The sequence below is a fragment of the Thermomonospora catenispora genome (assembly GCF_006363815.1).
Classification (GTDB): domain Bacteria; phylum Actinomycetota; class Actinomycetes; order Streptosporangiales; family Streptosporangiaceae; genus Thermomonospora; species Thermomonospora catenispora.
This window is the reverse complement of the sequence record NZ_RRYT01000017.1, coordinates 1-108,449: the sequence shown is the minus strand read 5'-3', so window position 1 is coordinate 108,449 and position 108,449 is coordinate 1. Positions and strand designations below refer to the sequence as shown.

Genomic DNA, 108,449 nt, shown 5'->3' with positions numbered 1-108,449 from the left:
GCGGTCACCGCCTTCTCCGGCGTGGTCGGGGCGGCGCCGTCCCGGGACACCCACCGGGTCAGGCACGTCGGCGTCGCCTTCTGCCGCCCCTTCGGGTTCCTCGCCGTGCACCGGACCAGCGGCCTGATCCTGACCGCCGGCTGGGTCGCCGAGCCCGAACCCCCGACGCGCCCGGAGCGGCGGACCCCGGTCACCGATCCGCCCCGCCCGCGCGGCGCCGGTGGTGGCGGAGGAACCCGTGACCGACTGGGCCGCGTGGTCGCGGCGGCCGTGCAGCGGGCCGAGAAAGGGCGGGAGCCGGCCGAACGGCTCGTCGACGCGGCGGGGGACCGGAGGGCCGCGCGACCGGCGCTCGAGGAGACGCTCGCCGACCCCGCCGCCCGCTACCGCGACGCCGTGCGGGCGGCGGCGGACGCGGCGGAGGCGGGGACCGCAGGGGTGGACGGGCCCTCCCCGGGCACCGTGACCGGGCTGGGCGAATGCGGCACCGCCGACGACCTCGCCCTGCCGGCGCCGCTGCTGGAGCATTCCCGTCCCGCCGTCCGCGCCGAGGCGGTCCGGGCGATCCGCCGCCTCGGCGGGCCGCCGGCCCCGCTCGCGGCGCTGCTCACCGACCCCGCCCCGGCGGTGGTCCGGGCCGTGACCCGGGCGCTGCGCGACGAGCCCGGCGTCCCGCCCACCGGGCGGCTGTGGGAGCTGCTGAGCGCCGCGCGCCCCCGCCATGTCCGGCGGGGAGCGCATCACCTGCTGCGCTCCCGGGGCGCCTGGGCCCGGGTGGAGGCCGACCTGCTCCTGATGACCGACGGGGATCCCGAGCCGGCCGCCCGCGGTCGCGCCGACCTGACCGCCTGGCCGGACGGGGGCCACGCCGCCGTCTACGCGCCCTTGCCGGCGGCCGCCCGGGACCGCGTCCACGCCCTGCTCGCCGCCGCCGCTCCCGCGCTCGGCCCCGACCGGACCCGCCTGCTGCACCGGCTGGTGACGACGGCCGGGAGCGGAGAGGAGCAGGGCGTGCGGCAAAGCGTCCGGTGCAGGGGCGGGGCGCCGCCGCGGGTCTTCGGGGTCGCCGGCGGCGTCCGCCGAGGGGTGAGGAGATCCCCCGAGGAGTGAGGTGACCGCCTTTGCACATCGCCGCTTTCCGGACACGATTCCGCAGGCTGTGGAAGGAGTACCTGGGCGGCCTGATCATGCTCGGGCTTCTGTTCGTCCCGTTGCTCTACTTGCAGTTCCATGAGGTGATCCTCGGCAGCGGCGCATTCGACCGCGCGCCGTCGTGCTCGATGCTGCGGCCGAGCCTCGTGCCCGCCCACGTCGACCCTCGGGAAGAGGGAGACGACTCCCGGCGGCGCTGCCGTTGGAAGGTCACTCCGACGGAGGAGCTGAAACTGCTCCTGGAACGCGAGAAGGCGACGCTGGACAAAGGCGCGATAGAACTCGCCCGACACTCCTTGGCATCCGGCCGTGAAATCGCCGAGCAGTTCCCCGGGAACCGGGTCGGTGACGAGCCCGGATTCGGTCCGGGCGCGTATCACGTCGACGGAACCTCCTCGCATGAGATCAGATTCCGCGTCAGCAACCTCGTCGTCGAGCTCCGCTGCTCGGGGCCGGGCGAGGGGGAGGACCGGCGCGAGCGCAGGGAGCGGGCCGTCCGGGCCGCCGCCGAGGTGCGGGACGCGCTGGAGCGGATGTCCTGAGGAGGCTCGATGCGGCGGCGGGCGTCCGGCCCGTCGTGACGGACGGCGGCCTCCCCGCCGTCCGCCCTTGCCGCCGCCCATGGTGGTCACCGGCCGCCAGGAGCGGTCGCCCGGTACGCGGTGACGATGCGCGGTGATGATGCCCGGTGATGATGCGCGGTGATCGGATCGGAGCGGGAGCTTTGTCGAATATGCCGTGATCTGCTTGGAAAGGTTTTTTCGGTGATGCAGGAATTATGGCGCAAAGGGGGCGTCTTGGGTTCTTCTATGGTGGGGCGGACGGCAAGACACGCCCAAGGACATATTTTTTAACGTGCGCGGACTACATCGGTGACCGAGATGCATGTTACGTCTGAGTCGCTGCATCAATGCAGTCGAAAGCACTTCTAGCGATGAAGCAGAGGGCTCAGATGAACAAGCAACTGGCTATGGCCGGCCTGGCGTCCTTCGTGCTCGGCGGCGCCCTGCTCGCGGCGCCGTCCGCGATGGCGGCGGACCGGGCCGTGAGCAGCACCACCGCTTCGGTCGCCGCGGACGCGACCCAGGCGGGCCTGCGCCTGGGCGGCGGCTGCCACAAGCGTAAGTGCAAGTGCAAGTGCAAGCATTCCAAGCATCACAAGCACTACCACAAGCACTACCACGAGCACTACCACAAGCACCATCACAAGCACGACCACGGCCACCACCACGGCCATCACCACCACCACAAGGGGCACCACCACAAGGGCCACCACCACAAGTACGACGACGACTACTACGACGACCACTACGACCACTACGACCACGACCGCACCACGTCCGGCGATGTGATCGCTCCGGTCGTGGGCGCCACCCACAACTGATCCCGAACGCCCGGCGAGTCGGGAGCGCGGTCGGGCTGCCGGTGCGCGGCCTGACCGCCATCGCCATCGATCACCAGTGCCTTTCGCGACGAGCCGGCCCGTCGCAGCCGCTCACCGCGGTATGACAGGCAGCCGCGCGGCCGGCGGAGCCCCTGGAATCGCCTTCCAGGGGCTCTGCGGTGTGCTCGTCCTGCGGCCTTCGCCCGCCCGGCGCCGAGTCCGCGGCGCCGTCACGGGTGCGACGCGCCCGCGGTGCGCCCGCGACGGCGTGCGGCGCCGCTTGTGGGGCGGGCGGTGACGCCGCCTGCAGGACGTCGTCCGTGAGCCGTCCGGCGGCGGGCGGTCGCGTCCTCAGACCGGGCGGGTCAGGGTGGCCAGGGCGCGGTCCGGCTCCCAGTGCGCGCGCAGCGAGGTGATCCGGCCGTGCTCGTCGACGGTGTAGACGATGACGCAGTCGACGGTCATGGTCGCCTCGCGGTCCACCGCGATGGTGATGGTGGCGACGTTCGCGCAGCACGGGCCGTTGGCGAAGGAGTCCTTCACATGGAACCGGTAGCCCTGGGCCGAGGCGATGGCCCGGTCCCAGAACCGGCCGATCTCCGCCAGGCCCCGATGCCCCCGCCCCCGGGGGTCGAGCATGGACGGGCCGACCGGGTCCTCGACCACGGCGTCGGGGGAGAAGAGGGCGAGCCACTCCTCGCGGCGGCGGGCGACGACCGCCGCCATGGAGGAGCGGGCGGCCCGGCGGGCGGGGTGATCGCCGTCGGGGGCCTCCCAGCGGATCTCGGACACGAATGAAACTGTAACGTGTTCTTGTTTCGGGTCAAGGGCCGACCTTGGCGATCACTTTCTCGGCGAACCGCTCCAGCCGCTCGATCTTCTCCGCCAGCGGCTGGAGGTCCGGTCCCCGGCGGTAGGGGTCGCGGAACCCGACGATCACGTCGGTGACGCCCTTGTCGGCCAGCCGCCGCACCCCGTCCGCCGAGTAGGCGTCGGGGGAGATCACGTGGATCTCGAACGGTCGGTCCGCCGTGCCCTCCTCGACGCGCAGCCGGTGCAGCCTGGCCAGCAGCCGGTCCAGCTCGTCCGGGTCGCCGCCGCCGTGCATCCACCCGTCGCCCAGCCGCGCCGCCCGGCGCAGCGCCGCCTCGCTGTGCCCGCCGATCAGGATCGGGATCGGCCGGTCCGGGGCGGGGGTCATCTTCACCGCCGGCAGGTCGAAGAACTCGCCGTGGTACTCGAAGTAGCCGCCGCGGGTCAGTCCGCGCACCACCTCGATCGCCTCCTCCAGCCGCCGGCCGCGCCGCCGCCAGGGCACCCCCATGACCGCGTAGTCCTCCGGCCACGGGCTCAGCCCCACCCCCAGCGCCAGCCGCCCCCCGGTCAGGGCCGCCACCGAGCCGGCCTGCTTGGCCACCAGCACCGGCGGCCGGACCGCCAGCTTGAGCACGAACGGGATGAACCGGATCGCAGAGGTCACCGCCCCCATCGCCGCGATCAGCGAGAACGGCTCCAGGAAGGGCTTGTCCTCCAGGAACTCCCGGCTCCCGTCGGGGGTGTAGGGGTAGACCGCGTCCGATTCGCGGGGGTACACCAGCGAGTCCGCCACGGTCATCCCCGCGTACCCGGCCGCCTCCGCGGCCCGGGCCAGCGGCAGGTAGTGCGCGGGGTCGGTCATCGCCTCGGCGTAGCTGAACCGCATGCCGGAAGCATAAGAGAACTTGTTCTCATTCGGTATCCCTCGGGCGGTGTGCGCCGGGTGCGCGCCGGGTGCGCGTCAGGCGCGGGCCCGGGCGCGGGCCTCGGTGGGGGTGCAGCCGAACCGGGCCCGGAAGAGGCGGGCGAAGTGGGCCTGGCTGGAGAACCCCCAGCGGTAGGCGACGTCGGCGATCGTCGCGCCGGCGGCGGCGCCGCTGACGAGCTGCTCGCGGGCGCGCTGCAGGCGGCGTTCGGTGATGTAGCGGGACGGCGTGGTGCCGGTCGGCTCGAAGATCCGGCCCAGATGCCGGACCGAGACGCCCAGCACCCCGGCGACCTGGGCGGGGTCCAGCCGGGGGTCGTGCAGATGCCGCTCGATGTGGTCCTTGGCGACGAGGAGCTGCGCCTGGTGGGCGGCGGGGCGGGGGCCGCCGCCGCTGCGCTCCCAGCCCAGCATCCGGATCAGGGCGAGCACGTCGCGCCGGGCGCCGCCGCCCTCCTCGCCCCGCTCGCCCGCGGCCGGATGCACCATCGCGTGCAGGACCGAGCGCAGGGTCGTCACCAGCTCCCCCTCGCGCGCGGTGTCCCGTCCGAACAGCATCGGCGCGGGGACCCCGCCGGCCAGGCACTCCTGCTCGAACAGCTCTCGGGGGATGTCCACCAGGAACTGGCGCATCGTGCCCGAGAAGCCGAACAGATAGGGCCGCCGCGTGTCGTACAGGACCAGGTCGCCGGCGGCGGCCGACAGGCAGCCGTGCTCGTGCATGAAGACCGCATCGCCCTCGAGCAGCAGGCTGGCGAAGACCGAGTCCTTGGGGGTGGAGCGGGCGACCTGCGGGCTGCGTTCGATGGCGTGGGCGTTCCCGCTGATGTCGGCGAGGCGGAGACCGTCGAACTCGTAGTTGGTCTGCCGGGCCAGCAGCCCCCGGTCGGAGTAGGAGGTGCACGACAGCCCGACCAGGGCGGTGCGGTTGTACTCCTCCCAGTAGGCGATGCGGTCGCGGGGGTCTACCTCCTCGGTCGTCGCCTGAGAGATCACGGGGAGAGCGGTCGCCGGCACGGTCGGCCTCCTCCCAGTTCAGCACGTTTTGCGAAGTCTAGCCTGTTGTGGTGATCATCACACCGCCAGATAGCCGCCGTCCACCGGCAGCACGGCGCCGGTGACGTAGGAGGCGGCGGGGGAGCACAGGAAGGCCACCGCGGCGGCGACCTCGCGGGGGTCGCCGAAACGCCCGCAGGGGATGCGCGCCAGCACGGCCGCCCCCGCCTCCGGGTCGTTCAGCAGCCCCCGCGACAGCGGGGTGACGATGAAGCCCGGCGCCACCGCGTTCACCCGGATCCCGTCGGCGGCGTACTCGGCCGCCAGCGAGCGGGTCAGCTGCGACACCCCGCCCTTGCTCGCGCTGTAGGCGGGCCGGTCCCGGCTGCCGCCGAAGGCGAACATGGACGAGACGTTGACGATCGCGCCGCCGCGACGGGCCAGCGCCGGATGCGCCGCCCGGCAGGCGACCATGGTCGCGGTCAGGTTGACCTCCAGCACCAGCCGCCACCGCTCCGGCTCGTACTCCTCCCGGTCGAGGCTGATCCCGGCGCAGTTGACCAGGACGTCCAGCGGATCGGCGGCGGCGATCAGCGCGGTGAGGGCGGCCTCGTCCCGCACGTCCTGCTCGACGACCCGCACCGCCGGATGGGCCGGCGGGCCGTCGCCGGCGGCCGGACGCAGGCCGAGCGCGGTCACCCGGGCGCCGAGCTCGGCGAACAGCAGGGCCGTCGCCGCGCCGATGCCGGACGTGCCGCCGGTCACCAGCACCGTCTTCCCCGCGAACAGTTCCGGGGCGAATCCCGTGGTCGTGGTCATGGCCGCACCAGCACCTTGATCTGCTCCTTGTTCGTCAGCAGGGCCTCGAAGCCGTCGCGGACCACGTCGCGGAGGGGGATGACGTCGGTGACGATGGCGGTGAAGTCCACGCCCTCCTCGGCGACGAGCCTGATCAGCTCGGGGTGGACGCCCCGGTAGCCGACGCTGGCGATGATCGACTGCTCGTTGTTGACCAGCGCGAACGCGTCGATGGCGACGGTGCCGCCGAGACCGACCAGGGTGACCCGGCCGCCCCGGCGGGTCGTCTCCAGGCAGTGGCGCACGGTCGTCTCCGCGCCGACCGCCTCGAACGCCACGTCGGCGCCCTCGCCGCCCGCCGCCGCGCGCAGCGCGCCGTCGCCGGCGTCCGCCACCGCCTCGGCGGCGCCCAGGCGCAGGGCCAGCTCGCGCCGCCGCGGGGACGGGTCCGCGGCCACGACGCGGCCCGCGCCGCGCAGGGCGGCCAGCTGGACGATGAGCAGGCCGATCGGCCCCAGCCCGACGACCGCGACGGTCTCCCCCTCCTGCAGCCCCGACCGGTGCAGCGCGTGCAGGGCGACCGCGGCGGGCTCGAACACGGCGGCCTGCTCCAGCGACACCTCCTCGGGCAGCCGGTGCGCCATGTAGGCGGGCACCACGGCCGTCTCCGCCAGGCCGCCGTCGCCCATCAACCCGGCGAACCCGAAGTGGCGGCACAGGTTGTACTCGCCCGCCAGGCAGCGCGGGCACCGGCCGCACCGGTAGTGGGGCTCGACGGCGACCCGGTCGCCCGGACGCAGGCCCTCCACGTCCGGGCCGACCCGCGTCACCGTCCCGCAGAACTCGTGGCCGAGCACCAGCGGCGCCGTCCGGCCCGACTCCGGGTGCGGCTCGGTCACCGGGACGGCGTGCGGCCCGTCGGCGTACTCGTGCAGGTCGCTGCCGCAGATCCCGCAGTACGCCACGCTGATCGCCACCTCGCCCCGCCCGGGGGCGGGCGCCGGGACGTCCACGACGCGGACGTCCCGGGCTCCGTACCAGACCGCGGCCTTCACGCCACGGCCTCCGCGGCGGCGCGCCGCACGGCGGCGGGGGCGGTCTCGCGCAGCCCCGTGGCCAGCAGCATCACGAGCACCGCTCCGCCGGCCGCGATGAACATCGCGGCCCGCAGGCCCCACTGGTCGGAGGCCCAGCCCGCGACCATCGGGCCGAGGAAGCCGCCGGCCAGCTCGCCCACGCCCATGATCACGCCGAGCGCGGTGGCGAGCGCGGCGCGCGGCACGGTCTCGGCCGGGATGGTGGCCATGAACAGGGTGAAGCAGCCCAGCCCGGTGTAGGTGAGGACCATCAGCGCGCCCAGCGACACCGGGTCGCCGACGTACACCACCGCGAGCGGGCAGCACGCCGCCAGGGCGGTGAAGCCGATCAGCGCGGGCTTGCGGCCGATCCGGTCGGAGATCGCGGGGGTGGCGAACCCCCACAGCACCCACGCCACGCCGAGGCAGGTCATGACGCCGCTCATGGTGCCCGGCGCGAAGCCCTTCTCCTCGGTGAGGTAGGTGGGGGTGAACGTGATGATGGTGACGAACCACGTCAGGTAGCAGCAGGCGATCAGCATGCAGATCACCACGTTGCGGTTCGCGAGCACCTGCCGGACGGGGATCCCGCCGGCGGGGGAGGTCTCCTCGGCGGCCGGGGCCTTCTCCAGGGGCGCGGCGCGCCCGGGCGGACGCTCCCGCACGTACAGGGCGATCAGGGCGGCCACCACGACGCCGGGGACGATGGTGACGAAGAACGTCGTCCGCCAGCCGACGGACTCGGCGAGCCAGACCACCGCGATCGGCGCCACGATGCCGCCGAGCAGGCCCGCCGAGGAGCCCTGCAGCAGGCCCATGTTCAGGCCGCGGCGCGAGGGGCGGGACGCCTCGGCCATCAGCGACTGCGCCATCGGCAGCACCGCGCCCTCGGCGGCGCCCATCAGCGCCCGCGCGGCCAGCAGCCCGAGGAACCCCGTCGCCAGGGCCGACGAGGAGGAGAACAGCGAGAACAGCAGCACCGCGGCGATGAGGATGGGCTTGCGCCGGCCCAGGCGGTCCGACAGGCGCCCGGCGAACATCCCGGCCAGCGCCCAGGTGAGGGCGAGGATCCCCGACAGCATGCCGAGCTGCGCGTTGGTCAGGCCGAAGTCGTCGTCGATGTAGGGGGCGAGGTAGGCCAGGGCCTGGCGGTCGAAGAAGACGAAGCCGAACGCCAGGAACAGCAGTGCCAGCAACCGGTTCTCGTACCGGTCGGCGGAGGGGGTGGAAGGAGCCACGGACGACCTCGTCAGCGGATGAGCGAGTCGATCAGGTCGGCGCCCAGGCCCACCTTCTCGTAGTGCTCACGGCACATCGCGAGGTAGTCGTGGACGTCGAAGTAGCCCTCGGGCTCGCCGTTCTCGTCCAGCCAGATCAGCGGACCCTTGACGATGAACATCGTCTTCATCGGCTCGCCGGTGTCATAGGCCACCAGCGTGTGCCCCTCGCCGGGGGCCTCGTAGACGAAGTCGCCCGCGGTGGCCGTCCACGGCCGCTCCAGGTACCCCCACTTGCCGGAGATCGTGTAGGCGAACACCTCGTGCGGGTGGTAGTGCCGGTTGACCAGCCCGGCCTCCTTGGCCCGCAGGATGTCGGACCAGGTGTTGTCCTTGATGTTGATCCACAGCGGGCGGGAGCCGACCGTCTCGGTGAACGGCACGTAGTAGCGGTCGTCGTCGGTGGCCACCTTGGACAGGTAGACCTCGGGCAGCGCGTCGGGCTTGACGGAGTTCTCGATCGGCTTGATGTCCTTCCAGAACTCCGAACGAGGCGCTTCGGGCATGGGATTCCTCTCCTCTCGGTCGTGCTGCCGAGAGTGAACCCCGTCACAGCCGCGTCCGTCTTTCCCCTGCGCGACCGCACCTTTTGCATATTTCGGACATCAGGCTTCCGGGTGTCAGGCGCCGTGGTGCGCCCCGCCCGGCCGGTCCCCCGCGCGGAGGGACCGGCCGGCGCACCGGCCGCGGGCGGCGGGCGGTGCGGCCCCGCCTCGGCTCGCCTCAGCCGCCCGGGGCCGACCGCCGAAGGGCCGGCCGGTGGGAGATCAGCCGCCGAAGGTCACGATCAGCCGGCCGTCGGCGTCGAACGACCACCGCAGGGCGCCGCTGTAGGAGGAGCAGCGGGAGCCGTTGGAGCCGAACCAGAACTGGTTGGAGCCGTCGGCGTCGCCGACGATCTTGTCGTTGCCGCCGCCGCCGCTGCGGCAGGAGGTGTTGTCGCGGAACACCGAGGTGCCGGCCTCGAAGGAGAAGTTGCGCTGGGCGTTGTCGACGGCGACGTTGCCCGAGACCGTCATCGTTCCGGGGTTCCGGTTGTAGGTGAACCCGTGCTTGCCGTTGCGGTAGGCGATGCTGCGCCGGATGACGTGGTCGACCCCGATGTCCTCGCCGCCGAGCTTGTAGCCGTTGCGGTCGCCGGAGGGGTTCTGGGTGCCGTCGCTGAGGGCGCCGTTGCCGTAGGAGAGGGAGTCCTCGATGGTCACCGGCCCGATGGCGCCGGTGTCGGACTTGGTGTACAGATCCCAGCCGTCGTCGATGTTGTTGTGCGCCACCGAGTACCGGAAGACGTTGCCGGGACCGGAGGTGAGCTTGGCGGCGAAGCCGTCGGCGTCCTCCCCGTCGGAGTCGGCGTTGTCGTGCGACACCGCGCTCACGATGAGGTTGTAGGACGGCCACTGGTCGCGGGGGGTGCTGGAGGAGATGCGCGACAGCTGCAGCCCGGTGTCCCGGTTGAAGCGCGTCACCGTGCGCTCGAGGATGTTGTGGCTGCCGCCGACGAAGATCCCGTTGTCCCCGGCGCGCTCCACGACGATGCCCTTGACGTGCCAGTACGACCCGTTCAGGGCGAGCCCGCGGTTGGCGGGGTCCTCGCTCATGGCCGAGAAGTCCAGCACCGGGGTCTCGCCGGGGTGGGCGAACAGGTTCTTGCGGGCGGCGGCGGTGCCGCTGTTGCCCTGCGCGATGGTGACCGTCCGCGAGAGGCGGTAGGTCCCGCCGCGCAGATAGATCGTCCCGCCGGCGGGGACGCGGTCGATGGCCGCGGTGATCGTCGTCGGATCCGACTCGGTCCCCGACGCGTCGTCCCGGCCGTCCGGCGCCGCGTACAGGACCGGTCCCGTCGGCGGGGCGGTGTCGTCGCCGTCGGTCTCGACCTCGATGTAGTCGATGTTGGGCAGACCGCCGGAGGTGATCGGGGTGAGGCGGACGGTGTTGCTCCCCGCCTTCAGCGACACCGTCAGCGCCCTGGTGGCCCAGGTCGACCAGGCGCCCGTGCCCTCGAAGGACACCGTCTGCGCCGCGGAGCCGTTGACGGTCAGGACGGCCGGGCGGGCGACGGCGGTCCCGTTGGCGAACCGGACCCGCAGCGTCGCCGCGCCCGCGGCGGGGGCGCTCACGGTGAACTGCGCGTAGGCGCCGATCGCGTTGGCGCCGTTGCAGAATCCGCTGCCGGAGTGGCCGGGCCAGTCCGAGTCGATGGTGCCGGTGCAGACCGCCGGCGCGGACTCGGCCTCATAGCGGGTGGACGCGGCCTGCGCCGCGGCGCCGGTCAGCGCGGTGAGCGCACCGGCCAGCAGACCGGTGCACACGACGACGGGCATGGGTCGTGACTGCATCTCGCTCTCCAGATCGGTCGTCGGGCCAGGGGACGGGGGGAGGGGCGGCGCGGCGGCCGGCCGCCCTCACCCGGGAGGCGCATCCGGTGCGCGCCGGGATCGGCGCCTGCGGGAAAAGCGGCGGGGAGCGGGCCTGAGGCGGCGACGGAGAAGGCATGGGGCGGCCCTTTCCGGGCGGGGTCCGGGCGTGCCGAAGCGGATTTCTTCAATGGCGGGTCATGGGCTGGGAAGGGTATCCGTATTCGGCGGCGAAAATCGCTTGTATCGGCAACGTAGGTCTTCTTCTCCCGCCCGTCAACAGCCCGGCTCAAGACTGTCGCCCACGTGAATGAACCCCGGTGTCCGGTGGTCGAATCCACTGCCTGACCGTGCAGAGTGCGCAGGTGGAGACATGTCTCTCCGTCCGGACCCGAGGTGGGCGCGAGGAATCACCGAAAGCCGAAGGGACGCGCTGAAAAAGACCGAGAAAAGAGCGGAGGCGGCGCGGAAGCGCTCCCGCAGGGCCGCCGTGACCGGCGCCGAACATACGGCGCCGCGATATGGCGACGCCCGCGGATCGGTGTTTTCTCCGTGCCGCCCGAAAAACGTCAGGAGGAGGCCGTGGCGGAATCGGGGCGCCGGGCGACGAGCCGGGCGAAGGCGGTCTCCTGCATGGGGACGTCGAAACAGCGCGGGGCCGAGAAGAACAGACCCGCATACGCCTCGGGCGCGTCCCGGTAGGCCTCGCTGATCTGGGCGTGGGCGCGGCGCATGCCCTCGGCGGGGAAGAGCGGGTCGTCGAGGGCCTGCAACACCGGCAGCGGGGCGGGCGCGCGGCAGGCCACCACCCGGGGCCAGCCGGCCGGCCGGGTCAGACCCGGCGGGAACAGCATCCAGAATGCGCGGCGACGTGCTCCTCGCGCAGGTCGCGGAAGGAGGAGACCATCGCGGCGGCGACGCCCGCCCGGTGACCCGCCCGCCGCGCCAGGGGGTCGTCGCCGGGGCCGCGGAACACGTCGTTCAGCAGCAGGACGTCGCCGCCGTGGTCGCCCGCGCCCGCCTCGACGGGGATCTCCTCCGGCTCCTTCCAGTGCCGGTGCAGCGTGAGCCGTTCCCGGGCGCCGGCGGCGTTCCTCTTGTCCGCGGCGGTCGGGTCGATCGCGGCGTGCGGCGGGGTCCAGGCGCGTTCGACGGCCTCCGGCTCCAGCCGGCCCCCGGTGCCGTTGAACGCCGCCCGGTAGAGGAACCACGGGGCCAGGAACAGGTGGGCGGCCCGGGTCTGCGATCGTCTGCGGGGAGGACGCCGCGTAGGGCCCCGCGAGGGCCTTACGGGCCCGGGCTCACCCGTCCGCGGGGCGGGACGGGACGGTGAAGCGATAGGTCGTGCTCGATCGGTACTCCTCGCCCGGGCGCAGCACCGTGGAGGGGAAGTCGGGCCGGTTGGGGGAGTCGGGGAAGTGCTGGGTCTCCAGGCACAGCCCCGCGAACGGGCCGTAGGGCGTGGCGCGGTCGTCGAGCATGTGCCCGGTGTAGAACTGCACGCCCGGCTCGGTGGTGGTCACCTCCATCGACCGGCCGCTGCCGGGATCGGTGACCGTCGCCCCGCCCCGCAGCACGAAGCAGTGGTCGTAGCGGCCCTCCAGCCGCGCGCCCACCTCGGTCGGCGCGGTGAAGTCGAACGGGGTGCCCGCCACGGGGGCCGGGTCGCCGACGGGGATCTTGCCCTCGTCGACGGGCAGGTAGCGGTCGGCGTCGATCCGCACCACGTGCCCGCGCACATCGCCCGACCCGGCCAGGTTGAAGTAGGAGTGGTTGGTCAGGTTGACCACGGTGGGGGCGTCGGTGACCGCCCGGTAGTCGATCCGCAGCGCGTCCCCCTCCAGCCGGTAGCGGACCCGCACCCGCAGCGTGCCCGGGTAGCCCTCCTCGCCGTCGGGGCTGAGCAGGCTCAAGGTGATCTGCTCCGGCTCGGCGGACTCCACCCGCCACACCCGCTTGTCGAAGCCGCGGACCCCGCCGTGCAGGCTGTGCTCCCCGTCGTTGACCGCCAGCCGGTACTCGGTCCCGTCGAGGGTGAAGCGGCCGCGGGCGATGCGGTTGCCGTAGCGGCCCACCACCGAGCCGAAGTAGCGGTTGCGGTGCAGGTAGTCCTCGAGCGTGTCCAGGCCCAGGACGACGTTGGTGCCGTCGGCCACCTCCAGCCGCTGGATGGTCGCGCCGTAGCTGAGGACCGCCACGCGCAGCCGGCCGTTGTCGAGCACGTGCCGTTCGACCGTCTCGCCGTCGGGGGCGGTGCCGAAGAAGACGTCCTCACGTCCCGCGGATTCGATGCTCATGAACTTCCTTTCGGGGGAGCGGTGGATTCGCGGACCACCAGGTGGGTCTCCAGCACGGTCGAGGCGCTCATCGACTGGACGAGCAGGTCGACCGCCATCCGGCCGGCGTCGCCGGCGGGCATCGCGACGGTGGTGAGCCTGGGCCGGTACAGCCGTCCGGTGACGCTGTCGTCGAACCCGATCACGCTGATGTCGCCGGGGACGCTCACGCCGAGGCCGGCCAGGCCTTCGATGAGGCCGATGGCGACGAGGTCGTTGTAGGCGAGCACGCCGGTCACCCCCGACTCGGCGACCCGGGCGGCGACGGCCGACCCGCCCTCCTCGGTGGGCCGGTGGGGGCCGATGACGACCGTGTCCGCGTCGGGGGTCTCGGTGACGGCTTTGCGGATCTCGCCGCCGGTCCACGAGCCGGACGGCCCGGTCACCACCGCGATGCGCCGGTGGCCGAGCCCCATCAGGTGCGCCATGGCGGCGCGGGCGCCCTGGGCGACGTCCATCACCACCGTGGTCAGCCCGCGGATGCGCCGGTTGACCAGGACGAACGGAACGCGCTTGGCGAGCTTCTCCAGCGCCTTGTTCGGCAGCCGGGGGCTGCACAGCACGATGCCGTCGACCTGTTTGGAGAAGGCCAGGATCAGCTCCTCCTCCTCGGCGGGGTTCTCGTCGGTGTCGGCCACGAACAGGTGGTAGTCCTGGCGGCGGGCGGCGGCCTGCGCGGCCTTGATCAGCGGCGGGAAGAACGGGTCGGCCAGGTCCGCGACGATCAGCCCGATGTTGCCGGTGCGGCCGGTGGTGAGGGAACGCGCCGCCCGGTTGGGCCGGTATCCGAGCCGCTCGGCGACCGCCAGCACCCGGCTGCGGGTCTCGGCGTTCACCAGATGGGGCGCGGAGAAGGTCCGGGAGACCGTCGACACATGGACCCCCGAGGCCTTGGCGACGTCCCGAATGGTCACTGGCATGCCGACACCCTAACGCAACCGTTTGCAGACTCTTTGGATCTTCTGAGACCGATTGCGGGTGATTGACCACGGTCGCTTGACGTATCGCATGCCGCGCTGTGATGGTTTGCCGCAACTGATTGCAGTGCGGAGGGAGTCCGCGGGGTGAGCAGAGCGCTCGTCACCGGAAGCGCGGGCCGGCCGGGCCGCAGCGTGGCGGCCGCGCCGGCGGCGGCCGGACACGAGGTGATCGGCGTGGACCCCGCGCCCGGCACCCCGCGCGAGGCCGCCGAGGACCGCGCCGTGACCGCCCGGCCCCTGCCCGAGGCGGACGCCTGGGCGCTGGAGCTCGCCTTCACCCTGCACAACCGCACCGACGGGCCGCCGACGATCCGAAGCCCCGCCCGCAAGGGACGGGTCGGCGCCGGCTACGGCGGGTCCTTCTGGCGCGCCCCCGAGGACTCCGCCGAGCCGGAGGTCTGCACCGCCGAGGCCCGCGGCGAACCCGCCGTGCACGGCGGCCGCACCCCCTGGCCGGTGCTGACCGGCCGGGGGTGGAGCCTGGTGTTCGTGCAGGTGCGCGGGCTGGACCCGTGGTTCGTCCGCGTCGCCGAACACCCCGGCGTCGGGCCGGCCCCGGCCCGGGACACGCCGCTGCGCGTCCCGGATCGGCTGGACCGCGCGATCACCGTGGTGGTCGCCGACGGCCGCCTCACCGCCGAGAGGGCCGGCGCCCTCGCCGAGCTCGTCGTGAACCGACCTGGAGGAGACCCGTGACCGTCTGGAGCATCGACGCCCGCTCCGGGGAACGCCGCACCGAACACGCCGAGACCACGCCCCGCGAGGTCGCCGCGCTGTGCCGCCGCGCCCACGAGCTGCTGCCCGCCCTCGACGAGGCCGGGCCGCGCGGCCGCGCCGCCCTGCTGGAGGCCATGGCCGACGCCCTGGACGAGCGGGCCGGCGAGCTGGTCGCCGTCGCCGACGCCGAGACCGCCCTCGGCGAGACGCGGCTGACCGGCGAGGTCGCCCGCACCAGCGGCCAGCTCCGCCTGTTCGCCGAGGTGCTGCGCGAAGGCTCCTTCCTCGACGTCCGCCTCGACTCCGCCGACCCCCATGCCACCCCGCCCAAACCCGACCTGCGCCGGATGAACGTCCCCCTCGGGGTCGTCGGGGTGTTCGCCGCGAGCAACTTCCCGTTCGCCTTCAGCGTCGGCGGCGGCGACACCGCTTCCGCCCTCGCCGCCGGCTGCCCGGTCGTGGTCAAGGCGCACCCGCTCCACCCCGACACCTCCGAGCGGACCCTCGCCGCGCTGCGGGCCGGCGCCCGCGCCGCCGGGCTCCCCGAGGAGATCGTCCAGCTCGCGCACGGGCAGGAGGCCGGCGTCGCCCTCGTCCAGGACCCCCACGTGAAGGCGATCGGCTTCACCGGCTCCCTCGCCGGCGGCCGATACCTGCACGACCTGGCCGCCTCCCGACCCGAACCGATCCCCTTCTACGGCGAGCTCGGCAGCATCAACCCCCTCATCGTCACCCCCGGCGCGGCCCGCACCCGCCTGACGGAGATCGCTGCGGGACTCGCGGCCTCCGCGACGCTCGGCGCCGGACAGTTCTGCGTCAAACCCGGCCTGGTCCTGGCCCCCGCCGGCGGCGGACTGGCCGAGGCCATGGCCGAGCACTTCACCGCCCTGGAACCCCAGGTGCTGCTCGGCGACCCGATCCGCGCGGGGTTCGCCGCGGGAGCGGCCGAACGCCAGGCGATCCCCGGCCTGCGCACCGTCGCCACCGGCCGATCCGGCGGCGAACGCCGCGTCGCCGCCCGCCTGCTCGCCGGCCCCGCCTCCCTCCTGGAGTCCCACGGGCTGCTGCTGGAGGAGTGCTTCGGCCCGCTGACGATCGTCCTCGACTACACCGACGAAGGCGAGCTCCTCCGCGCCCTGGAACGGGTCCCCGGATCCCTGACGGTGACCCTGCACAGCACCCCGGAGGAGAGCGGGCTCGCCGCCCGCCTGACCGCGCTGGCCCGCGACCGCGCCGGCCGCCTCGTCTTCGACGGCTACCCCACCGGCGTCACCGTCGGCTGGGCCCAGCAGCACGGCGGCCCCTACCCGGCCACCACCGCCCCCACCACCACCTCGGTCGGCACCGCCGCCATCGCCCGCTTCCTGCGCCCGGTCGTCTACCAGAACTGCCCGCCCGCCCTCCTCCCGCCCGCCCTCCGCGACGACAACCCCTGGTCGCTGCCCCGCCGCCGCGACGGCGTCCTGGAGCTGCCGTGACCGACACCTCCCCGACGGAGTCGACCGGCAGACCGCCCAGCGCCCCGGCTGGAACCACCGCGCCGAGGACGGCGGCATCACCGTCGACATGTTCCGCCACTGGAACTACGTGCTGGAACGGCTCTTCGGCCGGGTCCGGACGGTGACCGCCGAGGCCGTCACCCACATCCCCGCCCGCCTCCCGCACCCCCTACGCCGCCGCGCACGCGGTGGCCGACCCCGCGGCGACGACACCCCCGGCGCCCCCGCCGTCATCGACTGGGACGCCACGCTGGCGTTCCGCCGCCACCGGTGGCGGCACGGCCTCGGCGTCGCGATGGACACCGCCCAGCGCGGCATGGGGCTGGACTGGGCGGCGACCGCGGAACTGATCCGCCGCAGCGCCGCCGAGGCCCTCGCCACGGTGCGCCGCCGCTGGGGCGAGCACGTGATGCGACCTCCGTGCGCCCCGGGCCGCCGGCGCGCGGTCCTCACGCGGCCCGGCGCCGGGCGTCGGCGTCGGTGACGGCGCGGACGAAGGACCCGATCTCCGCGATGGCGGCCAGACCCTCCCGGGCCAGGTCGGCGAAGACCTGGAAGACGTGCGCCTGCCCCTCCCAGATCTGCAGGGTGCAGGGCACGTCCGCCGCGCCCAGCCGTTCGGCCATCAGCTCGGCGTCGCCGCGCAGCACCTCGATCGAGCCGACCTGGATGAACACCGGCGGCAGACCGGCGAGATCGGCGTGCACCGGGCACAGCAGAGGGTCGTCCGGAGCGACGCCCGGGAAGCAGACCCGGACCATGTCCCGCATCCGCGGCGCCGGGATGTACGGGTCGATCGGGGCGTTCGGATGCGCGATCTTCGCGGCGATGTCCAGGTCGGTGAAGGGGGACAGGGCGGCGATCCCGGCGGGCGCGGGCAGCCCGGCGCGGAGCGCCCGCAGCGGCGTCATGAAGGCCAGATAGCCGCCGGCGGAGTCCCCGGCGACCACGATGTCGGAGGGACGGTGCCCCCGCTCCAGCAGCCACCGGTAGGCGTCGAGGCAGTCCTCGAGGGTGGTGTCGATGGCGACCCGGGGCGGCATGCGGTAGGCCACCGACAGCGCCGGCACGCCGGCCGCGCGGGAGATCCGGGCGATCATCCGGCGGTGGGTGCGCAGACCGCAGGCCACGAAGCCGCCGCCGTGGAAGTACAAGATCGCCTTCCGGGAGTCGCCGCTCACGCCGGGGCCGCGGACCCACTCGGCGGCGCAGCCGAGCCCGGTCACCGGGACGGTCGTGGTGCCGCGCGGCGGGCGCAGCGGCGCGGCGGCCCGGTCGAGCAGCCCGGCGCAGCGCAGCGCGAACGGGGTCCACGGCAGCCGCGCGATGAGCGGGCGCACGGTCCATCGCATCAGCCGCGCCATGATCCGTGCTCCCCGCCCGCATCCCGTGTGTTCCTCGATCACCGGCGCGACCGCCATCCGCGCACCCCTCTCCGCCGTCCGTTGGGGGAGAGTATGACCAAGTAAGCGCTTGGGTACAAGAGCGGATGCGGCGGTCCCGCCCGCGGAACGCTCCGGGGAGGGCGGGCCGCGGATCAGGGGCGGGCCGTGGACCGGGGACGGATCGCGGACGGGGTGCGATCTCAGGGCTTGACGGCGATCCGGCCGCTGTCGATCCGGATGAGCAGGAGACGCTCGCCGGTGCGCTCGAGGAACTCGTCGACGGCTCTGCGCGCACCCTGCCAATAGCCGTAGTCGTCGAGGATGAGCACGCCCCCCGAGACCAGCCGGGGATACAGATGCTCCAGCTCGTGCCTGGTGGAGGCGTACCAGTCGGTGTCCAGCCGCAGCAGCGCGATCCGTTCGGGGGCCCGCTCGGGCACGGTCTCCTCCACCGGACCCTGCACATAGTGGATCCGCTCGGCCGGATAGGGCACCTGCGCGAACCCCTGCCGGACGTCCTCCAGCGAGGCGCAGGCCCACACCGCAGAGGAGCGATCCGAGATCGCCAGCAACTGCTCGGCGGTGCGCCCGTCATGCCGCCGATCGTGCTCCGACGGCGGCGTCATCCCCTCGAAGGTGTCGAACAGATACAGATCCCGGGAATGGTCCCCCGCCAGGTCCAGCGTCCGCGCCACCGCGTGCATGCTGCCGCCCCGCCACACCCCGCACTCCACGACCGCGCCGGGCACCCGGTGGTCGTGGATGTAGCGGGTCGCGGTGATCAGCGCGTGCAGCTTGGCGATGCCCGTCATCGTGTACGGCCGCACCGCCCGGATGATGGCGCGGCACTCCTCGTCGATGTCGGCCGGGAACCGCTCCCGCTCCTTGTCCCCTTCCCCGCCCCGCTTCTCGGCCGGCTCCTTGCCTCGTCCCCCGGCCGGGCGGCGCGGCCCCGCCGACGCCCTGGTCAGCCGATAGCCGGTGACCGAGGCCAATAACCGGTTCGCCCGTCTCCTCCATCCGCTCATGCCCTCATGACATCACGCCCTCGGCGCGGGGGCGGGGGACACACGCCCGAGGCGCTTCGTCGACCACCACGGTGGTCGACGAAGCGCCGGGGCTCGCTCGTCATCGAGCACGCCGTTCGAAGCGCTTTCCGGATTCCCGGAGACATCGGGTGCTCTCCCCGGCATCCGTCGCCTCCTCGGCATCCTCCGGCGGCAGCGGGAGCACGTACTGCCGGGCGAGCGCGGCCATGGCGCCGCGAACCGGAGCGTCTTCGGCCGGCTGCTGGAGGTCACCGGGCACTGACCACAGATCACGGGCGCGTCAGCCGCCGGGCCACCCAGCGGCAGCGGGCCCGCCCGCATGCCGAATCCAGCGCGGTCTGCGTCGACCCGGAGCGCCGGTCCGTGCGACGCCGGCCATCAGCCGCTCCGGCGAGGCCGGAGTGGTGATGGGATGAGTTGCCCAGCGGCCTCCTAAAGATCGATGAGGGAGCGGCAGACCGGCCGGCCCAGGGCTGCCGGGGGAGCTGCTTGAGCATGGGGCCCGCGCGTGTGGGCGGAGGGACCGGACCTGACGGCCCACCGTGCCACTGCGCCCGTTGTGCAGGCCGTATCGGGCCGGTGCCCATATGGGCGCCTCTGGAGAAAGAGGGGCCCGCCGGTACGGACGGGAGTGAGCGGACGCCGCCGAAGACCGGGACGGTGAACTGAGGCGTGGACGGGGCGTGTCGTGCGCAGGAGTACAGCCGGAGCGGAAAGGGTGATGTGGCGGGGGCATGCTGCGACTTCTTGACGATGCTTTCAGGGCGGCGGGCACGCTGTCCCTGATCGCCTTCCGGCCCAGGCTGAGAGGGGCCGTCAGCCTGGAGCGTACGAGTGCGCCACCGCCTGAGCCCTGCCGAAGCAGGTCACAGCCATGCCTCTACGCACAGACATCACGTGCATCGTTGGCGGCATCACCGGCGATATGGAGGGCCTCCGGCTTCGTCCTGACCGGGGTTGAGCGGGACGCGTCCTGATGCCGTGAGACCTCATGACGGCCCGCCTCTCCACGAAGGAAGGGCGGCCCTGCTCATCGGTAGCGCTACTGGTGTTAGCGACACTATCAGTTCTTCGCCGGCGTAGCGGAAGTCGCACTTGAGATGCTCGACGGCTTCGGGTTTGAGATTGGTGCCACGCTCAGCCTGGCGAGTTGCAGGAGAATGAGGTTGAAGGGTCTCGTGCGCTGTGAGTGGACTGCTGCATTTCTGCAGCTCATTGGCCTCCCTGCTGCGCCGTCCGCCTTGTCTCCGGCACCGCTTGACCGTCGAGGTCTTGGGACGCAAGTCGAGCCGGGAGCAGGCGGGCATCCGGTTGAGCGGACTGTCCGCGCTTCCCGGACCGGCCTTGCAAAGGACTCCGCGGATCCGTCTGCTCCCGAGTCCGCCGTCCAAAGGCACCTGTCACCGCCGTCCATTGATGGGGCTTGGGGCGACGGAACCAAGGCGGCTGGTATTTGGGGAATCGCATGACCCGATTCAGTCGGCCTATGTGCAATGCCGTCCGTTGTCCCCGGTGTCCGGGATCCTATGTCGATCGTGTCTGTGGGGCACTGGAGGTCAGGATCGAGGAGGGCGTGTGGGCAAGGAGATCCAGTGGAACCCGGATGCCGTTGAAGGGCTGGGGAGGGACCTGCTCCGGTATGGGCGAGAAGGTCGAACAGGCCCATGTGGCCGCTCAGTGGGCAGAAACCGCAAAAAAGCTCAACGAGGCCGCCGATGGCATCGAAAATCGGGTGAAGGGATTCGATCACTCCAAGTTGAGCATGACGGCCGGAAGGCTTTTGAACAGAAGGCCGGCGCGTTGGTTCGGCGCTTGAGGTCGGCCGCGCTCGCGGCAGCCATGATCGCGGTGATCTCCTGATCTATGCGCTCATTCTCTTCATCTTCGGCGTATTCCTTGCCCTGATGGCGGCCTTTCTTCTGGTCATCGCTGTTGTCTATGTCGTCCAGTCTTGGATCCCCGGGTACGGCCAGAGGGTTATGGCCTGGGCCGACACCACCGCCACCACCATCGGAATGGAACTTCGGGCGACCACGGCGCAGTTGCGCTCGGTTGCACAGATCGCAGCGGCGGCTATCGGCGGGCCGGCGGGCGGTGACTTCGCTTTCCAGGCGGCGACCGGCTCCGACACGGCCGTTGGCGACCTCGTCCGGAGTACTCTTTACTCAATTGACGAGATCACGATCTCCTTTCTGGAGAACAAGGTGGCTGGCGGTCCTGGGTCCGCAGGTTTCAACGGCGTCGCCAAAGGGCTGCTCGGAAAATCCTTCTGGAGCGGGGTCGGCTATCAGGCTTTGGACACGTTCGGTATCTCTCCGAGCGGCAACTTCCGCCAGCAAGGATCGGATACGTGGGGCGTCCCGTCCGGAGGCGCCTACGCCGATCCGATCGATCCCGAGCCGGGCATCTCCACGTCCTGATGGAGGCCTGTCCGGGCTCACCTGGTCAGACGCAACGCGTCGAATGCGAACGCCGTCGCCGCATGACGCAGAGGTGCGGACGGGTCCCCGCGGAACACCACGGTCCAGCGCAGAAGGCCCGCCACGATGATGGCCACCGTCTCTCCCGCCTCCATGGTCAATGCGAAGGCGATGCCGGATCGGTTCTCGTCGCCTGGATAGGGGACGATTCGGCCGAGTGGCGTTCGGTCGGGTGCCAGGACCTCCAGCAGGAGCGGGGAACGGGCGGCCCTTTTCACCACCAGCACCGGTCGGCCGTTGGCGTCGAACACCGCCGATCCACCGGCCAACCGCACGATGAAGAGCGCGTCGCCGCCCGTGGGCGGGCGGGCGGCGACGAAGGGGCGGCGGGTCGCAAGCCGCCCCTCCCCGTGTCGTGCGGCCTCGGCCCTGGCCAGGACGGTCGGCGGGCGGGAAGAAGTGCGGAACTTCAGCAGCGTCCGTCCGCGTCCGTCCCGGAGCCGGCGCCGTCCCACCGTGAAAGCGTCGCCTCCGCCTGCCCGGACGAGCACTCGCCGAGCCTGGGCCCGTGCTCGGAGCAGGAAACGAAGGTATATCCCCGCCACGGGCAGGGCCACCGTCCACAGCAGCGCTCCGGGAAGCAGCGCGTGCCGCGAGCGACCCAAACCGCCGGCGTACGGGCCGAGCGGCCCCACGCGCACGGGGACCTCCTGCCCGATGTCGCTCCTGTCGACCCCGGAGACATGGCCGAAGCCGCGGGTGCCGTCGGGAAAACGCCAGCCGCCGCGGCAGTCCAGGTAGGTGGTGTCAGAGCGCACCTGGCGTTGCTCGCATGTCTCAATGGTGGCCACGGCCCGTTCTCCCCACACGACCGTGTACACGACCGCTCCGGGGAGAACGAGCATGAAGAACGCCAGTATCAGTAGGGCGAGGACGAGACAGGCCGGAGCGGCGGCAGCCTCGAAAGACCTCTTGATCAGCGCCCACCGGCCTGTCTTCGCCGCAGTGGTCATTCTTCCTCTCTTGCTTTCACCGAGGACGTGACGTGCCGAACGGGAATCGTTACCGTCCCATTGTTCGGCGGAGATCGTCCAATAGGGCTAGTGAGTCGTCGAGAGCTCGCTGGAACCCGTTCTGCATATGCTGGAGTTGACGTTTTATGGCCTTCGGATCCTGTACGATGTCCATGACGCCCTCGGGCGCGATGGGCGGATCCTCAACCAATTCCCGTGATTGGCGCTGCAGATCATGGAGCGCCTCCTCTGAAAGTCGCATGATCGTCTCAGCGAGTTCGGAGGACGCCATGCGCATGGCTCGAGGGTCGATCTCCAACTCGACGATCTTCCCCTCCGCGGAGGGCCCGAGGCGGACCCTGCCGTCACGAGACTCGGCTCGGTCGGCCGGCTCTTTCAGGAACTCCTGAAGCCCAAGCCGCCTTCTGTATCTCTCTCGTGGCCTTCTCCTTCAGGACATCGAGGTCCGTTTCGGAGGAGTCATGAGACTCGGTCACGATGAACCACCCTTCAGCAAAGCCGATGAGAGATCGCTGAGATCATAACGGAAGCTCCGTTCGTCTGTCTCCGGATCGTTCTGACGGAAGCTCCGATTATTGAACCTCCTGCGTTCCTTGGCTGTTCAGCCGGTTCGGTGGATGGAGATGGGGCGTGCCGGGGTCATGGTAGAGCTTGCGAGGCACACCGAGTGGCTCTTCCATGTCAACGCACGTGACAGGTGTCTTCCTGTGCCTGTCCATCGGTTGGTGCTACTACTGAAGATCAGGAATGGTGGCTCTGTGTCGTCGCTTCGATTCATTGTTCAGCCGCTTGAGGCGCACGGTGCGAGGGGTCGGTCCTTAGGATGGGACGCCGGATGAGACGAGCAGGCCGGATTCGGCTGAAGTGATATTGAGAGCCGACTGCTCGCTCGAGCTTCTGAATAGGGGACGAGTGTCCGTGAACGGCTCTGTCCTTTGGGAATGAGCGATGGGCGGTGAGCCTTTCTCAGTGGGCTTGATGCGGCGCTGATCACAGGTTGAGCAGCCGGCTAGGAACACAGTGGACCTCCGGTAGATGCACGACGAACCTGCGCTTGTTGTCCACGAAGACCCGCATGATCCGCCGGTAGAGCGGAGCGAGGGAGGTCTCCAGGTGCGCGAACGGCCGCGGCTCCTGCCCCTTCATCTCCCCCCGGTCTGCCACCCCCTGACAGTCAGTATGACTGGATTTATGCCGAGACATGACCTGGATGGCGTCTCCACATGGCCACTTTCGGTCTCCTGCCGTCCGGGTCGTGCTTCGAAGCTTGTGGAAACGCCAGCGGAAGGGGCTGGACAGAACAGCGGGCTTTCAGCGTGTGTTCTGAGGTGTCGAGACAGGGGTCTCGGCGGCACCGGATGTTGTATCACCCCAGGTCACCGCGTCGTCTCTGACTGAAACGCACCGGATCTGGCCTGCGGAACGATCCACCGAGAAGGCGGTGCCGGACAGGTTGGGCCGGAGCGCTCAGACCATGTGATACGCGATCTTCGACCATTTTTGGAATGCCCATTCCATGAGTTAGGGGAGGGTTGAATCGTGGGGTGTGATCTGGCTGAGGTTGGGGATGCCTATATGATCCTGCTTTGGCGGGCGGGGTTGAAAGGATTGTGTTATGGCAAAAGAAAAGGACATTAATAGCATTCTGAATCCTGGTTCTCCTTCTCGTCCGGGCCGGCCCACAGCGGAGGTGGTCGAGAGGTTCAGGTTGACGCCGATCACCTCAAGTCGCTGGCTGGGGATGCTGAAGAGACGGAGCGAGATATTCGATTCGCGGTGCATAAGATGACGCCCGATTCCGAGCAGGGCGCTCGTGCATTGGGGCGGGACTGGTCGACGTCAGCGAAGCTCTCCGAGCTGACGGCAGGCTGGGAATCTGCTTTGATCAAATTGGGAGGACAAGTAGGTGATGTGGGTCCGAAATTGACGAAGACGGCGGGTAATTACATGCTGGCAGAAGCTCTCAACCGGCAGGTCGTTCAGGCCATCACACATATTCTAGGAGACTGATCATGGTGACCTTTGCGGGACTGCGCGATGCTCGCCTCGGTCCCTTCGCTGAAGCCGCTGAAGCATGGAAGCAGCTCGCTGCTCGATTGGAGCGGGCGCACCGAACGGTGGTCGATCTGCAAGCGAAAGTAAGCAAAGAATGGAAGGGGAGAGACGCTGAGGCCGCGCATCTTCAGATGCAGATGCTGCGAGAGAAGAGCTACGCCGCATACCAAGCCGCCCTTGGGATCGGTCGAGTTCTGACTGCCGGACACCAGCGTTTCAAGACGGCTCAGACCAGTCTCCTGGAGGCTATTGAGGAGGCGCGGTCAGCTCGGTTCAAGGTTGGCGATGACGGTTCCCTGCATTATCCACCGACCAGAGAGCCTCTTCCCATCTCTGAACAAGTGCTGCTCCAACAGAGAGCCGAGCAGATTCAGAAGAAGATGGCATCCGCGCTACGCGCCGCAAATGAAGCCGATCAAAGGGTCACCCAGGCGCTGAGCATGCTCAAGTCGAGCATCCTCGACATCACACGGGCCGGTGAAGATCCCAGGCAGACCATGTGGCGAGCGGTATGGGAGGTCAATCCGCACGAGGTGGACGGGCGCCGCTCCTTGGCCGACATCATGAAGAAGTATCAGGTCACTAAGGAACCCGACGGGATGACGCACTTTCCAGACGGGTTCTTGGAATGGGTGGCCAAGCAGTTGGGGAAGGAGCCGCGGGAAGTCACTGAAAGCGAGAAGAGAGCACTGGAAGAGTTGCTGCGCTCAAGAGGAATCAAAGGTCTCATAATGTTCGAGAATAATTTCAACGCCGCGGCTGAGCCTCCGCGGAGCTGGGCTCCGGGAGGAGGGTGGCAGGACGGTCATGGCGATGCCTGGCGGCATGCCTACTGGAATGCGCTCATGACCCGTGACTTTGGAGCAGAATGGACAGAGAAATTTACCATTGCTCACGAACGGATCGCTGACAAGAATCCCGGTCCACGTGAGGCAATGGACCTCTATAACAACGAAGTCGGACGGCAGATCGCACTTCAGCATCCGAATGCGACCAACGAAGAGCTGGCCAGATATGTCCGACAGGCCGTTGCAGAAGGCAGGATGGTGGTGATCGATAAAGACGGGCAGCTGGCCTGGAGCGACCAGATAGCTGAGGGACAGACCATGCAGCAGAAGCAGGTCAGTGAGCTGCCAGAGTATGGCCCCGGGCGGGATCCCGCCAAAGTGGGGAGATGACGTGCGGGCTGTGCGAAAGCGATTGGCCATGCCCGTTGTCGTCCTGCTGCTCTGCCACGGGACGGCGACGGGCTGCGCCGGGACCCCTTGGGAGGACCGCTACGTGGACGAGCAGGCGAGCGCCATGATGGCGGAGTCGCTCACCAGGCTCTCGAAGTCGCCGCCTCAGTATCCCGGGATTCCGCTTCGGAGTCTGACCTCCTTCACATGGGATAAGCTCTTTGTTTTCACGGAGCTGACAAGAAATGAGGAAATTCGCAACAAAACTGGATTCTCCTTTATTTCAAAGAATGGACATGTGGGCGAATATCGCTCGCTATTGATCTTCGTCGACGGGTCGGACTTCGCAAAGGCGATGCTCCTTCGAGACGGCAAGACCTTCCTGCTCGGCTATGAGAGCGGAAAGAAGTACTCGTCTCATGCGCGCCTGCTCGGGAAACGGGACAGCAAGATGCTGAGCCTGGCGGATCAGACCGACTTCGAGTTCTTCTATGATCCGTCCCTGGAGGATGAGATCGAAGATAAAGCAGATGAGCTCTGGAGGGGGCGAAAGAAATCCGTTCCCCTCGGCGACCTCGGGTTCGCGTGGGACGAGCTGCACGTGATAGAGCCAGGGAGCCTGGAGAAGGAGACCGGGCTTTCCTGCACAGGATTCGAATACCAGTCGGCCCTGGCCGCCTTCATGGTCTTCAAACATCGGGGGCGCATCGTCCGGATCACCGAGGTGAGCAACGCGCTGTTCCCGCCTGAGCATCGGCGTGAGGTGAGCGGACGGAAGTGGAGCAGCAAGGTGCGGATGACGGTGAGGGACGAGGAGAACCGTGCGATCACGCTTCAGGAGCCGTGACCGCCGCCGAGGCCGCCCCTGACGCCGTGGCGTCGAGGCCTTCGTCCGGGAACGCCGGTGAGAGCGTCGCGGATTCGACGTCGGTGCTCTTGAGCGCCCAATGCTTCTCCGGGATGCTTCGGGCCATGGGCAGGGCGGCGGCCGAGCGGGGCGCGGATGAGCCGCTGGGTGATCCGCTGGAGTCCGTGCGGGTCGGTGACGTGGTCTCCGGGACGGTCACGGAGACGGGAGGACCCCACGGGCTCCTGGTGAGGCTGGACGGTCCTCTGGCCGAGGTGTCGGCGAGCGTCGGGCCGCTGGATGTGTCCTGGCGGGGGCGTTCGGTGAAGGACGTGCCCGTCGGGCGGCGCGTCACCGCCGAGGTGATCGCCGTCGACACGGAGCGGAGGGAGGTCCACCTCTCCATGGCCGCGACCGAGAACCCGCGGCTATGGGCGTTCCTGAAGGGGCTTCGCCGCGGCGACGTGCTCACCGGAGTGGTGGCGGCCACGCCGCCCTTCGGCGTGTTCGTGGCGCTGGACGATGGACCGCCGCACCCGATCTACCCGGGGGTGGGGTTCATCACGACCCCCGAGCTGTCCTGGCGGCGTTTCGAGAAGGTGACCGACGTGGTGCGGGTCGGGCAGCGGATCCGGGCCGCCGTGTTGTGCCCCGACACCAGGAACGGGGAGGCCCGGCTCTCCCTGCGCGCCCTGCGGCCCGATCCCTTCCAGGCGTTCGCCGACACCGCCCGCATCGGGCGGAGCGTCCCGGGAACGGTGACCAAGATCGCCCCGTTCGGGATCCTCGTGCGCATCACCGACGACGTGGAAGGACTGCTCCCTGCCGGCGACCTCCCCTCCGACCGGGCCGTTCAAGTGGGCGACCCGATCACGGTCGCCATCGCCGAAGTGGATCGAGAACGACGCCGAGTGCGGCTCTCCCGCCCGCCGACCGGGGCCGCCTGACCCGGCCCCGCCCCATCGTCCGGTCGAGCCGCCCACCGATCCCCTCGGCGGAGCTTGCTCTCCTCCGACGAGGAAGCGGGCCCAGGGAGAGCCCCGGCAGGCTGAACGCCGTCCGCACCGAGCGGCGGCACCGGCCGACCGCCGGCCGGCTTCCGTCGCCGCCGATGCCGCCGGGGACGTCACCGACCCGGCGGAGCCGGTGGACATCTCGGTGCGGGACGCCCGGACCGGGGGTTCATGTCCGGCTTTTTGCGGTGCACCCCGAGGAGGAAGGGACTTCTCGACGAGGGCCGCTCGCGCGACGAACGGGCGCATGACGGGTGCGCACGCGCCGCAGACCCTGGAACGGACAAGGAGGCCCTGGAACGGACAAGGCCCGGGCCGGGGATCGCGCCTCCGGCCTGGGCCTTCTCGTGAGAGCGGGCGACGGGAATCGAACCCGCGTAACCAGTTTGGAAGACTGGGGCTCTGCCACTGAGCTACGCCCGCGACGGGTCAAGAAACCCGAGAGGACGGGTCTTGGCCTCGCAGGTAGGGTACTAGCTTCCGGGTGTGCTTCGCGCGTGGTATTCCCCACCGGGGGGACGGCGCTGTTAATCGGATGGCGTGCGGGCTGATCCGCACTAGACTTTCAGGCTGCCGCCGTGTCGGCGGCCGATGACCGGGGTGTGGCGCAGCTTGGCTAGCGCGCGTGCTTTGGGTGCACGAGGTCGTGGGTTCGAATCCCGCCACCCCGACGCATGATCCCAGGTCACGGGTCTGGTCGTCGCTGCGGCGGCCGGGCCCGTGATCGTTTGACGGGCCGGCTCGCGAAGCCTCGGTCGAGGCCGGGCGCCCAGGGCGGTTCCGATGACGGTCGCACAGGGGGCTCTCAGGTGCCGATGCGGCCGGTCGGAGAGAACCTGGCGGCGACCGTGGGCGGGAGAGGGCTCGACCTGGGCCATGTCTGTGTGCGGTCACGTCGTGGGCAGGGAGCCGGTCAGGTCAGATGCATCGTTGCGGGGGTTCTGCATCGACGTCGGCACGCCCTGGGCGGCGTGCGGCGGGGCGCTTGCCCACGGCCTCCCAGGGCGTGCCGCTTCGACCGTCGCCTCTGGTCCGATCGCCCGCACCTCGCCCGCACCAGGTCATGGCCGGACTCTGCATCGTGAAGTCCGGGGCGCCGCCGTGCCCGGATGCTCGGCCCGCCCGTGCCTCATGACCTGCTCGTGCCTTATGGGATGAGGTCGGTCGTCCGGCCCGGCCGGACTCGGGCGCGGGCCGGGCGGGGAGCGTCGCCCGCCGCACTCGGCCGGCTCCTGTCCCTCCGCTCTGGCGGAAGGGCCGTTCCGATCCTCGGCACGAGCCGGAACGGCCGGGCGATGCCCGCATGGCGGACCGCGCATCGTTCATCCGTCGCGCGGTTTCCGCGGCGCCGAAGGGGCGCCGGCCGGGACGGTCAGGCGGCCTTGCGGACGATCTCCACGGGGTCGGAGTTCAGCAGGGCGGGGATGGCGGATTCGCCGCCGGCGAGATCCATTCCCATGTCGTGGAGGCGGTCGATGATGTTCTGGATGACGTCTTCGGTGCGCTTCCGTTGGGTGCCTTCCCAGACGAGGTCGGGGAAAAAGGTCAGATAGACCTTGTCGTTCCCCTGGCTGAAAATGTTGACCTCCATGATGTCCCGAAGGGCCATTCGGGCGCTGTAGATCAGGTTGTTCATGGGATCACCGCCTTCTCGGCGCTCGTTTACGGGATCATCGCGCACGCGTCCGGGCCCATGATGGGCGGGTGCCGGAGGCGGTGGCATCTCCGACGTTGCCGTGGCGGACGAGGGCGGGCGTCCGCCCTGTTCAACCGTGCGAAGTCCGCAGACGAACAGGGATTCATTGACAGAAAAAGGGTGTGCCGCGGACCATCGGTGGCGTTCATGATTTTGGTCGGCCGCGTCCCACGGAAAGCATCCGGAGTGCCATGAGAATCCTGTTCATCACCACGGGCAGCCAGGCGACGTTCTATGCCGCCGCACCGTTGGCGACGGCCGCGCGGAACGCCGGGCATCAGGTCATTCTGGCCGCCCACGAGCCGTGGGTGGAGACCGCGGAGGCGATCGGACTTCCCACATTCTGTTTCACCGTCGACCCGATCCGGCACTTCATGCGGGTCGCCAATCCCGGCAAGGGTCTGCGTTTCCCCCGGGAGATGGGGGACGAGGAGATGCTCGGCCAGGGCCGGGGGTTCGCCCGGATGGGTCTGGCCGGGCTGGAGTCGCTGCTGGAGCTGGCGAAGGACTGGCCGCCCGACGTGGTCGTCGGCAGCTCGCAGAGTTACTCGGCGATGCTGCTCGCCGCCCACCTCCAGGTCCCGTACGTACGTCACATCGAGTACCTGGGCATCCCGTTCACCGGCATCGACCCGGGCGCCGCGGAGGAGCTCGAGCCGGAGCTGAAGCGGCTGGGGCTGGACGGGCTGCCGGAGCCCGATCTGCTCCTGGACGCCACCCCGCCGTCGCTGCGGCCCTCCCACGACCCTCCCGCCCAGCCGATGCGATGGATCCCGAGCAACCCGCAGCGCCGTCTCGAACGCTGGATGTACACCCGGCCCGAGGGGCGTCGCCGCGTCGTGATCACCTCGGGGTTCCGCAGCCTGATGTTCCGCGACCCGGGCTGGACGATGCCGCTGCTGGTGCGCGAGCTGGACCGGCTGGGGGCGGAGGTGCTGATCGCCGCCTCGCCCGGAGCCGCCGAGCGGTTCGGCTCCGAGCTCGGGGATGCGCGCATCGGCTGGATCCCGCTGGACGTGGTCGCCGGGACCTGCGACCTGGCGATCCACCACGGCGGCGCGACCACCGCCACGACCTTCATGGCCAACGGCGTGCCGCAGCTGATCATCCCCGAGAACCCCCCGGAGTTCCCGCCGAACTACCACCGGGAGGCCATCGCCAAGGCCATCAGCGGCTTCGGCGCCGCCAAGATGCTGTGGCCGCAGGCCCAGGAGCCCGACAAGGCCCCGGGCGAGGTGATCGCCGCGGCCTGCCGGGAGATCCTGGCCGACCCCGGCTACGCCGAGCGGGCGCAGTTCCTCGCCAAGGAGATCGCGTCGCTGCCGACGCCTTCGGAGATCGTGCCCCTGCTGGAAGGGCTGCGCTCCCGGTAGTCCTCGCCGGGTGCGGGCCGCGAAGCGCCCTGGAACCGGATCGCCCTGGAACCGTGCGGAGAGTCCTCGCCTCCTCGGCGAAGGAGGCTCTCCTCCCGGTTGCGGGGCGATCGTGCTTTTCGGGGGCCTCCTGACGCGGCGGGGTTCTCTTCGTGCCGCCGGGAAGGGGGCGTCCGGGCCGCGTCCGGGCTCCGCGTCCCTCTTCCTCAGCGGGCCACGGGCTCCTCGACAGGCCGCGGGCGGGCGACGCTCGGCGCGTTCCTCATCGGGTCACGGGCGAACGACGTGGGGAGCGCACGCTCTGTGCGCTCCCCACGTCCTCGGGGCGGGGTCAGCGGGCGACGAGGGCCTCCAGGTCGCCCAGCACCTCAGCGGGGGTCGGCAGTGACGCGACCTCTTTGGCGAGGATCTGCGTCCGCTCGGCGTAGCCGGGGTCGGCCAGGACCTTCCGGCAGGCCGCGGCGATCTCCTGGGCGGACTCCTCGGCGGAGTCCCGGTCCGCCGTCGGCCGGTGCCGTTCCACCAGCACGGCGGCGCCGAAGCCGGCCAGCGACTCCGCGACGGCCCTGCCGTAGCCGTTGTCGGGGACGATCACCTGGGGCACGCCCGCGTTGATCAGGGTGGCCGCGGTGGTCGCGCCGCCGTGGTGGACCGCCAGGTCGCAGGTCCCGGCGACCACGTCCAGCGGGATCCAGCCGATGCGCGCATCCCCGAGCTCGGAGCCGAACCGCTCGGCGGCCTCGGGGAGCGCGGCGATCAGCACCTCCGCCCCCGTGCCGGTCAGCCCGTCCACCAGCTCCCGCAGGAAGCCGCCGGGGGAGTCGAGCATGAGGTTGCGGGTCCCCGAGGTGATCAGCACCCGGCGGCGTCCCTCGGGCCGGGTGTACATCCACGGCTCCAGGCGGCGTTGCCGCACCCGGGGGACCCAGCGCATCGACCGCGCCTCGGGGGAGCCCGGCGGTCGCAGGGACGGCGGGCAGAGGTCGATGAACAGGGCCGGTTCCGGCAGCCCGGTCAGCCCCAGGCGGTCCAGCTCCGGCTGGAGTTCGGCCTCGGCCTTGCGGTCGCGGCGCGCCATGGGGGCGATGTGCCAGACCTGGCGGACGTAGGGGACCTTCAGGCGGGCGGCGAGCACGCGTGGGACATGGGACAGGCCGCCGACGACCAGGTCGGGGGGCCATGCTTCGGCCAGCCGGAGGAGGGCGTCGAGCCGTTCGGCGGCCGTCATGGCGTCCTGGCCGTAGCGCAGGCGTTCGGTGGTGATGCGGACCGCGGGGAGGCCGACGGCCTCCGCGGCCTCCAGGAGCGGCTCGTCGGCGGCCAGCAGGATCTCATGTCCGGCGTTCCGCGCGGCCGAGGCGAGGGGGGCGACGCCGAAGACGGTCGCCTGGCTTCCTCCGACGGTGAACAGGATTCTCATGGCGTTCTGCTGCTTTCGAAGAGCGTGGAGAGTTCGAGGGGCCGGAGTTCTCCGGGATTTCGGGGATTTCGAGGAGTGCGGTGGGCGGCGTCGCCGGTGCCGCGGGATCGGTCGGTTGTCAGCCCGCTTCGGCCACTTCCATGATGTACCGGCCGTAGGCCGAGTTCGCCAGCCGGCTGCCGAGGCGGTAGCAGGTCTCCCGGTCTATGTATCCCATGCGCCAGGCGATCTCCTCAAGACAGGCGATGCGAACGCCCTGGCGATGTTCCAGGATCTGCACATAGTTCCCCGCCTCCATGAGGGCGTCGTGGGTTCCGGCGTCCAGCCAGACGAAACCGCGGCCCAGCGGTACCAGGGTGGCCTCGCCGCGTTCCACGTAGATGCGGTTGAGGTCGGTGATCTCCAGTTCTCCGCGTTCGGACGGCTGCAGCCGGCGGGCGAATTCCACGACCTTGTTGTCGTAGAGGTAGAGGCCGGTGATCGCCAGGTTGCTCCGTGGGCGCTCGGGTTTCTCCTCGATCGCGACGAGCTCTCCGTTCCGGTCGAGGACGCCGATCCCGTAGCGTTCCGGGTCGCGCACCGGGTAGCCGAACAGCACGCAGCCCTGGACGTTCTGCGACAGGCGCTGGAGCATGGGGCCGAATTCGTATCCGTGGAAGATGTTGTCGCCCAGCACCAGGGCCACCGAGTCGTCGCCGATGTGGTCGGCGGAGACCAGGAACGCGTCGGCCAGCCCGCGGGGTTTCTCCTGTTCCGCGTAGGTCAGGGAGATGCCGAGCCAGGATCCGTCGCCCAGCAGCCGGCGGAACGCCTCCTGCTCCTGCGGGGTCGTGATGATCTCGATCTCGGTGATCCCCGCCAGCATCAGGACCGACAGCGGATAGTAGATCATCGGCTTGTCGTAGACCGGGAGCAGTTGTTTGGATATTCCGAGCGTGATCGGGTGCAGTCGTGTTCCGTTTCCGCCGGCCAGGATGACGCCTTTCATCGTGTCGCCTCCGCGTTGCGCCTGCCTGCTGGAATGGTGCATTTTCATGGTGGTCGGCGGATGGCCTGCGGGCACCTTCGGTGTTGCGGGGTCGGGTCGTTGACCGGTCGCGGCACGGCTGTTTAGGCTGACGATCGCCCGGTTCAGGTGTGCAATTTTCTGCTTCCCTGCAGGTGGTCTCGTGAAAAGTGAAGACATGTCAGCCGGCCGTGAATTCGGCCGCGAGCTCGGCATCGGTGTCATCGGATGCGCCGACATCGCCGTGCGGCGGGCTCTGCCGGCGATCCGGAAATCGCCGTTCCAGCTGGTGGCGGTCGCCAGCCGGTCCGCGGAGAAGGCGGCGGGCGTCGCGACCCGGTTCGACTGCAAGGCCGTCGAGGGGTATGACCGGCTCTTGGAGTCGCCCGACGTCGACGCGGTCTACATCCCGTTGCCCAACAGCGAGCACGCCGCGTGGGCGCGACGGGCGCTGAGCGCGGGAAAGCATGTCCTTTTGGAGAAGCCGGCGGTGCCCGACGGCCCGACCGCCCGCGCCCTCGTCGAGCTCGCCGAGGAGCGCGGGCTGGTCATCATGGAGAACTTCGCGTTCCTCCGGCACCCCCAGCACGACCAGGCGCGCGCCCTGCTGGAGGAGGGCGCCATCGGCGAGCTCCGCGCCTATGACGGAGCGTTCGGCATCCCGCCGACCGACCCGAGCGGGATCCGCTACCAGGCGGAGCTCGGCGGCGGGGCGCTGTGGGAGGTCGGGTGCTATCCGGTGCGCGCGGCCCAGGAGTACCTCGCCTCGCCGCTGGAGGTCGTGGGCGCCACCGTGCGGGTCGATCCGGAGCCGGGCGTGGACGTCTCGGGGGTGGCGCTGCTGCGCGACGCCGACGGGGTCACCGCGAGCTGCTCCTTCGGCATGTCCCACGGCTACCGGTCGACCTACAGCCTGTGGGGGAGCCGGGGCCGTCTGGTGCTGGAGTGGGCGTTCACCCCCTCCCGGGAGGCCCGTCCGGTGCTGCGGCTCCACCAGCAGGACCGGGAGACCCGCATCGTCGCTCCGGCCGCGGACCAGTTCCTCGGCGTGTTCACCGCGTTCCATCGGGCGGTGTGCGATCCGGCGGAGCGGCCGGCGCACCATGGCGAGCTGGTGCGGCAGGCCGAGCTGATGGCCCGGATCCGCGAGCGCGCCTTCGGCTAGGGGCCGTACCGGAACGGGGCGTCCGTCCGGACCGGCACCGGACGGACGCCCCGCGGCCTCGGCCCCGGAGGGTCACCGGGGGGTGAGCCGCACGATGGGGTACACCCGGTCGGACTTGCTCTGGTACTTGGCGATGCGCGGCTGGGCGGTCGAGATGATCTTCCAGGCGTCCTCGCGCTCGGAGCCCTCGAGCGTGTGGGGGGTGACCGGGACGGTGCCGCGGCCGGGCAGCTCGATGGTCGCCTTCTCCGGATGCGCCATCAGGTTGGCGTACCAGTCGGGGTTCTGGCTGCCGCCGCCCGAGGCGATGCACAGCCAGGAGTCCTCCCCGTCGCCGAACCAGGCCACGGGGGTCTGCCGGGGCTCTCCGCTCCGGCGGCCGACCGTGTTCAGGATCAGCACGTTCATGCCCATGAACGTGGCCTTGCCCTTGCGGACCTTGCGGATCATCCGGGCGTTCATTTTCTTCTGCATCCACCGGGAGAACGGTCCGGGCGTGCCGGGCTTGCGCTTTTTCTCGGCCATGGGCGACCTCCAGTGAATTCCGATATCCGGCGACACGGAGCAGAAGAAATCTTTGCTCCGTTCGTTCCGTTGCGGACGCGACGGGACGACCCTCTTGTCTACCAAGGCCGAACTGGTGTTGCAAAGGTTGCAGTCAGAACAGTCGTCCTCTTCGCCGATCGGCCGATTCGCAGTTGAACGGAGAGGTTGGGGAATGCCCTGCGGCCGCCGTCGACGAATCAGCCGATTACCGAATTAAGGTCATCCGTTATCGCGTCGGCCGAGGCCGTTCACCAGGGTCGGGAACCGGCGGCACTGCTCGTAGGTGGGCAGGATGCCGGCGGCCGCCGCCTCGGCGAGCGTGGGCGCCGCCGCGTCCTTGGCCGAGCGGATCGGCGGCTCCGTCAGGTTCCACGGCAGCGCCAGATCCGGATCGAGCGCGTCAATGTCGATCATCGTGCCCGGCACGTACTCCTCCGAGCACAGATAACACATGCACGTGTCGTCGGTGAGGGCCAGGAACGCATGGCCGATCCCGTCGGGCAGGAACACCGCCGTCCCGTTCTCCGGGCTCTGATAGGTGACGTCGTAGTGGCCGAACGTCGGCGAGCCCACGCGGATGTCGACGGCGATGTCCAGCGCGCGCCCCCGCACGCAGGTGACGAACTTCGCCTGACCCGGCGGCACCCGGGTGCCGTGGATCCCCCGGAGGGTGTTGCGCCTGGACACCGAGAAGTTGACCTGGCGGACCCTCAGCTCCCAGCCGCTCTCGGCCGACAGGGCGCTGGCCCTGATCGCCTCGAAGAAGACCCCCCGCGCATCGCTCAAGGGCTCGGGCTCGATCCGGTACGCGCCCGGCACCGCCATTTCCGAGATCAACACTGGATGCTCCCTGGACGCTCCTGAGGTCGGTTCCTCCGGCGGGCGCTCAGCCGGCGGAGACCGCCTCGCCCGCGGCCACCCGCGCGATCCGCCGCCGCATGGACGCGGCGTCGTTGGCGTGCGGGAAGTCCTCCTCGGGCGCCTCGACGCCGAGGAAGTCGCACAACGGCCCCCACCCCTGCCGCACGTCGTAGACCAGCAGGTCGTCGCCGAAGGCGCGGACGACCTCCTCGTTGTGCCGCAGGTAGACCTCGATGGCGTGGTCCTTGTTGGAGAACCGGCCCCCGAAGAGGCCGTTCCAGACCATCGTGCTGGTGATGCGGAACAGCCGGGCCTGCCGGGAGCCGGGCCGTGGCGGGTTCGCCTCGCTCCGCAGGGCGAACTGGTACAGCGTGTCGTAGGTGCTGCGGTACCACTCCTCGGGGTCGCGTACCGTAAGGACCATCTTGGCCTCGGGGAACGCCTCCTTGAGCTGCCGGTGGTAGATCGCGCAGGGGCCGTCCACGGCGGCGGCGTAGCCGTCGAACACCGCCTCCCAGTCCGGGGTCTCGCCGTCGCAGACGATCCCCTCCCACCGGCGGAGGCGGCTCTCGTCGTCGACGACGTCGAACATGTGGAAGCAGGGGCCGAAGCCGAGCCGCTCCAAGGCCACCTTCAGCGACGTCGTGCCGGTCCTGCCCAGGCCGGCGTTGATGAGCTGCAACACGATGCCGTCCCCTTTCTCGGTGCCGGTCCGCCTCAGCGCCAGGCCGCGGGCTCCTGCCGGGTGGCGACGTTGACGCGGTTCCACAGGTTGACCAGGCCGACGTGGATGACCAGGGCGCCGAGCTCCTGCTCGGTGTAGTGCCGGGCGGCCTCCTCCCAGACCTCGTCCGGCGCCATGTCCTGCGGATCGGCCAGCAGGGTGAGGGCCTCGGCCAGCGCCAGCGCGGCGCGCTCGGCCTCGGTGAAGCAGGACTCGGTCCGCCAGTCGGACACCAGCAGGAGGCGTTCATCCGGCGGTCGCGCCGACCCCTCCTCCTCGTCGAACGTGTAGACGCGGCCGTTGAGCTGGCTGACGCGCAGCCGGACCAGGTCGAGCGTCGTCTGCGGCACGCCGGTCCTGCCGATGACCTCGGTCAGGTCGAGCAAGGGCTGCAACGCTCCGGGCACGACCAGCGAAGGGTTGGTCATCCGTGGGGCCATCGGTCTCTCCTGAGCCAAGGTTTCCGGTGAATCGCCTCGCGGACATGCTGCTCACCGCCCGTCGAATTGAGCAAGAAATCCCGTTCAACTGAGGAGCGCGCACCGCTGACGAGCGCCTTACCCTGCCCTTGTCGAGAGGGCCGAGGGGGAGGAGATGACAAAGGTCGGCATCCTGGTGCACAGCCGCAATCTCGCCACTCATGCGTGGGAAGATCTGGTATTCGGGCGGCCGGAACGAAATCAGCTCGGCGACCATGCGACGTTGGCGCGCGTGGTGCTGACCCTCGAACCGAGCGAGGAATTGACCTGCATCGTCTTCGGGCGGGGGACGTCCTGGCGGGACGGGCTCAACGAAGGCGACTATTCCAAGAAGTTCCTGCTGGACAATCTCGACCGGCTGCGCGAGTTCCCGGCGCTGGCGCCGCTGCTGGCGCGCTGCGACGCCGTCGGGCTCGAGGCCTTCCGCCGGCACATGGAGTCGGTGATCGTCACCGCCGAGGTGCGCAACACCGTCGAGGAGATCGAGGCCGCGGCGGCGATCTTCGCCGAGCGCGGCGTGGCGAAGGTCGTCCAGATCGCCGCGGCCAGCCACGCCGCGCGATGCGTCAAAGAGCAGGCCGTGGCGCGTGCCTGCGGCCGGATCGGCGCGGACCAGATGTGGTTCACGGTCGCCACCGACATGGCCTATCACGGCACCGGGCCCCAGGACGTCGTCGTGCTCGAGCCGCTGCACCGCCGCGACCAGCCGATGACCCGCGTGCGCCCGGGACTGGCCGAGGCCATCGCCCCGTATTTCCAGTTGCCCGACGAGGACAAGAAAGCGTTCATCGCCCTTGTGGCGGACTTCATGGACCGCGCCGCCCGGCGCCCGGATCCAGCGGTTCTCAACCGGGGCTGAAGAGGCCTTTGACAGGCTGCGGAGAAGCGTGCGTCCGGCGAATCCTGGAAGGGCGAACATGGCGGAAACCGAGATTCCGGTCCTGATCGTGGGCGGCGGCGGATGCGGCCTGTCGGCCTCCGTCTTCCTGTCCGATCAGGGCGTGGACCATCTGCTGGTGGAACGGCATCCCGACACCTCGAGCCTCCCGAAGGCGCACTATCTCAACCAGCGCACGATGGAGATCTTCCGGCAGCACGGGCTCGTCGAGGACGTGCTCGCGGAGGCGGCGCCGCTGGAGAAATTCGGCAAGGTGCGCTGGCAGACCACGCTCGCGGGGGACGGGCCGCTGGATCGGCGCCTGATCCACGAGATGGACGCCTTCGGCGGCGGCGGGCTGCGCGAGCGCTACGCGGCGGCGGGGCCCGTCCTGCCCGCCAAGCTGCCGCAGATCTGGCTGGAGCCGATCCTGCGCCGCCACGCCGAACGGCGCAATCCCGGGCGGATCCTGTTCGGCCGCGAGCTGATCGGCTTCTCCGACGAGGGCGACCACGTCGTCGCGCAGGTGCGCGAGATGGAGACCGGCCGGGTCGACACGATCCGGGCGCGCTACCTCCTGGGCGCCGACGGCGGCCGCATGGTCGGCCCCGCCGCTGGCATCGAGCTGCAGGGCCCGCCCGGAGAGGTCAACACCACCACCGTGTACTTCTCCGCGGACCTGTCGCAGTGGTGGGAGGAGGGCACGCTCATCACCCACTTCCTCAGCCCGGAGGACCCCGACCTGTCCTGCAACCTCATCGAGATGGGCCCGAGCTGGGGGAAGGACTGCGAGCAGTGGGCGCTGCACTTCGCCCCCGGCCCGCCCGGTCGGTGGAACGCCGAGACGGTCGTCCCCAGGATCCGGGAGCTGCTGGGGCTGCCGGACCTGGAGGTGACCGTGCACAAGGTGACGGACTGGGTCGTCCACTCGCTCCTGGCCGACCGCTACCGGGCCGGCCGGGTGCTGATCGCCGGCGACGCCGCGCACCGCCAGCCGCCCGCCGTGGGACTCGGCCTCAACACCGGGATCCAGGACGCGCACAACCTGGCCTGGAAGCTGGCCGCGGTGCTCGACGGCCGCGCCGGGGACGGCCTGCTGGACACCTACGAGGCCGAGCGTCGGCCCGTGGGGCGGGAGAACGTCGACTGGGCGGTGTCGGCGGCCGTCCATCACCAGGCGCTGCTGGACGCCGTCGGCGTCGGCCACCGCGTTCCGGCGGGGATCCGCAGGCGGCGGCTGGAGGCGTACTTCGACCCCTCCCCGCTCGGCGAGACCGTGCGGGCGCGCGCCCGGGAGATGTTCCACACCCACCGCGGCGGATGCCAGGCGCTCGACATGGAGATCGGCTTCCACTACGAGGAGGGCGCGCTCGTGCCCGACGGAAGCCGCCCGCCGGCCCGCGCCCCCATGCGCGACGTGCACCGTCCCACGACCCGCCCCGGGCACCGGCTGCCGCACGCCTGGATCGAACGCGACGGCCGGCGCCTGTCCACCCTCGACCTCGCCGGGCCGACCCGGTTCGCCCTGATCACCGGGCCGGAGGGGACGCCGTGGTGCCGGGCGGCCGAACGGATGGCGGAGAAGTTCTCGGTCCCGGTCGCCACGGCCCGCATCGGCGACGGCGCCGACTACGCCGACGCGGACGGCGGATGGGCGGCCGTCCGGGAGATCGCCGACGCCGGCGCGATCCTGGTGCGCCCCGACCAGCACGTTGCCTGGCGCAGCCCGGGCGGCGACGCCGAGCCCGAGCAGACCCTGGCGGAGGTGTTCACCGCGCTGCTGGACCGCTGACCGCGCCCGGGGTCCCGAGAGCGCGACCCGCTCTCGGGACCTTCGCCGTTCCACCGCCGTCTGCCGCCGTCCGCCGGCGTTCCCCGCTGCCGGCCGTCACCCCGTCGGGGTTCGCCGTTCGCCGGCGCCCGCCGGCGGGATCCGCCGCGGCGCCCTTCGGGAGTGTCCCGCGGGGGGCGGACTCCGGGAGGCCCCCGAAGGCCCCGGGAGAGCCCGCGAGCGGACCCGAGGGGAGGCCGGGGAAGACCCGAGAGACGCCGAAGCGGCCGTGCCCTCGCGCAGGGCACGGCCGCTTCGGCGTCCGGCCGGCGGTCCTGCGGGTCGGTGCGCTCAGGCCCGGACCGCGGCCGGGCGGGCGGGGGCCTCCTTCCGCAGCCAGGCGAGGACCTGGTCGGCCGCCTTCCGGCCGGTGGCCATGCAGACGCCGGCGCCCACCCCGTCGTACAGGGCGCCGCAGACCTCCAGCCCCGGCAGGTCCGCCACGGTCTCGCGGATGCGCCGCACCCGGTCCAGATGGCCCACGGTGTACTGCGGCAGCGCGTCCTCCCAGCGGCTCACCCGGGACGCCACCGGGGCGCCGGCGACGCCGGTGGCCTCGGCGACCTCCGCGGCCGCCAGCGCGACGAGGTCGGCGTCGTCGCGCTGCAGCAGCTCCTCCTCGCCGATCCGCCCCATCGAACAGCGGACGATCTCCAGCTCGCCCGCCATGTGCGGCCACTTCACCGTCGTGAACGTGACCTCCTTGACCGCCTTCCCCTCCACCGCGGGCACCCGGTAGCCGCAGTACCCGCGCCCGGACAGCCCGCCGGGGAACGCCCCGCGCGGGTAGGCGAGGGTGACCGTCGCCAGGCTCGCGTACGGGACCTCGGCGAGCGCCGAGACGGCGCGGGAGGCGCCGGGGACGCCGCTGAGCAGGGCGCCCGCCGGACCGGCCGGCACGGCGATGATGACCGCGTCCGCGTCGAGGAGCTCCGGGTCGGAGGCCGGGCCGACGGTCAGCCGCCACCCGTTCGGCGTCTGCGCGAGCCCGGTGACGCGGGCCCCGGTGCGCACCGTCGCGTCCGGCGAGGCCGCCAGCAGCCCGTCGGCGAGCGCGGCGGGCAGCGAGCCGAGCCCGCCCCGCAGGGTGGCCACCTTCACCGGCTGCGGCTCCTCGCCCTCGGCGGGCCGCGGCGCCAGCGAGCTCGCCGCCTCCGCGAGCGAGGCATGCTTGCGCGCCGCCACCGCCAGCGGGGTCAGCGTGGCCTCGAACGACAGGATCTCCGAGCGCCCGGAGAACACGCTGGCGAGGAAGGGGTCGACCAGCCGGTCCACCACCTCCCTGCCGAACCGTCCCCCCACGTGCTCCGCGACCGAGACGTCGCCGTCCCGCTCGGAGGGCGGCAGCACCAGGTCCTGCCGCGCCCGTTCCAGCCCTTCGGGGGACAGCACCCCGGACGCGGCGAGACCCTCCATGTCGCAGGGCACGCCCATGAACTGGCGGGCGGGCTGCCGGCGGATCTCGCCCCTGGTCCAGATCGCCATCGCCGTGACCCCCGCCGACATGATCCGGTCGCCGAGCCCGGCGTCCTTGATCATCCCGACGGTCCTGGACCGGTTGGCGTAGGTCGACTCGGCGCCCTCATCGACGGCGACGCCCGCCACCTCCGACACCGACAGCTTCCCGCCGATCCGGGAGGACGCCTCCACGACCGTCACCCGGACCGGCTTGTCCCGCAACGAGAACGCCGCCGCCAGCCCTGCGATGCCGCCCCCGACGACGACCACATGGGGGCGTCCGTTCGTTCGGTCCCATCCGTTCTCGGCCATCCGATCTCCTTCGTGCTCACGGTTTCGGGCGGTCTGGTCAGGGCCCCCCGATGAGTCCCCCTCGCCGAGGGCGGCCCGCCGGCGCTACCGGGCGGTGCCGAACCAGGTCTGCAGGGCTTCGGTGAGGTCGTGGTCGCTGCCGGGGCCGGTCCAGGCGATGTAGCCGTCGGGGCGGACGAGGACGGCGTCCAGGGCGGGGTCGGGGACGGTCTCCCAGGCGGCGGTGATGAGGTCGACGCGGTCGGCCCAGCCGGCGGCGCGGTGGGCGATGTGCTCGGCGGCCGGGGTGGTGATGAGGAGGCCGCGTGCGGTGTGCAGCAGGTCGGCGGTGCGGGCGGGGGTGCCGTCGGAGAGGGTGAGGCGGAGGTCGGGGGGGATGCGTTTGCCCAGCAGGGGGTGGTCGCCTTTGCCGAGGTCGTAGCGGATGCCCAGGCCGCTGAGGAGTCCGGCGATGTGTTCGGCGGCGTCCTTGCGGGCCAGGAGCTCGCCCATCACCTCCCGCACCGGGTCCATGGCCTCGTCGCCCAGGTAGAGCCGGGACGCGGCGCGGGCGTTGCGGATCAGCAGTTCGCCGATGGGGCGGCGTTCGGCCTGGTAGGTGTCGAGCAGCCCGTCGGGGGCCCAGCCGTTGACCGCGGCGGCCAGCTTCCACCCCAGGTTCACCGCGTCCTGCAGCCCGGCGCTGAGCCCCCACGCGGCCAGCGGCGGGATCTCGTGCGCGGCGTCGCCCGCCAGGAACACCCGGCCGCGCCGGTACTCGGCGGCCAGCGCGTCGGAGTTGCCGCAGGCCCACACCCACCGGGGCTCGGCGTGGCGGATGGACTCCCCGGTGAGCCGCTCCCAGGCGTCGGCGACCTCCTCGAACGTCAACGCGGCGGGATCCGGGCGGGCCGGCAGGTCGGGGTCGTGCACGACGATGCGGAACCGGCCGTCCCCCAGGGGGGTGCACACCACCATGCGCCCGCCGGGCAGGCGTTCCCCGATGGGCCGGGGCCGGGGCGCCGCCCCGGTGATCTCCGCGGTGTACATGCCCCGCGTGGACTCCCGGCCGGAGACCGGGATGCCGGCCAGCCCGCGGACGGTGCTCCCGGCGCCGTCGCAGCCGACCAGGTACGCGACGTCGGCCCGGCCGGGGCCGTCGGGGCCGGTGTAGGAGACCTCGACCCCCGAGGGGGTCTGCCGGAACCCGGTCACCTCATGCCCGCGGCGCACCGGAACCCCCAGGTCGGCCAGCCAGCCGAGCAGGGCCGCCTCGGTCCTGGCCTGGGACAGGCCCAGCACGCCGCTGTGATCCTCCTCCAGGGCGCCGAGGTCGAAACGGACCCCTCCGAAGTGTCCCATCGGGCCCCATCGGAATTCGCCCAGCCGGGACAGCAGACCGCGCTGCTCCAGCGACTCGGCGGCCCGCCTTGTGAAACCCAGGGCGCGGGATTCCTCGGCCGGGGCGGTCAATTTGTCGAAGACCACCACGTCCACCCCGCCCAAACGGAGTTCACCGGCCAGCATCAGACCGACGGGCCCGGCACCGACCACCATGACGTCAGCGATTCGCATGTTCCGGTCCTCCGTGCCGTGGCACTGATCGACCACCGTGAAGCTACCCACCGCCGTGTTCACCCACAATGAGTGAAATTCCGGCGCGCGCCGCAGGTCCGTTCGACTGTGCATTTCACGCGGTTGAACGTCCGGTTCCACGGCAACGTCGGAGATGCCCGCGGGATTTTCGTTCCCGCAGGGTGAATGCGTGTGCAATTCATCCCCCGGGATCGGGCCGTCCGGCGGCCGGATCGGTGCCTTTGCGCATTCGGCCTTGCGACCGGCGGCGCGGTGGGCGCCGTGCGGAGCGGGCGCCGGAGGCGGGGCGCGGGAGTCGCGCACGGAGGCCGACTGTCTGCCCGGAAGGAGGAGACGTGCCGGTCGGCAGGATCGCGCTCATCACCGGAGCCACCAAGGGCATCGGGTTCGCCGCCGCGCGGCGGCTGGGCGAACGCGGGGTCGTCGTCCTCGTCGGCGCACGGGACGAGGTGCGCGGCAAGCGGGCCGCGGACGCGCTGGCGGCCGACGGCGTCACGGCGGTGCCGCTGCTGTTGGACGTGACCGACCCCGACTGCGCGGCCGAGGCCGCCCGCGAGATCGACCGGCGGTACGGCCGCCTGGACATCCTGGTCAACAACGCCGGCATCGCCGGCGGCTTCACCGGGAGGCCCAGCGAGGCGACCGCCGCCGACCTGCGGGAGGTCTATGAGACCAACGTCTTCGGCGTGGTCACGGTGACCAACGCGATGCTGCCGCTGCTGCGCCGCTCCCCGGCCGGCCGCATCGTCAACCTCTCCAGCCACCTGGGGTCGCTGACCCTGAGCACGGACCCGGGGGCGCCGTTCGCGGGCGTCAACATGATCGCCTACCAGTCCTCCAAGACCGCGGTGAACGCCCTCACGGTCGCGTACGCCAAGGAGCTGCGCGGGACCCCGATCAAGGTCAACGCCGCCCTTCCCGGAGAGGTCGCCACCGACATCAACGGACACCGCGGCCGCAGGACGCCCGACGAGGGGGCGGCGATCGTGGTCCGGCTCGCGCTGTTGGACGAGTCCGGGCCGTCGGGGGAGTGCCTGTCGGACGAGGGACCCGTTCCGTGGTAGCGCGGAACGCCGCTGAACACAGAAAGGGGACCGGCTGTGAGCCAGTTCACCATCGGAGAACTGCAGACCATCATGCGCCAGTGCGCGGGGGAGGCCGAGGACGCGCTGCCCCTGGAACAGGCGCCCGACCAGCCCTTCGACGAGCTGGGCTATGACTCCCTGGCGCTGTTGGAGACCTACAGCAGGATCGAGCGGGACTACGGCATCGCGATCTCCGAGGAGGAGGTCGAGGGGATCAACACCGCCCGACAGCTGGTGGACTTCGTCAACTCGCTGCTGAAGGCGGCGGCCTGACCGACGGGAGGACGGCGGCCGCCCCGCCCCCTCGCGGAGCGGCCGCCGCCGCATCGGCCCGCCGGGCCGATGCGGCGGGCGACGGACACGGAGGAGAGCGGTGGCGGTTGAAGGCGCGATCCTGGTGCTGGGCGGCACCGGCCGGCAGGGCGGAGCCGTGGCCCGCGAGCTGCTGCGGCGCGGGCACGACGTGCGCGCCCTGGTGCGCGACCCGCACAAGGAGCGGGCGCGGGAGCTGGAGCGGGCGGGCGCGGTGCTCGTCCGCGGCGACCTGGACGATGAGGAGTCGCTGCTGGCGGCGATGCAGGGCGTCCACGGGGTGTTCAGCGTGCAGACCTTCCTCGGCCCCGGCGGGGTCGCGGCCGAGGAGCGGCAGGGCAAGGCGGTGGCCGACGCCGCGGTCCGCGCCGGGGTGAGGCACCTGGTCTACAGTTCGGTCGGCGGCGCCGACCGCGACACCGGCGTCCCGCACTTCGACAGCAAGCACCGGATCGAACGGCACCTGGAGACGCTCGACCTGCCGGTGACGGTGCTGCGGCCGGTCATGTTCCACGACGTCCTCCTCGACATCCCGCCGCGTCCGGAGGGGGACGGGCTCGTACTGAGCCTGTGGCTGAACCCGCGGACGCCGGTGCAGCTCATCGCGACCGGCGACATCGGGGCGTTCGCCGCGGACGCCTTCGAGGACCCCGACGCCTGGGTCGGCCGCCGGGTGGAGATCGCCGGGGATGAGCTGACCGGGCCGCAGATGGCCGCGGCGTTCCAGGCCGTGTCCGGCGTCCCGGTCCGCTACCGGCCGCTGCCCATCGAACGGTTGCGCGCGACCCGCCCCGACCTGGCCGCCATGTTCGACTGGTTCGAGCGCGACGGCTACCACGCCGACCTGCCCGCGCTCCGCCGGATCAGGCCGGACCTGCTCTCCTTCGAGGAGTGGCTGCGCGCCCACTGGACGGCTCCGTCGGTCGCGGCGCGGAGCTGACGGAGCACGGTCGGCCGCGGGCGCCGGGCCGGACGCCCGCGGCCGACACGCCGGCGCGGCCGTCCCCCGGCCGATCGGAATCGGCCGGGGGACGGCGCCGCGACGAGGCTCAGTAGTTCCCCAGACCGCCGCAGACGTTGATCGCCTGCGCCGTCACCGGGGCCGCGGCGTCGGAGATCAGATAGGCGACGAGGCCGGCCACCTCCTCGGGGGTGGAGTAGCGGCCGAGCGGGATCTTCGCCTCGAACCGCCGGAGGATCTCCTCCTCGGTGGTCTCGTAGTGCGCCGCATACCCCTGACGCACCCGCTGCGCCATCGGGGTCTCCACATACCCCGGGCAGACGGCGTTGACCGTGACGCCGGTCTTGGCCAGCTCCAGGCCCAGGGCCTTGGTGAATCCGACGACGCCGTGCTTGGACGCCGAGTAGGGGGCGCCGAGCACGACCCCCTGCTTGCCGCCGGTCGAGGCGATGTTGATGATCCGGCCCCAGCCGCGCTCGACCGGCCGCGCCTCCCTGAGCACCTCGCGCGTCACCAGGAAGACGCTGTTGAGGTTGGTGTCGATGACGTCGTACCACAGCTCGTCGGGGATCTCCGCGGTGACGCCGCCGCCGTTGCGCCCGGCGTTGTTGACCAGGACGTCGATCCGGCCGTACCGCTTCAGCGCGGCGCCGACCAGGCGGCGCACGTCGCCCGGTTTGCGGACGTCGGCGGCCGTCCCGTCGACGTCGTGACCGTCGGCCCGCAGCTTGTCCACCGTCTCGCGTACCGCCTCGGCGTTCCGCGCGCAGATGAACACGCCCAGTCCCCGGCCGGCCAGATCCTCGACGATGGCCCGGCCTATTCCGCTCGTCCCGCCGGTGACCAGCGCGATCCGCCGTTCGTTGTCCGCCATTCAGCCTGCTCCTTCATGCGATGGACACCAGGTTGGAACAGCGTCGCCCGCATCACCGGATTCTCGGTCGAGAGCCGATGGAAAAACCGCTGTTTCGACCGCGCGGAATCTTCAGTTGAACGTCCCGACGTTCAAGGCGGCACTTTCCGATAATGCGGAAGTTGTCGGGGGAGAAGCGCCGATCTAGGGTCTGGAAACCACGAAAAAGAGCTCAGGAGGAAAAGTCATGCCTGCAGCGCCCGCAGTTCGCGATCAATCCGCCGCGTATTCGCTGCTGGAGTTGATCCAGGGGGCCGTGATCACTCAGGCGATCTTCGCCGCGGCCAGGCTCGGCGTCGCCGACGTGCTCGCCGACGGCCCGCTGCCGGCCGAGGAGATCGCCAAGCGGGTCGGCTCCGACCCCGACGCGACCTACCGGATCCTGCGCACGCTCTCCGGCTACGGGGTGTTCGCCCGGCGGCCCGACGGCCGGTTCGAGAACACGCCGATGTCCGACAAGCTCCGCGACGACGCGCAGGACTCCATGCGCGGCATGGCCCTGCTGATGGGGCACCCCCTGCTCTGGGAGGAGTGGGGCCATCTGATCAGCACCGTGGAGACCGGCGAGCCGAACCTGCCGAAGCTGCGCGGCATGGAGGCGCTGGACTTCTTCCACGCCACCCCCGACTACGCGGCCGTGTTCTTCCATGCGTTCGGCAAGCTCTCGGAGACGGAGACCGACCCGGTGCTGGCCGCCTACGACTTCTCCCGGTTCCGCACGGTCGTGGACGTGATCGGCGGGCGCGGCACCCTGCTGGCCGGCATCCTCCGGCAGTCCCCCGAGACCCGGGGCGTGCTGTACGACTCCGAGACCGCGACCGCGGACTCGCCCGCCCTGTTCAAGGAGGCCGGGGTGGCGGACCGGGTCACCATCGAGCACGGCGGCTACTTCGACAAGCTGCCGGCGGGCGGCGACGCCTACGTGCTCAAGCACATCCTGCACGACTTCACCGAGGACAAGGCGCTGACGGCACTGCGGAACGTGCGCGAGGCGATCGCCCCCGACGGCAGGCTGCTGGTGATGGAGTACCTGCTCCCCGAGAACAACCGGCGCCACCTCGGCAACATCATCGACCTGTGGCTGATGCTGATGCTGGGCGCCCGTGACCGCACGCTCGAGGAGTACACCGAGCTGCTCGCCCGCGCGGACCTGAAGGTCACCCGGGCCGTTCCCACCAGCGCCCCGATCTCGATCATCGAGGCGATCCCCGTCTGAGACGGCCGACGCCGCCCCCAACGAGCCCTCCACCCCGCGCGCCCCGCGGCTCGCCGAGCGGGACGGACGCCGCGGAGGGCTCGGGCGGCACTCATGGGTGAGGACGCGACATGGACACGGATGTCATCGTCATCGGAGCCGGCCCCACGGGGTTGACGCTCGCGGCCGAGCTCCGCCTCGGCGGCGCCGACGTCATCGTCTTCGAACGACGGACCGAGCGGAGCTGGGAGTCGCGCGGCATCGGGGTCACCGCGCGCGCCACCGAGATGTTCCACCAGCGCGGGCTGCTCGACCGCCTGGAGAACATCGAGATCACCAGACAGGGGCACTTCGGCGGCATCCCGATCGACTTCGGGGTGCTGGAGGGGTCGCACTTCGGCATGCGCGGCGCCCCCCAATACAAGATCGAGGAGATGCTCGAGGGGTGGGCGCTGGAGCTGGGGGCGACCCTGCGCCGCGGCCACGAGCTCGTCGACCTGAGGGACGGCCCGGACGGCGTCACCGCGGTCGTGCACGGCCCCGACGGGCTCCGCGAATGCACCGCCCGCTACCTGGTGGGCTGCGACGGCGGACGGAGCACCGTCCGGCGCCTCGCCGGCTTCGCGTTCGTCGGCACCGACGCCACCCGCGAGATGTACCTGGCGGACGTGCGGGGCTGCGACATCGAGCCGCGGCCGATCGGTGAGCTGCTGCCCGACGGCATGGTCATGGCGGCGCCGCTGGAGCAGGGCTACACCCGCATCATCGTGTGCGAGAACGGGACCCGCCCGGACCGGGACCGCACGACCACCTTCGCCGAGGTCGCCGACGCCTGGCAGCGGCTGACCGGCGACTCCATCCACCACGGCGAGGCGCGCTGGGTGAGCAGCTTCACCGACGCCACCCGCCAGGTCACCGAATACCGGCGCGGCCGGGTGCTGCTGGCCGGGGACGCCGCGCACATCCACCTCCCCGCCGGCGGCCAGGGGATGAGCCTGGGCGTGCAGGACGCCTTCAACCTGGGGTGGAAGCTGGCGGCCACCGTCCGGGGCCGGGCCCCCGAGGACCTGCTCGACACCTACCACTCCGAGCGCCACCCGGTGGGGGCGCGGGTCCTGCGCAACACCCTCGCCCAGGGGACGCTCAACCTCGCCGGCAAGCCGGCCGAGCCGCTGCGGGCCGTCATGGCCGAGATCATCGCGCTCCCCGTGGCGGCGCGGCACCTGTCCGGCATGGTGAGCGGACTCGACATCCGCTACCCGATGGCCGGGCCGGACCCGGCCCGGCCGGCGCACCCCCTGCTGGGCGCCCGGATGCCCGACCGCGAGCTGGAGCTCGTCGACGGCGGCCGTGAACGGACCGCACGGCTGCTGCACCCCGCGCGGGGCGTCCTGATCACCGCCGACGCCACCGGCGCGACGGCCCGGGCCGCCGCCGGCTGGTCCGACCGCGTCGACCTGGTCCGGGTGCGCGCCTTCCCCCCGGGACCGGAGGACGGCGGCGCGGCCGCCGAGTCGGCGCTCATCCGCCCCGACGGCTACATCGCCTGGGTCGCCCCGGACGGGGGCGACCTGACAGACGCCCTGCGGCGCTGGTTCGGAGAGGCCGCCCCGGCCCCCGCGCATCGAGAGGAGCACGCCCATGCCTGAGAACGCCGTCCGCGAGACCGAGCACCGCATCGACGTCGACGCCCCCGCCGAGCGGGTGTACGCGCTGATCGCCGACGTCGGCGGATGGCCGGAGATCTTCCCCCCGACCGTGCACGCCGAGGTCGTCGAACGGGACGGCGATGAGGAGCTGATCCGGCTCTGGGCGACCGCCAACGGCTCGGCCAAGACCTGGACGTCCCGGCGGCGGCACGACCCCGAGCGCAAGACCGTCTCCTTCCGCCAGGAACGCTCCCAGCACCCGGTCGGCGGCATGGGAGGCGCCTGGGTGGTGGAGCCGGTCTCCGCGGACTCGTGTCGGGTGCGCCTGCTGCACGACTTCCACGCGGCGACCGACGACCCCGCCGACCTGGAGTGGATCAGCCGGGCGGTCGACCGCAACAGCACGGCCGAGCTGCAGGCGCTGAAGGCCGCCGCCGAGGCGACCGGCCCCGATGAGCTCCTCACCTTCGACGACACCGTGACCGTCGACGGCGACGTCAAGGACGTCTACGACTTCCTCAACGAGGCGCAGCTGTGGAGCGAGCGGCTCCCGCACGTCGCGCGGGTGTCGCTGCAAGAGGACATGCCCGGGCTGCAGATCCTGGAGATGGACACCAGGACCAAGGACGGCGGCGTCCACACCACGCGCTCGGTGCGCGTGTGCCGGCCGGCGACGAGCATCGTCTACAAGCAGATCGTCCTGCCCGCGCTGCTGTCGCTGCACACCGGCCGCTGGCTGATCGAGGAGCGCGACGGCGGCGGGGTGTCGGTGACCTCGCGGCACACGGTGCGGATCAACGCCGACCGCATCGCCGAGGTGCTCGGCCCCGACGCGACCGTGCAGACCGCGCAGGAGTTCGTCCGCACCGCCCTGAGCGGCAACAGCACGGCCACCCTGCGCCTGGCCAAGGCCTACGCCGAGGACATCGGCGGCGGGCGCGCACGGTCGTGAACCGGTCCCCGACGGCCGCGCAGGTCCTCGTCGTGGGCGCGGGCCCCGTGGGGCTGCTGCTGGCCTGCGAACTGGCCCGGGCCCGGGTGCGGGTGGTCGTCGTGGAGCGGCTGGCCGCCGCGATGAACGAGTCGCGGGCGAGCCAGCTCACCGCGCGGACCGCCGAGCTGCTGCACGAACGCGGGTTCGATGCGCTGCTCGCCGAGGCCGGGCACGAGCCGCGGGCGCACTTCGGCGGCCTGGGGTTCGACCTGTCGGAGGCGGACAGCGGGCACTGGGGCAACTGGAAGGTGCCCCAGTACCGCACCGAGGCCGCCCTGGCCGAGCGCGCGGCGGAGCTGGGGGTGCCCCTGCTGCGCGCGCACGAGCTGGTCGAGCTGACCCGGCGGCCGGACTGCGTCGTCTGCGGGATCCGCGGCCCCCGGGGACCCCTGCGCATCCGGGCCGAGTACGTGGTGGGCTGCGACGGGGCCCGCAGCACGGTGCGCCGACTGGCGGGCGTCCCCGTGACGGCCGTGCCGGCGACGAGGGAGCTGCTGCGGGCCGACGTGACCGGGGTGCGCGTCCGCGACCGCCGGTTCCAGCGGCTGGAGCGCGGGTTCGCGGTCGCGGCGACCCGCGGCGGCGTCACCCGGGTGATGGTGCACGTGTTCGGCCGCGCGCCGGCCGAGCGCACCGGCCCGCCCGACTTCGCGGAGGTCGTCGCGGCCTGGAAGAAGGTGACCGGGGAGGACATCTCCGGCGGCGACCCCCTGTGGGTGGACGCCTTCGACAACGCCAGGGGACAGGCCGACCGCTACCGGAGCGGCCGGGTGCTGCTGGCCGGGGACGCCGCCCACTGGCATCTGCCGGTCGGCGGCCAGTCGATCAACCTCGGGCTGCAGGACGCGGTCAACCTCGGCTGGAAGCTCGCCGGGACCGTGCACGGCTGGGCCGCGCCGGGACTGCTGGACACCTACCACGCCGAACGGCATCCCGTCGCGGCCCGGATGCTCGACTACGTGGCGGCCCAGGAGCTGCTGATGCTCGGCGGCCCCGAGGTCGAGCCGCTGCGCGCGGTGTTCGCGGAGGTGCTCGGCGTGGAGCGGGCCCGGGCCCATCTGGCGGCGGTCATGAGCAACCTCGACGACCGGTACGGCCCGCCCGGGCCCGCGCCGATGGGACGGCGCGTCCCCAACCCGCGGCCGCGCACCGAACCGGTCGTCGTGCGCCCCGGCTCCCCCGACACGGCCCCTCTCCTGCTGCGCCCCGACGGCCATGTCGCCTGGGTCGGCGAGGAAGGGCTGGAGGAGGCGATCAGAGGACTGATCCGCACTCGAGCGATCCCTAGAGAAGACGAGGAAGGGCGATGCGGGACTGTGACACGGACGTGATCATCGTGGGGGCGGGCCCCACCGGGCTCATGCTCGCGGGCGAGCTCCGCCTCCAGGGCATCGAGGTCGTCGTGCTGGAACGGCTGACCGAGCCGATGCGGCAGTCGCGCGCGCTCGGCTTCTCCGCCAGGACCATGGAGGAGCTCGGGCAGCGCGGGCTGCTGGAGCGGTTCGGCGACATCGGCGTGATACCGGTCGGCCACTTCGGCGGCATGCCCTTGGACTACACCATCGTGCCGGGCGGCAACTTCGGCGTGCGGGGGGTGCCGCAGGCGTTCACCGAGGCCGTCTTGAACGAGTGGGCGACCGGGCTCGGCGCCGAGATCCGCCGAGGCTGGGAGCTCACCGCCCTGACCGCCGACGAGGAGGGGGTCGAGGTGCGGGCCGACACCCCCGACGGCCCGCGCACCCTGCGCGCCGGCCACGTGGTCGGCTGCGACGGCGCGCGCAGCGCCGTCCGGACCCTGTCCGGCATCGACTTCCCCGGCTATGAGCCCACCATCGAGATGCTGATGGCCGACGTCTCCGGCGTCCAGGTGCGGATCCGCCCCAGCGGCGAACGCAGCGACGCGGGCATGGCCGTCGTGCTGCCCGCCGGCCCGGGCGTCACGCGCGTGGTGGTCTTCGAGCGGGACGCGGGCGTGCGGCCGACCGACGAGCCCCCCTCCTTCGCGGAGGTGGCGGCCGCCTTCCGGCGGGTGACCGGCGAGGACATCAGCGGCGGCACGCCGCTGTGGCTCAGCAGCTTCACCGACGCCAGCCGCCAGGCCGCCCGGTACCGCAAGGGCCGGGTGTTCCTGGCGGGGGACGCGGCGCACATCCACATGCCGATCGGCGCGCAGGGCATCAGCGCGGGACTGGGCGACGCGGTGAACCTCGGCTGGAAGCTCGCCGCCGAGATCCGCGGCCACGCCCCGGCCGGGCTGCTGGACACCTACCACACCGAACGGCACCCCGTCGGGGCCCGCATCCTGGCCAACACCCTCGCCCAGCGCGCCCTCTACCTCGGCGGCCCCGAGATGGACCCGCTGCGGTCGGTCTTCGCCGAGCTGATGGCCTACGAGGACGTCCAAAGGCTCCTGGTCGGCATGGTCACCGGGCTGGACATCGCCTACGACGCCGGCCCCGGCGACCATCCGCTGCTCGGCCGCCGGCTGCCGGACTTCGAGCTCGCCTGCGACGCCGGCGCCCGGACCGCCTTCGAGCTGCTGCACGGCGGGCGCGCCTTCGTCCTGGACCTGCGCGGCGACGCGGACCTGCGCGCCGCCGCCGAGCCGTGGCGGGACCGCGTCGACCTCGTCACCGCGACGACCCATCCCGGCGGCCCGCTCGCGGACGCCGACGCCGTGCTGGTCCGGCCGGACGGCTACATCGCCTGGATCGGGTCGGGCGGGAGCGAGGCGGCCGGCCTGACCGACGCCCTGGCCCGCTGGTTCGGCGAGCCCGGCGACACCCGCAGCCGACCGGCGCCCGCCGTCGCCGCGAGCGCCTGAACGCGACCGAGGAGGAACCATGCCCTTCATCGACCCCGAGGACGGCTACCTGACCGTCATCAACCTGTTCAAGACCACCGCCTGGGGCCGGGTGGACCGGCTCGTCGCCGAGATGAGGTCGATCGTCGACACTGCGGCGTTCCCCGGCTGGATCTCCAGCACGGTGCACCGCGGCGTGGACATGCCGGGGACGGCGAACTTCATCCAATGGCGCGGCATGGCCGACCTGGAGGCGCGCTACGACGACGACACGTTCAAGCACCACACGATCCCGGTCTTCCGGGAGATCACCTCCTTCGTGCGGCTGATGCAGACCGAGGCGGTGCTGAGCCGGCGTCACCCCTCGCTGGGCGAGGTCACCGAGATCTCCCCCGACCGTGACGACTACACCGTCATCGAGATCCTCGACGTGGAGCCCTCCGCGCAGGGCGAGCTGATCTCCCTGCTGGAGACGACCCACTCCTGGCTGCAGGACGTCCCCGGCTACCGCTCGCAGAGCGTGCTGCGCGGCATCCGCTCCCGCAACCTGGACGGCGGCGGAGGCGCCCTGGCGGCCGTGGGCACCGACAACGACTTCGTCGTGGTCTACTCCCAGTGGGCCGACCGGGAGTCCCATGCGGCGTACCGCACCCGGGAGGAGGCCCCCTGGGCGTCCGCCCGGCGCGCGTTCATCGCCAAGCGGGACTCCCTGACGAAGGCCGTGGACTGGAACGGCTACCGCGTCGTGCACACCCGCTCCGCCGGGCGGCCCGCGGCGGCCTGACCCCTCCGTCCCGGACACGCGTCGCGGGGCCCCGACCTTCCGGGTCGGGGCCCCGCGTTCGCGTCGTCAACCGGCGATCTTCTCCCAGTGCCAGCGGGGGTCGAACGAGGTGACCTCGATCGTCGCGCCCCGGGCGACCAGCTCGGCGGCCAGGGTGGTGGCCCGCGCCACGAACGCCGAGGCCCGGTGCGTCGCCAGCAGGTCCTGCTCATCGAACGGCGGGCCCTCGCAGCGCAGCAGCCGCAGGTCCACGAACCCCTGGAAGGCGCGGTCCAGGATCCGCACCGGCTGCGGGCTGCGGATGGTGAAGCGCACCTTGGCGGCCACATGCCCGTTGTGGTGCTGGTCGGAGTGGTGGGCGAGGTCGGGGACGGCGGGAGGCACGAAGTGGTCGCGGGCCGCGACCTCGGGCGTCTTCGGGAGGTTCCCCGCCACGAAGTGCCAGGAGTTGTACTGCATCCGCGAGGAGATGGCCCAGGAGACGTCGGCCAGGTGCGCCGCCGAGTCCCCGAAGAACCGCCGGGCCTGCGGCGCGGGCACCACGCAGCAGAAGAAGTGCGGGATCTCCCAGCCGACGATCGTGGCGAACGCCTCCTCGCGCAACGCCGCGATCAGGGCTGGCAGCGACCGCATCCCGCGGCTCATCGCGAAGTCGGCCTCGAACGCCGCCTGCGCCGCGCGCACGACCTCGTACACCACCGACTCCAGGCCCGTCCCGAACTCGCCGTGCGGCTCGGCCAGCCACTCGGGGGAGGCCTCCAGGGCCGCGGTCAGCTCCGCGAGGGTGTCGCCGGCGATCGGGAGCCGGCCGCGCAGCCGCGCGCACAGCTCCGCCTCCCGCCGGCGCGCCTCCCGCCCGACGGGACCGGCGACCCGTTCGACCTTGTGCAGCAGCGGACCGTGGATCTCCCGGTAGAGCTGCGCCCGGCGGAGGACCTCCCGGCGCCGCTCGGCGACCGCCTCGGCGAGCCGGAGCAGATCCTCCACCCGCGTCGAGGCCGCGGGCGGCACCGGGTCCTCGGCGACGACCGCGTTGTAGCGCAGGCGCGTCCGTTCGAGCAGGTGGGCCACGTGGTCGAGGGAGAGCTGCGTCCCGTTGGCCTCCTCGATCCGGGCGTAGCCGCCCGACCGCACCAGCAGCATGAGGCAGACGACCATGAGCGCGTCGTCGTCCGCCCACAGCTCCGGCGGCACCTCCGTCAGGCTGCTCAACGCGCAGTCGGGATGCCCCGGCCACAGCGTCTTGCCGGTCAGCGTGTTGGGGTCGCGGAAGTTGGTGTACTGCCGGTCCCCGGCGTACAGGATGAACGGGGCGGTCCGCAGCGCCGCCTCCGTCAGGTCCTCCAGCAGGGCGCGGCGGCCGTCGGCGCCGGCCGCCGCCAGCCATCGGCGGCAGTCGGCGACCGAGTCGCGCCGGCGGGCGTCGGCCCGGGCCAGCTCGGCCCGGTAGGCGGCCAGGTCGGCCGCCGACCACGGCACCCGCAGCACGCCGCCGACCAGCCTCTCGGTGCGGCTCAGCGGGCCCTTGGCGGGGACCCGCACCACGAGCCGTCCGCTGGTGTTCAACCCGATCTCGCCGAGGAACGCGACGTCGGCCCGCTCGCCGGCCCGCTCGTCGGCCCGCCCGGCGTCCCGCCAGGAGCGGCCGACCAGGACCTTCAGTGCGCACTCGTCCTCGACCGGCAGCGCCCGCAGCTGGACGTCGGCGGGCACGTGCCCGGCGAGCGTGAGCAGGGCGTCCACGGCCGTGGCCAGGTCCGGCGCGGCGGTCGCCTGCCGCCAGGCCCGCTTCAGCAGCGTCGGGAACCCGGCGTCCTCGGGCAGCGGATAGTCGGGTTTGCCCGCCGTTCCGGCCCGCTGGCCGAGCCTGCTGGGCCGGCGGCTCTGCCGCGCCTTCGCCAGCGCGGCCCGGCGGGAGAGGGCGGGGTCGCGTTCGATGGGGACGGTCATGCCGCACCTCCGGCGGTCAGGGCGACGTGGTCCCACAGCCGGGGCTCGGTGGGGGTCCACTCCTCGTCCACGTAGATGCAGTCGACGGGGCACACCATCACGCACACCGGACAGCCGGAGCAGAGCTCGGGGATGATCACGACGTTGAGCCCGTCGTCGACGATCGCCCCGAATTCGGGCGGACAGTTGCGCCGGCAGGTGTCGCAGGTGATGCATTCGGATGTCTCGATGCGGCGCGGCGGCTTGCGCCAGTTCTCGTCGCGGGACCGCCGCGCGATGCGCTCGGCGCGCCCCGCGGCGGCTGCGGGGGAAGTGTCTTTCGTCCACGGCATGCCGTGCTCACCTCACACAGGTTCGATCCCGTCGGGGCGGTGACCGCATCGGCGGGGGCGGGATTCGGCGACTCGGCGGGGCGGGATTCGGCGACGCGGGGCCTTCAGAAGACGCCGAAGTACTCGCGGTGCTCCCATTCGGTGACCTCGTCCGCGGCCCGTGCGGGGCGTTCGGCCGCGCACCAGGCCTCGAACCTGGCCGCCTCGCTCTCCTTGAGCTTGATCAGGCACGCCTTGAGCGGCGCGCCGAGCAGCCGTTCGGCGTCGTCGCTCTCGCGGAACGCCTCCAGCGCCTCGCGCAGCGTCCGGGGCAGCGGCGGCCGGGCGACGTCGTCCGCCGGGACTCCGGACAGCAGCCCCTCCAGGCCCGCGTGCAGCTGGGCCGCGATGGCCAGGTAGGGGTTGGCGCACGGCTCCCCGACACGGTTCTCCACATGCACGGAGGGGCCGTCGCCGAGCACCCGGACCATCGCGCGGCGATCCTCGACCCGCCAGTCCGTCGCCGTCGGCGCGAGCTCGAACTCCGGCGACAGCCGCCGGTAGCCGTTCACGGTCGGCACCGACAGCAGGCACAGCTCCCGCGCGCGGGACAGCAGGCCGCCGATGTAGGCCTCGGCGTCGGCGGAGACGCCGTCCCGGGCGTCGTCGGGGGCGAACAGGTTGCGGGAGGTCTTGGTGCTCGCGACCGACTGGTGAAGGTGCCAGCCGCTGGGGTCGAAGCCCGCGATGCGCGGCAGGCTCATGAAGGACGCGTGGTGGCCGCGCCGCCTGCACTCCTGCTTGACCCGGGTGCGGAACAGCAGCATCGCGTCCGCGGCGTCCAGGGCCAGCATCGGGTCGAAGGTCGTCTCCAGCTGCCCGGGGCCGGACTCGTGCTCGAACGAGCGCAGGGGCAGGCCCAGCTCCATCAGCAGCACGGCCAGCGCGTCGGCGACGTGGGCCACCGAGTCGTAGTGGCCGTCGAGGTTGAACTGGTATCCGCTGTTCACGGCCTCCACCTCGGGGGCGGCCCCCTGGAGGCCGAAGCCGTTGCCCTCGTTGCCCGCCGGGCCCCCGGTCAGCCGGGTGAGGTACCACTCGACCTCCAGGCCGATGACCGGGGCCAGGTCGTGCCGGGCGTACTCGGCGCAGATCCGGCGCAGGGCGCCGCGGGCGGAGAGCGGGTGGGGCGTGCCGTCGCGCAGGTACTCGTCCCCGAGCACCCACGCGGTCCGCGGCCCCTCCGCCCGGGGGAGCACCTGGAAGGTGCACGGGTCGGGGACGAGCACGAAGTCGCCGGCGCCCCGCAGCGCCGCGACTCCCACCCCGGCGTCGGCGCGGAAGTCGACGGCGACGGCGTGGCCGGTGTCGAACAGGAACGGCCCGGAGCTGAAGTCCATGCCGTTCCGCAGCACCGAGCGGAACACGTTCGCGGGGACCGTCTTGGAGCGGGCGAGCCCGTGCGGGTCGCAGAACGCCACCCGGACCAGGTCGACCCGGTCCAGCTGCGACTCGACCCACTCGGCCGCGGCGGCCCGCCGGTCGTCCCACAGGCCGAACTCGGCCACGAACGCGGGACTTCCGACGCCGCCCCGCCCGGTGGGCGCGGACCATGGTCTGGAGCTCATGGGTCTTCTCTTTCCGTTGCTCTCTCTGGTGCGGCGACTGGGGGGATGAGGGTGAGGCCGAGCTCCCTCTCCAGGAGCCCGGCGGTGGAGAGGACGAGGTCGTCGGCGCCGACCCCGCCCACCAGCTGGAGCCCGACCGGGAGCCCGTCCGGCGTGCGGCCCACGGGCAGCGACAGGGCGGGCTGGCCGGTGAGGTTGAACGGGTAGGTCGCCGGGGACCACGCCAGCCAGAGCAGGTCCGCCGGGTCGGCGGCCCAGGGCGGGGCGATCGCGTCGGCGGCGAACGGCTCGATCGGGACGGTCGCCATCGCCAGCAGGTCGTAGGCCTCCATCACCGCGGCGAGCCGGGCCCGCAGCGCCAGCCGCGCCCGCTGGGCGCGGGCGACCGCGGCGCCGCTCAGCGAGCGCCCGTACCGCACGACCGCGAGCCGGTCCGGATCGCACCAGGGCTCGTCCTGCGGCGCGGTCTCGGCGGCGTCGGCGGCGGCCAGCAGATCCACCAGGACGGCGTACGGGTCGGAGAAGGGGACCTCGATGCGCTCGACGCGGTGCCCCAGCGCGGCCAGCGCCGGCGGGACGTCCTCGAGGACCTTGCGGACCGGCTCGGCGGTCCGGGGGAACTCGAGCCAGCCGATGCGCAGCGGGCCGCGTCCCGCCGCGGGCTCGGGCGGGGCCGTCAGCGAGTCGGGGTCGCGCCGGTCGGGGCCCGCCAGGACCGCCATCAGCTCGACGACGTCGGCGACGCTCCGCGCGAGCGGCCCGAGGTGGGACAGCCGCTCGGCGCAGGGCGGCACATAGGGGATGCGGCCCAGGGAGGGCTTGAACCCGACCACTCCGCAGAACGCGGCGGGGATGCGGACCGATCCGGCGCCGTCGGTGCCCAGCGAGGCGGTGCACAGGCCCGCCGCCACGGCGGCCGCCGCCCCGCCGCTGGAGCCGCCGGCGGTCCGCTCCGGCGCCCAGGGGTTGCGGGTGGGGGAGGACACCCGGCTGACGGTGCTCGCGCTCCACCCGTGCTCCGACGTCGTCGTCTTCCCGATGACGATCGCGCCGGCGGCGCGGAGCCGGGCCACGGCGGGCGCGTCCGCGGCGGGGCGGGGGTTCGGCAGCAGCGACCCCCGCCGGGTGGGCAGGTCCCGCGTCTGGATCAGGTCCTTCACCGACACCGTGACGCCGAGCAGCGGTCGGCCGCGGAAGGCGGCCTCGCCGAGGCCGGCGATGAGGCGGTCGGCGGCCTCCGCCTCCAGGAGCGGGCGGTCGCGGGCGACCTCGACGTAGGCGCCGACCCGCGGGTCCGTCCCGTCGATGGCCTCCAGCACGGCCCGCACCTGCTCGGTGACCGTCGAACGACCTTCGAGGAACGCGCGCCGGGTTTCATGGACGCCGCGGCGGAGCAGTTCCTCATTCGTCGTCTCTGGGAAGGCTGGCATGAAACCACTAAAGGCCTTCAGAGGAATGTCGGACAACTCGAAGATTGCGGTTCAACCGACCCCGGAGGCAAGCTCGGATAAATGTGTTCGCGCTGGTCGGCGGGGGTCCAGTTCAACTGCGGCGCGGATGTTCCCCGCTGAGGGCAATCGGCGAGAAAAACCGGGGAGCGTGCGGTCGCGCGGGTGTGCGGCACGTCGCGCAATTCATTATCCTGCGGAATGCAGGCTGTTTTCTGGATGATGGACGGCGGTCATGATATCTCGTTATTCGCTTCCGGAAATGGCGGAGCTGTGGTCCGATCAGACCCGGTACGCCACCTGGGCCAGGGTGGAGGTCCTGGCCTGCGAGGCGCAGGCCCTGCTCGGCCGGGTCCCCGAGAGCGCCCTGGCGGACATCCGGAACGCCCCGGTGCCCTCGGCGGAGCGCGTCGCCGAGCTCGAGCGCGAGCGCGACCATGAGGTCCTGTCCTTCCTCGCCGCCTTCTGCGAGGGCATGCCGGCCGACTCCGCCCGCTGGGTGCACCTGGGCATGACGAGCTACGACCTGGTGGACACCGCCCTCGGGCACACCCTCGCCCGGGCCTGCGACCTGCTGATCGGGGCCGCGAGGCGGCTGCGCGCGGTGCTGGTGGACAGGGCGGTGGAGCACTGGGAGACGGTGTGCATCGGGCGCACCCACGGCATGCACGCCGAACCCACCACCTTCGGCCACAAGCTCGCCGGGTTCGCCTTCGCGATCGACCGGTCGATCCGGCGGCTCGAGGCCGCGCGCGAGCAGGTCGCCGTGGGCACGATCTCCGGCTCCGTCGGGACCTACGCGTTGATCGACCCCTTCGTCGAGCAGCACGTGTGCGGGGCGCTCGGCCTCGGCGTGGAGCCCGTTCCGAGCCAGATCGTGGCCCGCGACCGGCACGCCCAGCTCCTCCAGGCGGTCGCGACGCTGGGGGCCTGCATCGAGCAGATCGCCACCGAGGTGCGGCTGCTGTCGCGCAGCGAGGTCCGCGAGGTGGAGGAGCCCCGGACGGTCGCCTACCAGGGGTCCAGCGCCATGCCGCACAAGCGCAACCCCACCACCAGCGAGCGGCTGTCCGGGCTGGCCCGGCTGCTGCGCGGATACGCCGACACGGCGCTGGAGGACGTGGCGCTGTGGCACGAGCGGGACCTGTCCCACTCCTCCGTCGAGCGGGTCGTCCTGCCGGACGCGCTCACGATCGCGCACTACCAGGCGACGGCGGCGGCGGACCTGGTGGCGGGGCTGCAGGTGTTCCCCGGCCGGATGCGCGCCGCGATCTCCCAGAGCGAGGGTCGGGTCTACAGCTCGGCCGTGCTCGCCGACCTGCTGGAGAGCGGCGGCGACCGCGAACGGGCCTACCGGATGATCCAGGACGCCGCCAACGGCGAGGACTTCCTCACCCTGCTCAAGACCGAGGGGATCGAGACCGACCACCTGCGGCCCGAGCGTTTCCTCGCCCGCCACGACGTCGTCTACAAGCGGCTGGAGGCCCTTCGTGACCTGGACGATTGAGCGCGAGCACGGCACCGACCTGGACCTGGAGGAGGTCCTGAGGGTCTACCGGGACTCGGGACTGGGCGAACGCCGCCCGATCGAGGAGACCGAGCGCATGGCGGCGATGGTGCGCAACGCCAACCTGATCGTCACCTGCCGCGTCGACGGCGAGCTGGTGGGCATCGCGCGCAGCGTCTCGGACTTCTCCTATGTGACCTACCTGTCCGACATCGCCGTCGTCCGCTCCCACCAGCGCTCGGGCATCGGCCGGCGGCTCATCGAGGCGACGCGCAGGGAGGCGCCGCAGGCCAAGATCGTGCTGCTGGCGGCGCCCGCGGCACGGGAGTACTACCCCCGCATCGGCTTCGCCCCGCATGACTCCGCCTGGGTGCTGAACCCCTGACCCCCGGACCGTCGGCCCGGAGCGGGCCCCGGCCGGTCGGCGGGGCGCTCCGGGCGCGCCCGTTCCCACGGCGCCGGCCCCGCCTCTGCCTTCGCCGCCCCCTCCCCGCGCGTCCGCGGGGTCCGCTCCGGGCGTGTCCGCGGCGCGAGCCGGCCCGATGGATCCGCATCGGCCCGCATGATCCGGACCTGCGCGCACCGGCCCGCGCCGGTCCCGCGTCCGCTCCCTGCCGTCGTTCCCCCGAGGGTCGTTCAGGCCACCGGGGCGGAGTCCCGGGCGACCAGCGCCGCGTAGCGGCCGCCGAGCGCCAGCAGCTCCTCGTGGGTGCCGCGTTCGACGATCTCGCCCCGGTCCAGCACGATGATCTCGTCCGCGTCGCGGATGGTCGACAGCCGGTGGGCGACCGTGATGGTGGTGCGGCCCGCGCTCGCCGCCTCGATGGCCGCCTGCACGGCCTGCTCGGTCTGCGTGTCCAGGGCGCTGGTGGCCTCGTCCAGGACCAGGATCGGCGGATCGCGCAGGATCGCGCGGGCGATCGCCAGCCGCTGCTTCTCTCCGCCGGAGAACCGGTATCCGCGCTCGCCGACCACGGTGTCGTAGCCGTCGGGCAGGGACATCAGATAGTCGTGGATCTGCGCGATCTTCGCCGCGGCGACCAGCTCCTCGTCGGTCGCGTCGGGCTTGGCGAACCGCAGGTTCTCGGAGACCGAGGCGTGGAACAGATAGGTCTCCTGGGAGACGACGCCGACCGCGGAGGCGAGCGTGTCGAAGGACATCTCGCGCACGTCGACGCCGTCGATGGTGACGGAGCCGGACGTCACGTCGTACAGACGCGGCACGAGATAGCTGAGGGTGGTCTTGCCCGAGCCGGTCTCCCCGACGATCGCGAGGCTGTGCCCGGCGGGGACGGTGAGGTCGATGTCGCGCAGCGTCGGCCGGTCCGCCCCGGCGTAGGTGAAGCACACCCCGCGCATGCGCACCTCGCCGCGCAGCTTCGCCGGCTTGACGGGCCGCTCCGGCTCGACGATGTCCACGGGCGTGTCCAGGTACTCGAAGATGCGGGCGAACAGCTCCAGCGAGCTCTGGATGTCCAGGTTGACGCTCAGCAACCGCTGCGCCGGGCGGAACAGGGCCTGCTGGAGCGTGGTGAAGGCGACCAGCGTGCCCAGGGAGACGGCCATGCCGCCGCCCGCGGTCATGCCCGCCACCCAGTAGATCACCGCGGGCATGGAGGCCATCACGATCCAGATCGTGGACTGGTGCCACAGGCCCGCCGTGCCGGCCCGCACCTCCAGGTCGGCGAGCCTGCGGGACTGGGCGGAGAAGGTGTCGGTCAACGAGCGGGAGCGGCCCATGGTGTGCCCGAGCATGATCCCGCTGACCGACAGCGACTCCTGCACGATCGAGGAGAGCTCGGCGAACTGGCGCTGCCGCTCGCGGCTGATGGCGCGGCGCTCGCCGCCGACCCGGCGGCTCACCCACACGAACCCCGGGAGCATGGTCAGCGAGGCCAGGGTGAGCCGCCAGTCGAGCAGCAGCATGGCGGTGGTCGTGGCGATGACGATGGTCGCGTCCGACACCAGCGCCGTGACGGTGGTCGTCACGGTGGCCTGCATGCCGCCGATGTCGTGGGCGATGCGCGACTGCACCTCGCCGGTGCGGGTGCGCGTGAAGAAGGCCAGCGACATGCGCTGCAGGTGCGCGTACACCGCGGTGCGCAGGTCGTGCATGACGAGCTGGCCGACCTTGGTGGACAGATGGGTCTGCCAGACGTTGAACGCGCTGTTGACGACCGAGGCGACGATCATGCCGAGGGCCAGCAGCGTCAGCAGGCCCGTCCTGCCCTGCGGCAGCGCCACGTCCATGATCTCGCGGATCAGGAACGGGTTGATCAGGGAGACCAGCGCCGACCCCACGACGAGGGCGGCGACCAGCAGCAGGCTCCCGCGGTAGGGACGGAACAGCCGCAGGATGCGCCGCTTCGGCACGGGAGGGTGAGCGGAGGCCGATCCCATGACGCCCCACCGGCCCCCGGTCAGTCCCACTCCACCGAGCGCAGGACGAGGGCGGAGTTGAAGCCGCCGTGTCCCCGCGCCAGGACCAGCGCCGCGTCCAACGACGCCGGCCGCGGCTCGGTCACCAGGTCGAGGCCGTAGCCGGGGTCCGGGGTGACGTTCGCCGTCGGCGGGATCAGCCCCTCCCGCATGGCCAGCAGGGCGGTGGCGACGTCCAACGGGGCGGTCCCCGAGCCGAGCCGGCCCGTCATGGTCTTGGGCGCCGTGACGGGGACCGCCCGGCGTCCGAAGACCTCGGTGATCGCCGCCGCCTCGACCCGGTCGAGCTCGGGCACGGCCGCCGCGTCGGCGAAGACGACGTCGATCTCCTCCGGCGACAGGCCCGCGTCGTCCAGGGCGATCTCGATCGCCGTGCGCAGCGTCGGCCCGCGACCGCGGCCCGGCCGCGGATCGAACGTGGCCCCATAGCCGCCGATCTCGCCGTAGACGCGCCGCGCCCCGCGGCGGCGCGCCGCCTCGGCGTCCTCGACGATCAGCAGGGCCCCGCCCTCGCCCGGCACATACCCGCGGGCCGCGGCGTCGAAGGGGAGGTAGGCCCGGTCGGGCCGCTCCTCGGTGCTCAGCATCCCGGTGGTCAGCTGGGCGACCCACCCCCACGGGCAGACGGCGGCGTCGACGCCGCCGGAGACGATCAGGTCGGTGCCCTTGCGGATCAGGCGGCGCGCGTGCGCCAGGGCGTCCAGGCCGCCCGCGTGGTCGCTGACCACCACGCCGCTGGGGCCGCGCATCCCGTGCCGGATGGAGATCTGCCCGGTGTTGACCGCATAGAACCAGGCGAAGGACTGGTAGGCGCTGACGTACTGGCCGCCCTTGCTCCACAGGTTCCGCAGCTGCCCCTCGCCGAACTCGAAGCCGCCGCAGGTGCTGGCGGTCATCACGCCCATGCCGAACTCGTCGGCGTCCCGGGGGTCCACCCCGGCGTCGGCCAGCGCGTGCTCGGCGCCCACGAGGGCGAGCTGGGTCATGCGGTCGGTCTGCGGGATGAGCCGGCTGGGCAGGTGCTCCTCGACGACGAACCCCTTCACCTCCCCGGCGAGGCGGGCCGGGTAGCGCTCCGGATCGAAGCGCGTGATGCGGCCGATGCCGCTCTCCCGGGCGCAGACGGCCCGCCAGTACTCCCGCGCGCCGAACCCGTTGGGGGCCACGACGCCGATGCCCGTCACCACGGCCTGCGCGCTCCGTGGGCTCATGCCGCCCTCCTGTCGGGCCGGGCCAGGACCATCGCGCTCTGGAAGCCGCCGAAGCCGCTGCCCACCGTCAGCACCGTGTCGGTGCGCCAGTCGCGCGCGGTCACCGGCACGTAGTCCAGGTCGCATTCGGGGTCGGGCTCGTGCAGGTTCGCCGTCGGGGGCACCACGTGGTTCTCCATGGCCAGGACGGAGGCGGCGATCTCGATGGAGCCGATCGCGCCGAGCGAGTGTCCGATCATCGACTTGATCGAGCTCACCGGGGTGCGGTAGGCGTGCTCGCCGAGGCTGCGCTTGAAGGCGTTGGTCTCGTGCCGGTCGTTCTGCCGGGTCCCCGAGCCGTGCGCGTTGATGTAGTCGATCCGTTCGGCGGGGATCCGCGCCTCTCGGAGCGCCGCGCCGATGGCCTCGGCCATCTCCCGGCCGTCGGGACGCAGCCCGGTCATGTGGTAGGCGTTGCACCGGGTGGCGTATCCGGCGATCTCGGCGTACACGTGGGCGCCGCGCCGGCGCGCGGCCTCCAGCTCCTCCAGCACGAACATCGCGGCCCCCTCGCCCAGCACGAAGCCGTTGCGGGTGCGGTCGAACGGGCGGGAGGCGTGCGCGGGGTCGTCGTTGCGCGGCGTGGTCGCCTTGATCGCGTCGAAGCACGCCACGGTGATCGGTGAGATCGGCGCGTCGGCGGCGCCGGCGATCATCACGTCGGCCGAGCCGTCGCGGATCAGCTCGGCCGCGTAGCCGACCGCGTCGATGCCCGAGGTGCAGCCGGTGGAGACCACGGTGGAGGGGCCCTCGGCGCCGGCCGTCCAGGCCACCTCGCGGGCGAAGGAGCTGGGCACGAAGAAGTCGTACAGGTGCGGGACGGCGTAGCGGTGGTCCACCGGGTCGAGCCGGCCTCCGTCGCTGACCACCCGGTACTCCTGGTCGAGCCCCATGGTGGCGCCCACCGCGCTGCCGACCGTCACCCCGATGCGATGGGGCGGCAGGGAGCCCGGGTCCAGACCGCTGTCGGCGATGGCCTCGCGCGCGGTGACGATGGCGAACTGCGCGGCCCGGTCGTTGCGCCGGATCTCCTGCGGGCCGAGCCCGTGCTCCCAGGGGTCGAAGTCCGCCTCGGCGGCGACCCGCGAGCGGAACGGCGAGGGGTCGAAGAAGGTGATGCCCCGGGTCGCCGTCCGGCCTTCGCTGAGCAGGTTCCAGAAGTTCTTGACCCCGATCCCTCCCGGAGCCACCACCCCGACTCCGGTGATGACCACGCGCCGGCCGGTCATGCGGACTCCCACACATAGAACCGCTGCGCCATGGCGTCGGCGGGCGAACGCCAGGTCTCCGGGTCGTAGGGGGCGATGTAGGGCTCAAGGTCCCGGCTGATCCGGACGAACCGGGGGTCGGTCTTGGCCTCCTCGATGCGCTCCCGGCCGTTGTCGTCGTCGAAGTCCTGCAAATGGAAGTACAGGCCGTGGAACATGAAGAGCTGACGCCGCCGGGTGCCCATGCGATGCGGCATGTCGGTCTCGTCGAAGGCCTTGAAGATCCGGGCGACCTCGGCGCTGGATCGGGGGTCCATCCTGGCCACTATCAGATTGCTGTGCACTCGACCGCCTCCTTGGGAATTCATCGCGTCCTTGTCGCTCGCCAGGCCGGGGCGGGCCGTTCGTCGTGCTCCGCCTCCGGCGGCGGCGAGAGGTCGGACCCGGGAGGATCCGCAGGTCCGCCGGGGTCGTCGGATTCATGCGGAAGATGTATTCCGCCCCACCACGCCCCCATCATCATCAGGCCCTCACCGGCGTTTCCCAGCAGGGACTTCACGACGGATCCGAGCCGTGACCCCACGTCGTTCTCCAATTCGTCGTGAATCGGCAATCGCACTGTGCGCGACGGCCCTCGAGAAAAGGTCAAGAAGGCGTCGAATTCCGCCGGGGGAGCGACGGATGCGGGCGAGGCCCGCGCGGCCCGGCCGGCGGGGCGGCGCCGGCCGGAGCGCCGCCCCGCCGGCCCGCGTCACGCGGGCCGGGAGGCGGCGAACTCCGCCAGGGTCCGGCCGAGCACGTCCATGTCGATCCGGTGCCAGGAGCCGGGCAGCTCCAGCGACCGGGCGTTGGGCAGGGCGGCGGCCGTCGCCCGGGCCGCCGCGCGCAGCCAGGCGCTGGTGCCGTCGCTGTTGAGCACCAGGGTCTCCAGCCGCAGCCCGGCGAGCCGGTCGACCGGGACGGTGAAGTCGCCGCAGATCCGGGTGTCGTAGGGGAGCGTGTGGGCGTTCGCCTCGTTCATCGCCCAGAGCGGGCCGCGCCGCCACTCGGCGATCGTGTCGGGGGTCAGGCCCACCAGATTGGTCAGGAAGTACTCGACCGCCTCGCCGCGTCGTCCCTCATCCAGCAGCACCTGGAGGGTCTTGGCGAAGTTCCACGGGGGCTTGGGGTAGCCGTCGACCCGGAAGTACGGCTCGTGCAGGGCCAGCCTGGTCATCGGGACGCCGGCGAGCGCCGCCTCCAACGCCAGGTTGGCGCCGGTGGACCCGGCGAACACCACCGCCTCCCCGCCGGCCGCGTCGATCACCGCCGCGAGGTCCTCCACCTCCCGCTGGACGGCGTAGTCGGGGGCGTCCCCGCTCTGGCCGCGTCCGCGCCGGTCGTAGACGTAGACGGTGCAGTGCGGCGCCAGCTCGGGGACGAGCGCATCGAAGATCGTGTGATCGCGGAAAGAGCCGTTGAGCAGGACGATCGGCGGTCCCTCGCCCGTCTTCTCATAGGCGATCGTGGTGCCGTCCCGGGAGATGACCTTGCGCATCGCGCCCTCCTGAGCCAACGGGGTGCTTGTCGCCTCACCGTGCTCCGGCATCGTCGGGCGCGCCGGTGGATCGCCGGTCGAGGACCGGTCGCGGGGCGGATCCCTCAGGTGAGCCAGCCGGCCTCGGTGGCGATGCGGACGGCGTCGATCCGGTTCCGGGCGTTGAGCTTGACCACGATGGTCGTCAGGTAGTTGCGCACCGTGCCGACCGACAGGTGCAGCTCCGCGGCGATCTCCGGGGGCTCGGCGCCCTGGGCGGTCATCTTCAGCACCTTGGTCTCGCGCTCCGACAGCGGGTTCTCGCCGATGTCCCAGGCCCGCATGACCAGCTGCGGGTTGACCACCCGGCGGCCGGCGGCCACCTCCCGCACCGCCCGCGCGAGCCCTTCGGCGGGGGAGTCCTTGAGCAGATAGCCCGACACGTGCGCGGCCATCGCCCGGCGCAGCGTGCCGGGGCGCCCCAGCGCGGTGAGGATCAGCGTGCGGCATTCGGGGAGCCGCTCGTGCAGCAGCGCGGCCGCGTCCAGACCGTTCATGTTCGGCAGATCGACGTCGATGATCGCCACATCCGGTCGGCACTCCAGCGCGGTGGGGACGATCAGATCGCCCCGGTCCACCTTGGCGACGACCTCCAGGTCCGGCTCCAGTTCGAGCAGGGCGGCCAGCGCCCCTTGGACCATGTGCATGTCCTCGGCGAGGAGAATTCTGATCCGTTCATTCGCCACCGGCCACCTCCCTGCCCTCGGAAGGAAAATCTACAAAGGGATATTTGTCCGGCGGTGATGTGTCCGGAAGCGGCCATTGGGTTTTGTCCGCTCCGTATTCTTCCGGGTGTCCCCGGTAACCGCGTGCGACGCGTCGGACGTCGGCGAGCGCGCGCCGGGAAACGTCCAGCACGGTCGTCAGCTCTTCGCACGCGGCCTCCGGCGCGTGCGGCAGCAGCCGGTGAATGAGTTCGCACTTCAATGTGATCGCCGACAGGCTGGAGCCGAGCACCTGCTGCAGTTCCCGTTCCACGAACAGGCGCTCTCGGGCGACCGCCAGCCGCGCGAGCGCGCCCCTGGCCTCGTGCAGCTCGGCGACCAGCAGGTAGAGCGTGGTGACGCCGTAGACGACCAGTCCCGTCATCAGCGAGGAGACGGCCAGATAGACGCCGTAGGAGGGGGACGCGCCGGCGATCGCCGCCACCGCCGGGCCGACCGCGGCCGAGGCGGCGTACAGCGCCCAGCGCGGCCGCCCGGACGTCGCGAGCAGGAGCGACCCGGCCAGGAACCCCGCCATCGCGCCCCAGGGACGATCGAGCCACAGCAGCGGGGCGTAGGTGGCCCCGGCCTGGAGCCCGAGGGTGAGCGTCCGGACGCGCACCGGCCAGGTGCGCGGGCGACGCAGCGAGTGGAACGCCTGGAGGGCCACGACGACGGCGAAGCAGCCCAGGAAGGCGAGCATGGCGCCGCCCGACCCGGCGACGTCCGCGGCGTTGACCACGGTGATGAACGCATAGCCGGCCAGGGCGACCACCAGCGTGCCCCGCGCCATCCGGGGCGCCCAGTGCTGGGCGGCCTGATCCCGTTCCCGGGGCGCGTCGTCGGCGTGCGCGTCGCCGTGGGGCTCGATCGGCGCCCGGGCGGTGATGCGGAACCAGCCGTCGTCGGTGGTCTCGGCGGTCAGGGCGCCGCCGATGCGGCGCAGCCGGGCGGTGAGGTTGTCGAGCCCGCTGCCGCCCCCCTCGGCGGGGCCGCGGCGGCCGCCGTCGACCCCGTCGTTGCCGATCCGCAGCGTCACCGTCTCCCCCTCCCGGGAGGCGGTGATCGTGCAGCGCTGCGCCTTGCTGTGCCGCAGCGCGTTGGTGACGGCCTCGCGCAGCACGACGGCCAGCACGGCGTCCACCTCTCGGGGCAGCGCGCCGCAGTTCAGGTCGGCCTCGGCCGTGATCCGCGCGGCGGACAGGACCGAGAGGGCGGACCGGACCTCGGCGGTCAGCGACATGCCGCGGTAGCCGGTCGCGACCAGGCGCACGTCGGCCAGCGCCTTCCCGGCGACGTCGAGCACCTCGGCGACCTCGGCGCGGGCCCGCCCGGGGTCGGGCGTCACCAGCCGGTAGGCCAGCTCGCTCTTGAGCATGATCGCTGACAGGCTGTAGCCGAGGAGGTCGTGCATGTCCCGGGCGACCCGCAGCCGCTCCTGGACGACGGCCATGTCGGCCAGCGCGCGCCGGGCCCGCCGGAGCTCGGCGACGAGGTCCGACAGCGAGCTGACCCCGAAGACGATGTGCCCGGTGAGCAGGGTCACCCCGATGCCGTAGACCGCGCCGCCCGGGCCGACGTCCGCGACGACCGTGGGCACGATGCCCGCCGTGACCGCGCCGTACAGCGGCCAGCGGATCCGGCCGGGCACGGCCAGCAGCACCGAGCCGGCCAGGAACCCGGCCATCGCGCCCCACGGCAGCCCGATCCAGGCCAGCGGCAGATAGGTCGCCAGGGCCTGGGCGGAGAGGGTCAGCGCGCGGACGCGGGCGGGCCAGGCGCGCGGTTGCCGGGTGGAGTGCGCGAACTGCAGGACGAGGACGGCCGCCAGGCAGAGCGCCAGGCCGACCAGCCGCGCGGGCCCGGGACGCCGGTCGAGCACGTTGAGCACCGTGGTGAGGGCGTAACCGCCGAGCACCGCCAGCGTGACCCACCGTGCCATCCGCGGCGCCCACGGCGCGGGGACGTCCGCTCCGCCGTCGCCGCGGGGGTTACCGAGCATCGGCGCATGCCTCCTGGTCCGGTCTCCGGTCGCTGTGCACACGGGCGGTCACCCGGTGCCCCCGAATATCGCGAAGGATATTTACACCCGGTGCCACCGGACACAGTGGAGAATTTTATCGGAGATCGCCGCTTTTGCGTGATGCGCCGACGTTTCCGGGGGGTTACAAGAACAGGGGGATCGGATTGAGCTCCTCATACGGCGTGGGGGACGGGAGCCGGCCCAGGCGCACCGGGACGTCGAACAGCCGCCCGGGGGCGAACCTGGCCCAGAAGTGCCGCAGCCCCGGAACGATCACCTTCGCCACCGGAAGCCCCAGGTCGGGCCTGGTCTGGTCGAGCACGAGCACCTCCAGGCCCCGGCGGTCGAGCAGCGCGCATAGGTGCTCCAGATCGTCCCGGAGATCGGTGCGCGGAACGTATCCGTGGTCCGCCGCCGTGACCGGAGGGCGCGTCGGGTCGGGGGCCAGGTAGGGCTGCGCGGCGATCGTCTCCTCCCGCCACCAGCGGAGCAGATGATCGGGCAGGCCGGGGGCGTACCCGTCGATCACGGCGGGCAGCAGCTGGCCCAGCTCGGTGACCGCGCGGCTGAGCGCGACGGCGGGGTCCAGGTGCGCGCCGAAGCCGAGCATGATGTCCTCGGGCGGCCCGTCGACGCGGCGGGATATCGCGGCCATCACCGGGACGCCCAGGTCGGCGGTGAGGTCCAGCACCCACAGCGCGCGGTTCAGCTCGGCGAACCGGTCGGGGAGGGCGGCGATCCACGGGTCGCCGAACGACTCCAGGTCCACCGCCCGATGGCGCGTCCGGTTGTACCACCACAGCGCGACGGCGTCGCGCTCGATCAGTTCCAGCAGGCCCTGCAGGACGGCGTCCTCCAGGGTGCTCCCCGCGGCGTTGCCGTTGGAGTCGGGGACGAGCGAGGGGGGCCGCTCACCGCCGAAGTACAGCAGGCCGGTCGGCAGCAGCCGGTGCCGGCGGCCGGTGAGCGACCACACCGGCGTCCACTCGATCTCGGCGTCCTCGTCGAACGGCTCGGGCACGTGCTGGAAGGGGATGCCCGGGGCGTTCCACCGCTCGCGCTCCCGGTACTGGCGCTCGTCGAACAGCATGCACTCCCCCGGGTGGACGGCGTCGGGGGCCAGGTCGCGGTACCGGCCGCGGACGGTCGCCTCGTCGTGGAACCGGGTCGCGCTGTACCGTTCGACCGCCTCGCAGAGCGCGCTGACCCTCGCCTCCACGTCGGTGCGCCCCTTGCCGCCGCTCTGCATGCGCAGCCCGGCGCGGAGCGAGGGCAGGTCGGAGGAGGCCAGCGCCAGGTTGGGCCCGGTCCGATAGCAGTGCAGGAACGACGGGCTGCGCGGATCGCGGCTGATCTGCTCGACCACGCCGGTGACCGGGTCGGCCAGATGCCGGAAACGCTCCCACATCTGCTCCGCCGAGAGCGCCCGGTGCCCGTTGCCGCCCGTCGCGCCCTTCGGCCGGGAGACCGGACGGACCGGCCGCAGGGCGCGGTCGCGGACCAGACGGGGATCGCCGCAGTCGGGGCACTGCGGACGGCGATCGACCCGGTGACGGCCGGCCTCGAGCGTCAGGGTGTCCAGGGTCCAGACGGTGCTCTGCCCCTCGTCGCGCCAGCCGGCCAGCCACTTGGCGGCCTCCAGCGCCGCCGTCTGCACCCCCAGCTCGCGGGTCACCGCCAGGGAGGCCTCCGGGGCGCGCACCGGTCCCGACAGCCCCAGCGCGCGCCGCACGCACCGCTCGCCGCGCCGGTGGGAGCGCAGCCGCACCGCCAGGCAGGACCAGCAGGGCCCCTCCCCCGGCCGGAACACCGGGCCGACCCACGGCTGCGGCCCGTACGGCTTGGCCAGCAGCCACGGCCGCCGGTCGGCGAGCCGGGCGGCGTTGAAGTCGGCCAGCGCCGGATCGAGATAGTCGTCGCAGACCACCAGGGCGAAGGGGGCGTCCGGGCGGCAGGACAGGCCCGCCGCGCGGCAGGCGCGCTCGGCGGCGGCCGGGTCGGCGCCGCCGAGCGCGACGACGGACACTGCGGCGTCCGTCGGACTGCTGACCCCGGCCAGGTCCCAGTAGGCTCCGGCCGCGGCGTCCGGCGCCTCCTCGTGGAAGCCCACCAGGCCGGCCTCGGTGAGCCGGTCGAGCACGGTCTCCAGGTGCCCCGGCGGGAGCTCCGCGGCGGCCCGCAGCTCGTCGACGGTCCGCGCGCCGTCGAGCAGGGGGGCCACCTTCTGGATCGAGGCCCCGGACAGGACCGTCGTGCCCTGAGGGGACAGCAGGTAGACCGCTTCGCCCGGGACGATCGCGGCCCGCAGATGCCTGCGGAATCCGATCGGCCGTGTGTCCTGCCGCATGGCGTCCCGCCTCAGTGCTCCGTTCCGGACTGGTGCACGACGCACCAGGTGAACTGGGCCGTGTCGGGGGCGGAGTGGTCCAGGTCCTCGATGATCAGATCGATGCCGCGGGGGTCGTTCGGGGCGCTGTTCATGGGTGTCTCCTTTCCGGTGCGACCGGACTTCCACCGCGTTGCTCAGAGTCTGGGACGCCGCCGCCCGGCAAGGCCATGGACTGATTCACGTTCCCCGAATGAATTCTTCACGCCGGAAAGGTGTGCATATCAGTGGGGAAAATGCGAAGGGCCGTGCATTCTGTTTCCCGTGTCCATCGGCGATGCCTGGAGGAGCGGGATGTTCGAGGCCATGGAAAGGCGCGATCTCGCCGAGGCGGGAGGAGGGCCCAGGGTGCTGCACGTCGGTCTGCTCGGCCCGTTGTCCCTGCGCATGGGCCGGACGCCGGTGACGGCCAGCGCGCCCAAGCAGCGGCAGGTGCTGGCCCTGCTGGCGTTGAACGTGGGGCGGGTCGTCACCGTCCCCACGCTCATCGAGGAGCTGTGGGGCGACCGGCCTCCGCGCAGCCACGCCACCACGCTGCAGACCTACGTCCTGCAGCTGCGCAACGCGCTGGCGGCCGCCGGCGGCGGCCGCCCGGACGCGCGGCGGATCCTCGGCACCCGGCACAACGGTTACCTGCTCGAGGAGGGCTCCTGCGAGACCGACGTCGAGGCGTTCGAACGCCGGGTGCGCGCCGGCCGGGCGGCCGCCGAGGCGGGCGACCACCACCGGGCCTCGGAGTTGCTGAGCCAGGCGCTGCAGCTGTGGCGCGGGCCCGCGCTGGCGGACGTCCGCAAGGGCGGGATCCTGGAGATCGAGGCGGCGTCGCTGGAGGAGAGCCGGCTCGGCGCCCTGGAACGCCGGATCGAGTCGGACCTGGCCCTGGGACGCCACGCCGACCTGCTGGGCGAGCTGACGCGCGCGGTGGCCAAGAACCCGATGAACGAGAACCTGTGCGCCTACTTGATGATCGCCCTCTACCGCACCGGGCGCGTCGGGCGCTCGCTGGAGGCCTTCCGCCGGCTCCGGGCCGTGCTCAACCGCGAGCTGGGGGTGGAGCCGTGCCGGCGGCTGCAGCGCCTGCAGATGGCGATCCTGTCGGGGGACCCGGCGCTGGACGACTGGTCGACGCTGTGGTCCCCCGAGGAGTTCGCCGCGAGCCGGGCCGTCGACGCCTGAAGCCGCCTAAAGCGGCGGATTCCCGTGCCTGCGCGGCATCAGCTCCGGCCGCTTCTCGCTGAGCGCCTCCAACGCCCGGATGACCATGAAGCGGGTGTCCGCGGGGTCGATCACGTCGTCGACCAGGCCGCGTTCCGCCGCGTAGTACGGGTGCATGAGCTCCTCGGCGTACTCGGCGACGAGCCGGGCCCTGAGCCCCTCGGGATCGTCGGCGGAGGCCAGCTCCCTGCGATGGAGGACGCCGACCGCGGCCTCGGCGCCCATCACCGCGATCTCGTTCGTCGGCCAGGCGAAGGACAGGTCGGCGCCGATCGAGCGCGAGTCCATGACGATGTACGCCCCGCCGTAGGCCTTGCGGAGGATCACCTGCACGCGGGGGACGGTCGCGTTGCAGTAGGAGTACAGCAGCTTGGCTCCGTGCCGGATGACGCCGTGGTGCTCCTGGTCCACGCCGGGCAGGAAACCCGGGACGTCGACGAGCGTGACCAGGGGGATGCCGAAGGCGTCGCACATCTGCACGAACCGGGCGCCCTTCTGGGACGCCTCGATGTCCAGCACCCCGGCGCGGACGAGCGGCTGGTTGGCCAGCACCCCGACCGTGCGGCCGCCCATGCGGGCCAGCGCGCAGACGAGGTTGGCCGCCCAGTGCTCGTGCACCTCCATGAACTCGCCGTGGTCGACGATCTCGGCGATCACGTCGCGCACGTCGTAGGGGACCTTGGGGTTCGCCGGCACGATGTCGGCGAGCCGGGGGCAGCGCCGCTCCACCGGGTCGCCGGCATCGCCCGAAGGGGGAGGCTCGTGGTTGTTGGACGGCAGCAGCGACAGCAGGTAGCGGACGTCCTCCAGGCAGGACTCCTCGTCGTCGTAGACGAAGGACGCCAGACCGGAGGACTCCGCGTGCACCCGGGCCCCGCCCAGCTCCTCGTGCGTGACCGTCTCCCCCGTCACGGTCTTGATGACCTCCGGCCCGGTGAGGAACATGTTCGAGGTCTTGCGGACCATGAAGATGAAGTCCGTCAGGGCGGGGGAGTAGGCCGCGCCCCCCGCGCACGGCCCCAGGACGACGCTGATCTGCGGGATCACCCCCGAGGCCCGGACGTTCCGGCGGAAGATCCCGCCGTAACCGGCGAGCGCGGTCACGCCCTCCTGGATCCGCGCCCCGCCGCTGTCGTTGAGCGCGATCAGCGGGGCCCCGGCGGCCAGGGCCAGATCCATGACCTTGTGGATCTTCGCGCCGTGCACCTCGCCCAGCGAGCCGCCGAGGACGCGGAAGTCCTGCGCGTAGACATAGACCCGGCGCCCGTGGACGGTGCCGGTGCCGGTGACGACCCCGTCGGTGGGGGGCCCGTCGGCCGCCGAGCCGGACACCCGCCGCCGGAACAGGTCGAACTCGGTGAAGGAGCCGGGGTCGAGCAGCAGGTCCAGCCGCTCCCGCGCCGTCAGCTTCCCCTTGCGGTGTTGTCGCTCGGTGGCCGGCTCGTCCCCGCGCACCGTCCGGCTGCGCAGTTCCAGCAGCCGCCGGGCGCGGTCCCTGGTCGTGGGCGGGACCGGCGCGGCGTCCGGCGCCGCCGGGCCCAAGGCCGCCACGGGGATCTGCTCGCTCACGGTCATGTGCGCTCCCTTGTGCCGTGAAGGGGGTGAAAGCCGGTTACGCCTTCCACCGTGCGCGCGCCGCGACGTGCCGCCATCTTCTCGTTTGCCCACTCCGCCGGCCGCGAGCGCCGCTCGAGCCGAGCGCGACGCCGGGGGGACATCCTGCTGATCCGGCGGAAACGTGGTGAGGTGCAGATGGACAAGGCAGTCGAACGAGCGATCCAGTGCATCTGGGAGCGCTACAGCGAGCCGTTGACGCTCACCGACATCGCCGAGAGCGCGCTGCTCAGCCGTTTTTATTTCGCCCGGCTGTTCAAGGAGGAGACCGGTCTCACCCCCGGCCGCTTCCTGGCCGCCGTCCGCATCCATGAGGCCAAGCGCCTGATCGCGCGCACCTCGATGAGCATCACCGAGATCTCCGGCGCGGTCGGGTACAACAGCCTGGGCTCGTTCACCAACTACTTCACGGCCAGCGTCGGGGTCTCTCCCGGCCGGTTCCGCCGCCTGGTGCGCGCCGGGGAGATCGGCTTCCCCAGCCCGCAGCCCGGCACCGGATCCGGGCTCGGCTCGGTCGCGGGGACGATCAGCCTGCCGGAGGGCCACGGGAACGCGCGCGTGTACCTGGGCGCCTTCCGCACCCCCATCGTCCAGCACCCCTGCGTCGCCTCGGTCGTCGTCGACGTCCCCGGCGGCCGGCCGTGCTGCTACTCCCTGCCGGGCGTCCCGGAGGGGAGCTGGCATCTGCTCGCGGTGGCGGTGGCCGACGGCGTCGGCCCCGACGCGCGGTCCCGGCGGACCCCGCTGGTGGGGAGCCACCTGTCGGTGACCGTCGTCGCGGACGGGGTCACGAGCGCGGCGATGCGGCTGCGTCCCCGGCGGCCGACCGACCCGCCGGTCCTGCTCGCGCTGCCCGAGCTGGAGCCCCCCGCCGCCGTCGCGCCCGACCCCGGATGCGCCGCTGCCACCCTGCGCCCCGCCGTCGACGGCCGGCGACGGACGGCGGACCGTCGTCGGGCGGCGGTCGCGGCGCCGGCCCGGTCGCACCCGTGACCTCCCGGCGGCCCCTCCAGGGACCGCCCGGGGGTCACTGCATGATCTCCTGCCTGTTCCGCAGCTGCTCGGCGAACAGACTCCACTCCCGGCCGATGCGGTCGGCGATCGGGGCGATGACGCTGAGCCAGTGCGGGGGGACGGCGTCGACGAACTGCCGCCAGCCGCCGTCGGGCTCGGTGGCGTGCGACTCCATCCACCGCAGGAACTGCCGGCCGCTCGCGCTGTAGCGGACGGCCGGGTCGTTGGCCATCTTGGCCGCCACCGCCGCCCAGGTGAGGGGGGCCTCGACGTGGTTCCTGCGCCGCGGCCGGACGGCGGTGCCCCCCGCCACCCGCAGCCGCGCCCGCCCGTCGCCCGGCGCCGCGGCGGGCTCCGGGCCCGGCGTGCGCTCTGCGGGCCGCTCGGGGCGCGGCCGCGCCGCGGCCCGGCGCCCGTTCCGCTCGGGGCTGATGCCCTGCCGGAGCCGCACGCTCACATCGTGCACCGTGCCGAGCGACACGTCGGTGGCCTTGGCGACCTGGCGCAGCGGGGCGTCGGGGTGGGCCGCGATGTACTCGGCGACCCGTCGCCTGCCCTCGCCGGGGGACACCGGGCGGCGCCTGCCGTCCCGGCCTATGCGCTTGCCGCCGGGCGGCGTTCCGCCCGCCACCCGGCGGCGCAGCGAGGCGATCGTCTTCGCGCTCAGCCCGGTGATCCCGGCGATGGCCCGATCGGACCAGTCGGGGTGGGCGGCCAGGACGCGCTGGGCCCCGGCCAGCCGGTCGGCCTTCGACAGCGGCAGCCCGTGCGCGCCGTTGGCCTTCATGGCGATGACGAGCGCCTCGGAGTCGGTGCAGTCGAGGAAGCGCGCCTTGATGCTGTGGTCGCCGCGGAGCCTGGCGGCCTCCAGCCGGTGCAGCCCGTCGATGACCCGCCAGCCGTCCGCCTGGACGAGGATGGGCGGCAGCTCGGCCGACTCCGCGGCGTCGACGAGCGACTGGACGTGCGCGGCGTCGATCCCGCCCTGGCGCAGGCGGATCCCGGACGACAGCGAGTCGATCGGGATGTCGCGGGCCGGCAGCCGCTCGAAGTTCTTCAGGTCGAATCCGTCGTGCGCCGCCTGGCCGCCGTGCGCGCCGAGGGGACCGAAAGCACCCGTGATCAGGACGGCCTGCCCGTTGCTGTGAGCCATGCTGAGCGCTCCTCTCCGCTGCCGCTTTCGACGAGCGTCGCAGGGCGGGCTTCAGCCGCGGTCGAGGGCAGGTGGACGCCTCCTGGACCGCGCCGCGGGGGAGGTCAGGCGTCCCTGCGGCGCAGCAGCACCGCCGCGACGACCAGCAGGACCGCCGTCCACAGCGCCATCACCCCCAGGCCCTGCCACGGCCCCAGCACGTCGCCTTCGGCGGGGTGCTGCTGGGTGATCAGACGCCCGGCCTCGGTGGGGAGAGAGCCGCGGACGTACCGGCCCGCGTCGCCGGGCAGCAGATTCGCCATCGGCGCGATCACCAGGACGAGGCCGATGACGACGGTGATCCCGGCCGCGGTGTGCCGGACGATGGCGCCGACGGCCAGCGCGAACAGGCTGAGCACCGCCAGGTAGAGCCCGCATCCGAGCACGGCCCGCAGCACGCCCGGGTCGCCGAGCCCGACCGGCACCTTCTGGCGGATGATCGGCGCGCCGATGAGGAAGGAGCAGAGCGCGGTCAGCTCGCCCACCACCAGGACCAGCGAGGCGAAGACCGCGCCCTTGGCCGCCAGCATCGGCACCCGCGTGGGCACCGCGAGCAGGCTGGCCCGGATCATGCCGGTGGAGTACTCGGCGGTGACGACCAGCACCCCCAGCACGCAGATCGCGAGCTGACTGAGCAGGATGCCGCTGCCCAGGATGGTGCCGGTCGGGTCGAGCGTGATGGCGGCCCGCTGGGCCGGCTCGGCCTTGTCCCAGTTCGCGACGCCCATCTGGATGAACAGCACGGTGAACAGCTGGGTGAGCGCGAACAGCAGGACGAGCGACCAGAGCGTGGAGCGGACGGAGCGGATCTTCGTCCACTCCGACAGCAGCAGCGCCCCGAAACCCGCTGCCCGGGTCTCGGCGGCGGGGGCGGAGACGGCGGCGGTCGTGGCGGTCACTTCGCACCTCCGGTGGCGGTCGCGTCGGCGCCGTGCTCGACGAGGTCCTTGGTCGATTCCATGAAGGCGTCCTCCAGCGAGCCGCGCCGGGGCGCGAGCTCGTGCAGGACCAGGCCGGCCGCGGCGGCGAGCTCGGAGACGCGGGGTGCCTGGAGCCCGGCGACCTCCAGTTCGTCCGCGTCGGTCTCGGTGACGACGGCGCCCTCGGCCCGCAGCAGCGCGGCGAGCCGGTCCCGGTCGGGGGTCCGGACCACGATGACACGTCCGGCGCCGCGCTCGATGAACTCCTCGGTGGAGCAGTCGGCGACCAGCCGGCCGCGGCCGATGACGATGAGATGGTCGGCGGTGACGGCCATCTCGTTCATCAGGTGGCTGGAGACGAAGACGGTGCGGCCCTCCGCGGCCAGCCCCTTCATCAGGTTCCGGATCCAGACGATGCCCTCGGGGTCCAGCCCGTTGAGCGGCTCGTCCAGGATCAGCACCCGGGGGTCGCCCAGCAGCGCGGCGGCGATGCCGAGCCGCTGCGCCATGCCGAGCGAGAAGCCGCCGGCCCGCCGGCGCGCCGCGTCCGCCAGGCCGACCTGCTCGAGGACCTCCTCGACCCTGCGCCGGCCGAGCCCTTGGCTCTGGGCGAGGCAGAGCAGGTGGTCGTAGGCGCTGCGGCCGGGGTGGAAGGCGCGCGCCTCCAGCAGCGCGCCGACCACCCGCATGGGCCGGGGGAGGTCGCGGTAGCGCCTGCCGTCGATGACGGCGTCGCCGCCGTCGGGCCGGTCCAGCCCCAGCAGGAGCCGCATGGTGGTGGACTTGCCCGCGCCGTTGGGGCCCAGGAACCCGGTGACCCGGCCGGGTTCGACGGTGAACGACAGGTCTTCCACGGCGGTCTTGCCGCCGTAGCGTTTGGTGAGGTTCCTGACCTCGATCATGGTCACCTCTGCTGCACGGAATGAACCGGATCGATAGGGGACAAAAATGTCTCCGGCACCTGTGGTATCAGGTGCGTCATTCCGTTCAGTAGGGGTGACCGGATCGGTTTTGAACAGCGGTCCGCAGTGGTTCCGCAGATGCGCGCGTGACTATTTTTGGCGGTGACGGCGCACGAGGGAAGCGGTTGTTTCATCTGTGTCGTCTCCTCAGTTGAACCCGGCGCCCGGAGGGAGTCATGCATTCGACCGCAAGCGATCCGGCCGCCGCCGTGCGGCCGGTGGTCGGGATCTGCGCGCGGACCGCCCCGGTCGCGTTGCAGGGCCGTGAGCTGCTCGTCGGCCTCGCGCTCCAGGCGCACCTGGACCTGCTGGCGGCGGCGGGCTGCACGCCCGTGCTGCTGTCGCTGCTGCCCGGCGCGGAGCGGCTGGTCGACCGGATCGACGGCCTGCTCGTCCCCGGCGGCCCGGACCTGGACCCGGCGCTGTACGGCCGGGCCGCGCACCCGGCGACCCGCGCGGCGGGGCCGGACGCCGACCGCGTGGAGCTGCGGCTGGTGGGGGCGGCGCTCGACGCGGGACTGCCCGTCCTGGGGATCTGCCGCGGCATGCAGCTGCTCAACGTGCTCCGCGGCGGCACCCTTCACCAGCACCTGCCGGAGGTCGTCGGCCACGACGGGCACCGCCCGCCGCGGCCCGGGGAGTTCGGCCGTCACCGGCTGCGGCTGCGTCCGGGGAGCCGGATCGCCGACATCCTCGACGAGCGGGAGCCGGAGTCGGCCTGCCGCCACCACCAGGCCGTCGACCGGCTCGGCTCCGGCCTCCTCGCCACCGCCTGGGCGGAGGACGGGACCGTCGAGGCCGTCGAGCTGCCGGACCACCCGTTCGCGCTCGGCGTGCAGTGGGAGGCCGGACAGACCGAGGACGGCCGGCTGCACCAGGCCCTCGCCCGCGCCGTGAAAAACCAGAAGTTCGCTCGAATGGGGATTTTCGGGTCTTGAGCGGTAAACGCGCCGGGGGCAGGCTTTTCTGCGAGTCCGCTTCGAAGGAGAATTTCGATGTCACCACGGATGTCCAACCCCTCGCTGGTCGTTCCCGGTGCGCTGCAGCCGCTGCGCGATCTGGTCAAGGCCATCAATGACGTCGGCATTCCGCTGCGCACGCTCGTGCTCGTTCACCTGCGGGTGAGCCAGATCAACGGGCGCCCGGTCCAGATCCCCATGAAGAAGCGCGAATTCGAGGAGGCGGGGGAGGAGGACCACCGGCTCCCCCTGGTGGAGACCTGGCGGGAGCAGTCCTGCTTCACCCCGGCCGAGCGCGCCGCGTTGGCGCTGGCCGAGGCCGTCACCCGCATCGCCGACGACAAGGACCCGGTGCCGGACGAGGTCTGGGACGAGGCCGCCCGGCACTACACCGAGCGGGAGCTCGGCGCCCTGGTCATCCACATCGGCCTGGTCAACCTGTGGAACCGCATGAACGTCGCCACCCGGCAGGAGCCGGTGGACTGGCGCGTCAACCCCAAGAACTGGACCCCGATGACCTCCCGGCTCGCCGCCTCCCAGTGACCTCCGCCGCTCGATGACCTCCCTCGCGGCGCACGGGCCCCGCCGCCGGCCCTCCCGGCTCCGACGGCGGGGCCCGATCTGTGTCCGGGCTCGATGCCCGGGCTCAGCCGGGCGGGCGGGCGAGGTCGACCGCGCCGGTGGCGAGGACGGCGAGCAGGCTCCGGGCCTGCACGTTGACATGGCGGCCGCGCCCGGAGAGCAGGTTCAGCTGGTCCACCGTGACCCAGTGATAGCCCGGCGGGGGCTGCGCGGGCGTCGTGGCCTCGTCGGTCTCGACGATCAGATAGCGGCTCTCGGCGTTGAGGAACCGGCCGCCCTCCTCGGAGTGGACCGCCGAGTACCGGACGCGGTCGGGGGAGGCGTTCAGCATCAGGTCGAGGAAGGGCGGGCGGCGCTCGGCCGGCAGATGGGCGTAGTTGGCCGGGGTGCACTGGACGGTCGGGGCGAGCTCGACCGCCTCAAGGAGCCCGCCCTCGACGCGCGCGTGCACCAGGACGTGCGGCACGCCGCCGAACCGGCGGCAGGCGAAGCCGACGATCCCCGGCCCCACGGGTTCGATGAGCGGCTGGGTCCAGCCGGGGACCTCCCGGTCCGCCCCTTCGACGGCGACGGCCACCACCCGGAAGAACCTGCCGTCGGGGCGGTGGATGGAGTGCTCGTCGCGACGCCAGCCGGTCGCCTCCCGCAAGGGCGTCCGGCGGACCCGGAGGTCATGACGGGCCCGTTCCCCGGTGAACCACGACAGCAGGGCGGAGTCCGACGACAGCGCCGCCGGCTCGGGCCGGGCCAGCGGGGCGCTCGCCAGCACGGTGCGCGCGTCCATGTTCACCACGTTGTCCGCGCGGAGCAGCGCCGCGATCTGCCCGAGGGTGAGCCAGCGGAACCCCTCCTCGACGGGCACGTCGCCGGTCGCCTCGACGATCATGTTGCGGTTGCGCTTGCGATAGAACCAGGCGCCGTGCTCGGACTGCAGCACGTCCGTGATCACCCGTTCCGGGTCCGGGTCGAGGAAGTGCTCCAGGTACTTCACCGCCGCCCCGCCGTGGGCCTTGGTGTAGTTGCTGCGGGTGGCCTGCACGGTGGGGGACAGCTGCACCAGATTGGGGTTGCCGGGCTCCAGCTTGGCCTGCATGAGGAAGTGGAGCACCCCGTCGAACTCCTTGGCCAGGATGCCGAGGACGCCGATCTCCGGCTGCACGATGATCGGCTGCCGCCACTGGACCTCGGGCCGGACGGCGTGCAGCCCCTCGATGGTGAAGAACCGCCCGCTGCGGTGCCGCAGGTCGCCGGTGTCCGCCGCGAACGACCAGTGGCCGAGCTCGGCGAACGGGATCCGCCGGACCGTCGCCCCGCGGGACCGCCGTTGGGCCTCCAGCCAGCCCGGCACGTCGGAGGTCGCGATGTCGACGCCCTCGGGCGCGGCGAGGGATCGCGCCAGCCGTTCGCGGATCGCGGCGTCCGAGCGCGGCACCGGCGACGCCGTGGCGTTCATGGCAGCTCGTCGCCTTCCTTGAGCGGCTTCCACCACTGCGGGTTGTCCCGGTACCACTCGACGGTCTCCGCCAGTCCCCGCTCGAACGGGATGAGCGGCCGGTGCCCGAGCTCGGTCTCGATCTTGGTCTGGTCCAGGGCGTAGCGCCGGTCGTGGCCCTTGCGGTCGGTGACGTGCCGGATCATCTCCGGCCCCGCCCCGCACAGCTCGGCCAGCCGGTGCGCCAGCGTCAGGTTCGGCACGGGCGTGCCCGCTCCGATGTGGTATACCTCGCCCGCCCGGCCGTGGACGAGCACCCGGTGCACGGCCCGGCAGTGATCGTCCACGTGCAGCCACTCGCGGACCTGCCGCCCGTCCCCGTACACCGGCACGGGGCGTCCCTCGAGGAGGTTGGTGACGGCGCGCGGGATGAACTTCTCCGGGTGCTGGTAGGGCCCGTAGTTGTTGCAGCACCTGGTGATCGAGACGTTCACCCCGTGGGTGCGGAAGTACGCCAGCGCCACCAGGTCCGAGGCCGCCTTGGAGGCGGCGTAGGGGGAGTTGGGGGACAGCGGGGACTCCTCGGTCCAGGCCCCCTCCTCGATGGACCCGTACACCTCGTCCGTCGAGACGTGCACCACCCGCTCCACGCCGGCCGCCAGGCACGCCTCGAGCAGCGCCTGCGTGCCCTCCACGTTGGTCCGGACGAACGCGGCGGCGGTCGCGATCGAGCGGTCCACATGGCTCTCGGCCGCGAAGTGCACCACCGCGTCCTGCCCGTCCACCACCGAGCGCAGCAGCCGGCGGTCCAGGACGCTTCCCCGCACGAAGGTGAGCCGCGGATGGGAGGCCGGGAGGTTGTCGCGGTTCCCCGCGTAGGTCAGCCGGTCCAGCACCGTGACGCTGGCCTCCTCGAAGCCGGGATATCCCCCCTCGAGCATGGTCCGCACGTAATGCGATCCGATGAAACCGGCCCCGCCGGTGACGAGAATCCTCATGCGATCACACCGCATCCCCAAGAGAACGGCCAAAATATGCGTATTCACCCTTATGTCAAAGAATCGGGCGATACGCACTTCACGCTAAGAAGCCGTCTTATTGTGGGACATCTTTCAGGTTGCCGGTTCAACCGCGTCGGGTATCGGGCATCGCCGCGGCGACGCCCGATACCCGAGGGCGAAGGGCCGGGGCAGATCCGGTGCGCTCAGGGGGACGGCACCGGGTCGGGGGGCGCGGGGCAGGTGGCGTCGACGCCCGCCTGGGAGGCGGGGCGGGTGCCGTCCCGGAGGTAGTCGCTGACGTGGGCGTTGAGGCATGCGTTGTCGTTGGCCGACAGCGCCGCGCCGACGTTGTGGCCGCCCTGCTCCAGGATGAGCCGGGAGTTGGGGAACAGCCGGTGCGTCTCATGGGCGCCGGCGACGCCGTGCGCCGTGTCGAACTCCGGCTGCACCAGCAGGATGTCCGGCCGGGAGGCGCCGACCCGCTGGGGCTCGGCGGGGGAGACGGGCCAGAACGCGCACGGCGCGTTGTACCAGGCGTTGGTCCAGGTCATGAAGCGGTTGCCGGCGGCGTACTGGCCGGCGTGGTCGTTGTGCCAGCGCGTCCACTCCCGCGGCCAGCGGGCGTCCAGGCACTGGATCGCGTTGGTCATCGCCTGCTTGTTGTGGTGCGGCCAGCCCGGCGGGGAGAAGTTCGCCCGCAACGAGGTCGGGTCCCTGCGCAGCACCCAGTCGGCGAGCACCTGCGCCCGGGAGGCCCACGACCAGCTGCGGTAGACGACCGGTTCGAAGAAGTCGTGCCACTCGGCCGGGCCGATCAGGCCGTCGATCGGCGCCGCGCGGAGCATGTCCTGCCCCTGGTAGTACTTGGCCTCGACCTCGGCCGCGGTCGTGCCCAGGTGGTAGACCGAGTCGTGCCGGGCCACCCAGGAGAAGAAGATCTCGGCGTTCCTCTCCGAGGCCGCGTTCTTGTCGAGGTTGCCGTCGTACCAGACCCCGCTGGGGCGGACCACGCTGTCCAGCACCATCCGGCGCACCCGGGTGGGGTACATCGAGGCGTAGACCGCGCCGAGGTAGGTGCCCCACTCGGTGCCCAGGTAGTTGATCCGCTCCTGGCCGAGCGCGATCCGGATCTGCTCCAGGTCCCGCGCGACGTCCTTGGTGCTGAGGTGCCCGAGCACGTCGCCGTGGGCGTCGCCGCAGCTCAGGGCGTACGCGCGGGCCAGCCCCACCAGCTTCTTCTCGTGGGCGAGCGTGGCTGGCACGGGGTCGGGCCGGGCGTGCCCGGGATCGACGTAGGAGGGGTCGCAGACGACCGCCGGCCGGCTGGCCCCGACGCCGCGCGGGTCGAAGCCGATCCAGTCGTAGGCGGCGGCGACGTCCTTCGCCAGCCCGGTCGAGCCGGTGGCGTACCGGGTGGGCAGGTCCCGGCCGATGGGGCCGGGCCACAGGCCGCGGTTCAGCAGCACCACGCCCTGGTACCGGTCCTCGGGGGCGGTGTGCCTGGCCCTGGTCAGCGCCAGGGTGATCTTCCTGCCGCCGGGGTCGGCGTGGTCGAGCGGGACCTGCAGCGAGCCGCATTCCAGGCCCTGGAGCATGGGGCCGAGGATCGGGTCGTCGTCCGGGCACGGCGACCAGGAGATGCTCGCGGCGGCCGGTCTGGCCGCGGCCGCCTGCGCCACCGGCGGGAAGGCCGACCCGGCCAGGCCGACCGCCGCCGCCGAGGCGAGTATCACGAACTTTTTCACAAAATTCCCCTTTCGTGGGCGGAGAACCCTTTTCGTGGCACGGATCCGAGGGGACAGGGGGCGTGCGGCCGGTCCGGCCGGCGCGGGAGGAACGGGCCGTCCACCCCGTCCACCGGTCGGAACGGGTGCGGAAAGGGGTTCGGTGCGCCGCAGTGTGACAAGGGAATCCATCAGGCCCGCTCGAAAACGACTGGAGGATCACTCGAGCGGGACGGGAATGAAGAGGCGCCGAACGGAATGCGTCTCTAGCATGACGCGGCAAAGGCCATGAAGGCCTTTTCGGCGCATGCTCACGGCCGTGCGAGGGGCGACCGGATTCCGTATGGGCCGCGCGGCGGCCGGAGCGGCGCAGAAGAACAGGCGCAGGAGAACAGGCGCAGAAGAAGAAGGCGACTATCTCGGGAGCGATCGTGTCCGACTCCGTCAACCAGGGAATCAAGACCGTCCTGCACCCCGTGACGGACCTGGCCGCGGCCAAGAAGGTCTACTCCGCCCTGCTGGGGGTCCAGCCGCAGACCGACGCGGACTTCTACGTCGGCTTCGACGTCGCGGGCCAGCACATCGGGCTGGTGCCGGGGGCCGGGACGCAGGGCATGACCACCTCGGTCCCCTACTGGCACGTGACCGACATCGAGGCGAAGCTGGCCGAGGTGGTCGCCGCGGGGGCCACGGTGAAGGAGCCCGTCCACGACGTGGGGGGCGGTCGTCTGGTGGCCACTGTGACAGACCCGGACGGTAACGTGCTGGGCCTGCTGCAGGACGGCTGAGCCCGGGGTCCTCCTCGAGGCGTTCTCGACCTCCCTTCGAGGGCGCCTCGAGGAGGACTCGAGAAAAGCGTCCGAGGCTGACGGGATGGACCGGACGAGGACGGGTTCTGGGCCAGGAGATGGAGGCGTGATGAGCACGGCCCCGACGACGGGGGAGCGATCGCCCGCACCGCACATCGCCGACAGTCACGATGTGATCCGGGTGCAGGGGGCGCGGGAGAACAACCTCAAGGACGTCAGCGTCGAGATCCCCAAGCGCCGGCTGACCGTGTTCACCGGCGTGTCCGGATCGGGCAAGAGCTCGCTGGTGTTCGGCACGATCGCGGCGGAGTCGCAGCGGCTGATCAACGAGACCTACAGCGCGTTCGTGCAGGGGTTCATGCCGCAGGTGGCGCGTCCGGAGGTCGACGTCCTGGAGGGACTGACCACCGCGATCGTCATCGACCAGGAGCGGATCGGCGCCAACCCCCGCTCCACGGTCGGCACCGTCACCGACGCCCACGCGATGCTGCGCATCCTGTTCAGCCGGCTCGGGCGGCCCTACATCGGTCCGGCGCAGGCGTTCTCGTTCAACGTCGCCTCGGTCCGGGCGGCCGGTGCGATCACCGTCGAACGCGGCGACGCCAAGACCGAGAAGGTGACCTTCACCCGCACCGGTGGCATGTGCCCCAACTGCGAGGGCATGGGGCAGGTGACCGACTTCAACCTGTCCGAGCTGTACGACGAGTCCAAGTCGCTCCGGGAGGGCGCGCTCACCGTCCCCGGCTACAGCATGGACGGCTGGTACGGCCGCGTCTTCATGGAGTCGGGCTTCCTCGACCCCGACAAGCCGATCCGCGACTACACCGAGCAGGAGCTGCACGACCTGCTGTACCGGGAGCCGACCAAGGTCAAGGCCAACGGCGTCAACGTCACCTACGAGGGACTGATCCTCCGGCTGCGCAAGTCGATGCTGTCCAAGGACCGGGAGGCGCTGCAGCCGCACATCCGGGCGTTCGTGGACCGCGCGGTGACGTTCGTGACCTGCCCCGAGTGCGAGGGCACCCGGCTCAGCGCAGAAGCCCGCTCCTCGAAGATCAAGGGCATCAGCATCGCCGACGCCTGCGCAATGGAGATCCGGGACCTGGCCGAGTGGGTGCGCGGGCTGGAGGAGCCGTCGGTGGCGCCGCTGCTGGCCAAGCTGCAGCACCTGCTCGACTCGTTCGTGCAGATAGGGCTCGGATACCTGTCGCTGGACCGGCCTTCCGGCACCCTGTCGGGCGGCGAGGCCCAGCGCGTCAAGATGGTCCGCCACCTGGGCTCCCCGCTCACCGACGTCACCTACGTCTTCGACGAGCCCACCATCGGGCTGCACCCGCACGACATCCAGCGGATGAACGAGCTGCTGCTGCGGCTGCGGGACAAGGGCAACACCGTGCTGGTGGTGGAGCACAAGCCGGAGACGATCGCGATCGCCGACCACGTGGTCGACCTCGGCCCCGGCGCCGGCGCGGCGGGCGGCACCGTCTGCTTCGAAGGGACCGTCGAGGGGCTGCGCGCCAGCGGCACGCTCACCGGCCGGCACCTCGACGACCGGGCCGGGCTGAAGGAGACCGTCCGCACGCCCACCGGCACCCTGCCGATCCGCGGCGCGAACAAGCACAACCTGCGAAACGTCGACGTGGACATCCCCCTCGGCGTCCTCGTCGTCGTCACCGGCGTCGCCGGCTCGGGCAAGAGCTCCCTCATCCACGGCTCGATCCCGCCCGAGGCCGGCGTGGTGTCGATCGACCAGACCCCGATCAGGGGCTCGCGCCGCAGCAACCCGGCGACCTACACCGGGCTGCTGGACCCGATCCGCAAGGCGTTCGCCAAGGCCAACGGCGTCAAGCCGGCGCTGTTCAGCGCCAACTCCCAGGGTGCCTGCCCGGCCTGCAAGGGCGCCGGCGTCATCTACACCGACCTGGCGATGATGGCGGGGGTCGTCACCACCTGCGAGGAGTGCGAGGGCAGGCGGTTCGACGCCTCGGTGCTGGAGTACAAGTTCGGCGGCCGGGACATCAGCGAGGTGCTGGCGATGTCGGTGAACGAGGCCGAGGAGTTCTTCGGCTCCGGCGAGACCCGCACGCCCGCCGCGCACGCCGTCCTCCGCCGGCTCGTCGACGTCGGGCTGGGCTACCTCGGCCTCGGCCAGCCGCTCACCACCCTCTCGGGCGGCGAGCGGCAGCGGCTCAAGCTGGCCGTCCACATGGGCGAGAAGGGCGGGATCTACGTCCTGGACGAGCCCACCACGGGCCTGCACCTGGCCGACGTGGAGCAGCTGCTGGGGCTGCTGGACCGGCTGGTGGACTCCGGCAAGTCCGTCATCGTCATCGAGCACCACCAGGCGGTGATGGCGCACGCCGACTGGATCATCGACCTGGGGCCGGGCGCGGGCCACGACGGCGGCCGGATCGTCTTCGAGGGCACCCCGGCCGAGCTGGTCGCCGCCCGCTCCACCCTCACCGGCGAGCATCTGGCGGACTACGTCGGCGCCTGACCGCGACCCGCCGCGGGCACCTTCCGGGGCGCCCCCTCGCCGGCCGGCCTCGTCCCGCCGAGGAGGCGTCCCGGAGCGGCCTCGCCGCCGGCCGCCGCGGTCACCAGCACGGTGACGGCGACCACGGCGAAGGCCGCGGCCTGCGGACCCGCCAGGTCGTTGAGGGCGCCCAGGGCCAGGATGGAGACCGTCACCCCCAGCGGCAGCAGCGTGGCCCGGAGGGTCACCACCGACGGCAGCTCCTCGACCGAGGCCGCGGCCAGCAGCCGGTTGTTGTGGTAGACGTAGGCGACCTCGAACAGCATCAGGAAGATCGCATACAGCGCCAGCGTCGGCGCCGTCCGGGCGACCAGCACCGCCGCGAGCAGCGGCGGCATCGGGACCAGCACCCAGGTGGAGGAGGGGAGCCGGCCCAGATGCCGCTGGACCGGCAGGGCGACGAGCGAGCCGGCGAAGATCGCGACCGACGAGACCGCCACGAACGCCCCCACCAGCCGGGGGCCGCCCTCCAGCAGGCGGAGCGGGATCACGGTGACGGCCACCGTGTGGAAGCCCTGCCAGAACGCCACCAGCAGGAACCGGGCGAACAGCAGGCGCAGCAAGGGGTCGGTGACGCGCAGCCGCGCATCGGCCGCGGCGGCCCCCTCCTCGGCGGCCGGCGGGACGGGCGGCAGCGCCCGAGCGAGGAGCGCGGTGAGCGCCAGCGTCGCCGCGTTCACCGCGATGAGGCCGCGCAGCGACAGGACCTCGGCGCCCGGGCCGGCCAGCGCCGCCCCGGCGCTGAGCCCGGTCAGCTTGCCGATCTCGGCCGCGGTGTTGGCCCGGTCCAGCCGCTCCGGCGCCACGACGTGCCGCAGCACGACCGACGCGGCCGACCGGGTGATCGCCTCGAAGTAGCCGCGCACCGGCATGAGGACGGCGGCGGCCGTGAGCAGCGCGCCGCCCGGGGCCAGCAGGGCCGCCGCGGTGAGCGCCAGGCTCGTCGCCTCGGCCCGCTGCACGAGCCGGTCGGGGGAGCGCCGGTGCAGCAGCCGGTTGAGCGGCCCGGCCAGCAGCAGCGCGGGCAGCCACGGGGCGCTCAGCACGGCCCCGGCGAGCAGGCCCGACCCGGTGACCGCCCCGATCCGCGCGGACAGGGCCACCAGCGTCAGAAAACCGCCGAAGGCGTTGAGGAACAGCAGCATCGAGACCACGTGCGGCGAGCGGGACGCCGTGGGGGATCGTGTCATGACCTGCTCCGTTTTCGCGCCGTCCGAGCCGAGCGGATATTGAACGGATTTCGCCGGGAGGCGGGTGCGGCTACGTTGGCGTATATGCCAGCAGAAAACGAGGACCGTTCGCACGTTGTGGTGGTCGACGCCTACGCCGCGTCCCGTTCGCTCGTTCTGGAATTCCGCAATCGGGGATTCTCCTGCGTGCGCGTGCAGAGCACGCGTGAAGTGCCGTTCGTGTATCGGTCGGCGCCGTACGACCCCGGCGATTTCGTCGCCGACATCGTCCACGACGGCGATGCGGCGGCCACGGTCGCCGCGGTCGCGGAATATCGGCCGATCGCGGTGGTGGCCGGCGGCGAGATCGGGGTGGAGCTGGCGGACCTGCTCGCCGAGCGGCTCGGCCTGCCCGGCAACGGCACCGCCCTCAGCGCCGCCCGGCGCGACAAGTACCTCATGATCGAGGCCGTGCGCGCCGCCGGGCTGCGCGCGGCCCGGCAGCTGCGCGTCACCGACGCCGCCGAGCTGGCCGCCTGGCATCGCGGGCTCGGCGGACGCGTCGTCGTCAAACCGCCGCGCAGCGCCGCGAGCCAAGGGGTGTTCTTCTGCGACGCGCCGGAGGAGTCCGTCGCGGCCTTCCGCGCGCTGGCCGGCGCCGACGACGTCTTCTCCCGGCCCAACGACGGGGCGGTGGCGCAGGAGTACCTGCCCGGCACCGAGTACATGGTGAACACCGTCAGCCGGGACGGCCGCCACCACCTGTGCGACGTCTGGCGGACCAGCCGGATCAGCGCGAACGGCGTCGTGGACCTGTGCGACGCCCTCGCCCTGATCGACTCCGCGGACCCGGTCGTCGCGCCGTTGGAGGAGTACGCGTTCGGGGTCCTGGACGCCCTCGGCATCCGGCACGGACCGGCGCACCTGGAGATCAGGATGACCCCGGAGGGACCGTGCCTGGTGGAGGTCGGGGCGCGGATCGCCGGCGGCGGCATCCCGGCCTGCGCCACCCTGGGCATCGGCGAGTCCCAGCTGGAGTGGACCGTCGACGCCTACACGCGTCCCGAGCGCTTCCACGCCCGGGCCGGGAGCCGGTACGCGGTGCGGCGGCACTGCGTGATCGTCGGCATGGTCTCACCGGTGGAGGGCGTGCTCGCCGAATACCGGGGCATCGAGGAGATCAAGGCGCTGGAGAGCTTCCACGACCTGGTGACGCCGGTCCGCCCGGGCGAGCGGATCCGCCGGACGGTCGACGACCTCGGCTACCCGGTCATCGTGACGCTGCTGCACGAGCTGGAGGAGGTCGTCCAGCGCGACCTGAACACCATCCGTCACCTCGACGGCGCCGCCTTCTACGTCCTCGAGGAGGAGCACGCGGAGGAGGACGCGGCCTGACCGCGCCGTTCGACCGCGGAATCTCCACGGTCGAACGGCACGGCCGGACGGCGCGCTCGAACACCGCCGGATCCCGCCACCGAACCTCACCGGCGGGCGCCGCCGGCGGCCGGAGCGGGCCCGCGCGTCCACGACGGCCGCGGCACCCGGTAGACGAAGCTGACGGCGGTGCGCGGCAGGGCGGCCGTGGTGTTGGGCGCCGACCGGTGCAGCACCATCCCGTCGAACATGACGGCGGAGCCGGGGTCGAGGGGCACGGCGACCGGCTCGACGCCGGACGGCAGCCGATCCTGGGGGACGTGCGGCTCGACCGCCCGCTTCAGCGGCGGCTCGCCCGGCAGGCGCTCCCGGTCCCCGGTGTGCGGCAGCAGGCCCAGCCGGTGGGAGCCGGGGATGAACTCCAGGCAGCCGTTGCGTCGGGTGGCGGGGGCGAGCGCGATCCAGACCGTCACCACGCCGTGCGCCTCGACGTCGAAGCCGGGCGGCGCGAAGGCCATGTCCTGATGCCAGGGCTTCTCCGAGCCGACCACGGGCGGCTTGGCCCACAGGAACGCGTTGACCAGCGTGCCCGGGGCGCCGACGGCCCTGGCGACGGGGCCCTCGGCCAGCTCCAGCGAACGCTGCACCGCGTCCAGCTCGGGGGCGTGGACGTGCGCGTGGGCGACCGAGCGCAGCACCCCGGCCAGCCCCCTCGCCCCCTGCTGCCAGGCCGCCCAGCCGCCGATGCCGGGCGCCTCCAGGACGAAGTCCCCCGTCGAGACCGTCAGGCCGCGGGCGATGCCCTCCAGCCGCTCCACCGCCCGGCGGAGCCGCTCCAGCTCCCCCACCGCCAGGCCGGGGAGCCGGACGAAACCCCTCTCCCGCATCTGGTGGAACTCCACGTCGGTCATTTCCTCCTCACCCCCTGCACGTCGGATCAGCCGCGACATTACCTGCGCCAATTGCGGGACGTTCATGTTCAACGGGGTGGACTTCGAACATTGCCCGCCTCTTGTGCGGCGTGCCATGCTGTCGCGCGACGTGGCAATTCGGGCGGATTCGCCCGGCGCATGGAAAGGAGTGACCGGAATGACCGAGCGCGACTTCATCCGCACGCGGGACGAGGAGCAGGACACCACCAAGTGGTGACACGCGAAATCGCGTGACCCGGCTGCGCCACCCGTGCGGGACTTTCCGTTCCGTGCGGGCGGCGCAGCGCCGTGAAAAACGAAAGGGGCGGAGATGGTAGGCAATCGCGTTTCTCAGGTGGTCGATATCCCCGCGGAGCTGCTGGAGATCGACGACACCGACGACGACCGCTACTGGGCCTCGGTGGGGCGCGCCGTCGCCCTCATGGAGCACAAGGGGCGGACGGCCGACGGGATCCCGCTGCTGACGAGCCTGGTGGCGGCGCATCCGGAGTGGCCGGTGCGCGCCGCCGCCGTCCGGCTGCTGGCCGAGCATCACGCGGGCGACCCCGACGCCGACGCCGCCGTGGCCGCCGCCACCCACGACACGGTCGACTGGGTCTCCTTCACCGCGCTCAAGGTCATCGCCGAGCACCGGATCGCCGCCGCCGTCCCCGACCTCATCCGCATCTCCGGCTGGCCCAGCAACTTCACCCGGCCGGACTTCACGCGCAAGCCCGTCGGCTGCGGCGCGGCCTTCACCAAGCGCGCCCTGCTCGCCATCTTCGGCACCCGCGACCCGGCCGAGCTGCGCCGTCTCGAGGACGAGTACTTCGCGGACATGCACAAGCGGCTCGAGGCGGCCCGCAAACGCCCCCGCCGCAACGACGACGTGGTCCTGGTGCCGGGCGGCCCCGCGATCATCGGGGCGAAGGCCGAGCCCGACCCCTTCCGCATGACGCAGGGCGACAACACCCTGCGCGTGGTGGACGTGCCCACGTTCCTCATCGACCGGACCGCGGTGACCAACGCGCGCTACCGGGAGTTCCTGGAGGAGGTCGGCGACTCGGGCGAGTTCGACCACCCCGACCAGCCGGAGGGCCGATCGCACGTCCCCGCGCACTGGCACGACCCGCGCTTCAACGCCCCCGACCTCCCGGTCGTGGGCATCGACTGGTACGACGCCTACGCCTTCGCGAACTGGGCCGGCGGTTCGCTGCCCAGCGAGGTCCAGTGGGAGAAGGCCGCCCGCGGCGTGGACGGCCGCCGCTACCCGTGGGGCGACGAGTGGGACCCCGCCCGCGTGAACTACGTCGAGCGGTCCTTCGGCACCGCCGTGTCCGACCTGGACTCCCTGGAGGCGCTGCTGGTCACCGTCTCCCAGGGCGAGAACCCGGCGCACCCGGTGCTGCCCGCGGACGCCCTCCCCGAGGGCGCCAGCCCGTACGGGGCCCTGCAGATGTCGGGGAACGTCTGGGAGATCACCCGGACCAACTTCTACACCGGCGAGGACATGGACCCCTTCTTCAAGGGGCGGCACCCGCTGGAGTTCATGAACCGCAAGGACGCCTTCCACGTCCTGCGCGGCGGCACCTGGACGTCGCCGCCGAGCTGCCTGACCACCTTCTACCGCGGCAAGGACCTGCTCACCGACCGGCACAACGAGGTCGGGTTCCGCTGCGTCTACGAGGTGACCGACTGATGCGCCTGACCTGTCTCGGCCACGCCGCCGTCCTCGTCGAGACCGGGGCGGAGCGCATCCTGTTCGACCCGTGGCTGACCCAGCGGCTGGACCGGTTCTGGGAGCACCATCCGGCGCTGCCGGACGGACTGGTCGAGGAGGTCCTCGGCGAGGGGGTCGACTACATCGTCCTCAGCCACCACCACTTCGACCACCACCACTTCCCCTCGCTGCTGCGCCTGGTCGAGGGCGCCGACGTGGACTTCGACGACAGCCCGCGCCGCGCCCGCGACATCACCTGCATCTATCCCTCCGGCCCCGTGCCGCCGCGGCTGACCGCCTCCGGGCTCGGCCACCAGGCGATCTCCTGGACGCTGCGCCGGCTGGGCTTCGAGCGGCTGCGCCCGGTGACCCCCGGCGACACGATCGCCCTGGACGGGGCGACGCTGCGCACCTTCCCCTCGGCCGTGCCGTTCCCCGAGATGAGCGTGCTGGTCCAGACCGCGGACGCCGCCGTCATGCTCTGCGGGGACGCGCTGCTGCACGAGGCGACCGTGGCGGCGTTCGACGGCGACGACGCGCCCCGGCTCGACCTGGCGTTCGTCCCCGCGCACAGCGTCTCACCGCCCGGCGTGCTCACCGAGCGCCGCCGGCCGACCGAGCCGGAGGCGGTGCGCGCCCGCGCCGAGGCCGCCTTCGACCGGTACGTGACGACGCTGTCGGCGACCGTGACGGTGCCCTCGTCGTTCGGCTGGCGGGTCAGCGGCGAAGGAGACCGCGACTACTCCTGGTGCAACCGGACGATCTTCCCCTTCAGCCCGGTGGAGGCGCTGGGCAGGCTCGGCGAGCTGGGCCGCGACGGCCTGCTGTGGGGCCCCGGCCAGGTGATCGAGGTGACCGGCGGCAAGGCCGCCCTGACCGACGGGCCGGTCGCCCCCGACGCCTACGACTTCGAGCGGGTCTACGCCGAGGTCTCCTTCGACCCGGCCACGCCGGTGCCGCCGTTCCGGCCAGCCGTCGACCGGTACGGACGGCAGACCCGCCCGGCCGAGGACCTGCTCGGTGAGCTGCTGGACCGGCTGGTGGCGACCGACTACTGGTACCGGGCGCTGGACGACGGCGCCGGGCGGCACGTCATCTCGCTGCACGAGGACGACGGCGAGGAGACCTCCTTCCTGCTCGACCCGGTGGCGGGGCGGGTGGCCCGGCTCGGCCCGGGCCCGGCCCGCGAGCACGTCGGCGGCGGCGAGGGCTGGACCGAGGTGGCGGCGAGCACCCTGGAGGCCCTGCTGAACGGCGACCTGCTGTTCGGCAGCTCCTACAGCCTGTGGGTCAGCGACGGCGTGCTGCTCTCCGCGGTCTTCCACCACCCCTCCTACTACGTGCGCCATGTGGAGCGCGCGCTGGCGGCGGGCGGGGAACGCCCATGAGCGGACCCGTCCTGCTCCACTGCGAGAGCGCCAGCCTGCGCGGCAACCCGCTGGGCGACCCGCACCGGCGGCGGATCGAGGTGCACCTGCCGCCCGGCTACGACGACTCCCTGCGCTACCCGGTCGTGTACTGGCTGCCGGGGTTCGGCGCCCACCCCACCCTCGAGGGGCGGACGCTGACCTTCGGCGGCTCCGTCGCCGAACGGCTGCGCCGGGCCATGGCCGAGGGCCGGGTGCCGCACGCCCTGGTCGTGGTCCCCGACTGCACGACCGCCTACGGTGGCTCGCAGTACATCGACTCCCCCGCCTGCGGCCGCTACGCCGGCCATCTCGCCGAGGTCGTCGCGGAGGTGGACCGGCGCTTCGCCACCCGCCCGGAACCGGCGTGGCGGGCCGTCGCCGGCAAGTCCAGCGGCGGCTACGGGGCGCTGCTCGCGGGCATGACCTCCACCCTGTTCGGGGCCGTGCTCGCCTGCTCGCCGGACGCCGGGTTCGAGCACTGCTATCTGCCGCTGCTGCCCGCCGCCCTCGACGTCATCCGGGAGGCCGGCGGCGTCGACGCCCTGCTGGCGCGCCGCGACCACGGCCCGCACGACGCCCCCTTCATGGTGGCGATGAGCCTCGTCGCGATGGGAATGTGCTACGCCGACGCGCCGGGCGTCGACCCCGCGGACGCGCTGCCGTGCGACCCGCGGACGGGCCTGTTCCGCGACCGGGTGTGGCGGCGCTGGCTCGCCCACGACCCGGTGCGGCTGCTGCCCCGCCACGCCGACCGGCTGGCCGCGCTCGGCCTGCTGTACCTGTCGGTCGGCGAACGCGACGAGTACGGCATGCACTGGGGCGCCCGCGCGCTGCACGCGGCCCTCGACGCGCACGGCGTGCCCCACGCCTACCGGGAGCACCCGGGCGGGCACCACGGCATCGAGCACGTCTACATCGACGCCCTGGCCGAGCTCTCCCGGCTCTGGCCGGCGGAACCGGAGCGGATCGCATGTGCGGGATAGCGGGGTTCATCAGCCTGGACGGGCCGCGGGACCGCGCCTGGCTGGAGGCGCTCGGCCGGACGCTCACCGCCGCCATGGCCCATCGCGGCGAGGGCGCCCGCCCCCCGTATGTCTCCTCCTGCGGCACGGTCATGCTGTGCGCGGTGCGGCTGGCCGTCCGCGACCGCGGCCCGGCCGGCGACCAGCCGATGTCCGACCCCGCCGGCCGCGTCGTGCTGGTGCACAACGGCGAGGTCTACGGCTCCCGTTCGCCGGCGCCGCCGCTGTGGCCGCGCCGCACCTCCTGCGACACCGAGTTCGTGCTCCAGCAGGTCTGCCGGGAGCCCGACCCGGCGGCCGCGCTGCGGCCGCTGTCCGGCATGTTCGCCCTCGCCTGGCACGACACCGCCGCCGGCCGCGTGGTGCTGGCCCGCGACCACTTCGGCGTGAAACCGCTGACCTACGCCCGCGTGCCCGGCGGTCTGGTGTTCGCCTCCGAACCGGGGGCGCTGCTGCGCACCGGCCTGGTGCCGATCGAGACCGACCCCGCCGAGTACGTGCTGCGCGCCTGGGTCCGGATGGACGCGGCCGACGACCGGACCTGGCTGCGCGGCGTCCGGGCCCTGCAGCCCGCCGAATGCCTGGTGGTGGAGCCGCCGCGCGTCCGCGCCCTCCGGTACTGGCGGCCCGAACCGGACGACGCCCCGGTCGCCCCCGAGGAGATCAGGGCCGCCTTCGACCGGGCGGTCGCCGACCGGTGCGTCTCCGACGTCCCCCGGGCCGCGGTGCTCAGCGGCGGCGTCGACAGCACGGCGGTCGTCGCCGGGCTGCGCGCCGCGGGCCTGCCGGTCCACGGGTACGTGCTGCGCTACCAGGACGGCGTCGGCGGCTCCGGCGACGATGCGGCGCACGCCCGCGAGGTCGCCGCCCGGCTCGGCGTCCCGCTCACCGTCTGCGAGGTGGGCCGCCGCGACGCCGCCGAGCTGGTGCCGTTCCTGCCCGCCCGGCTGATGCGGCCGCTGCTGCACGGCGCCGAGCTGGCGATGCACCGGCTGTATGAGACCGTCGCCGCCGACGGGAAGGTGGTCGTCTACTCCGGGCACGGCTCCGACGAGCTGTGGGGCTACCAGGACGGCCGGTACTTCCCCGTGGTCGACCCCGCCGCCCCCACCCACGTCCACGGCCGCCACTACCTGACCCACCGGCTCCACCCCGACGAACGGCCGGTCTGGGCCCGGCTCGTCACCTGGCTGGCGGGCGAGCTCGGCGTCGACATGGCGGCGGTGACCGAGCAGGTGTGGGAGCGCGTCATGGCCGAGTACCGGGCGCTCGACACGCTCGACCCGCTCAAGCGCGGCCGATACCACCTGATGCGGCGCTTCCTCGTCTACGTCAACGACATGGTGGACGCCACCTCGTCCACCTTCACCCTGGAGGACCGGCCGGTCTTCCAGGACGTCGCCCTCGCGGAGCTGGCCTTCCGCTGCCCCGAGCATCTGAAGAACGCCGGGCCGCCCGGCGGCCACAAGGAGCTGCTGAAGACCGCGCTCGCCGACCTGGTGCCCGAGCCCGTGCGGCGCCGCCGCAAGCAGGGCTTCCCGTCCCCCGTCGACCCCTCCTACGTCCGGCGGATGGCCGCGCTGTCGGACGAGCTCGGCCTGCCGTTCGGGCTGCCGTCGCTGCCGCCCTCCCTGCGGGAGGAGCTGGGGGTCGGCGAATGGATGTTCCTGGCATCGAGCTCCGCCTGGCTCGACCATCTCGCAGAGCTTCGGACCGACTCTAGGAGGCGTGGTGAGCACGACCGTCCCCACGTGGCGCTGGCGCACCCTGGCCCGCGCGGCCGACCTTGACCCCGTGCCCCCGACGATCGCGGAGGCGCAGGCCCAGGAGTGGTGCAACTTCGTGGTCTGGCGGCCCTCCGCCCTGCCCGCTGGCTGCGACACCGCCGTCGGCACGCTCCGCCGCGAGGCCCCTCCCGGCCGCACCGACGCCGCCGGCCGCACCCCGTGGAGCGACGCCAACCCGGCCGCCTACCGCACCGAGATCTCCGGCGGCGGACGGCGGCTGCGCATCAAGCAGTTCCTGTACGACTGGGCCTTCCCGGCCGCGGACCACCCGTGCCTGTGGGGCGGCCGGACCCGGCCGGTGGAGATCGGCGACGGCCGGGTGGTCTGGCTGGGGACCGACTATCTGGGCAACCGGGCCGGCAGCGCCCGGCTGGCGCGCACCACGGTCGAGCTGTCGGTCCTGGAGGGGGAGTTCGCCGACGAGGAGATCGTCGGGCTCTTCGCCGCGCTGCGGCCGGCCGTGCCGGAGGCGGTGCCGCGGATCCTGGCCACGCCGTTCTCCGAGCTGAGCTACTGGGCCAGGCACCCGGCCGAGATGGTGTCGGTGCCCACCGGGGTGTTCGTCTTCCGCCGGCGGGGCGGCGCGCACGAGGGCGAGTGGGTCCCCTCCGGCGACGTCGCCGCGTTCCTCGCCGGGCAGGGGGTGCCCGTCTCGGTCGGCGGGTTCCGCGCCGACAGCGCCGCGACGTTCGGCGACGGCTCGTCCGTCCGCGAGCTGGAGGTCGTCTACGCCTCGGCGTCCGGCGACGAGCTGCGGCTGGTGGCGCAGCGCGCCGGCGGCGGCCGGCTGGAGTTCCCGCCCAAGCGCGAGGAGCACCCCGCCACGACCGAGGTCGCCGACCTCGACGGGCGCCCGGTGCACCTGGGCTACCTCAGCGCCGCCTACGGGGCCTGCGACGCCTGGTGGCGGCATCCCGACGGATACGAGCTGAGGCTGCTGGGCAGCGCCGGAGCGGGCATGGGCCGGGAGGCGTTCCTCGGCCTGGTCGCCGAGCTGGACGCCGCGCTGCGCCTCGCCGGCAACGCCGAGGTGCTGGGATGACCGCCGGCGCCCCGGCCCCCGAGGGGCGGCCGATCCTCGACCCCGCCACCGGCCGCGTCATCACCCGGCTGCCGGACACCGGGGAGCGGGCGGTCGCCGACGCCGTGGCGCGGGCGGACCGGGCGTTCCGCGAGCACTGGGCCGACGTCCCCCCGGCCCGCCGCTCGGACCTCCTCCGCGGGCTCGCGGATCTGCTGCGCACCGAGCGCGAGGAGTTCACGGCGCTGGAACGGCTCAACGCGGGCAAGCCCACGGCGCGCGCCGAGGGGGAGGTGGACTTCGCCGCCCGCGTGCTCGACTGGTTCGCGGCGGCGGCCCTGTACCCGGTGGGGGAGACCCACCCCACCGGCCCCGGCATGCGCACCTACACCGACCGCGTGCCGGTCGGGGTGTGCGCGGCGATCTGCCCCAACAACTATCCGCTCCTCCTGGCCGTCTGGAAGATCGCCGCGGCGCTCGCCTACGGCAACACGATCGTCGTCAAACCGGCGCCCGAGACGCCGCTGTCGATCCGCCGCCTGGTCGAACGCGCCGCCGACGTCCTCCCCGACGGCGTGCTCACCGCCGTCTACGGCGGAGCCGGGACCGGCCGGCTGCTGTGCGACCACCCGGCCGTCGGCATGGTCTCCTTCACCGGCTCGACGGCGGCCGGACGCGAGGTCGCCCGGCGCTGCGCCGACGGCGTCAAGCCCGTCTCGCTGGAGCTGGGCGGCAAGAGCCCGGTGGTGGTCTTCCGCGACGCCGACCTGGAGGCGGCCGCGCGCGCGGTGGTCACGGGCTTCACCGGCAACACCGGCCAGATGTGCGTGGCCGGGACGCGTCTCATCGTGGACCGGGCCGTGCACGCGGAGTTCGTCGACCGCGTGGTCGAGCTGGCCGGCGGGCTGCGGGTCGGCCCGCCCGCCGACCCCGGCACCGACCTCGGCCCGCTGATCACCCGGGCGGCGGTCGAACGGGTGGTCGAGACGGTCGAGGAGGCGGCGGTCCGGGGCGCGAAGGTGATCCTCCCACCGGGCCGGTCCGCGGTCCGGCCGGATCCGGGCGGCGGGTTCTTCGTCAACCCGGTCGTCCTGGACGCGGCGCCGCCGGACTGCCGCGCCTGGCGCGAGGAGATCTTCGGTCCGGTCCTGTCCGTCGCCTCGTTCGGCTCCGACGCCGAGGCCCTGGCCCTCGCGCACGACACGGCGTACGGCCTGTCGGCCTCGGTGTGGACCTCCGACGCCGGGCGGGTCGAGCGCTTCAGCCGGGCGCTGCGCGCCGGGATGGTGTGGATCAACACCTGGGGCGACACCGAGGAGACCGTCAGCGTCTCCGGGCTCGGCCAGTCCGGGTACGGCCGCGAGCTGGGCCTCCACGCGGTGGAGGGCTACACCAGGCCCCGCGCCGTCTGGGTCGCCCACCGGGCGGGAGGGTAGGCGGCGATGTCGCGGACCGAGCGGCTCGACTTCCGCAGCGACACCCGCACCGTGCCGGACGCGCGGATGCGCGAGGCGATGGCGCGGGCCCGGGTCGGCGACGACGTGTACGGCGACGATCCGACGGTCGCCCTGCTCCAGGAACGGGCCGCCGCGCTGCTCGGCACCGAGGCGGCGCTGTTCACGCCCACCGGCACGATGGCCAACCTGCTCGCCCCGCTCGCCGCGGCCGGGCCGGCCGGGACGCCCGCCCCGCGGCTGATCGTCGGCGCCGACAGCCACATGGCGTTCCTGGAGGCGGACGGGCTCCGCCGCTTCGGCGGGGTCGAGCCGGAGCCGGTGCGGCAGCGGCCCGACGGCCTGCCCGACCTGGGCGAGCTGGCCGCCCTCCTCGCCGCCGGGACGGACCGGCCGACCGTGGTCTGCCTGGAGAACACGAGCATGATGCACGCCGGCAACGCCCTCGACGCGGCGGCGACGCGGGCCGTGGCCGAGCTGGCGCACCGGCACGGCGCGCACCTCCACCTCGACGGGGCCCGGCTCGCCAACGCGGCCGTGGCGCTCGGGGTGCCGCCCGCGGAGCTGGCCGAGCCCGCCGACAGCGTCTCCTTCTCCGTCTCCAAGGGATTGGGCGCGCCGGTCGGCAGCCTGCTGTGCGGGACCCGCGAGCAGGTGGCGCGCGCTCGCGAGCTGCGCACCTGGCTGGGCGGCTCGATGCACCAGTCGGGGGTGGTCGCGGCGGCCGCGCTGGTCGCGCTCGACCGGTTGCCCGAGCTGGCCGCCGACCACGAGACGGCCGCCGCGCTCGCCGCGGAGCTCGCGACGGTGCCGGGCGCGCAGTTGCTGCGCCCGCCGCGGCCGACCAATATCGTCATGGTGCGGCTCGCCGGACTGACCGCGCGAGAGTGCGCCGCCCGCCTCGCCGCCCATGGTGTCCGGGTCCTCGCCCTGCCGAACGGATACGTGCGCTTCGTGGTGCACCGGGCGCACGATGTGGACGGCGCGCGCGACGCCGTCAGGGCGCTGGCCGCGGCGACGGCTCGGTGAACGGCTTCCCCCGCCGGAACGCCGACAACGCATGGCTGGAGGAGAGATGACGGAGGCACCGCCGCCGCGCACGCTCGAGGAGAGGCTGCGGGACGCCCACGCCAAGCTGCGCGACGACGTCGACCTGTGGGTCGCGACGTCGAGCCCCGCGAGCGGGGTCCACCTCATCCCGCTGTCGTACCTGTGGGACGGGTCCACGATCCTGATCTCGACGCCGCGCGCGTCGGTCACCGCCCGCAACCTGCTGGCCGACGGCCGGGTGCGGCTCGGTCTCGGCCCGACGCGGGACGTCGTGGTCATCGACGGCGTCGCCGAGCCGGTCGACATCGCCGACCTCGGCCGGGAGGTCGGGGACGCCTTCGCCGCCAAGACCGGGTTCGACCCGCGCGAGCTCGACGAGCCCTACCGGTACTTCCGGATCCGGCCGCGGCGCGTCCAGGCCTGGCGGGAGGCCGACGAGCTGCCCGGCCGCGACCTCATGCGCGACGGCCGCTGGCTCGGCTGACCGGCGGCCCCTCCGAGCCGGCCGGGTCGCCCACGGATCCGCCCGCGGGTCCTCGCCCGGGCGCGCCTCGGTGAGGCCCTGCGCGAGGCCTCGGGCGGCGACCGCCGCGGGGGCGCGTTCACTCGGCCGAGCGGCCGGCGGCGGTGCGCAGGCGGGCGGTGAGCAGCGCCGTGCGGCGCTGCAGGGCCTTGGCGCGCTGGGCGGTGCCGGTCGTCAGGTCGTGCGGGGCGGCGGGGCAGACGGCCACATGGCGGCGGCGGGCGGCCGCCTGCAGGGCCGCGCCGATCTCGGGACGACGGTCCATGCACAGGGCGGCGAACAGACCGGCCTCCATGTGCTTCACCCCGCCCAGCCGGCCGAGGTAGACGATCTCGCAGGGGATGGGGGTGCGGTCGGCGCGCCCCTCCAGCAGGTCCTGGCGGGCCGCCAGGACCAGGGCGGTCACGGTCTGGACGGCCTGCCGCACCGCCCACCTGCGGCCGGGGGCGGGCGGGAGCCGGTCCCGGACCCGGTCGACCACGGACTCGGAGACCGGGCCGAGCAGTAGGTCGTCGAGGGTGCGGGTGCGGATCTCGATGACCTTCTCCCAGCGGACGTCCTCACCGTCGAAACCGACCTTCTCGGGCCCGAACTCGATGGCGCCGAACCGGTCGAGCAGCCCCAGCACCCGTCCGGCGCCGCGCGGGACCTTGGGGTGGCGGCTCAGCAGCCCGCCGATCGACAGCTTCCACGGCCGCGACCCCGGCAGCGGGATCGCATCCAGGGTCGCGGTCGCCCACCGCCTCTCCTCCTCGGCGGGCTCCTCGTCGAGTCCCTTCCCAAGGCCTTTCCCGAGCCCTTCGGCGAACCCTCCGCCGGGCCCCTCCGCGGGCTCCCCATAGGGCTCTTCGCCGGGCTCCTCCTCGGGCTCTTCGCCGGGAACGTCCCGCTCGGTCGGATCGACGGTCATCGGTCCCCTCACCTTCCCCGCGCGGCGTCCGGCGGCGGACCTCGCCTCCGGGCCTCCGGCGCCCCGGCGCCGCCGCCCATGGCGCATCGGCGCGGGCCGCGCCCGATACGACTCCCGGCGCGGGGGCGGCGGTTTCCCGGTGAAATGCGACAAAAGGTGTGACCTGTATCACATTGGGGATCGTTCTTGATCGCCGGCGCGTCGGTAAGGGGCGTTGAGCCGATGAGAGAACCGCACAAGGACGGGCATGCTGGTCTACCAGAACTGGGAAGCGATCGACGCGGAGCTCAGGAAGAGGTACGGGGACGTCCCGCGTCTGGAGTGGACCCCGCCGGTGCCGTACCGGCCGATGGGGCCGCAGCCGATGGGGCCCTTCGTCACCAACCTCATCGCGGCCTACCCGCGGACCGAGCCCGTCCCGCACTGGCACCTCATCGGATACGCGCTCACCGCCCCCTTCGAGGAGCGCGGCTATGAGTTCACGCTCCGGGTGCCGCGTGACCCCGGCCGGGACCAGACCCCGCCCAACTGGGCGATGCACCAGATGGAACGGCTGGCCTCCTACGTCTCCCGCACCGGGAACGACTTCGCCGCCGGGCACTTCATCGAGCACCCCGACCCGCTGGACCCCGACGTCCCGGACTCGGCGATCCGGGCCGGCGGGTTCGTGCCCGACCCCGAGCTGGGGGAGCTGGAGACCGCGATCGGGAGGATCACCTTCCTCCAGTTCGTCGGGATCACCACCGAGGAGCTGCACGCCGCCCAGGCGTGGAACGTGCAAGGAGTGCTGGGCGCGCTGCGGCACCACCTGCCGATGCTGATCACCGACCTGCACCGCTCCTCGCTGGCGCACCTGCCCGACGTGGCGCAGGCGGTGGAGGAGGGCGCCCGCAGGGAGGGCTCGGGCACCGGCTACCTGTTCCTGCACCAGCTCGACGCCCGGGTCGGCGAACAGACCGGCGACGTGCAGGTGATCATGGGGGCGCAGCACGTGCCGCAGTTCACCCGGGTGCTGCCCGGGCGGATCCCGCACGGCATCCCCCTGATCCTGCAGGCCAGGACTCGCCCGCCGGTGGTGTTCCTGCCGGGGGAGGAGTTCGCCTGCAACGACACCCCGGAGGCGCTGGAGATCGTCATCCCGGCCGACGCCGGCCGGCGGCTCGCCGCCGAGGTCGCCCCCGAGCCCGGCGACTACCGCATCCCGTCGCTGCCCCGGCTGACCATCACCGTCACGCCCTGATCCGAGCCCGGCGGGTCCGGGGAAGCCGTCGTCTCGACGGAGACCCGCCACCGATGCCCCGGCCCGCCTGCAGGCGGGCGGGCCGGGCCATCCGTCCGCGTCGGGCACCATGGAGGACATGACGCAGGCTGTCGGCACCGGACGGATCGCCGGGCTGGACCTGCTGGCCGACCTGGTCGCCGACGGCGACGTGGTCGTGCTGAGCGGCGCCGGACTGTCCACCGAGTCGGGGATCCCCGACTACCGGGGCGAGACCGGACGCAGACGGCGGGCGACCCCGATGACGTACCAGACGTTCGTCGGCAGCGCGGAGGCCCGCCGGCGGTACTGGGCGCGCAGCCACCTGGGCTGGCGGCACGTGGCCCGCGCCGCCCCCAACGCCGGGCACCGCGCCGTCGCCGAGCTGCAGCGGCGCGGACTGGTCAGCGGGATCATCACCCAGAACGTCGACGGCCTGCACCAGGCCGCCGGGGCCGTCGACGTGATCGAGCTGCACGGCAGCCTGGACCGGGTCCGCTGCCTGGACTGCGGCGAGCGGACGCCGCGCGAGGAGCTGGACCGGCGGCTGCGCGAGGCCAACCCCGGCTGGACGGCCCGCGCCGCGGAGTTCAACCCCGACGGGGACGCGGTGCTGACCGACGAGCAGATCGCCGCGTTCCGGACCGTGGACTGCGCCCGCTGCGGCGGCGTGCTCAAACCGGATGTGATCTTCTTCGGGGAGAACGTCCCGCCCGACCGGGTGCGGACCTGCTACGGGCTCACCGAACGGGCCGGCACCCTGCTGGTGCTGGGCTCCTCCCTGACCGTGATGTCGGGCTACCGGTTCGTCCTGCACGCCCACCGGCACGCCGTCCCCATCGCGATCGTCAACCGGGGCCGCACCCGCGGCGACGACCACGCCGCGGTCCGCCTCGACGCCCCGCTCGGCGCCGCCCTCACCGCGCTGGTCGCCCGCCTCACCAGCCGTTGACGTGCAGGACCTCCTCCAGCGGACGCCGCGGCGCCGGACGGAAGGAGTCGCCGGTGTAGTAGGCGGTCGGCACCAGCGCCCCCTGCCGCACGTCCTCCGGAAGCCCCAGCAGCTCGGCGACCTCACGCTCGTAGCGCAGGTGCAGCGAGGTCCACGCCGTGCCCAGGCCCCGGGCCCGGGCGGCCAGCATGTAGCTCCACACCGCCGGCAGCAGCGACCCCCACAGCCCGGCCTGGTTGCCCTTGGGGAGCTCCCCGCCCGGCACGTGCAGGCAGGGGATCAGCAGCACCGGCACCCGCTCCAGGACCTCGGCCAGGTGGGCGGCGCTGGCGCCCACCCGCCGCTGCACCGCCGCCCGCTCCGGATCGTCGGCGTGCAGGTTGGCGGCCGACGCCTTGGAGGCGCTGTAGGCGTCCCAGGACCGCCGGTAGTACCCGGCGACCTCGGCCTTGATCCGCGGGTCGGTCAGCACCACCCACTCCCAGCCCTGGGCGTTGCTGCCGCTGGGCGCCTGCAGGGCGATCTCCAGGCACTCGCGGATCAGCTCCATCGGCACCGGCCGGTCCAGGTCCAGCCGCTTGCGCACGGCACGGGTGGTGGTCAGCAGCTCGTCGGGCGTCAACGGCAGAGTCGTCATGATCGCATGGTCGCACGCCGCCGATCCCCGGGAGCCGGGAGGGGGCGGCCGGCCTCGGCGGCCCGGGCGATGCCCCGCGGCATCCCGCCGAAGATCAGCCCGTGGAACGGCGCGATGGCGTGCCAGTACAGATGCCCCGGCAGCCCGCGGGGGTGGAACACCGCGCGCTGCCGGTAGCGGGAGCCGCCCGGCGCGGGGTGCACCGACATCTCCAGCCAGGCGCGGCCGGGCAGCCGCATCTCGGCGCGCAGCCGCAGCAGCCGCCCGGGCTCGATCTCCTCCACCCGCCAGAAGTCCACCGCGTCCCCGACCCGCAGCCGCCGGGGGTCCCGCCGGCCGCGGCGCAGCCCGACCCCGCCGGTCAGCCGGTCCAGCAGGCCGCGCAGCCGCCAGGCCACCGGCAGCGAGTACCAGCCGTTGGCGCCGCCCACCCCCTCCACGACCCGCCACAGCTCCCGCGGCTCGGCCCGGCAGAACCGCTCCCGCTCGTCCACGTACAGGGTGCCGCCCGCCCAGTCGGGGTCGGTGGGCAGCGGGTCGCTGGGCGCCCCGGGCGTGGACGCGGACGTCCACCGGGTGGTCACGTCGGCCTCCCGGATCTTGCGCAGCGCCAACTCCACCGCCCGGTCGAAGCCGGTCAACCCCTCCGGCGGATCGGGGATGTGGGCGGCGATGTCGTGCTCGCCGCACACCACCTCGGTGCGCAGCGACTCCACCAGCGGCCGGGCGATCGTCCCCGGGACCGGGGTGATCAGCCCGATCCACAGGCTCGACAGCCGGGGCGAGAGCACCGGCACCGGCACCACGATCCGCTTCGACAGCCCCGCCACGGCGGCGTACCGCTGCATCATCTGCGCGTACGTCAGCACGTCGGGCCCGCCGATGTCGAACGTCCGGTGCACGTGCCGGGGCAGCTCCGCCGCGCCCACCAGGTAGCGCAGCACGTCGCGGATGGCGATCGGCTGGATCCGGGTGTGCACCCAGCCCGGGGTCACCATCATCGGGAGCCGCTCGGTCAGATACCGCAGCATCTCGAACGACACCGACCCCGACCCGATGATCACCGCCGCGCGCAGCACCGCCGTCGGCACCCCCGAGGCCAGCAGGATCTCGCCGACCTCGGCCCGGGACCGCAGGTGCGGCGACAGGCGGTCGCCGGACCCCAGCCCGCCCAGGTACACGATCCGCGACACCCCCGCCTGCCGGGCCGCCGCGGCGAACACGCGGGCCGCCTGGCGGTCCCGGTCGGCGAAGTCCCGCCCGCCGCCCATGGTGTGCACCAGGTAATAGGCCACGTCCACGTCCTCCAGCGCCGCCCGGGTGGCCGGGAAGTCCAGCACGTCGGCGCGCACCGTCTCCACCCGGTCGGCCCAGGGGTGGTCCCGCAGCCGCTCCGGGCGGCGCGCCGCACACCGCACCCGGTGCCCGGCGGCCAGCAGCCGGGGGACCAGCCGTCCGCCGATGTATCCGCTCGCACCGGTGACCAGGCAACGCATGCCCCATCCCTACCCCGGAAAAATGCGATGCCTCCCGCCGAGCGCGGAGGCGATGATGAAGCGTGTTCACCGGAGACTTCGAGGCGCATCTGACCGTGCGGTGCGGCGGGCGTGACGCCGAGGCGCTGGCGCGCTGGGCCGAGGTCCGCGGTCTGAAGTTCGTGCACATCGTGCTGGACCGGGGCCGCAGCCCCTCCCAGCCGATGCTGACGCTGCGCGCCCGGGGGACGCTGGAGGACGCCATGGCGGCCACCGAGCGGACCGCGCGGGCGCTGGCGGGCGACGGGTTCGACGTCGTGCGCACCAAGGTGGAGGCCGCCCCCTGGAACGAGGGGGTCCCGCGGACGGATCGGGACGCCGCCGCGCTGGGGCCCGGCCGCTACTTCGAGCACCACGTCAAGGTGCTGCAGGCCCCCGGGGAGGACCACGCCGGGCTGGACGCCCTGGTCGCGCCGCACGCCGCGCACCTGTCCCGCAACGCCCGCCGGGTGCGGGCGGACGGGGTCGCCGAACGCTTCGTCACCCAGCGCTGCCGCCTGGTCGGCGACGCGACCGCCGAACGCCGCCTGGACGCCCTGATCGCGGCGCTGCGCGGGCGCGGCGTGCGCATCGCCGAGGTGGAGCGGGAGTTCGTGGTGCACGACAGCGACGAGTCGTGGGACGCCGGGTGGATCGAGGAGGCGCCGCGATCATGACGCAGTCCTGGAACGAGATCGGCTGGGGCCCCTGGCCGCCGTCCACCCGGCTGCCGCAGGAGCCTCCCGCGGAGGACGTGCGCCGGCGGCTGCAGCTGCCGGTGTCGCTGCGGCCGGTGTCCGGCCCCGGAGTGGTGCAGCGCCCGGTGTTCGACCCCGCGCTGCTCCACTACGCCAGGGCGATGCGGGCCGGTGATCCGCAGTTCGAGGACCCGCGGGTCGGGGCCCGCTGGTACGCCGCCCGCCGGACCGCGTGCGACCACGTCATCACGGCGATCGCCGGCTCCGTCTGGCGGGACCACCTGGTGCTGCGCGGCAGCCTCCTGCTGGCCGCCTGGCTCGGCCCGGCCGCCCGCGAGCCCGGCGACCTGGACTTCGTGGTGCTGCCGCGGACGCTGAAGGCCGAGGACGGGAAGGCCGACCGGATGCTGGAGGAGCTGATCCGGCTGGCCGAGGACGCCTCCACGGGCACTCCCGTGGAGATCCGGGGCGGCGGCGCGGTGGAGGAGAGCATCTGGACCTATGACCGGGTGCCCGGCCGTCGTCTGGTGCTGCCCTGGCGCGCCGAGGGCCTGCCGTCGGGCCAGGTGCAGCTGGACTTCGTGTTCGGCGAGCACGTGGTGATGCTGCCCGAGCCGGTCCGCGTCCCGCGCGTGGACGGGCGGCCGTCCCCCGTGGTGTTCGGCGCGACCCCGGAGCTGTCCCTGGCCTGGAAGCTGCTGTGGCTGATCACCGACATGCATCCGCAGGCCAAGGACCTCTACGACGCGGCGCTGCTGGCGCAGGTCACGGACCTGGAGCCGCGTCTGCTGCGGGAGGTGCTGGCGGAGGCCTGGACGGCCCCGCCGCCGTATGGGGAGCTGACCAGGGCCGTGCGGGAGGTCGAGTGGGAGGAGTTCGTCAAGGAGTACCCGGCGCTGTCGGTCGAGCCTGAGGAGCTGGAGCGGAAGCTGCTGGAGAACGTCGCCGAGGCGTTCGCCGGAGCGGAGGAGCTCTCGGGCGACGCCTATGCGCAGAAGGTGGAGCGGCTGGCGCCCGCCCTCGAGCGGTGCCGCCGGCTGCCCGCCGAGGAGAGGGCGGACGCGCTGAAGGGCGTCCCCCTGCTCGACGCCGCGGTGATCCGCAATGAGCTGCTGGGGCGGACGCGCGCCGACATCGACGCCTCCTTCTGGGAGGTGGTGAACGGCGCCGGCGTCGACCCGGCGTTCTACCTGAAGAACACGCTGCTGATGCAGGAGTGCCTCGGCCCGCTGCGCGGCTGACGCCTCGCCCGCCCCCGGTTCGGCCGCCCGCGACGGGGCCGCGGCCCCGTCGCGGGGCGGGCGCCCGGGCTCGCCTGGCCGGGCCGGGTGCGGGCGGGC

Annotated in this window: 97 protein-coding genes, 2 tRNA genes and 1 pseudogene; 48 read left to right on the top strand and 52 right to left on the bottom strand. The window is 72.6% G+C overall.

Annotated elements, in window-relative coordinates; translation table 11 throughout:
* The 3 genes from EIO00_RS24555 to EIO00_RS24225 all read left to right on the top strand — a co-directional run.
* Positions 1-1,110 (top strand): HEAT repeat domain-containing protein (locus EIO00_RS24555; protein WP_175596232.1); only part of this gene is annotated, 1,110 nt, incomplete at its 5' end.
* Positions 1,111-1,121: 11 nt separating this feature from the next.
* On the top strand, positions 1,122-1,694 hold the full coding sequence (locus EIO00_RS15050; protein WP_140179408.1) for a hypothetical protein: 573 nt from the start codon (positions 1,122-1,124) through the stop codon (positions 1,692-1,694).
* 410 nt (positions 1,695-2,104) lie between these two features.
* On the top strand, positions 2,105-2,536 hold the full coding sequence (locus EIO00_RS24225) for a hypothetical protein (protein WP_161602728.1): 432 nt from the start codon (positions 2,105-2,107) through the stop codon (positions 2,534-2,536).
* Between the two features lie 351 nt (positions 2,537-2,887).
* On the opposite strand, the gene EIO00_RS15040 is transcribed toward EIO00_RS24225, so the two are convergent.
* From EIO00_RS15040 to EIO00_RS14990, 12 genes are all read right to left on the bottom strand, one after another.
* Positions 2,888-3,328, bottom strand: a complete 441-nt coding sequence (locus tag EIO00_RS15040) for a nuclear transport factor 2 family protein (RefSeq protein WP_241661363.1) — start codon at positions 3,326-3,328, stop codon at positions 2,888-2,890.
* Positions 3,329-3,359: 31 nt separating this feature from the next.
* Positions 3,360-4,238: a TIGR03619 family F420-dependent LLM class oxidoreductase gene (locus tag EIO00_RS15035; RefSeq protein WP_140179405.1), complete on the bottom strand. Its 879-nt coding sequence runs from the start codon at positions 4,236-4,238 to the stop codon at positions 3,360-3,362.
* A 75-nt stretch (positions 4,239-4,313) separates the two neighbouring features.
* A complete protein-coding gene (locus tag EIO00_RS15030; protein ID WP_140179403.1) occupies positions 4,314-5,294 on the bottom strand; it encodes a helix-turn-helix domain-containing protein in 981 nt (326 codons plus the stop codon).
* 57 nt (positions 5,295-5,351) lie between these two features.
* The gene (locus EIO00_RS15025) at positions 5,352-6,092 is read right to left on the bottom strand and encodes an SDR family NAD(P)-dependent oxidoreductase (protein ID WP_140179401.1); all 741 of its coding nucleotides are present in this window, start codon (positions 6,090-6,092) and stop codon (positions 5,352-5,354) included.
* Positions 6,089-7,126: a 2,3-butanediol dehydrogenase gene (locus EIO00_RS15020; RefSeq protein ID WP_140179399.1), complete on the bottom strand. Its 1,038-nt coding sequence runs from the start codon at positions 7,124-7,126 to the stop codon at positions 6,089-6,091. The genes EIO00_RS15025 and EIO00_RS15020 overlap by 4 nt, the downstream gene beginning before the upstream one ends.
* Positions 7,123-8,385 (bottom strand): MFS transporter, encoded by a 1,263-nt coding sequence (locus EIO00_RS15015; RefSeq protein WP_140179397.1) that lies wholly within the window; start codon positions 8,383-8,385, stop codon positions 7,123-7,125. Before EIO00_RS15015 ends, EIO00_RS15020 begins: the two co-directional genes overlap by 4 nt.
* Positions 8,386-8,396: 11 nt before the next feature.
* The gene (locus EIO00_RS15010; RefSeq protein WP_140179395.1) at positions 8,397-8,930 is read right to left on the bottom strand and encodes a 2,4'-dihydroxyacetophenone dioxygenase family protein; all 534 of its coding nucleotides are present in this window, start codon (positions 8,928-8,930) and stop codon (positions 8,397-8,399) included.
* Between the two features lie 261 nt (positions 8,931-9,191).
* Positions 9,192-10,745, bottom strand: a complete 1,554-nt coding sequence (locus tag EIO00_RS15005; RefSeq protein WP_241661362.1) for a carbohydrate-binding protein — start codon at positions 10,743-10,745, stop codon at positions 9,192-9,194.
* Positions 10,746-11,347: 602 nt separating this feature from the next.
* Positions 11,348-11,632: a hypothetical protein gene (locus tag EIO00_RS15000; protein WP_140179390.1), complete on the bottom strand. Its 285-nt coding sequence runs from the start codon at positions 11,630-11,632 to the stop codon at positions 11,348-11,350.
* The gene (locus tag EIO00_RS24220; RefSeq protein WP_161602727.1) at positions 11,611-11,754 is read right to left on the bottom strand and encodes a hypothetical protein; all 144 of its coding nucleotides are present in this window, start codon (positions 11,752-11,754) and stop codon (positions 11,611-11,613) included. The genes EIO00_RS15000 and EIO00_RS24220 overlap by 22 nt, the downstream gene beginning before the upstream one ends.
* A 325-nt stretch (positions 11,755-12,079) precedes the next feature.
* Positions 12,080-13,075, bottom strand: coding sequence for an aldose epimerase family protein (locus tag EIO00_RS14995; protein ID WP_140179388.1), 996 nt, complete (start codon positions 13,073-13,075; stop codon positions 12,080-12,082).
* Positions 13,072-14,034: a LacI family DNA-binding transcriptional regulator gene (locus EIO00_RS14990; protein WP_140179386.1), complete on the bottom strand. Its 963-nt coding sequence runs from the start codon at positions 14,032-14,034 to the stop codon at positions 13,072-13,074. Before EIO00_RS14990 ends, EIO00_RS14995 begins: the two co-directional genes overlap by 4 nt.
* A 144-nt stretch (positions 14,035-14,178) precedes the next feature.
* Between EIO00_RS14990 and EIO00_RS14985 the strand changes: the two genes are divergently transcribed.
* From EIO00_RS14985 to EIO00_RS14975, 3 genes and pseudogenes are all read left to right on the top strand, one after another.
* Positions 14,179-14,790, top strand: a complete 612-nt coding sequence (locus EIO00_RS14985) for a DUF6807 family protein (RefSeq protein WP_140179384.1) — start codon at positions 14,179-14,181, stop codon at positions 14,788-14,790.
* Positions 14,787-16,289, top strand: a complete 1,503-nt coding sequence (locus tag EIO00_RS14980) for an aldehyde dehydrogenase (NADP(+)) (protein WP_140179382.1) — start codon at positions 14,787-14,789, stop codon at positions 16,287-16,289. The genes EIO00_RS14985 and EIO00_RS14980 overlap by 4 nt, the downstream gene beginning before the upstream one ends.
* A gap of 146 nt (positions 16,290-16,435) precedes the next feature.
* Positions 16,436-16,689 (top strand): annotated as a pseudogene (locus tag EIO00_RS14975) (DUF993 family protein); the annotation flags it as partial.
* Between the two features lie 70 nt (positions 16,690-16,759).
* On the opposite strand, the gene EIO00_RS14970 reads toward EIO00_RS14975, so the two are convergent.
* Entirely contained in the window at positions 16,760-17,674 is a 915-nt protein-coding gene (locus EIO00_RS14970) for an alpha/beta hydrolase (RefSeq protein ID WP_241661361.1), read from the bottom strand.
* Positions 17,675-17,895: 221 nt separating this feature from the next.
* Positions 17,896-18,723 (bottom strand): TylF/MycF/NovP-related O-methyltransferase, encoded by an 828-nt coding sequence (locus tag EIO00_RS14965; protein WP_140179378.1) that lies wholly within the window; start codon positions 18,721-18,723, stop codon positions 17,896-17,898.
* A gap of 1,660 nt (positions 18,724-20,383) precedes the next feature.
* Here EIO00_RS14965 and EIO00_RS24215 point away from each other — a divergent pair.
* Positions 20,384-20,560, top strand: coding sequence for a hypothetical protein (locus EIO00_RS24215; RefSeq protein WP_161602726.1), 177 nt, complete (start codon positions 20,384-20,386; stop codon positions 20,558-20,560).
* An 88-nt stretch (positions 20,561-20,648) separates the two neighbouring features.
* Positions 20,649-21,164, top strand: coding sequence for a hypothetical protein (locus EIO00_RS14960; RefSeq protein ID WP_140179376.1), 516 nt, complete (start codon positions 20,649-20,651; stop codon positions 21,162-21,164).
* A gap of 17 nt (positions 21,165-21,181) precedes the next feature.
* Here EIO00_RS14960 and EIO00_RS14955 read toward each other — a convergent pair whose 3' ends face one another.
* Positions 21,182-22,177, bottom strand: a complete 996-nt coding sequence (locus tag EIO00_RS14955) for a hypothetical protein (RefSeq protein WP_140179374.1) — start codon at positions 22,175-22,177, stop codon at positions 21,182-21,184.
* Positions 22,178-23,188: 1,011 nt separating this feature from the next.
* Positions 23,189-23,362 carry a DUF2397 domain-containing protein gene (locus tag EIO00_RS14950; protein WP_241661360.1) on the bottom strand — a complete coding sequence of 58 codons (174 nt, stop codon included), beginning with the start codon at positions 23,360-23,362 and terminating at the stop codon, positions 23,189-23,191.
* 621 nt (positions 23,363-23,983) lie between these two features.
* On the opposite strand from EIO00_RS14950, the gene EIO00_RS14945 reads away from it, so the two are divergent.
* From EIO00_RS14945 to EIO00_RS14930, 4 genes are all read left to right on the top strand, one after another.
* A complete protein-coding gene (locus tag EIO00_RS14945) occupies positions 23,984-24,208 on the top strand; it encodes a hypothetical protein (protein WP_140179372.1) in 225 nt (74 codons plus the stop codon).
* A 2-nt stretch (positions 24,209-24,210) separates the two neighbouring features.
* Positions 24,211-25,431, top strand: coding sequence for a DUF6973 domain-containing protein (locus tag EIO00_RS14940; RefSeq protein ID WP_140179370.1), 1,221 nt, complete (start codon positions 24,211-24,213; stop codon positions 25,429-25,431).
* A 103-nt stretch (positions 25,432-25,534) separates the two neighbouring features.
* Positions 25,535-26,278 (top strand): hypothetical protein, encoded by a 744-nt coding sequence (locus tag EIO00_RS14935; RefSeq protein WP_140179368.1) that lies wholly within the window; start codon positions 25,535-25,537, stop codon positions 26,276-26,278.
* A 125-nt stretch (positions 26,279-26,403) separates the two neighbouring features.
* On the top strand, positions 26,404-27,225 hold the full coding sequence (locus EIO00_RS14930; RefSeq protein ID WP_140179366.1) for a S1 RNA-binding domain-containing protein: 822 nt from the start codon (positions 26,404-26,406) through the stop codon (positions 27,223-27,225).
* Between the two features lie 418 nt (positions 27,226-27,643).
* On the opposite strand, the gene EIO00_RS14925 is transcribed toward EIO00_RS14930, so the two are convergent.
* Positions 27,644-27,714: transfer RNA gene (locus tag EIO00_RS14925), tRNA-Gly, on the bottom strand.
* Between the two features lie 173 nt (positions 27,715-27,887).
* On the opposite strand from EIO00_RS14925, the gene EIO00_RS14920 reads away from it, so the two are divergent.
* A tRNA-Pro gene (locus tag EIO00_RS14920) sits at positions 27,888-27,962 on the top strand.
* Between the two features lie 701 nt (positions 27,963-28,663).
* Here EIO00_RS14920 and EIO00_RS14915 read toward each other — a convergent pair.
* Complete coding sequence (locus EIO00_RS14915; RefSeq protein ID WP_140179364.1) at positions 28,664-28,927, bottom strand: hypothetical protein; 264 nt, start codon at positions 28,925-28,927, stop codon at positions 28,664-28,666.
* 251 nt (positions 28,928-29,178) lie between these two features.
* Here EIO00_RS14915 and EIO00_RS14910 point away from each other — a divergent pair, with 251 nt between their 5' ends.
* Entirely contained in the window at positions 29,179-30,360 is a 1,182-nt protein-coding gene (locus EIO00_RS14910) for a glycosyltransferase (RefSeq protein WP_140179362.1), read from the top strand.
* Between the two features lie 331 nt (positions 30,361-30,691).
* Here EIO00_RS14910 and EIO00_RS14905 read toward each other — a convergent pair whose 3' ends face one another.
* Both EIO00_RS14905 and rfbA read right to left on the bottom strand, forming a co-directional pair.
* Positions 30,692-31,780: a glycosyltransferase gene (locus EIO00_RS14905; protein WP_140179360.1), complete on the bottom strand. Its 1,089-nt coding sequence runs from the start codon at positions 31,778-31,780 to the stop codon at positions 30,692-30,694.
* 118 nt (positions 31,781-31,898) lie between these two features.
* Positions 31,899-32,768 carry a glucose-1-phosphate thymidylyltransferase RfbA gene (gene rfbA, locus EIO00_RS14900; RefSeq protein ID WP_140179357.1) on the bottom strand — a complete coding sequence of 290 codons (870 nt, stop codon included), beginning with the start codon at positions 32,766-32,768 and terminating at the stop codon, positions 31,899-31,901.
* Between the two features lie 196 nt (positions 32,769-32,964).
* Between rfbA and EIO00_RS14895 the strand changes: the two genes are divergently transcribed.
* The gene (locus EIO00_RS14895) at positions 32,965-33,951 is read left to right on the top strand and encodes a Gfo/Idh/MocA family protein (RefSeq protein ID WP_140179355.1); all 987 of its coding nucleotides are present in this window, start codon (positions 32,965-32,967) and stop codon (positions 33,949-33,951) included.
* A 72-nt stretch (positions 33,952-34,023) separates the two neighbouring features.
* Here EIO00_RS14895 and EIO00_RS14890 read toward each other — a convergent pair whose 3' ends face one another.
* From EIO00_RS14890 to EIO00_RS14875, 4 genes are all read right to left on the bottom strand, one after another.
* The gene (locus EIO00_RS14890; protein WP_140179353.1) at positions 34,024-34,476 is read right to left on the bottom strand and encodes a nitroreductase family deazaflavin-dependent oxidoreductase; all 453 of its coding nucleotides are present in this window, start codon (positions 34,474-34,476) and stop codon (positions 34,024-34,026) included.
* A gap of 240 nt (positions 34,477-34,716) precedes the next feature.
* On the bottom strand, positions 34,717-35,337 hold the full coding sequence (locus EIO00_RS14885; protein ID WP_140179351.1) for a dTDP-4-dehydrorhamnose 3,5-epimerase family protein: 621 nt from the start codon (positions 35,335-35,337) through the stop codon (positions 34,717-34,719).
* A 46-nt stretch (positions 35,338-35,383) separates the two neighbouring features.
* Positions 35,384-36,043, bottom strand: coding sequence for a sulfotransferase family protein (locus EIO00_RS14880; protein WP_140179349.1), 660 nt, complete (start codon positions 36,041-36,043; stop codon positions 35,384-35,386).
* 32 nt (positions 36,044-36,075) lie between these two features.
* The gene (locus EIO00_RS14875; RefSeq protein WP_140179347.1) at positions 36,076-36,522 is read right to left on the bottom strand and encodes a carboxymuconolactone decarboxylase family protein; all 447 of its coding nucleotides are present in this window, start codon (positions 36,520-36,522) and stop codon (positions 36,076-36,078) included.
* A gap of 154 nt (positions 36,523-36,676) precedes the next feature.
* Between EIO00_RS14875 and EIO00_RS14870 the strand changes: the two genes are divergently transcribed.
* On the top strand, positions 36,677-37,420 hold the full coding sequence (locus tag EIO00_RS14870) for a hypothetical protein (RefSeq protein ID WP_140179345.1): 744 nt from the start codon (positions 36,677-36,679) through the stop codon (positions 37,418-37,420).
* 58 nt (positions 37,421-37,478) lie between these two features.
* The gene (locus EIO00_RS14865) at positions 37,479-39,230 is read left to right on the top strand and encodes an FAD-dependent monooxygenase (RefSeq protein WP_140179343.1); all 1,752 of its coding nucleotides are present in this window, start codon (positions 37,479-37,481) and stop codon (positions 39,228-39,230) included.
* Between the two features lie 330 nt (positions 39,231-39,560).
* Here EIO00_RS14865 and hemG read toward each other — a convergent pair whose 3' ends face one another.
* A complete protein-coding gene (gene hemG / locus EIO00_RS14860) occupies positions 39,561-41,039 on the bottom strand; it encodes a protoporphyrinogen oxidase (RefSeq protein WP_140179341.1) in 1,479 nt (492 codons plus the stop codon).
* Positions 41,040-41,123: 84 nt separating this feature from the next.
* A complete protein-coding gene (locus tag EIO00_RS14855) occupies positions 41,124-42,593 on the bottom strand; it encodes an FAD-dependent monooxygenase (RefSeq protein WP_140179339.1) in 1,470 nt (489 codons plus the stop codon).
* A 356-nt stretch (positions 42,594-42,949) separates the two neighbouring features.
* Between EIO00_RS14855 and EIO00_RS14850 the strand changes: the two genes are divergently transcribed.
* The 3 genes from EIO00_RS14850 to EIO00_RS14840 all read left to right on the top strand — a co-directional run bounded on the left by EIO00_RS14850 (position 42,950) and on the right by EIO00_RS14840 (position 44,951).
* Positions 42,950-43,678: an SDR family oxidoreductase gene (locus EIO00_RS14850; RefSeq protein WP_140179337.1), complete on the top strand. Its 729-nt coding sequence runs from the start codon at positions 42,950-42,952 to the stop codon at positions 43,676-43,678.
* A gap of 36 nt (positions 43,679-43,714) precedes the next feature.
* Positions 43,715-43,972: an acyl carrier protein gene (locus tag EIO00_RS14845; protein ID WP_206664146.1), complete on the top strand. Its 258-nt coding sequence runs from the start codon at positions 43,715-43,717 to the stop codon at positions 43,970-43,972.
* A 100-nt stretch (positions 43,973-44,072) separates the two neighbouring features.
* Positions 44,073-44,951, top strand: a complete 879-nt coding sequence (locus EIO00_RS14840; RefSeq protein ID WP_140179335.1) for an NmrA/HSCARG family protein — start codon at positions 44,073-44,075, stop codon at positions 44,949-44,951.
* 109 nt (positions 44,952-45,060) lie between these two features.
* Here the strand turns inward: EIO00_RS14840 and EIO00_RS14835 are convergent, their stop codons facing one another.
* A complete protein-coding gene (locus tag EIO00_RS14835; RefSeq protein ID WP_140179333.1) occupies positions 45,061-45,846 on the bottom strand; it encodes an SDR family NAD(P)-dependent oxidoreductase in 786 nt (261 codons plus the stop codon).
* A 226-nt stretch (positions 45,847-46,072) separates the two neighbouring features.
* Between EIO00_RS14835 and EIO00_RS14830 the strand changes: the two genes are divergently transcribed.
* From EIO00_RS14830 to EIO00_RS14805, 6 genes are all read left to right on the top strand, one after another.
* Positions 46,073-47,101 carry a methyltransferase gene (locus EIO00_RS14830; protein ID WP_140179332.1) on the top strand — a complete coding sequence of 343 codons (1,029 nt, stop codon included), beginning with the start codon at positions 46,073-46,075 and terminating at the stop codon, positions 47,099-47,101.
* Positions 47,102-47,211: 110 nt separating this feature from the next.
* Complete coding sequence (locus tag EIO00_RS14825; protein ID WP_140179330.1) at positions 47,212-48,729, top strand: FAD-dependent monooxygenase; 1,518 nt, start codon at positions 47,212-47,214, stop codon at positions 48,727-48,729.
* On the top strand, positions 48,722-49,681 hold the full coding sequence (locus EIO00_RS14820) for an aromatase/cyclase (protein ID WP_140179328.1): 960 nt from the start codon (positions 48,722-48,724) through the stop codon (positions 49,679-49,681). The genes EIO00_RS14825 and EIO00_RS14820 overlap by 8 nt, the downstream gene beginning before the upstream one ends.
* Positions 49,682-49,713: 32 nt before the next feature.
* A complete protein-coding gene (locus EIO00_RS14815; protein ID WP_206664145.1) occupies positions 49,714-51,054 on the top strand; it encodes an FAD-dependent monooxygenase in 1,341 nt (446 codons plus the stop codon).
* Positions 51,030-52,547, top strand: coding sequence for an FAD-dependent monooxygenase (locus EIO00_RS14810; RefSeq protein ID WP_140179324.1), 1,518 nt, complete (start codon positions 51,030-51,032; stop codon positions 52,545-52,547). Before EIO00_RS14815 ends, EIO00_RS14810 begins: the two co-directional genes overlap by 25 nt.
* A 19-nt stretch (positions 52,548-52,566) precedes the next feature.
* Entirely contained in the window at positions 52,567-53,310 is a 744-nt protein-coding gene (locus EIO00_RS14805; RefSeq protein ID WP_140179322.1) for an antibiotic biosynthesis monooxygenase family protein, read from the top strand.
* 66 nt (positions 53,311-53,376) lie between these two features.
* Here EIO00_RS14805 and EIO00_RS14800 read toward each other — a convergent pair whose 3' ends face one another.
* The 4 genes from EIO00_RS14800 to EIO00_RS14785 all read right to left on the bottom strand — a co-directional run bounded on the left by EIO00_RS14800 (position 53,377) and on the right by EIO00_RS14785 (position 58,629).
* Positions 53,377-55,260 carry a hypothetical protein gene (locus EIO00_RS14800; protein ID WP_140179320.1) on the bottom strand — a complete coding sequence of 628 codons (1,884 nt, stop codon included), beginning with the start codon at positions 55,258-55,260 and terminating at the stop codon, positions 53,377-53,379.
* Positions 55,257-55,592, bottom strand: coding sequence for a 4Fe-4S dicluster-binding protein (locus EIO00_RS14795; protein ID WP_140179318.1), 336 nt, complete (start codon positions 55,590-55,592; stop codon positions 55,257-55,259). Before EIO00_RS14795 ends, EIO00_RS14800 begins: the two co-directional genes overlap by 4 nt.
* A 104-nt stretch (positions 55,593-55,696) precedes the next feature.
* Positions 55,697-57,199 (bottom strand): glutamine synthetase family protein, encoded by a 1,503-nt coding sequence (locus EIO00_RS14790; RefSeq protein WP_140179316.1) that lies wholly within the window; start codon positions 57,197-57,199, stop codon positions 55,697-55,699.
* Positions 57,196-58,629 (bottom strand): amidase, encoded by a 1,434-nt coding sequence (locus tag EIO00_RS14785; protein ID WP_206664144.1) that lies wholly within the window; start codon positions 58,627-58,629, stop codon positions 57,196-57,198. The genes EIO00_RS14790 and EIO00_RS14785 overlap by 4 nt, the downstream gene beginning before the upstream one ends.
* A 253-nt stretch (positions 58,630-58,882) precedes the next feature.
* Between EIO00_RS14785 and purB the strand changes: the two genes are divergently transcribed.
* Positions 58,883-60,154: an adenylosuccinate lyase gene (purB, locus tag EIO00_RS14780; protein ID WP_140179314.1), complete on the top strand. Its 1,272-nt coding sequence runs from the start codon at positions 58,883-58,885 to the stop codon at positions 60,152-60,154.
* A complete protein-coding gene (locus EIO00_RS14775; RefSeq protein WP_140179312.1) occupies positions 60,138-60,539 on the top strand; it encodes a GNAT family N-acetyltransferase in 402 nt (133 codons plus the stop codon). The genes purB and EIO00_RS14775 overlap by 17 nt, the downstream gene beginning before the upstream one ends.
* A gap of 251 nt (positions 60,540-60,790) precedes the next feature.
* On the opposite strand, the gene EIO00_RS14770 is transcribed toward EIO00_RS14775, so the two are convergent.
* From EIO00_RS14770 to EIO00_RS25640, 9 genes are all read right to left on the bottom strand, one after another.
* Positions 60,791-62,527 (bottom strand): ABC transporter ATP-binding protein, encoded by a 1,737-nt coding sequence (locus EIO00_RS14770; RefSeq protein WP_277752882.1) that lies wholly within the window; start codon positions 62,525-62,527, stop codon positions 60,791-60,793.
* A gap of 47 nt (positions 62,528-62,574) precedes the next feature.
* Positions 62,575-63,804, bottom strand: a complete 1,230-nt coding sequence (locus EIO00_RS14765; protein WP_140179311.1) for a ketosynthase chain-length factor — start codon at positions 63,802-63,804, stop codon at positions 62,575-62,577.
* Positions 63,801-65,072 carry a beta-ketoacyl-[acyl-carrier-protein] synthase family protein gene (locus EIO00_RS14760; RefSeq protein WP_140179309.1) on the bottom strand — a complete coding sequence of 424 codons (1,272 nt, stop codon included), beginning with the start codon at positions 65,070-65,072 and terminating at the stop codon, positions 63,801-63,803. The genes EIO00_RS14765 and EIO00_RS14760 overlap by 4 nt, the downstream gene beginning before the upstream one ends.
* Positions 65,069-65,395, bottom strand: coding sequence for a TcmI family type II polyketide cyclase (locus tag EIO00_RS14755; protein ID WP_140179307.1), 327 nt, complete (start codon positions 65,393-65,395; stop codon positions 65,069-65,071). Before EIO00_RS14755 ends, EIO00_RS14760 begins: the two co-directional genes overlap by 4 nt.
* 407 nt (positions 65,396-65,802) lie before the next feature.
* Positions 65,803-66,588: an alpha/beta fold hydrolase gene (locus EIO00_RS14750; protein WP_140179305.1), complete on the bottom strand. Its 786-nt coding sequence runs from the start codon at positions 66,586-66,588 to the stop codon at positions 65,803-65,805.
* Between the two features lie 104 nt (positions 66,589-66,692).
* Positions 66,693-67,313, bottom strand: a complete 621-nt coding sequence (locus EIO00_RS14745) for a response regulator transcription factor (RefSeq protein ID WP_277752881.1) — start codon at positions 67,311-67,313, stop codon at positions 66,693-66,695.
* A complete protein-coding gene (locus EIO00_RS14740; RefSeq protein ID WP_140179303.1) occupies positions 67,303-69,333 on the bottom strand; it encodes a sensor histidine kinase in 2,031 nt (676 codons plus the stop codon). The genes EIO00_RS14745 and EIO00_RS14740 overlap by 11 nt, the downstream gene beginning before the upstream one ends.
* A 163-nt stretch (positions 69,334-69,496) precedes the next feature.
* Complete coding sequence (locus EIO00_RS14735; RefSeq protein WP_140179301.1) at positions 69,497-71,701, bottom strand: TOMM precursor leader peptide-binding protein; 2,205 nt, start codon at positions 71,699-71,701, stop codon at positions 69,497-69,499.
* Positions 71,702-71,712: 11 nt separating this feature from the next.
* Positions 71,713-71,835, bottom strand: coding sequence for a hypothetical protein (locus EIO00_RS25640; protein ID WP_277752880.1), 123 nt, complete (start codon positions 71,833-71,835; stop codon positions 71,713-71,715).
* A 169-nt stretch (positions 71,836-72,004) separates the two neighbouring features.
* Here EIO00_RS25640 and EIO00_RS14730 point away from each other — a divergent pair, with 169 nt between their 5' ends.
* The gene (locus EIO00_RS14730; RefSeq protein ID WP_241661359.1) at positions 72,005-72,916 is read left to right on the top strand and encodes an AfsR/SARP family transcriptional regulator; all 912 of its coding nucleotides are present in this window, start codon (positions 72,005-72,007) and stop codon (positions 72,914-72,916) included.
* Between the two features lie 6 nt (positions 72,917-72,922).
* Here EIO00_RS14730 and EIO00_RS14725 read toward each other — a convergent pair whose 3' ends face one another.
* Complete coding sequence (locus tag EIO00_RS14725) at positions 72,923-74,530, bottom strand: acyl-CoA carboxylase subunit beta (RefSeq protein WP_140179299.1); 1,608 nt, start codon at positions 74,528-74,530, stop codon at positions 72,923-72,925.
* Positions 74,531-74,707: 177 nt separating this feature from the next.
* On the opposite strand from EIO00_RS14725, the gene EIO00_RS14720 reads away from it, so the two are divergent.
* Positions 74,708-75,562, top strand: a complete 855-nt coding sequence (locus tag EIO00_RS14720; RefSeq protein ID WP_140179297.1) for a helix-turn-helix domain-containing protein — start codon at positions 74,708-74,710, stop codon at positions 75,560-75,562.
* Between the two features lie 34 nt (positions 75,563-75,596).
* Here the strand turns inward: EIO00_RS14720 and EIO00_RS14715 are convergent, their stop codons facing one another.
* The 3 genes from EIO00_RS14715 to EIO00_RS14705 form a co-directional block, all read right to left on the bottom strand.
* On the bottom strand, positions 75,597-76,736 hold the full coding sequence (locus tag EIO00_RS14715; protein WP_140179295.1) for a ParB/RepB/Spo0J family partition protein: 1,140 nt from the start codon (positions 76,734-76,736) through the stop codon (positions 75,597-75,599).
* 104 nt (positions 76,737-76,840) lie between these two features.
* Complete coding sequence (locus EIO00_RS14710; protein WP_140179293.1) at positions 76,841-77,674, bottom strand: ABC transporter permease; 834 nt, start codon at positions 77,672-77,674, stop codon at positions 76,841-76,843.
* The gene (locus EIO00_RS14705) at positions 77,671-78,597 is read right to left on the bottom strand and encodes an ABC transporter ATP-binding protein (RefSeq protein WP_140179290.1); all 927 of its coding nucleotides are present in this window, start codon (positions 78,595-78,597) and stop codon (positions 77,671-77,673) included. The genes EIO00_RS14710 and EIO00_RS14705 overlap by 4 nt, the downstream gene beginning before the upstream one ends.
* 236 nt (positions 78,598-78,833) lie before the next feature.
* Here EIO00_RS14705 and EIO00_RS14700 point away from each other — a divergent pair, with 236 nt between their 5' ends.
* Positions 78,834-79,595 (top strand): gamma-glutamyl-gamma-aminobutyrate hydrolase family protein, encoded by a 762-nt coding sequence (locus tag EIO00_RS14700; RefSeq protein ID WP_140179288.1) that lies wholly within the window; start codon positions 78,834-78,836, stop codon positions 79,593-79,595.
* A gap of 57 nt (positions 79,596-79,652) precedes the next feature.
* Positions 79,653-80,159: a carboxymuconolactone decarboxylase family protein gene (locus EIO00_RS14695; RefSeq protein WP_140179286.1), complete on the top strand. Its 507-nt coding sequence runs from the start codon at positions 79,653-79,655 to the stop codon at positions 80,157-80,159.
* A gap of 103 nt (positions 80,160-80,262) precedes the next feature.
* Here EIO00_RS14695 and EIO00_RS14690 read toward each other — a convergent pair whose 3' ends face one another.
* From EIO00_RS14690 to EIO00_RS14680, 3 genes are all read right to left on the bottom strand, one after another.
* Positions 80,263-81,651 (bottom strand): NDP-hexose 2,3-dehydratase family protein, encoded by a 1,389-nt coding sequence (locus EIO00_RS14690; protein WP_140179285.1) that lies wholly within the window; start codon positions 81,649-81,651, stop codon positions 80,263-80,265.
* A complete protein-coding gene (gene rfbB / locus EIO00_RS14685) occupies positions 81,648-82,628 on the bottom strand; it encodes a dTDP-glucose 4,6-dehydratase (RefSeq protein WP_140179283.1) in 981 nt (326 codons plus the stop codon). The genes EIO00_RS14690 and rfbB overlap by 4 nt, the downstream gene beginning before the upstream one ends.
* A 206-nt stretch (positions 82,629-82,834) precedes the next feature.
* Positions 82,835-84,376, bottom strand: a complete 1,542-nt coding sequence (locus tag EIO00_RS14680; RefSeq protein WP_206664142.1) for an alpha/beta hydrolase — start codon at positions 84,374-84,376, stop codon at positions 82,835-82,837.
* Between the two features lie 410 nt (positions 84,377-84,786).
* Between EIO00_RS14680 and EIO00_RS14675 the strand changes: the two genes are divergently transcribed.
* Together EIO00_RS14675 and EIO00_RS14670 are read left to right on the top strand one after the other, a co-directional pair.
* Entirely contained in the window at positions 84,787-85,143 is a 357-nt protein-coding gene (locus EIO00_RS14675; RefSeq protein WP_140179279.1) for a VOC family protein, read from the top strand.
* Between the two features lie 130 nt (positions 85,144-85,273).
* The gene (locus EIO00_RS14670; RefSeq protein WP_140179278.1) at positions 85,274-87,661 is read left to right on the top strand and encodes an ATP-binding cassette domain-containing protein; all 2,388 of its coding nucleotides are present in this window, start codon (positions 85,274-85,276) and stop codon (positions 87,659-87,661) included.
* Here EIO00_RS14670 and EIO00_RS14665 read toward each other — a convergent pair.
* On the bottom strand, positions 87,646-88,890 hold the full coding sequence (locus EIO00_RS14665) for an MFS transporter (protein WP_140179276.1): 1,245 nt from the start codon (positions 88,888-88,890) through the stop codon (positions 87,646-87,648). The genes EIO00_RS14670 and EIO00_RS14665 overlap by 16 nt on opposite strands.
* 84 nt (positions 88,891-88,974) lie before the next feature.
* On the opposite strand from EIO00_RS14665, the gene EIO00_RS14660 reads away from it, so the two are divergent.
* A complete protein-coding gene (locus EIO00_RS14660; protein ID WP_140179274.1) occupies positions 88,975-90,264 on the top strand; it encodes an ATP-grasp domain-containing protein in 1,290 nt (429 codons plus the stop codon).
* Between the two features lie 86 nt (positions 90,265-90,350).
* Here the strand turns inward: EIO00_RS14660 and EIO00_RS14655 are convergent, their stop codons facing one another.
* Entirely contained in the window at positions 90,351-91,154 is an 804-nt protein-coding gene (locus tag EIO00_RS14655; RefSeq protein WP_161602725.1) for a phytanoyl-CoA dioxygenase family protein, read from the bottom strand.
* A 76-nt stretch (positions 91,155-91,230) separates the two neighbouring features.
* Here EIO00_RS14655 and EIO00_RS24210 point away from each other — a divergent pair, with 76 nt between their 5' ends.
* The 9 genes from EIO00_RS24210 to EIO00_RS14615 all read left to right on the top strand — a co-directional run bounded on the left by EIO00_RS24210 (position 91,231) and on the right by EIO00_RS14615 (position 101,101).
* Positions 91,231-91,392: a hypothetical protein gene (locus EIO00_RS24210; protein WP_161602724.1), complete on the top strand. Its 162-nt coding sequence runs from the start codon at positions 91,231-91,233 to the stop codon at positions 91,390-91,392.
* 117 nt (positions 91,393-91,509) lie between these two features.
* Positions 91,510-92,853 carry a formylglycine-generating enzyme family protein gene (locus EIO00_RS14650; protein WP_206664141.1) on the top strand — a complete coding sequence of 448 codons (1,344 nt, stop codon included), beginning with the start codon at positions 91,510-91,512 and terminating at the stop codon, positions 92,851-92,853.
* Entirely contained in the window at positions 92,853-94,262 is a 1,410-nt protein-coding gene (locus tag EIO00_RS14645) for an MBL fold metallo-hydrolase (protein WP_140179270.1), read from the top strand. The genes EIO00_RS14650 and EIO00_RS14645 overlap by 1 nt, the downstream gene beginning before the upstream one ends.
* Positions 94,259-95,266 carry an alpha/beta hydrolase-fold protein gene (locus EIO00_RS14640; RefSeq protein ID WP_140179268.1) on the top strand — a complete coding sequence of 336 codons (1,008 nt, stop codon included), beginning with the start codon at positions 94,259-94,261 and terminating at the stop codon, positions 95,264-95,266. Before EIO00_RS14645 ends, EIO00_RS14640 begins: the two co-directional genes overlap by 4 nt.
* Complete coding sequence (locus EIO00_RS14635; RefSeq protein ID WP_140179266.1) at positions 95,254-97,095, top strand: asparagine synthetase B family protein; 1,842 nt, start codon at positions 95,254-95,256, stop codon at positions 97,093-97,095. Before EIO00_RS14640 ends, EIO00_RS14635 begins: the two co-directional genes overlap by 13 nt.
* Positions 97,037-98,134 carry a hypothetical protein gene (locus EIO00_RS14630; protein ID WP_140179264.1) on the top strand — a complete coding sequence of 366 codons (1,098 nt, stop codon included), beginning with the start codon at positions 97,037-97,039 and terminating at the stop codon, positions 98,132-98,134. The genes EIO00_RS14635 and EIO00_RS14630 overlap by 59 nt, the downstream gene beginning before the upstream one ends.
* On the top strand, positions 98,131-99,549 hold the full coding sequence (locus EIO00_RS14625; protein ID WP_140179263.1) for an aldehyde dehydrogenase family protein: 1,419 nt from the start codon (positions 98,131-98,133) through the stop codon (positions 99,547-99,549). The genes EIO00_RS14630 and EIO00_RS14625 overlap by 4 nt, the downstream gene beginning before the upstream one ends.
* A gap of 6 nt (positions 99,550-99,555) precedes the next feature.
* A complete protein-coding gene (locus EIO00_RS14620; protein WP_140179261.1) occupies positions 99,556-100,596 on the top strand; it encodes a threonine aldolase family protein in 1,041 nt (346 codons plus the stop codon).
* A gap of 46 nt (positions 100,597-100,642) precedes the next feature.
* The gene (locus tag EIO00_RS14615; protein ID WP_140179259.1) at positions 100,643-101,101 is read left to right on the top strand and encodes a pyridoxamine 5'-phosphate oxidase family protein; all 459 of its coding nucleotides are present in this window, start codon (positions 100,643-100,645) and stop codon (positions 101,099-101,101) included.
* 118 nt (positions 101,102-101,219) lie between these two features.
* Here EIO00_RS14615 and EIO00_RS14610 read toward each other — a convergent pair whose 3' ends face one another.
* Positions 101,220-102,050, bottom strand: coding sequence for a hypothetical protein (locus EIO00_RS14610; protein ID WP_140179257.1), 831 nt, complete (start codon positions 102,048-102,050; stop codon positions 101,220-101,222).
* A gap of 247 nt (positions 102,051-102,297) precedes the next feature.
* Between EIO00_RS14610 and EIO00_RS14605 the strand changes: the two genes are divergently transcribed.
* Both EIO00_RS14605 and EIO00_RS14600 read left to right on the top strand, forming a co-directional pair.
* Entirely contained in the window at positions 102,298-103,290 is a 993-nt protein-coding gene (locus tag EIO00_RS14605; protein WP_140179255.1) for a suppressor of fused domain protein, read from the top strand.
* 118 nt (positions 103,291-103,408) lie between these two features.
* On the top strand, positions 103,409-104,260 hold the full coding sequence (locus tag EIO00_RS14600; RefSeq protein WP_140179253.1) for an NAD-dependent protein deacetylase: 852 nt from the start codon (positions 103,409-103,411) through the stop codon (positions 104,258-104,260).
* Here the strand turns inward: EIO00_RS14600 and EIO00_RS14595 are convergent.
* Positions 104,247-104,897: a nitroreductase family protein gene (locus tag EIO00_RS14595; RefSeq protein WP_140179251.1), complete on the bottom strand. Its 651-nt coding sequence runs from the start codon at positions 104,895-104,897 to the stop codon at positions 104,247-104,249. The two genes, EIO00_RS14600 and EIO00_RS14595, sit on opposite strands and share 14 nt — an antisense overlap.
* The gene (locus EIO00_RS14590; RefSeq protein WP_140179249.1) at positions 104,894-106,393 is read right to left on the bottom strand and encodes an SDR family oxidoreductase; all 1,500 of its coding nucleotides are present in this window, start codon (positions 106,391-106,393) and stop codon (positions 104,894-104,896) included. The genes EIO00_RS14595 and EIO00_RS14590 overlap by 4 nt, the downstream gene beginning before the upstream one ends.
* Before the next feature lie 62 nt (positions 106,394-106,455).
* Here EIO00_RS14590 and EIO00_RS14585 point away from each other — a divergent pair, with 62 nt between their 5' ends.
* On the top strand, positions 106,456-107,088 hold the full coding sequence (locus tag EIO00_RS14585; RefSeq protein WP_140179247.1) for a hypothetical protein: 633 nt from the start codon (positions 106,456-106,458) through the stop codon (positions 107,086-107,088).
* Positions 107,085-108,350 (top strand): nucleotidyl transferase AbiEii/AbiGii toxin family protein, encoded by a 1,266-nt coding sequence (locus EIO00_RS14580; protein ID WP_140179245.1) that lies wholly within the window; start codon positions 107,085-107,087, stop codon positions 108,348-108,350. The genes EIO00_RS14585 and EIO00_RS14580 overlap by 4 nt, the downstream gene beginning before the upstream one ends.
* The last annotated feature ends 99 nt before the right edge of the window (positions 108,351-108,449 follow it).

What these genes read in the sequence shown, in the direction of transcription:
- EIO00_RS14670 (WP_140179278.1), top strand. Translation starts at nt 85,274, where the DNA reads ATGAGCACGGCCCCGACGACGGGGGAGCGATCGCCCGCACCGCACATC.
- EIO00_RS14725 (WP_140179299.1), bottom strand. Translation starts at nt 74,530, where the DNA reads ATGACCGTGAGCGAGCAGATCCCCGTGGCGGCCTTGGGCCCGGCGGCG.
- EIO00_RS14930 (WP_140179366.1), top strand. Translation starts at nt 26,404, where the DNA reads ATGGGCAGGGCGGCGGCCGAGCGGGGCGCGGATGAGCCGCTGGGTGAT.
- EIO00_RS15005 (WP_241661362.1), bottom strand. Translation starts at nt 10,745, where the DNA reads ATGCCCGTCGTCGTGTGCACCGGTCTGCTGGCCGGTGCGCTCACCGCG.
- EIO00_RS14955 (WP_140179374.1), bottom strand. Translation starts at nt 22,177, where the DNA reads ATGACCACTGCGGCGAAGACAGGCCGGTGGGCGCTGATCAAGAGGTCT.
- EIO00_RS14695 (WP_140179286.1), top strand. Translation starts at nt 79,653, where the DNA reads ATGTCACCACGGATGTCCAACCCCTCGCTGGTCGTTCCCGGTGCGCTG.
- rfbB (WP_140179283.1), bottom strand. Translation starts at nt 82,628, where the DNA reads ATGAGGATTCTCGTCACCGGCGGGGCCGGTTTCATCGGATCGCATTAC.
- EIO00_RS15035 (WP_140179405.1), bottom strand. Translation starts at nt 4,238, where the DNA reads ATGCGGTTCAGCTACGCCGAGGCGATGACCGACCCCGCGCACTACCTG.
- hemG (WP_140179341.1), bottom strand. Translation starts at nt 41,039, where the DNA reads ATGGCCGAGAACGGATGGGACCGAACGAACGGACGCCCCCATGTGGTC.
- EIO00_RS15010 (WP_140179395.1), bottom strand. Translation starts at nt 8,930, where the DNA reads ATGCCCGAAGCGCCTCGTTCGGAGTTCTGGAAGGACATCAAGCCGATC.
- EIO00_RS14965 (WP_140179378.1), bottom strand. Translation starts at nt 18,723, where the DNA reads ATGAGCGGATGGAGGAGACGGGCGAACCGGTTATTGGCCTCGGTCACC.
- EIO00_RS14620 (WP_140179261.1), top strand. Translation starts at nt 99,556, where the DNA reads ATGTCGCGGACCGAGCGGCTCGACTTCCGCAGCGACACCCGCACCGTG.
- EIO00_RS14970 (WP_241661361.1), bottom strand. Translation starts at nt 17,674, where the DNA reads ATGGCGCGGCTGATGCGATGGACCGTGCGCCCGCTCATCGCGCGGCTG.
- EIO00_RS14610 (WP_140179257.1), bottom strand. Translation starts at nt 102,050, where the DNA reads ATGACCGTCGATCCGACCGAGCGGGACGTTCCCGGCGAAGAGCCCGAG.
- EIO00_RS14705 (WP_140179290.1), bottom strand. Translation starts at nt 78,597, where the DNA reads ATGATCGAGGTCAGGAACCTCACCAAACGCTACGGCGGCAAGACCGCC.
- EIO00_RS14995 (WP_140179388.1), bottom strand. Translation starts at nt 13,075, where the DNA reads ATGAGCATCGAATCCGCGGGACGTGAGGACGTCTTCTTCGGCACCGCC.
- EIO00_RS14720 (WP_140179297.1), top strand. Translation starts at nt 74,708, where the DNA reads ATGGACAAGGCAGTCGAACGAGCGATCCAGTGCATCTGGGAGCGCTAC.
- EIO00_RS14870 (WP_140179345.1), top strand. Translation starts at nt 36,677, where the DNA reads ATGACAAAGGTCGGCATCCTGGTGCACAGCCGCAATCTCGCCACTCAT.
- purB (WP_140179314.1), top strand. Translation starts at nt 58,883, where the DNA reads ATGATATCTCGTTATTCGCTTCCGGAAATGGCGGAGCTGTGGTCCGAT.
- EIO00_RS14785 (WP_206664144.1), bottom strand. Translation starts at nt 58,629, where the DNA reads ATGCCAGCCTTCCCAGAGACGACGAATGAGGAACTGCTCCGCCGCGGC.
- EIO00_RS14700 (WP_140179288.1), top strand. Translation starts at nt 78,834, where the DNA reads ATGCATTCGACCGCAAGCGATCCGGCCGCCGCCGTGCGGCCGGTGGTC.
- EIO00_RS14875 (WP_140179347.1), bottom strand. Translation starts at nt 36,522, where the DNA reads ATGGCCCCACGGATGACCAACCCTTCGCTGGTCGTGCCCGGAGCGTTG.
- EIO00_RS24215 (WP_161602726.1), top strand. Translation starts at nt 20,384, where the DNA reads ATGGGCGAGAAGGTCGAACAGGCCCATGTGGCCGCTCAGTGGGCAGAA.
- EIO00_RS14760 (WP_140179309.1), bottom strand. Translation starts at nt 65,072, where the DNA reads ATGACCGGCCGGCGCGTGGTCATCACCGGAGTCGGGGTGGTGGCTCCG.
- EIO00_RS14915 (WP_140179364.1), bottom strand. Translation starts at nt 28,927, where the DNA reads ATGAACAACCTGATCTACAGCGCCCGAATGGCCCTTCGGGACATCATG.
- EIO00_RS14945 (WP_140179372.1), top strand. Translation starts at nt 23,984, where the DNA reads ATGACGCCCGATTCCGAGCAGGGCGCTCGTGCATTGGGGCGGGACTGG.
- EIO00_RS14600 (WP_140179253.1), top strand. Translation starts at nt 103,409, where the DNA reads ATGACGCAGGCTGTCGGCACCGGACGGATCGCCGGGCTGGACCTGCTG.
- EIO00_RS14940 (WP_140179370.1), top strand. Translation starts at nt 24,211, where the DNA reads ATGGTGACCTTTGCGGGACTGCGCGATGCTCGCCTCGGTCCCTTCGCT.
- EIO00_RS14645 (WP_140179270.1), top strand. Translation starts at nt 92,853, where the DNA reads ATGCGCCTGACCTGTCTCGGCCACGCCGCCGTCCTCGTCGAGACCGGG.
- EIO00_RS14740 (WP_140179303.1), bottom strand. Translation starts at nt 69,333, where the DNA reads ATGCTCGGTAACCCCCGCGGCGACGGCGGAGCGGACGTCCCCGCGCCG.
- EIO00_RS14820 (WP_140179328.1), top strand. Translation starts at nt 48,722, where the DNA reads ATGCCTGAGAACGCCGTCCGCGAGACCGAGCACCGCATCGACGTCGAC.
- EIO00_RS14810 (WP_140179324.1), top strand. Translation starts at nt 51,030, where the DNA reads ATGCGGGACTGTGACACGGACGTGATCATCGTGGGGGCGGGCCCCACC.
- EIO00_RS14990 (WP_140179386.1), bottom strand. Translation starts at nt 14,034, where the DNA reads ATGCCAGTGACCATTCGGGACGTCGCCAAGGCCTCGGGGGTCCATGTG.
- EIO00_RS14590 (WP_140179249.1), bottom strand. Translation starts at nt 106,393, where the DNA reads ATGCGTTGCCTGGTCACCGGTGCGAGCGGATACATCGGCGGACGGCTG.
- EIO00_RS24225 (WP_161602728.1), top strand. Translation starts at nt 2,105, where the DNA reads ATGAACAAGCAACTGGCTATGGCCGGCCTGGCGTCCTTCGTGCTCGGC.
- EIO00_RS14640 (WP_140179268.1), top strand. Translation starts at nt 94,259, where the DNA reads ATGAGCGGACCCGTCCTGCTCCACTGCGAGAGCGCCAGCCTGCGCGGC.
- EIO00_RS14910 (WP_140179362.1), top strand. Translation starts at nt 29,179, where the DNA reads ATGAGAATCCTGTTCATCACCACGGGCAGCCAGGCGACGTTCTATGCC.
- EIO00_RS14790 (WP_140179316.1), bottom strand. Translation starts at nt 57,199, where the DNA reads ATGAGCTCCAGACCATGGTCCGCGCCCACCGGGCGGGGCGGCGTCGGA.
- EIO00_RS14635 (WP_140179266.1), top strand. Translation starts at nt 95,254, where the DNA reads ATGTGCGGGATAGCGGGGTTCATCAGCCTGGACGGGCCGCGGGACCGC.
- EIO00_RS14805 (WP_140179322.1), top strand. Translation starts at nt 52,567, where the DNA reads ATGCCCTTCATCGACCCCGAGGACGGCTACCTGACCGTCATCAACCTG.
- EIO00_RS14750 (WP_140179305.1), bottom strand. Translation starts at nt 66,588, where the DNA reads ATGCGCAAGGTCATCTCCCGGGACGGCACCACGATCGCCTATGAGAAG.
- EIO00_RS14800 (WP_140179320.1), bottom strand. Translation starts at nt 55,260, where the DNA reads ATGACCGTCCCCATCGAACGCGACCCCGCCCTCTCCCGCCGGGCCGCG.
- EIO00_RS14835 (WP_140179333.1), bottom strand. Translation starts at nt 45,846, where the DNA reads ATGGCGGACAACGAACGGCGGATCGCGCTGGTCACCGGCGGGACGAGC.
- EIO00_RS14595 (WP_140179251.1), bottom strand. Translation starts at nt 104,897, where the DNA reads ATGACGACTCTGCCGTTGACGCCCGACGAGCTGCTGACCACCACCCGT.
- EIO00_RS14605 (WP_140179255.1), top strand. Translation starts at nt 102,298, where the DNA reads ATGCTGGTCTACCAGAACTGGGAAGCGATCGACGCGGAGCTCAGGAAG.
- EIO00_RS14830 (WP_140179332.1), top strand. Translation starts at nt 46,073, where the DNA reads ATGCCTGCAGCGCCCGCAGTTCGCGATCAATCCGCCGCGTATTCGCTG.
- EIO00_RS14690 (WP_140179285.1), bottom strand. Translation starts at nt 81,651, where the DNA reads ATGAACGCCACGGCGTCGCCGGTGCCGCGCTCGGACGCCGCGATCCGC.
- EIO00_RS14665 (WP_140179276.1), bottom strand. Translation starts at nt 88,890, where the DNA reads ATGACACGATCCCCCACGGCGTCCCGCTCGCCGCACGTGGTCTCGATG.
- EIO00_RS14855 (WP_140179339.1), bottom strand. Translation starts at nt 42,593, where the DNA reads ATGCGAATCGCTGACGTCATGGTGGTCGGTGCCGGGCCCGTCGGTCTG.
- EIO00_RS14660 (WP_140179274.1), top strand. Translation starts at nt 88,975, where the DNA reads ATGCCAGCAGAAAACGAGGACCGTTCGCACGTTGTGGTGGTCGACGCC.
- EIO00_RS14625 (WP_140179263.1), top strand. Translation starts at nt 98,131, where the DNA reads ATGACCGCCGGCGCCCCGGCCCCCGAGGGGCGGCCGATCCTCGACCCC.
- EIO00_RS14715 (WP_140179295.1), bottom strand. Translation starts at nt 76,736, where the DNA reads ATGGCTCACAGCAACGGGCAGGCCGTCCTGATCACGGGTGCTTTCGGT.
- EIO00_RS14895 (WP_140179355.1), top strand. Translation starts at nt 32,965, where the DNA reads ATGTCAGCCGGCCGTGAATTCGGCCGCGAGCTCGGCATCGGTGTCATC.
- EIO00_RS14825 (WP_140179330.1), top strand. Translation starts at nt 47,212, where the DNA reads ATGGACACGGATGTCATCGTCATCGGAGCCGGCCCCACGGGGTTGACG.
- EIO00_RS14655 (WP_161602725.1), bottom strand. Translation starts at nt 91,154, where the DNA reads ATGACCGACGTGGAGTTCCACCAGATGCGGGAGAGGGGTTTCGTCCGG.
- EIO00_RS14865 (WP_140179343.1), top strand. Translation starts at nt 37,479, where the DNA reads ATGGCGGAAACCGAGATTCCGGTCCTGATCGTGGGCGGCGGCGGATGC.
- EIO00_RS15000 (WP_140179390.1), bottom strand. Translation starts at nt 11,632, where the DNA reads ATGCTGTTCCCGCCGGGTCTGACCCGGCCGGCCGGCTGGCCCCGGGTG.
- EIO00_RS14960 (WP_140179376.1), top strand. Translation starts at nt 20,649, where the DNA reads ATGGCGGCCTTTCTTCTGGTCATCGCTGTTGTCTATGTCGTCCAGTCT.
- EIO00_RS14615 (WP_140179259.1), top strand. Translation starts at nt 100,643, where the DNA reads ATGACGGAGGCACCGCCGCCGCGCACGCTCGAGGAGAGGCTGCGGGAC.
- EIO00_RS14795 (WP_140179318.1), bottom strand. Translation starts at nt 55,592, where the DNA reads ATGCCGTGGACGAAAGACACTTCCCCCGCAGCCGCCGCGGGGCGCGCC.
- EIO00_RS14580 (WP_140179245.1), top strand. Translation starts at nt 107,085, where the DNA reads ATGACGCAGTCCTGGAACGAGATCGGCTGGGGCCCCTGGCCGCCGTCC.
- EIO00_RS14890 (WP_140179353.1), bottom strand. Translation starts at nt 34,476, where the DNA reads ATGGCCGAGAAAAAGCGCAAGCCCGGCACGCCCGGACCGTTCTCCCGG.
- EIO00_RS14735 (WP_140179301.1), bottom strand. Translation starts at nt 71,701, where the DNA reads ATGCGGCAGGACACACGGCCGATCGGATTCCGCAGGCATCTGCGGGCC.
- EIO00_RS14765 (WP_140179311.1), bottom strand. Translation starts at nt 63,804, where the DNA reads ATGAGCCCACGGAGCGCGCAGGCCGTGGTGACGGGCATCGGCGTCGTG.
- EIO00_RS14905 (WP_140179360.1), bottom strand. Translation starts at nt 31,780, where the DNA reads ATGAGAATCCTGTTCACCGTCGGAGGAAGCCAGGCGACCGTCTTCGGC.
- EIO00_RS25640 (WP_277752880.1), bottom strand. Translation starts at nt 71,835, where the DNA reads ATGAACAGCGCCCCGAACGACCCCCGCGGCATCGATCTGATCATCGAG.
- rfbA (WP_140179357.1), bottom strand. Translation starts at nt 32,768, where the DNA reads ATGAAAGGCGTCATCCTGGCCGGCGGAAACGGAACACGACTGCACCCG.
- EIO00_RS15025 (WP_140179401.1), bottom strand. Translation starts at nt 6,092, where the DNA reads ATGACCACGACCACGGGATTCGCCCCGGAACTGTTCGCGGGGAAGACG.